112 protein-coding genes (2 of these 112 cut by a window edge) are annotated in these 114,876 nt (G+C 53.6%); 37 read left to right on the top strand and 75 right to left on the bottom strand.

Annotation, left to right across the window (positions count from 1 at the left end; all coding sequences use genetic code 11):
* The 3 genes from ATL17_RS15660 to ATL17_RS15650 all read right to left on the bottom strand — a co-directional run.
* Positions 1–524, bottom strand: the 5' portion of a protein-coding gene (locus tag ATL17_RS15660) for a carbohydrate ABC transporter permease (protein WP_208111226.1). The gene continues 310 nt to the left of window position 1, outside the view; only the first 524 of its 834 coding nucleotides appear in the window; it begins with the start codon at positions 522–524; the stop codon falls past the left edge of the window.
* 1 nt (position 525) lies between these two features.
* Positions 526–1,401 carry a carbohydrate ABC transporter permease gene (locus tag ATL17_RS15655; protein WP_133573749.1) on the bottom strand — a complete coding sequence of 292 codons (876 nt, stop codon included), beginning with the start codon at positions 1,399–1,401 and terminating at the stop codon, positions 526–528.
* Positions 1,402–1,583: 182 nt separating this feature from the next.
* Positions 1,584–2,873, bottom strand: a complete 1,290-nt coding sequence (locus tag ATL17_RS15650; RefSeq protein WP_166639065.1) for an ABC transporter substrate-binding protein — start codon at positions 2,871–2,873, stop codon at positions 1,584–1,586.
* Between the two features lie 313 nt (positions 2,874–3,186).
* Between ATL17_RS15650 and ATL17_RS15645 the strand changes: the two genes are divergently transcribed.
* Positions 3,187–4,200 carry a LacI family DNA-binding transcriptional regulator gene (locus ATL17_RS15645; protein ID WP_133573747.1) on the top strand — a complete coding sequence of 338 codons (1,014 nt, stop codon included), beginning with the start codon at positions 3,187–3,189 and terminating at the stop codon, positions 4,198–4,200.
* Here ATL17_RS15645 and ATL17_RS15640 read toward each other — a convergent pair.
* From ATL17_RS15640 to ATL17_RS15615, 6 genes are all read right to left on the bottom strand, one after another.
* Complete coding sequence (locus ATL17_RS15640; protein WP_133573746.1) at positions 4,187–5,350, bottom strand: alpha-hydroxy acid oxidase; 1,164 nt, start codon at positions 5,348–5,350, stop codon at positions 4,187–4,189. The two genes, ATL17_RS15645 and ATL17_RS15640, sit on opposite strands and share 14 nt — an antisense overlap.
* A gap of 154 nt (positions 5,351–5,504) precedes the next feature.
* On the bottom strand, positions 5,505–6,353 hold the full coding sequence (locus ATL17_RS15635; RefSeq protein ID WP_133573745.1) for a fumarylacetoacetate hydrolase family protein: 849 nt from the start codon (positions 6,351–6,353) through the stop codon (positions 5,505–5,507).
* A gap of 12 nt (positions 6,354–6,365) precedes the next feature.
* Positions 6,366–7,103 (bottom strand): SDR family oxidoreductase, encoded by a 738-nt coding sequence (locus tag ATL17_RS15630; protein ID WP_133573744.1) that lies wholly within the window; start codon positions 7,101–7,103, stop codon positions 6,366–6,368.
* 8 nt (positions 7,104–7,111) lie between these two features.
* Positions 7,112–8,302 (bottom strand): UxaA family hydrolase, encoded by a 1,191-nt coding sequence (locus ATL17_RS15625; RefSeq protein WP_133573743.1) that lies wholly within the window; start codon positions 8,300–8,302, stop codon positions 7,112–7,114.
* Positions 8,299–8,640, bottom strand: a complete 342-nt coding sequence (locus tag ATL17_RS15620) for a UxaA family hydrolase (protein WP_133573742.1) — start codon at positions 8,638–8,640, stop codon at positions 8,299–8,301. Before ATL17_RS15620 ends, ATL17_RS15625 begins: the two co-directional genes overlap by 4 nt.
* A 27-nt stretch (positions 8,641–8,667) precedes the next feature.
* Positions 8,668–8,997, bottom strand: coding sequence for an L-rhamnose mutarotase (locus ATL17_RS15615; protein WP_133573741.1), 330 nt, complete (start codon positions 8,995–8,997; stop codon positions 8,668–8,670).
* A gap of 161 nt (positions 8,998–9,158) precedes the next feature.
* Here ATL17_RS15615 and ATL17_RS15610 point away from each other — a divergent pair, with 161 nt between their 5' ends.
* A complete protein-coding gene (locus ATL17_RS15610) occupies positions 9,159–10,214 on the top strand; it encodes a Gfo/Idh/MocA family protein (protein WP_133573740.1) in 1,056 nt (351 codons plus the stop codon).
* 14 nt (positions 10,215–10,228) lie between these two features.
* Here the strand turns inward: ATL17_RS15610 and ATL17_RS15605 are convergent, their stop codons facing one another.
* From ATL17_RS15605 to ATL17_RS15595, 3 genes are all read right to left on the bottom strand, one after another.
* Positions 10,229–10,999 (bottom strand): IclR family transcriptional regulator, encoded by a 771-nt coding sequence (locus tag ATL17_RS15605; protein WP_133573739.1) that lies wholly within the window; start codon positions 10,997–10,999, stop codon positions 10,229–10,231.
* A gap of 112 nt (positions 11,000–11,111) precedes the next feature.
* On the bottom strand, positions 11,112–11,588 hold the full coding sequence (locus ATL17_RS17135) for a GFA family protein (RefSeq protein WP_133573738.1): 477 nt from the start codon (positions 11,586–11,588) through the stop codon (positions 11,112–11,114).
* Positions 11,589–11,690: 102 nt separating this feature from the next.
* Positions 11,691–13,097 (bottom strand): aldehyde dehydrogenase family protein, encoded by a 1,407-nt coding sequence (locus tag ATL17_RS15595; RefSeq protein ID WP_133573737.1) that lies wholly within the window; start codon positions 13,095–13,097, stop codon positions 11,691–11,693.
* A 197-nt stretch (positions 13,098–13,294) separates the two neighbouring features.
* Here ATL17_RS15595 and ATL17_RS15590 point away from each other — a divergent pair, with 197 nt between their 5' ends.
* The 3 genes from ATL17_RS15590 to ATL17_RS15580 are packed head-to-tail and all read left to right on the top strand — an operon-like array spanning position 13,295 to position 15,285.
* A complete protein-coding gene (locus ATL17_RS15590) occupies positions 13,295–14,083 on the top strand; it encodes an SDR family NAD(P)-dependent oxidoreductase (RefSeq protein WP_133573736.1) in 789 nt (262 codons plus the stop codon).
* Positions 14,084–14,094: 11 nt separating this feature from the next.
* Complete coding sequence (locus ATL17_RS15585) at positions 14,095–14,883, top strand: MoaF C-terminal domain-containing protein (RefSeq protein WP_133573735.1); 789 nt, start codon at positions 14,095–14,097, stop codon at positions 14,881–14,883.
* A gap of 9 nt (positions 14,884–14,892) precedes the next feature.
* Positions 14,893–15,285, top strand: coding sequence for a nuclear transport factor 2 family protein (locus ATL17_RS15580; protein ID WP_133573734.1), 393 nt, complete (start codon positions 14,893–14,895; stop codon positions 15,283–15,285).
* 43 nt (positions 15,286–15,328) lie between these two features.
* Here ATL17_RS15580 and ATL17_RS15575 read toward each other — a convergent pair whose 3' ends face one another.
* From ATL17_RS15575 to ATL17_RS15540, 8 genes are all read right to left on the bottom strand, one after another.
* Entirely contained in the window at positions 15,329–16,279 is a 951-nt protein-coding gene (locus ATL17_RS15575) for a helix-turn-helix domain-containing protein (RefSeq protein WP_133573733.1), read from the bottom strand.
* Positions 16,280–16,489: 210 nt separating this feature from the next.
* Positions 16,490–17,293 (bottom strand): 4-hydroxy-2-oxoheptanedioate aldolase, encoded by an 804-nt coding sequence (hpaI, locus tag ATL17_RS15570; RefSeq protein ID WP_133573732.1) that lies wholly within the window; start codon positions 17,291–17,293, stop codon positions 16,490–16,492.
* An 11-nt stretch (positions 17,294–17,304) separates the two neighbouring features.
* Positions 17,305–18,108 (bottom strand): 2-oxo-hept-4-ene-1,7-dioate hydratase, encoded by an 804-nt coding sequence (gene hpaH, locus ATL17_RS15565; RefSeq protein ID WP_133573731.1) that lies wholly within the window; start codon positions 18,106–18,108, stop codon positions 17,305–17,307.
* A 1-nt stretch (position 18,109) separates the two neighbouring features.
* Positions 18,110–18,982 (bottom strand): fumarylacetoacetate hydrolase family protein, encoded by an 873-nt coding sequence (locus ATL17_RS15560; protein WP_133573730.1) that lies wholly within the window; start codon positions 18,980–18,982, stop codon positions 18,110–18,112.
* Position 18,983: 1 nt separating this feature from the next.
* Positions 18,984–20,447 carry an NAD-dependent succinate-semialdehyde dehydrogenase gene (locus ATL17_RS15555; protein ID WP_133573729.1) on the bottom strand — a complete coding sequence of 488 codons (1,464 nt, stop codon included), beginning with the start codon at positions 20,445–20,447 and terminating at the stop codon, positions 18,984–18,986.
* Positions 20,448–20,582: 135 nt separating this feature from the next.
* Entirely contained in the window at positions 20,583–21,563 is a 981-nt protein-coding gene (gene hpaD, locus ATL17_RS15550) for a 3,4-dihydroxyphenylacetate 2,3-dioxygenase (protein ID WP_133573728.1), read from the bottom strand.
* A 62-nt stretch (positions 21,564–21,625) separates the two neighbouring features.
* Positions 21,626–23,140: a 5-carboxymethyl-2-hydroxymuconate semialdehyde dehydrogenase gene (hpaE, locus tag ATL17_RS15545; RefSeq protein ID WP_133573727.1), complete on the bottom strand. Its 1,515-nt coding sequence runs from the start codon at positions 23,138–23,140 to the stop codon at positions 21,626–21,628.
* Positions 23,137–23,535: a 5-carboxymethyl-2-hydroxymuconate Delta-isomerase gene (locus tag ATL17_RS15540; protein WP_133573726.1), complete on the bottom strand. Its 399-nt coding sequence runs from the start codon at positions 23,533–23,535 to the stop codon at positions 23,137–23,139. The genes hpaE and ATL17_RS15540 overlap by 4 nt, the downstream gene beginning before the upstream one ends.
* Positions 23,536–23,674: 139 nt before the next feature.
* Between ATL17_RS15540 and hpaR the strand changes: the two genes are divergently transcribed.
* Positions 23,675–24,097 carry a homoprotocatechuate degradation operon regulator HpaR gene (gene hpaR / locus ATL17_RS15535; RefSeq protein WP_133573725.1) on the top strand — a complete coding sequence of 141 codons (423 nt, stop codon included), beginning with the start codon at positions 23,675–23,677 and terminating at the stop codon, positions 24,095–24,097.
* A gap of 13 nt (positions 24,098–24,110) precedes the next feature.
* Here hpaR and ATL17_RS15530 read toward each other — a convergent pair whose 3' ends face one another.
* From ATL17_RS15530 to ATL17_RS15490, 9 genes are all read right to left on the bottom strand, one after another.
* Positions 24,111–24,863 (bottom strand): SDR family NAD(P)-dependent oxidoreductase, encoded by a 753-nt coding sequence (locus ATL17_RS15530; protein WP_166639064.1) that lies wholly within the window; start codon positions 24,861–24,863, stop codon positions 24,111–24,113.
* Positions 24,863–25,654 (bottom strand): SDR family oxidoreductase, encoded by a 792-nt coding sequence (locus tag ATL17_RS15525; protein WP_133573723.1) that lies wholly within the window; start codon positions 25,652–25,654, stop codon positions 24,863–24,865. Before ATL17_RS15525 ends, ATL17_RS15530 begins: the two co-directional genes overlap by 1 nt.
* Positions 25,654–27,048 (bottom strand): transaminase, encoded by a 1,395-nt coding sequence (locus ATL17_RS15520; protein ID WP_133573722.1) that lies wholly within the window; start codon positions 27,046–27,048, stop codon positions 25,654–25,656. Before ATL17_RS15520 ends, ATL17_RS15525 begins: the two co-directional genes overlap by 1 nt.
* A gap of 251 nt (positions 27,049–27,299) precedes the next feature.
* Positions 27,300–28,010: an ABC transporter ATP-binding protein gene (locus tag ATL17_RS15515; protein ID WP_133573721.1), complete on the bottom strand. Its 711-nt coding sequence runs from the start codon at positions 28,008–28,010 to the stop codon at positions 27,300–27,302.
* The gene (locus tag ATL17_RS15510) at positions 28,007–29,731 is read right to left on the bottom strand and encodes a branched-chain amino acid ABC transporter ATP-binding protein/permease (RefSeq protein WP_133573720.1); all 1,725 of its coding nucleotides are present in this window, start codon (positions 29,729–29,731) and stop codon (positions 28,007–28,009) included. Before ATL17_RS15510 ends, ATL17_RS15515 begins: the two co-directional genes overlap by 4 nt.
* Positions 29,718–30,587: a branched-chain amino acid ABC transporter permease gene (locus ATL17_RS15505; protein ID WP_133573719.1), complete on the bottom strand. Its 870-nt coding sequence runs from the start codon at positions 30,585–30,587 to the stop codon at positions 29,718–29,720. Before ATL17_RS15505 ends, ATL17_RS15510 begins: the two co-directional genes overlap by 14 nt.
* A gap of 51 nt (positions 30,588–30,638) precedes the next feature.
* Positions 30,639–31,823, bottom strand: coding sequence for an ABC transporter substrate-binding protein (locus tag ATL17_RS15500; protein ID WP_133573718.1), 1,185 nt, complete (start codon positions 31,821–31,823; stop codon positions 30,639–30,641).
* 42 nt (positions 31,824–31,865) lie between these two features.
* Positions 31,866–32,927: a CobW family GTP-binding protein gene (locus ATL17_RS15495; protein WP_133573717.1), complete on the bottom strand. Its 1,062-nt coding sequence runs from the start codon at positions 32,925–32,927 to the stop codon at positions 31,866–31,868.
* Positions 32,920–34,587, bottom strand: coding sequence for an amidohydrolase (locus ATL17_RS15490; RefSeq protein ID WP_281275902.1), 1,668 nt, complete (start codon positions 34,585–34,587; stop codon positions 32,920–32,922). Before ATL17_RS15490 ends, ATL17_RS15495 begins: the two co-directional genes overlap by 8 nt.
* 266 nt (positions 34,588–34,853) lie before the next feature.
* Here ATL17_RS15490 and ATL17_RS15485 point away from each other — a divergent pair, with 266 nt between their 5' ends.
* Complete coding sequence (locus ATL17_RS15485; protein WP_133573716.1) at positions 34,854–35,984, top strand: MFS transporter; 1,131 nt, start codon at positions 34,854–34,856, stop codon at positions 35,982–35,984.
* Between the two features lie 128 nt (positions 35,985–36,112).
* A complete protein-coding gene (locus tag ATL17_RS15480; protein WP_133573715.1) occupies positions 36,113–37,459 on the top strand; it encodes an amidohydrolase in 1,347 nt (448 codons plus the stop codon).
* A 98-nt stretch (positions 37,460–37,557) separates the two neighbouring features.
* On the opposite strand, the gene ATL17_RS15475 is transcribed toward ATL17_RS15480, so the two are convergent.
* From ATL17_RS15475 to ATL17_RS15440, 8 genes are all read right to left on the bottom strand, one after another.
* Positions 37,558–38,553 (bottom strand): methyltransferase family protein, encoded by a 996-nt coding sequence (locus ATL17_RS15475; protein ID WP_133573714.1) that lies wholly within the window; start codon positions 38,551–38,553, stop codon positions 37,558–37,560.
* A gap of 111 nt (positions 38,554–38,664) precedes the next feature.
* Positions 38,665–39,408, bottom strand: a complete 744-nt coding sequence (locus tag ATL17_RS15470) for an alpha/beta fold hydrolase (RefSeq protein WP_133573713.1) — start codon at positions 39,406–39,408, stop codon at positions 38,665–38,667.
* Positions 39,409–39,459: 51 nt separating this feature from the next.
* The gene (locus ATL17_RS15465) at positions 39,460–40,062 is read right to left on the bottom strand and encodes a TetR/AcrR family transcriptional regulator (RefSeq protein WP_133573712.1); all 603 of its coding nucleotides are present in this window, start codon (positions 40,060–40,062) and stop codon (positions 39,460–39,462) included.
* Between the two features lie 92 nt (positions 40,063–40,154).
* On the bottom strand, positions 40,155–41,000 hold the full coding sequence (locus ATL17_RS15460) for an ATP-binding cassette domain-containing protein (RefSeq protein WP_133573711.1): 846 nt from the start codon (positions 40,998–41,000) through the stop codon (positions 40,155–40,157).
* Positions 40,997–42,808, bottom strand: coding sequence for a dipeptide/oligopeptide/nickel ABC transporter permease/ATP-binding protein (locus ATL17_RS15455; protein ID WP_133573710.1), 1,812 nt, complete (start codon positions 42,806–42,808; stop codon positions 40,997–40,999). The genes ATL17_RS15460 and ATL17_RS15455 overlap by 4 nt, the downstream gene beginning before the upstream one ends.
* Positions 42,805–43,746 (bottom strand): ABC transporter permease, encoded by a 942-nt coding sequence (locus ATL17_RS15450; protein ID WP_133573709.1) that lies wholly within the window; start codon positions 43,744–43,746, stop codon positions 42,805–42,807. The genes ATL17_RS15455 and ATL17_RS15450 overlap by 4 nt, the downstream gene beginning before the upstream one ends.
* A 71-nt stretch (positions 43,747–43,817) precedes the next feature.
* Positions 43,818–45,314, bottom strand: a complete 1,497-nt coding sequence (locus ATL17_RS15445) for an ABC transporter substrate-binding protein (protein ID WP_133573708.1) — start codon at positions 45,312–45,314, stop codon at positions 43,818–43,820.
* 134 nt (positions 45,315–45,448) lie between these two features.
* Positions 45,449–46,423 carry an aldo/keto reductase gene (locus ATL17_RS15440; protein WP_133573707.1) on the bottom strand — a complete coding sequence of 325 codons (975 nt, stop codon included), beginning with the start codon at positions 46,421–46,423 and terminating at the stop codon, positions 45,449–45,451.
* A 122-nt stretch (positions 46,424–46,545) separates the two neighbouring features.
* On the opposite strand from ATL17_RS15440, the gene ATL17_RS15435 reads away from it, so the two are divergent.
* The 4 genes from ATL17_RS15435 to ATL17_RS15420 are packed head-to-tail and all read left to right on the top strand — an operon-like array spanning position 46,546 to position 50,410.
* The gene (locus ATL17_RS15435; protein ID WP_133573706.1) at positions 46,546–47,280 is read left to right on the top strand and encodes an SDR family NAD(P)-dependent oxidoreductase; all 735 of its coding nucleotides are present in this window, start codon (positions 46,546–46,548) and stop codon (positions 47,278–47,280) included.
* 9 nt (positions 47,281–47,289) lie between these two features.
* On the top strand, positions 47,290–48,396 hold the full coding sequence (locus ATL17_RS15430; RefSeq protein WP_133573705.1) for a zinc-binding dehydrogenase: 1,107 nt from the start codon (positions 47,290–47,292) through the stop codon (positions 48,394–48,396).
* 21 nt (positions 48,397–48,417) lie between these two features.
* Positions 48,418–49,386 carry an aldo/keto reductase gene (locus ATL17_RS15425; protein ID WP_133573704.1) on the top strand — a complete coding sequence of 323 codons (969 nt, stop codon included), beginning with the start codon at positions 48,418–48,420 and terminating at the stop codon, positions 49,384–49,386.
* A 22-nt stretch (positions 49,387–49,408) separates the two neighbouring features.
* On the top strand, positions 49,409–50,410 hold the full coding sequence (locus ATL17_RS15420) for an alpha/beta hydrolase (protein WP_133573703.1): 1,002 nt from the start codon (positions 49,409–49,411) through the stop codon (positions 50,408–50,410).
* 39 nt (positions 50,411–50,449) lie between these two features.
* On the opposite strand, the gene ATL17_RS15415 is transcribed toward ATL17_RS15420, so the two are convergent.
* From ATL17_RS15415 to ATL17_RS15350, 14 genes are all read right to left on the bottom strand, one after another.
* The gene (locus ATL17_RS15415) at positions 50,450–50,884 is read right to left on the bottom strand and encodes a MaoC family dehydratase (RefSeq protein ID WP_133573702.1); all 435 of its coding nucleotides are present in this window, start codon (positions 50,882–50,884) and stop codon (positions 50,450–50,452) included.
* Positions 50,881–52,017 (bottom strand): thiolase family protein, encoded by a 1,137-nt coding sequence (locus ATL17_RS15410; RefSeq protein WP_133573701.1) that lies wholly within the window; start codon positions 52,015–52,017, stop codon positions 50,881–50,883. Before ATL17_RS15410 ends, ATL17_RS15415 begins: the two co-directional genes overlap by 4 nt.
* Positions 52,014–53,405, bottom strand: a complete 1,392-nt coding sequence (locus tag ATL17_RS15405) for a class I adenylate-forming enzyme family protein (RefSeq protein WP_166639063.1) — start codon at positions 53,403–53,405, stop codon at positions 52,014–52,016. Before ATL17_RS15405 ends, ATL17_RS15410 begins: the two co-directional genes overlap by 4 nt.
* Positions 53,402–53,827, bottom strand: coding sequence for a DUF1284 domain-containing protein (locus ATL17_RS15400; protein ID WP_166639062.1), 426 nt, complete (start codon positions 53,825–53,827; stop codon positions 53,402–53,404). The genes ATL17_RS15405 and ATL17_RS15400 overlap by 4 nt, the downstream gene beginning before the upstream one ends.
* Positions 53,820–54,446: an energy-coupling factor transporter transmembrane component T family protein gene (locus ATL17_RS15395; protein ID WP_133573698.1), complete on the bottom strand. Its 627-nt coding sequence runs from the start codon at positions 54,444–54,446 to the stop codon at positions 53,820–53,822. Before ATL17_RS15395 ends, ATL17_RS15400 begins: the two co-directional genes overlap by 8 nt.
* Positions 54,440–55,102: an energy-coupling factor ABC transporter ATP-binding protein gene (locus tag ATL17_RS15390; RefSeq protein ID WP_133573697.1), complete on the bottom strand. Its 663-nt coding sequence runs from the start codon at positions 55,100–55,102 to the stop codon at positions 54,440–54,442. The genes ATL17_RS15395 and ATL17_RS15390 overlap by 7 nt, the downstream gene beginning before the upstream one ends.
* 13 nt (positions 55,103–55,115) lie before the next feature.
* On the bottom strand, positions 55,116–55,658 hold the full coding sequence (locus ATL17_RS15385) for a biotin transporter BioY (RefSeq protein ID WP_133573696.1): 543 nt from the start codon (positions 55,656–55,658) through the stop codon (positions 55,116–55,118).
* A gap of 144 nt (positions 55,659–55,802) precedes the next feature.
* Positions 55,803–56,924 carry a RuBisCO large subunit C-terminal-like domain-containing protein gene (locus tag ATL17_RS15380; RefSeq protein ID WP_133573695.1) on the bottom strand — a complete coding sequence of 374 codons (1,122 nt, stop codon included), beginning with the start codon at positions 56,922–56,924 and terminating at the stop codon, positions 55,803–55,805.
* 3 nt (positions 56,925–56,927) lie between these two features.
* Complete coding sequence (locus tag ATL17_RS15375; RefSeq protein ID WP_133573694.1) at positions 56,928–57,932, bottom strand: transketolase family protein; 1,005 nt, start codon at positions 57,930–57,932, stop codon at positions 56,928–56,930.
* 14 nt (positions 57,933–57,946) lie between these two features.
* A complete protein-coding gene (locus tag ATL17_RS15370; protein WP_133573693.1) occupies positions 57,947–58,876 on the bottom strand; it encodes a transketolase in 930 nt (309 codons plus the stop codon).
* 98 nt (positions 58,877–58,974) lie between these two features.
* Positions 58,975–59,418, bottom strand: a complete 444-nt coding sequence (locus ATL17_RS15365) for an RbsD/FucU family protein (protein ID WP_133573692.1) — start codon at positions 59,416–59,418, stop codon at positions 58,975–58,977.
* A 95-nt stretch (positions 59,419–59,513) separates the two neighbouring features.
* Positions 59,514–60,560 (bottom strand): substrate-binding domain-containing protein, encoded by a 1,047-nt coding sequence (locus ATL17_RS15360; RefSeq protein ID WP_133573691.1) that lies wholly within the window; start codon positions 60,558–60,560, stop codon positions 59,514–59,516.
* Between the two features lie 54 nt (positions 60,561–60,614).
* Entirely contained in the window at positions 60,615–61,604 is a 990-nt protein-coding gene (locus ATL17_RS15355; RefSeq protein ID WP_133573870.1) for an ABC transporter permease, read from the bottom strand.
* Between the two features lie 26 nt (positions 61,605–61,630).
* Positions 61,631–63,166 carry a sugar ABC transporter ATP-binding protein gene (locus ATL17_RS15350; RefSeq protein ID WP_133573690.1) on the bottom strand — a complete coding sequence of 512 codons (1,536 nt, stop codon included), beginning with the start codon at positions 63,164–63,166 and terminating at the stop codon, positions 61,631–61,633.
* A gap of 172 nt (positions 63,167–63,338) precedes the next feature.
* On the opposite strand from ATL17_RS15350, the gene mtnK reads away from it, so the two are divergent.
* The gene (gene mtnK / locus ATL17_RS15345) at positions 63,339–64,607 is read left to right on the top strand and encodes an S-methyl-5-thioribose kinase (RefSeq protein ID WP_246028735.1); all 1,269 of its coding nucleotides are present in this window, start codon (positions 63,339–63,341) and stop codon (positions 64,605–64,607) included.
* Positions 64,604–65,698 (top strand): S-methyl-5-thioribose-1-phosphate isomerase, encoded by a 1,095-nt coding sequence (gene mtnA / locus ATL17_RS15340; protein ID WP_133573688.1) that lies wholly within the window; start codon positions 64,604–64,606, stop codon positions 65,696–65,698. The genes mtnK and mtnA overlap by 4 nt, the downstream gene beginning before the upstream one ends.
* A 61-nt stretch (positions 65,699–65,759) precedes the next feature.
* Here mtnA and ATL17_RS15335 read toward each other — a convergent pair whose 3' ends face one another.
* The gene (locus ATL17_RS15335) at positions 65,760–66,737 is read right to left on the bottom strand and encodes a sugar-binding transcriptional regulator (protein ID WP_133573687.1); all 978 of its coding nucleotides are present in this window, start codon (positions 66,735–66,737) and stop codon (positions 65,760–65,762) included.
* Between the two features lie 87 nt (positions 66,738–66,824).
* Here ATL17_RS15335 and ATL17_RS15330 point away from each other — a divergent pair, with 87 nt between their 5' ends.
* Positions 66,825–68,864, top strand: coding sequence for a bifunctional aldolase/short-chain dehydrogenase (locus ATL17_RS15330; RefSeq protein WP_246028734.1), 2,040 nt, complete (start codon positions 66,825–66,827; stop codon positions 68,862–68,864).
* Between the two features lie 21 nt (positions 68,865–68,885).
* Here ATL17_RS15330 and ATL17_RS15325 read toward each other — a convergent pair whose 3' ends face one another.
* Entirely contained in the window at positions 68,886–69,071 is a 186-nt protein-coding gene (locus ATL17_RS15325; protein WP_133573685.1) for a DUF3008 family protein, read from the bottom strand.
* Between the two features lie 59 nt (positions 69,072–69,130).
* Entirely contained in the window at positions 69,131–69,499 is a 369-nt protein-coding gene (locus ATL17_RS15320) for a PRC-barrel domain-containing protein (RefSeq protein ID WP_133573684.1), read from the bottom strand.
* A gap of 147 nt (positions 69,500–69,646) precedes the next feature.
* Between ATL17_RS15320 and ATL17_RS15315 the strand changes: the two genes are divergently transcribed.
* A complete protein-coding gene (locus ATL17_RS15315; protein ID WP_133573683.1) occupies positions 69,647–69,859 on the top strand; it encodes a hypothetical protein in 213 nt (70 codons plus the stop codon).
* Positions 69,860–69,959: 100 nt separating this feature from the next.
* On the opposite strand, the gene ATL17_RS15310 is transcribed toward ATL17_RS15315, so the two are convergent.
* Positions 69,960–70,412 (bottom strand): MaoC/PaaZ C-terminal domain-containing protein, encoded by a 453-nt coding sequence (locus ATL17_RS15310; protein WP_133573682.1) that lies wholly within the window; start codon positions 70,410–70,412, stop codon positions 69,960–69,962.
* Entirely contained in the window at positions 70,409–71,299 is an 891-nt protein-coding gene (locus ATL17_RS15305) for a LysR family transcriptional regulator (RefSeq protein ID WP_133573681.1), read from the bottom strand. The genes ATL17_RS15310 and ATL17_RS15305 overlap by 4 nt, the downstream gene beginning before the upstream one ends.
* 203 nt (positions 71,300–71,502) lie before the next feature.
* Between ATL17_RS15305 and ATL17_RS15300 the strand changes: the two genes are divergently transcribed.
* From ATL17_RS15300 to mauJ, 12 genes are all read left to right on the top strand, one after another.
* Positions 71,503–73,002, top strand: coding sequence for a CoA-acylating methylmalonate-semialdehyde dehydrogenase (locus tag ATL17_RS15300; protein WP_027835633.1), 1,500 nt, complete (start codon positions 71,503–71,505; stop codon positions 73,000–73,002).
* A 6-nt stretch (positions 73,003–73,008) separates the two neighbouring features.
* Positions 73,009–74,151, top strand: a complete 1,143-nt coding sequence (locus ATL17_RS15295; RefSeq protein WP_133573680.1) for an acyl-CoA dehydrogenase family protein — start codon at positions 73,009–73,011, stop codon at positions 74,149–74,151.
* The gene (locus tag ATL17_RS15290; RefSeq protein WP_133573679.1) at positions 74,148–75,188 is read left to right on the top strand and encodes an enoyl-CoA hydratase/isomerase family protein; all 1,041 of its coding nucleotides are present in this window, start codon (positions 74,148–74,150) and stop codon (positions 75,186–75,188) included. Before ATL17_RS15295 ends, ATL17_RS15290 begins: the two co-directional genes overlap by 4 nt.
* A 29-nt stretch (positions 75,189–75,217) precedes the next feature.
* Positions 75,218–76,102 (top strand): 3-hydroxyisobutyrate dehydrogenase, encoded by an 885-nt coding sequence (mmsB, locus tag ATL17_RS15285; protein WP_133573678.1) that lies wholly within the window; start codon positions 75,218–75,220, stop codon positions 76,100–76,102.
* A 39-nt stretch (positions 76,103–76,141) separates the two neighbouring features.
* Positions 76,142–76,915: an enoyl-CoA hydratase-related protein gene (locus tag ATL17_RS15280; RefSeq protein ID WP_246028733.1), complete on the top strand. Its 774-nt coding sequence runs from the start codon at positions 76,142–76,144 to the stop codon at positions 76,913–76,915.
* Between the two features lie 2 nt (positions 76,916–76,917).
* Positions 76,918–77,688, top strand: coding sequence for an SDR family NAD(P)-dependent oxidoreductase (locus ATL17_RS15275; RefSeq protein WP_133573676.1), 771 nt, complete (start codon positions 76,918–76,920; stop codon positions 77,686–77,688).
* A 9-nt stretch (positions 77,689–77,697) separates the two neighbouring features.
* Positions 77,698–78,882: an acetyl-CoA C-acyltransferase gene (locus tag ATL17_RS15270; RefSeq protein ID WP_133573675.1), complete on the top strand. Its 1,185-nt coding sequence runs from the start codon at positions 77,698–77,700 to the stop codon at positions 78,880–78,882.
* Between the two features lie 18 nt (positions 78,883–78,900).
* Entirely contained in the window at positions 78,901–79,650 is a 750-nt protein-coding gene (locus ATL17_RS15265) for an electron transfer flavoprotein subunit beta/FixA family protein (RefSeq protein WP_133573674.1), read from the top strand.
* Positions 79,650–80,582 carry an electron transfer flavoprotein subunit alpha/FixB family protein gene (locus ATL17_RS15260; protein WP_133573673.1) on the top strand — a complete coding sequence of 311 codons (933 nt, stop codon included), beginning with the start codon at positions 79,650–79,652 and terminating at the stop codon, positions 80,580–80,582. The genes ATL17_RS15265 and ATL17_RS15260 overlap by 1 nt, the downstream gene beginning before the upstream one ends.
* 4 nt (positions 80,583–80,586) lie before the next feature.
* The gene (locus tag ATL17_RS15255) at positions 80,587–81,381 is read left to right on the top strand and encodes an enoyl-CoA hydratase-related protein (protein ID WP_208111225.1); all 795 of its coding nucleotides are present in this window, start codon (positions 80,587–80,589) and stop codon (positions 81,379–81,381) included.
* A 99-nt stretch (positions 81,382–81,480) separates the two neighbouring features.
* Positions 81,481–82,422 (top strand): alpha/beta hydrolase, encoded by a 942-nt coding sequence (locus ATL17_RS15250; RefSeq protein WP_133573671.1) that lies wholly within the window; start codon positions 81,481–81,483, stop codon positions 82,420–82,422.
* A 129-nt stretch (positions 82,423–82,551) separates the two neighbouring features.
* Complete coding sequence (mauJ, locus tag ATL17_RS15245; RefSeq protein WP_133573670.1) at positions 82,552–83,367, top strand: methylamine utilization protein MauJ; 816 nt, start codon at positions 82,552–82,554, stop codon at positions 83,365–83,367.
* 59 nt (positions 83,368–83,426) lie between these two features.
* Here the strand turns inward: mauJ and ATL17_RS15240 are convergent, their stop codons facing one another.
* The 7 genes from ATL17_RS15240 to ATL17_RS15210 are packed head-to-tail and all read right to left on the bottom strand — an operon-like array spanning position 83,427 to position 90,700.
* A complete protein-coding gene (locus ATL17_RS15240; RefSeq protein ID WP_133573669.1) occupies positions 83,427–84,215 on the bottom strand; it encodes a crotonase/enoyl-CoA hydratase family protein in 789 nt (262 codons plus the stop codon).
* A gap of 4 nt (positions 84,216–84,219) precedes the next feature.
* Positions 84,220–85,068 carry a hydroxymethylglutaryl-CoA lyase gene (locus tag ATL17_RS15235; protein WP_133573668.1) on the bottom strand — a complete coding sequence of 283 codons (849 nt, stop codon included), beginning with the start codon at positions 85,066–85,068 and terminating at the stop codon, positions 84,220–84,222.
* Complete coding sequence (locus tag ATL17_RS15230; RefSeq protein ID WP_133573667.1) at positions 85,061–87,034, bottom strand: acetyl-CoA carboxylase biotin carboxylase subunit; 1,974 nt, start codon at positions 87,032–87,034, stop codon at positions 85,061–85,063. Before ATL17_RS15230 ends, ATL17_RS15235 begins: the two co-directional genes overlap by 8 nt.
* Positions 87,027–87,302 carry a hypothetical protein gene (locus ATL17_RS15225; RefSeq protein ID WP_133573666.1) on the bottom strand — a complete coding sequence of 92 codons (276 nt, stop codon included), beginning with the start codon at positions 87,300–87,302 and terminating at the stop codon, positions 87,027–87,029. The genes ATL17_RS15230 and ATL17_RS15225 overlap by 8 nt, the downstream gene beginning before the upstream one ends.
* Before the next feature lie 11 nt (positions 87,303–87,313).
* Complete coding sequence (locus ATL17_RS15220) at positions 87,314–88,921, bottom strand: carboxyl transferase domain-containing protein (RefSeq protein WP_133573665.1); 1,608 nt, start codon at positions 88,919–88,921, stop codon at positions 87,314–87,316.
* 8 nt (positions 88,922–88,929) lie between these two features.
* Entirely contained in the window at positions 88,930–90,078 is a 1,149-nt protein-coding gene (locus ATL17_RS15215; protein WP_484177341.1) for an isovaleryl-CoA dehydrogenase, read from the bottom strand.
* A 16-nt stretch (positions 90,079–90,094) separates the two neighbouring features.
* A complete protein-coding gene (locus ATL17_RS15210; protein ID WP_133573663.1) occupies positions 90,095–90,700 on the bottom strand; it encodes a TetR/AcrR family transcriptional regulator in 606 nt (201 codons plus the stop codon).
* A gap of 596 nt (positions 90,701–91,296) precedes the next feature.
* Here ATL17_RS15210 and rpiB point away from each other — a divergent pair.
* Entirely contained in the window at positions 91,297–91,728 is a 432-nt protein-coding gene (rpiB, locus tag ATL17_RS15205) for a ribose 5-phosphate isomerase B (RefSeq protein ID WP_133573662.1), read from the top strand.
* Positions 91,729–91,767: 39 nt separating this feature from the next.
* On the opposite strand, the gene ATL17_RS15200 is transcribed toward rpiB, so the two are convergent.
* Both ATL17_RS15200 and ATL17_RS15195 read right to left on the bottom strand, forming a co-directional pair.
* Positions 91,768–93,567 (bottom strand): hypothetical protein, encoded by a 1,800-nt coding sequence (locus tag ATL17_RS15200; RefSeq protein WP_133573661.1) that lies wholly within the window; start codon positions 93,565–93,567, stop codon positions 91,768–91,770.
* A 115-nt stretch (positions 93,568–93,682) separates the two neighbouring features.
* Entirely contained in the window at positions 93,683–94,306 is a 624-nt protein-coding gene (locus ATL17_RS15195; protein WP_133573660.1) for a TetR/AcrR family transcriptional regulator, read from the bottom strand.
* 98 nt (positions 94,307–94,404) lie between these two features.
* Between ATL17_RS15195 and ATL17_RS15190 the strand changes: the two genes are divergently transcribed.
* Together ATL17_RS15190 and ATL17_RS15185 are read left to right on the top strand one after the other, a co-directional pair.
* Positions 94,405–95,145, top strand: a complete 741-nt coding sequence (locus tag ATL17_RS15190; protein WP_133573659.1) for an SDR family NAD(P)-dependent oxidoreductase — start codon at positions 94,405–94,407, stop codon at positions 95,143–95,145.
* A 55-nt stretch (positions 95,146–95,200) separates the two neighbouring features.
* On the top strand, positions 95,201–96,349 hold the full coding sequence (locus tag ATL17_RS15185) for an MFS transporter (RefSeq protein WP_166639061.1): 1,149 nt from the start codon (positions 95,201–95,203) through the stop codon (positions 96,347–96,349).
* Positions 96,350–96,401: 52 nt separating this feature from the next.
* Here ATL17_RS15185 and ATL17_RS15180 read toward each other — a convergent pair whose 3' ends face one another.
* Positions 96,402–98,228, bottom strand: coding sequence for a hypothetical protein (locus ATL17_RS15180; RefSeq protein ID WP_133573657.1), 1,827 nt, complete (start codon positions 98,226–98,228; stop codon positions 96,402–96,404).
* A 145-nt stretch (positions 98,229–98,373) separates the two neighbouring features.
* Positions 98,374–99,465, bottom strand: a complete 1,092-nt coding sequence (locus ATL17_RS15175; protein ID WP_133573656.1) for a DUF2332 domain-containing protein — start codon at positions 99,463–99,465, stop codon at positions 98,374–98,376.
* A 212-nt stretch (positions 99,466–99,677) separates the two neighbouring features.
* On the opposite strand from ATL17_RS15175, the gene ATL17_RS15170 reads away from it, so the two are divergent.
* The gene (locus ATL17_RS15170; protein ID WP_166639060.1) at positions 99,678–100,313 is read left to right on the top strand and encodes a DUF2306 domain-containing protein; all 636 of its coding nucleotides are present in this window, start codon (positions 99,678–99,680) and stop codon (positions 100,311–100,313) included.
* Positions 100,314–100,339: 26 nt separating this feature from the next.
* Here the strand turns inward: ATL17_RS15170 and ATL17_RS15165 are convergent, their stop codons facing one another.
* From ATL17_RS15165 to ATL17_RS15135, 7 genes are all read right to left on the bottom strand, one after another.
* Positions 100,340–101,575: a phenylacetate--CoA ligase family protein gene (locus ATL17_RS15165; protein ID WP_133573654.1), complete on the bottom strand. Its 1,236-nt coding sequence runs from the start codon at positions 101,573–101,575 to the stop codon at positions 100,340–100,342.
* A 13-nt stretch (positions 101,576–101,588) separates the two neighbouring features.
* Positions 101,589–102,416, bottom strand: a complete 828-nt coding sequence (locus ATL17_RS15160; RefSeq protein WP_208111224.1) for an ABC transporter ATP-binding protein — start codon at positions 102,414–102,416, stop codon at positions 101,589–101,591.
* Positions 102,417–102,492: 76 nt separating this feature from the next.
* Positions 102,493–103,770 carry an ABC transporter substrate-binding protein gene (locus ATL17_RS15155; RefSeq protein WP_133573653.1) on the bottom strand — a complete coding sequence of 426 codons (1,278 nt, stop codon included), beginning with the start codon at positions 103,768–103,770 and terminating at the stop codon, positions 102,493–102,495.
* 40 nt (positions 103,771–103,810) lie between these two features.
* Positions 103,811–104,875: a branched-chain amino acid ABC transporter permease gene (locus ATL17_RS15150; RefSeq protein ID WP_133573652.1), complete on the bottom strand. Its 1,065-nt coding sequence runs from the start codon at positions 104,873–104,875 to the stop codon at positions 103,811–103,813.
* Positions 104,876–104,893: 18 nt separating this feature from the next.
* On the bottom strand, positions 104,894–105,790 hold the full coding sequence (locus tag ATL17_RS15145; RefSeq protein ID WP_133573651.1) for a branched-chain amino acid ABC transporter permease: 897 nt from the start codon (positions 105,788–105,790) through the stop codon (positions 104,894–104,896).
* Positions 105,787–107,775 carry an AMP-binding protein gene (locus tag ATL17_RS15140; protein ID WP_133573650.1) on the bottom strand — a complete coding sequence of 663 codons (1,989 nt, stop codon included), beginning with the start codon at positions 107,773–107,775 and terminating at the stop codon, positions 105,787–105,789. The genes ATL17_RS15145 and ATL17_RS15140 overlap by 4 nt, the downstream gene beginning before the upstream one ends.
* 2 nt (positions 107,776–107,777) lie before the next feature.
* Entirely contained in the window at positions 107,778–108,569 is a 792-nt protein-coding gene (locus ATL17_RS15135) for an ABC transporter ATP-binding protein (protein WP_133573868.1), read from the bottom strand.
* A gap of 189 nt (positions 108,570–108,758) precedes the next feature.
* Here ATL17_RS15135 and ATL17_RS15130 point away from each other — a divergent pair, with 189 nt between their 5' ends.
* Both ATL17_RS15130 and ATL17_RS15125 read left to right on the top strand, forming a co-directional pair.
* A complete protein-coding gene (locus ATL17_RS15130; RefSeq protein WP_133573649.1) occupies positions 108,759–110,717 on the top strand; it encodes a PAS-domain containing protein in 1,959 nt (652 codons plus the stop codon).
* Complete coding sequence (locus ATL17_RS15125; protein WP_133573648.1) at positions 110,714–111,433, top strand: winged helix-turn-helix domain-containing protein; 720 nt, start codon at positions 110,714–110,716, stop codon at positions 111,431–111,433. The genes ATL17_RS15130 and ATL17_RS15125 overlap by 4 nt, the downstream gene beginning before the upstream one ends.
* On the opposite strand, the gene ATL17_RS15120 is transcribed toward ATL17_RS15125, so the two are convergent.
* A complete protein-coding gene (locus tag ATL17_RS15120; protein WP_133573647.1) occupies positions 111,430–111,897 on the bottom strand; it encodes an Lrp/AsnC family transcriptional regulator in 468 nt (155 codons plus the stop codon). The genes ATL17_RS15125 and ATL17_RS15120 overlap by 4 nt on opposite strands.
* A gap of 232 nt (positions 111,898–112,129) precedes the next feature.
* Here ATL17_RS15120 and ATL17_RS15115 point away from each other — a divergent pair, with 232 nt between their 5' ends.
* The 3 genes in view from ATL17_RS15115 to ATL17_RS15105 are tightly spaced (at most 3 nt apart) and all read left to right on the top strand, a layout consistent with a single transcriptional unit that may run on beyond the window.
* The gene (locus ATL17_RS15115; protein WP_425462433.1) at positions 112,130–113,392 is read left to right on the top strand and encodes a 3-methyl-2-oxobutanoate dehydrogenase (2-methylpropanoyl-transferring) subunit alpha; all 1,263 of its coding nucleotides are present in this window, start codon (positions 112,130–112,132) and stop codon (positions 113,390–113,392) included.
* 3 nt (positions 113,393–113,395) lie between these two features.
* The gene (locus tag ATL17_RS15110) at positions 113,396–114,412 is read left to right on the top strand and encodes an alpha-ketoacid dehydrogenase subunit beta (RefSeq protein ID WP_133573646.1); all 1,017 of its coding nucleotides are present in this window, start codon (positions 113,396–113,398) and stop codon (positions 114,410–114,412) included.
* Positions 114,412–114,876: the 5' end (the start) of a 2-oxo acid dehydrogenase subunit E2 gene (locus ATL17_RS15105; RefSeq protein WP_133573645.1), read on the top strand. The gene runs 1,131 nt beyond the window's last position; only the first 465 of its 1,596 coding nucleotides appear in the window; the start codon lies at positions 114,412–114,414; the stop codon falls past the right edge of the window. The genes ATL17_RS15110 and ATL17_RS15105 overlap by 1 nt, the downstream gene beginning before the upstream one ends.

The following is a 114,876-nucleotide window of genomic DNA, read 5'->3' as shown; positions in this document are numbered from 1 at the left end:
GCCGCTTCTTCGAGTTCACTGGGGAATTCGTAGAAAAAGGAATACATAAGGATGACCGAGAACGGCAGACCAAAGGCCGCGTAAGGCAAGATCAAACCCAAATGTGTGTTGAGCAAGTTGGTTTCAGACAATAGCACATATACTGGCACCAAAACCGCGTGCATGGGGATGGCGAAACACAAAATGATCAGCAAATAAAGGGTGCGACGGAACGGGAATTCCATCCGCGCCAATGCATAAGCCACCATGGCTGAGATGAACACGATCAACAAAACGGAGAAGAATGAAACAATCACCGAATTGAGGAAATAGTCGCGCACACCTGCATCCCAAGCCTCGGCAAATTTGCTCCAGTTTGGGCTTTCCGGCAGGCCGATTGGGTTGGTGAACATTTCCCGTTGGCTTTTCAAAGCGCCGATAAACATCCAGCTCAGTGGGAACAGGATCATCACCGCATATGCACCCAAGAAGAGATGCATAAAGAACGCCAATTTTCTGGTTTTAGGAAACAGATTGGTCGCCATGTTACCATCTCCTCGTCAAGCGATGCTGCACAAACCCAAAGGCCAAAGCAATACCAAGGAAAACCACGCTCATCGCATTGGCATAGCCAATGTTGGAGAACTCAAACGCATTGCGGAAAATGTATGAGGCCAACACTTCTGTTGCTGTGCCTGGGCCACCATTGGTGAGCACATAGACCAAATCAAACACTTTAAAGGCGCTGATGACGGTGAGCAGGATTGCCGTTACAATCACATTGCGGATCAAAGGCAAGGTGATGTTGAAGAAGGCGCGGATGTTTTTACAACCATCCATGCGGGCCGCTTCATAAAGCTCTTCTGGAATGGATTGCATCCCAGCGAGCAAGATCACCATCATGAAACCGGTATATTGCCAAGCGCCAACAAAAATCACGCCATAAAGTGCGGTATCTGGTTCGCCCAAAATACCATTGCGAGGATGTGGCAAGCCCAGCATGGAAAGCCAGTCTTGAATCGGGCCGATATTGGGGTCGAGGAACAAGCTCCACAGCAAACCGATTGCTGCTGTTGAGACCACAATCGGGGCAAAAATCACAGTGCGGTAAAACACTTTGAGGCGACGCACACCGCGGTCGAGCAAAGCGGCGAGCACAAGGCCCATGCCCACTTGCAACACAACGGACAAAACGCCGAATTGAATATTGTTGATCAGGGCAACCCAGAAGGTGCTGTCTGCCCAAATTTCACTGAAGTTTGACAGGCCGATAAAGCGCTGTGGTCCACCAAAAACTTCTTGCCGGAACAGTGACCAAACGATTGTTTGCACCAGTGGCAGAAAGATAAAGGCGCCCAAGAGCAATAGGCCGGGTAACAAAAGAATAAGGGAAGCGCCCCAATCCTTATGTATTTTGCCCATGAGATCATCCCCCGAGATCGAAAACACAATTGAAAGATTTAGTTTAGGCAGGTTTTGCGATCAGCGCACATATATGGCATCAACGCTTAGGGGCCCATTCCTTTAAGGAGTGTCTCAGGGCCAAACAGAGGGGTGAGGCCCTGAGACGTCAAGATGAAACCTGCGTACTGAACTTAATCAGCTTACATGGCGTTCTTGATTTTCCTCGCTTCTTCCTGAACCGTTGCCATCAACTCTTCAGGTGTTGTGCGACCATCAATCACGTCTTGAATGCCACGTTTGTAAACGTCCACCAATTTACCGTTCAGGTCTACATCAAGGATTGGGGCAAAGCCGTCATAGTTCGGCAAGTCTGCCACCACTTCTTGAATGGTTAGGTGCACTTCGTCAGCATATTGATCAACATTCGCGCCGTTCAAAGGAATACGCGCGGCTTTCACCAAACGCTGCGCCTGCACTTCGTCAGTCAACAACAGTGAAACAAAGTCAGCGGCCAGTTCTTTGTGCTCAGACTTTGCACTGATCTGGAAGCCTTCGGTTAGACCCAAAATGTAGTTTTGGTTTTCTTTTGGCGCATCAGAAATGGCTGGGAATGGCGCAATCGCATATTTGCCTTCAAAGCCCTGACGGTCGAAACCAGAAGCACACCATGTGCCGCAATAATCTGACATGCCGCCACCTGAAGTGAAGATCGCGTCTGACATATCAGCAGTTGTGGCGTTTACGCCTGGCTGGAAGCAGCCTTCTTTTTCCATGCGTGCGATGAACTCAAGTGCTTTCACATAACCTGGGTCAGTGAACAGCTCGTCCGCATCGTTCAACAAACGCATGTCTTTCAGCATGTTCTCAGAACCCACATATTGTGAGGTGATCATCGATACATAGTGAATGCCCCGCCATTGGTCTTTGTTGCCCAAAACGGTGAAGGCAGAGCCGCCAGCCATTTCTGGCACTTTTTTACAGGCTTCAAACATTTCATCGCTGGTCTTTGGGAAGTCCATGTTGTTTTCAGCAAAGAAATCTTTGTTGTAATACATGTACACCGCGATGGAGTGCGTTGGCACGCCATAAGCTTTGCCATCCATGGAGAATGGGCCAAGCATTTCTTCACCGATATAATCCAACCAACGGCCTTCGCCCAATTCGCTTACGTCAGCGGCCAAGCCGTTACGTGCGAGCGAAATTGAATCTTCAGAACCCCAGTTGAAAAACACGTCTGGGCCATTGTTCGATGCCAAAGCAACGGCCAAACCTTTTTTGTAGCTTTCGCCATCAAAGGTTTCGAATTTTACAGTTACACCTGGGTGCTCAGCTTCAAATTGAGCAATCACGTCTTCCCAGTTTTGGTTCACGCCTTCGCTGGTGGAAGACAATTCCCACACTTTAAGCTCCTGCGCCAATGTTGGCACACTAAGAGCAAGGCCAAGTCCGGTGGCCAAAGCTGTGGTTTTAAGTGTTTTGGATAGCTGCATTGAGTTCCCTCCCATGTGCACATGTCCAATGTCGAAAGTGTTTTCCATCCATTCGCCCCATTTAAAGCGGAAAGCAGGTTGGTAATCCAGAGTTACACAATCGAACCGTTTCGATAAATTCACATAATCATGCCCGACAAATTCAAGTCAAGCGCAAAGATTGTTATCATATATAAAATTAGTTTTCAAATACGAATTTCATAAATGTGTCATATATCATATATCTAGGGGCACACACGCTTGCCAAGCAGAACTCAATCCACTATATCTTTAGAAAATAAGCCAAATTCAAATTTATAAAATCGGTTCGATAATGACCACTATTCGCGATATTGCTAAAATTGCCGGTGTGTCAATTTCCACCGTCTCGCTCGCTTTGAACGATTCCAGTCGTGTCAGCGCAAAAACTTTGCAGAAAATCGAACAGGCTATTCATGAAACGGGATACAAAGTAGACCCGGTGGCCAGCAGCTTAAAAAGCGGCTCTTCGAAGCTTATCGGCGTTGTTGCTGGCGATGTGGCCAACCCGTTCTTTGGCCGGTTGCTCAACCAAATTCAAAGCTGTGCCATTGAAAAAGGCCATTTGGTCATTGTTTCCGCCTCTCGCGGCGTCGCCTTGCATGAAGGGCAGATTTTAGACTTTTTGGCCGGGCAACGCGTTGCAGGCATTTTGCTCTCGCCTCACGGCAAAGATCAAGAATTTATTGATCACATCAATCGGCTGCGCATGCCAACAGTATTGTTCGACCATAAGGTTGAAGGCTTAGAGACCGACTTTGTTGGCTCAGACAATATTTTGGCCAGTGCGATGCTCACCGAGCATTTGATCCGCTTGGGCCATAAGCGCATCGCGTTGCTGGCTGGTGAAGAAGGGCTTTATTCTGCTGATCAGCGGACCGAAGGTTTTTATAAAACCATGCAAAGCGCTGGCATTGATGTTGATAAAAGTCTGGTTTTTGACGCGAAATATGATGGCGATTTGGCCTATGCCGAAACCATGCGCTTACTCACCCGTGCGCAGCCGCCAAGCGCGATCGTCGCGGCCAACAACGTGATGGCCTTAGGGGCACTGCAAGCCATTCAGGACTTGGGCTTTAAATGCCCGGACGACATTTCCCTCACTTGTATTGACGATGTGCCTTGGTCCGACGTGATACAGCCAAAGCTCACCATGGCGGTGCAGCCGATTGAAGAGATCGGCAAACTGGCGAGCGATATGTTGTTTGAACGCATTGCAGCGCCCAACAGAAAGATCGAGCCGCGCACGGCCATCACCACCCCAAAGCTGGTTATTGGCAATAGCTGCGCACGCCCTAAAGAAGTCTAGGATTAGGATCTATCAGATTGTGGCGACCAATATTTTCAATATTGTTCTCGCCGCAAAGCGCCATGGTGATGTCTAGCTCTTTATGGAAAATCTGCAGCGCTTTGGTCACGCCTTTTTTGCCCATCGCGCCGAGTCCATAAAGATATGGCCGCCCCACATAAACACCTTGAGCACCCATTGCGCGGGCCCGCAAAATATCAATGCCTGTACGCACACCGCCATCCAAATGAATTTCGCTATCGCCCCGCACCGCATCCAAAACTTTTGGCAATGCGGCAATCGACGATTCCGTGCCATCCAATTGTCGGCCACCATGGTTCGAGACGATCATCGCATCCGCGCCAACTTTGAGCGCCATTTTGGCATCTTCCGGGTCCATAATGCCTTTCAAGATCAGCGGGCCGCCCCACTGTTCTTTGATCCAGGCAATGTCATCCCAATTTAGCTGCTCATCAAATTGCTCGCCAATCCAAGCGCTGAGCGAAGAAAGATCACTCACATTTTCCACATGGCCATGAATATTGCCAAATTGCCGGTTTTTGGTGCCCAGCATTTTCAAACACCAAAGTGGCTTAGTGGCAAATTGGGTCATGGTGTTGAGATTGATCTTTGGCGGCGCGCTCAGACCATTGCGCACATCCTTGTGGCGCTGGGCCATAATTTGCAGATCAAGGGTCAACACCAAGGCACTACATTTGGCTGCTTTCGCGCGCGCAATTAGCCGTTTGCTAAATTCGCGATCTTTCATCACATAAAGCTGAAACCAAATTGGTCGCGATGATGCAGCAGCCACATCTTCAAGCGAGCAAATTGACAATGTTGACAGCGTGTAGGGCACGCCAAATTCAGCGCAAGCCTGCGCCGCTAGAATTTCACCATCTGCATGTTGAAGACCCGCAGACCCTGTGGGCGCAATTGCCAAAGGCATGGCCACGTCCTGCCCGATCATCTTGGTGGCAGTGCTGCGGTTGGCGATGTTGACCGCCACGCGCTGGCGCAGCTTTATCTGCTCAAAATCTCGCTCATTGGCACGATAGGTATCTTCGGTCAGCGCACCTGAATCCGCATAATCAAAAAACATGCGTGGCACGCGCCGCTTGGCCAGTTTTTTCAAATCGTCAATGGTGGTGATTTTATCAGGTGTCGCCATGTGTCATGCCGTTTTTTAAAATATGTTGCGACTGAAGCAGCTTTTGCCCGGCTCTCGCAAGCCCCTATATGCCGGCATGCTCCGTATATATTGGTAGTGCAATCCCGCTGGCCAGCTCTAAACGAGTGTGGGAAGGCCAGCGGGGTTACGAGGGTTAGTCTTTTGCGACAACACAGGTCTGGCGCTGCACGCCCATACCTTCAATGCCCAATTCCATTGTGTCACCTACCTTCAAATAGGTTGGTGGGGTCATGCCCAAGCCAACGCCTGGAGGTGTGCCGGTGGAAATAATATCGCCCGGCTGCAGGCTCATAAATTGCGATACATAGGACACAAGTTCCGCCACGCCATACACCATGGTTTTGGTGTTGCCGGTTTGGCGGCGCTCGCCGTTAACATCGAGATACATATCGAGATTTTGTGGGTCAGCCACTTCATCGCGAGTCACCAAATAAGGCCCAATTGGTCCAAAAGTGTCGGCAGATTTGCCTTTCACCCATTGGCCTTGGCGCTCAATCTGGAACTCGCGTTCAGACAGATCATTGACCACACAATAGCCGGCCACATAGTCCATGGCGTCAGCTTGTTCCACATATTTGGCGCGCTTGCCGATCACGACACCCAATTCTACTTCCCAATCAGATTTTTCTGATTTGCGTGGAATTTCAACCTCGTCATTTGGGCCACAAATGGCAGACGTCGCCTTGAAAAACATCACGGGCTCAGAAGGCACTTCCATGCCAGATTCCGCTGCATGGTCGGCATAGTTCAGACCGATGCAGATGAATTTGCCCACATTGCCCACGCACGCACCAATGCGCTCATTGGCGTCCAATTGCGGCAAATCTACATAATCCAACTGCGAAAGCTCATTCAGTTTTTCATCAGAAAGCGCGTCGCCCGCCACATCATCAATATAGGCAGATACGTCATAATATTCGCCATTCGGCCCCAAAAGAGCAGGTTTTTCCTGGCCCGGTTGGCCAATGCGTAAAAGTTTCATTTTTGTTATTCCTTAGATCGTCCAGCCGCCATCAATGACGTGAATTTGTCCTGTGGTGTACGCGCTATCGTCGCTGGCCAAATAGGCCACAAGCGCCGCAATTTCATCTGGCTCGCCAATGCGTCCCATGGGCTGACGGGCGATAAATTGCGCTTTTGCTGTTTCATAATCGCCCTGCGCTGCCAAGCGTTGCTCAAGCGATGGCGAATGCACTGTGCCCGGGCAAATGGCGTTGCAGCGAATATTGTCTTTCACAAAGTCAGCCGCAACGGATTTGGTCAGGCCGATCACCGCCGCCTTGGATGCGCCATAGGCAAAACGGTTTGGCACGCCCGTGACGCTGGAGGCAACGGAAGACATATTGATGATGGAGCCGCCGCCATTTTTGATCATGTTCGGCAACAGCGCCTTGATCATTTGATACATGGCCGTAACGTTGAGATTGAACGAGAAGTCCCAATCCTTATCGTCACACTCCAAAATATTGCCATTGGCCACAAAGCCAGCGCAGTTAAACAGCACATCGATATGTGGATATTCTTCCGCAATCGCCTTGATTGCATCCTTGTCCATCACATTGAGCACTTTGGTGGCGCAGCCTGTTTCTTCTGCCAAAGAGGCCAAGCCCTCTTCGTCAATATCGGTGGCCAGAACGGTGGCATCTTCGTCCACCAAGCGCTTTACGCTGGCGCGGCCAATGCCTTGGGCCGCTGCGGTGACCAGGCAAAACTTGTCTTTTACGCGTTGCATTTTAACTCCTATGCGGCCGGCAAGCAGGCCGGTCCAATCGGTTCAAAACTCTTATAGGTGAGAATAAATTCTGTGTGGCCCAGCGCTTCAGAGCGGGTCATTTCGCCATCGCCCACCTGCGCTACAAGGTCAACAATCTCTTGGCCCACCTCATCTAGGCTGGCCTCATTGTCCAAAATCTTGCCCGCATTCACGTCCATATCGTCGGCCATGCGTTTATAGGTGAGCGGGTTGGCGCAAACTTTCACCACAGGTGAAATGGCGGAGCCCACAACCGAGCCGCGGCCCGTGGCAAATAAAATCACATGCGAGCCGCACGCGATCAGTTCAACAATCTCAGCATTATCGACAATGTTGGGGAAGCCAAAGCGCACTTCACCATCTGGCACCACGTCCAAAAGATAAAGCCCGCCAGAGGGCGGAATATCGCCTGGCTTGATCAAGCCAGAAATGGTCGATGCACCAGATTTGGCGTAAGCGCCCATGGATTTCTCTTCAATGGTCGAAAGGCCGCCATCGGCATTACCCGGCGCGAAACTTGGATAGCCCAGTACCTCGTAGTAGCGCGCGGCTTTTTCGATGCTTTGCACCAGCTCTTTAGCCAGCTCAGGGGTTGCCGCGCGTTTCGCCATATGCGGCTCGCATCCGATCAACTCGCCGGTTTCTTCAAAGATGCATGCCGCACCTTTGTCCACAAATTGGTCAAACGCGCGGCCAATTGCAGGGTTAGCGGTTAGGCCACTGGTGCCATCAGACCCGCCGCAAATGGTGCCCACCACCAGTTCCGACCAGTCCATCTCGACCGTTGGCGCCTCTTTCAAATCCTGCAATTGTTGCTCGACCCATTCGATGCCTTTTTGCATCGTTTTACCCGTGCCGCCTTCGCCCTGAATGGTCAGCACTTCAACTGGGCGGCCAGTTTCAGCAACCACATCTTTCAGCTTTAGCTTGTTGAAGCCTTCGCATCCGAGAGAGACCAGCAAAACAGCGCCCACATTCGGGTGGGTGCAAAGTCGTTCCATCATGGATTGGGCATATTCGTTTGGGTAACACCCCGGAAAGCCGATCACCTGCACATCTTGTGGCGCAAAGCGCTGCGCCACTTGCCGCGCCACGTGGTGCGCGCATTCAACCAGATAAACCACTGTGACAATGTTGCGGATGCCTTTGCGGCCGTCGCTGCGTAAATAGCCCTTCATGAGATAACCTCTTTTCTGGTGCCTGTTGTCACGGTGTTGGCCATATAGGTGCTTTCAATATTGTGCACATGCACCAATTGGCCCTTGGTGATATGTTGATTGGCCACGCCAATCACGGCGCCATATTTTAAAATATGTTCGCCTTGTTCGATGTTGCGGGCCGCAATTTTAAAGCCCATGCCCGCCTGTTGGTCGAGTTGCACAAGCTCGCCATCAATCATCAGCATCTCGCCCGCGCGAATGGGCCGGGCCACGCCGAATATATTATCGTTCGGGTCCAGCAATATCAGTCGTGGATCATATTCGCCCATTGGGGCTGTGTTATTTTTATTGGTCATGAATAGACTTTCGATCCGCAAGGTGGATTATGGATGGTAGAAGACTTGCTCCATAGATGCCCACCATTCGTCTTCTTGTTTGCTCTCCAATGGCTTTTGACACGGAATGCACAACTCCCACCATTCTTGGGTAATGGGCATGTCGGCCATTTTCTTCATGTCGGCGGCAAAATCGCTGCCCACATATTCCCAATAGCCGAACAGCAAATTTTCTGGTTCGCGCAGAAAAATGGAATAGTTGGTGACGTTGCAATCGCTTAGGCTTTGCAAAATTTCCGGCCATACATCTGCGTGCAATTCTTTATAGCGCGCAATAAATTCAGGCCACACACCGATCACCATTCCCATGCGTTCCATTGGCTGCTCCATTGGATTGATTTTTCCCGCAAACTAAACTTGATTTTTTTATATGTCAAAAGTATTTTTATAAATGAAATTAACTTTTGGGGTGCATTTACCCCTTTGCTCGGCTAATTCTTCAAGATCGCCAAATCAAAAAATGGCGGAAAGGTACTCCCATGACGCTTATGCAAAGCTGGCCAAAACCATCGCGCACCACGCCCACCGTCATCATTGGCGCGGGCAGCATTGTGGTTGATGCACATTTGCCCACCTATAAGAATGAAAATATTCCGGTGGCTGGCCTGTTCGATTTGAATCAGGAACGCGCGCAGGAAGTTGCATCCGAATGGGGTGTGGACAAAGTCTTCACCACGCTTGCTGAGGCCATGCAGCACGGCACCGATGTGATCTATGATTTGGCCTTGCCCCCTGCGGCCATTGCCGAAACCTTGCACCATGTGCCTGAGGGCGCGACGGTGCTGATTCAAAAGCCAATGGGGTCTAATTTCGATCAGGCGAAAGAGATTTTGCAGATTTGTCGTGATCGCAATTTGAAGGCGGGTATCAATTTTCAATTGCGGTTCAGCCCACAAATGCTGGCTGTGCGCGACGCGATCCAGCAAGGTGTTTTGGGTGAGTTGCTCGAAATTGAAATGCACCTCAATTTGAAAACGCCATGGGAATTATGGCCTTTCCTTGAGGGGCTAGAACGTATCGAAATTGCGGTGCACTCTATTCATTATCTAGATTTGATCCGGTCGTTGGTGGGCGCACCTAAAGGCGTGTTTGCCCGCACAATGGGCGACCCACGCTCTGCAAGTATGGCGCAAACCCGCACATCGGCCATTTTGGATTATGGCGACAAGCTGCGCTGCACCCTCACCCTTAATCATAACCATGATTATGGCCGTAAATTCCAAGAGTGCTCGTTCCGCTTTGAGGGTGACAAGGGTGCGATTGTGACCCAGATCGGTGTTAACCTGAACTATCCAAAGGGCGAGCCAGACGAATTGTGGCTAGCGACAAAAGATCAGGAATGGCAGCAAATCCCGCTTGAAGGATCTTGGTTCCTCGACGCGTTTTCCGGCATTTTCCGCAATGTGCAGCGCTTCCATATTGGCGAAGATGAAACGTTGGAAACCTCAGTTGAAAACTGCATCGACACCATGGCTTTGGTGGAAGCGTGTTTTGAGGCCAATGAATTGCCATCCCACCCGCTTCCAAAAGCTTGAGTCGCGCTCCTGATTTAAGTGAGCGCCCGTGCTGGGCCGCCCAATTGCACTGAAATGCTTTCAGCGGCGGCCAGCAATTCCTGCAAACATTGTTCCTTCGGCATGCCGCCTTGCACGCGTTCCATATAAGGTATGGTCAGCGCTGCGGTGGCAAAGCCATCAAAGCCCAAAATCGGGGCGCTGATATTCTCAATGCCCTTCACCACAAGGCTTTCCAATTGCTCATAGCCTTGGCTGGCAATCTGGTTCAATTCAGTACGCAATTGTTTGGCAGGCACCTTATCGGGATGAGGAATGCTGGCGATTGCCTTTTCCCGCTCTTCGGGATCGGAATGGGCTAAAATCACCCGGCCAGATGAGGTGCGCCAAAATTCAATCCGCGCACCCATGCGCACGCTCAGCACATTATTACCGGGATTGTCGACCTGCCCCACAATCACAATACTGTCGCCGGAGCGGACCCCCAAATGACAAGATTGGTTGGTTTGGGTAGCAAGTCGCTGCATCACAGGTGCAGCGGCCACGGTCAGCCGCTTTACGATGGGGATACGGTGGGCCAGTTCAAACAAGCGGGTGGTGAGGAAATAGCGGTCGCTGGTTTCATCCAGCGCAATCAGCCCACGCCGCCGCAGCACCACCAGCATACGAAAGATTTCGCTGACAGAACGATCCAACCGCTTGGCGATTTCACCTTGGGTGAGGCTTTCCCCCGCCTCGGCCAATGTTTCAATAATGTCGAGCCCTTTATCGAGCGCTGGCGCGTTATATTTTTCCGTACCGCTCATTGGCTTCCTCCCCAAATAAATCTCGACAAAGCTAAGGGAGAAGTTAAGGCAAAACAATGCAATAGGCGTTTTTTACACGCAAAAATGGGTTTTACGCATGCAATTGGCACCTTTAAAGTTCAATTTGCCGATCGACAAATGTGATCTTAGGCGATTTGAAGCCCATCTTTGCCCAGGCCCACAATAGCTTGGCCATAAAACCAACTGAAAATGATTTAGCCCGCTTAGATGTCACGGTACCGGCTGGCCACAAAATGCCGTAAACACTGGCCCAATGGCCGGGGCCGAAATCGAGGAACATCGGTGTGTTGCAGCAGGTCGCGATGATGCGACGGGTGGGGCTATCTTCTTTCAAGCGAAACTGCGCCAAATGCTCGGCACCCTTTTCGCAATTGATATAATCTTTGCGATAAAGCTCGAAATGGGTCGCGCCGTGCGAGTTCAAAATTGTAGGTGCGCCATCCAAAGCTTGCATTTTTGCCCCAGCCTTTTGGCAGCTGCTGCATCCACAATCAGCACTGGCCATTTCCTTGCCCTTTAAGCTCAATTGCACCTTGCCACATTGGCAGGACAAAATTTGGTTTTGCATTGCGCTTCACTCCCAAGAACATAATAAATCGGTTGTACCATCTAAAGCGCAACTGAGCCACTAAAGTTGGAAAAGGCGACGCCATAGCGCTGCCCAAAACGCTTAAACAAATACGGTTTGGGTGACCGTGAACTCTTTGAGGCCTTCCATGCCGAATTCGAGGCCGATGCCCGATTGTTTGACGCCACCGAAGGGTGCGTTGGGTTGAATGGCCCCATGATTATTGATCCAAACTGATCCGCATTCGAGTCGATTGGCGATTTGTTTGGCTTTGGATTTGTCGCTCGACCAAACTGAACCGCCTAGCCCCATGGGTGATGCGTTGGCCATCTTCACCGCTTCGTCCACATCGTGATATTTGACGATGGGCAAGGCCGGGCCAAACTGTTCTTCCTCCACCAACCGTGCATCTTGCTCAATATCCGCCACCAGCGTGATGGGATAGAAATTGCCCTCCCCTGCCATTGGCTCGCCACCCGTTAAGATACGCGCACCACGCGCCTTGGCGTCGTCCACCAAAGCTTTGACTTTTTCAAATTGGTTGCGGTTTTGGATGGGGCCGAAAACACTGTCTTCTTCCATGCCAGGTCCGGTTTTTACATTTTGCGCAATGGCCGCCATTTCAGTACACACTGCATCATAAATATCCGCATGGACATAGAGTCGTTTAAGCGCCGCACAGGTCTGCCCATTGTTCAGGAACGCGCCCCAAAACAGGCCTTCGGCCGCTTGTTTCGGGTCGGCATCTGGCAATACGATACCAGCATCATTGCCCCCCAGTTCCAACGTTAAGCGTTTTAAGCTATCCACCGCAGATGCCATGATCTTTTTGCCCGTGGCGGTGGAGCCGGTGAACACCATTTTGTTGAATCCGGGATGGGCAGACATGGCAGCGGCCAATTGATCATCACCGGTCACCGCATTCAATACGCCGTTGGGCAGAAATTCGTTGAACAGCTCTACCATGCGCAAAGTGGAAAGCGGGGTGAGCGGTGACGGTTTAATCACCACCGTGTTGCCCGCCCGCAAGGCCGGGATAATGTGCCAGCACCCGATCATCACAGGATAGTTCCATGGGGTGATGGAGCCCACAACACCAATGGGTTTGCGGTGAAGCTCAACACGGCCATCAGGGGTTTCTTCAATCACCTCGATTGGCAAATCCAGCGCCGCCGTGGCGCGGCTCCAGCCGATGGCCCCATCCAGCTCAAAGCGTGAACCCAATTGCACAAGTGGCTTGCCCTGTTCAGCCGTGATCAGCTTGGCCAATTCCTCATGGTGCGCTTCCAGCTTATCTGCCAATTGATTGCACAATTTCTGCCGTTCTTTGTCATCCAAATCACGCCACGCCGGAAAGGCCACTTGGGCGGCGCGCACTGCGTCATCAAGTTGATCTGTGCTGGCAAGGGGCATCTGCCCCACCACCGATTGGTCTGCCGGGTTTAAGACATCGAGATAGTCTGTCGTGCTGATTTTTTCGCCATTGATCACTAGGCCGTAAGAACTCATTTTTCCTCCTCCTCAGGGTACGCGCATTTGGGCTTGCGCGATGATTATTCTGATTTTTGACCCGTCAAAGCCCCGGCTATCAAGGGGTTGACGCGGTTTCTGGCAGCCTTTGCACTCCTGATCAATCTTGAATGCGCACCGGGGCGCGACACGCGATCTCGCCAAACCTAGGCTCTGTTCGGACCGAGGAGGAACAGATGAGATTTAAAGATAAAGTAGCGCTGATCACGGGCGGCGGCACCGGCATTGGCGCTGAAGTTGCCAAGCGGATCGCCGCTGAAGGCGGCAAGGTGGCCTTGGTGGGTCGCCGCAAAGAACCATTAGAAACTGTCGCTGCCGATATTGAGGCCGATATCTATGCGGCAGATGCAGCGGACGCAGACGCGATGGGCCAAGTGGTCCAGAGCCTTGTGGATCAATATGGCCATTTGGATATTTTGATCGCCAATGCGGGTGGCCATGGTGTTGGCCCCACCATCTCCATGAGCGATGAGACGTGGGCGAACGCCACCCGCGCCAATCTAGACACAGCGTTTGTAACGGCCCGCGCTGCTCTGCCCGCCCTGATTGAAGCCAAAGGCAACATTGTGGCTGTGGCCTCCATTGCTGGGCTGTTTGCCGGGCCGGATGCGGCAGGCTATGTGACCATGAAGCATGGTTTGATTGGTCTAGCGAAATCGCTGGCGCGCGATTATGGCCGCAAGGGCGTCCGCACCAACACGGTATGCCCCGGTTGGGTGCGCACCGCCATGGCCGACGATCAAATGCAAGTGCTGATTGAAAAGCACGGGCTGAACTCAGTGGATGAGGCCTATCAACTGGTCACGAAAGACGTGCCTTTGGGCCGCGCGGCCACACCGGAAGAAATCTCCAATGTGATCTGCTTTTTGGCCAGTGCGGAGGCGTCGATGATGAATGGCGCCATCGTCACCGTCGATGGCGGCGCTGGCACGGTTGATCTGCCCACATTGGCATTTGTTGAATAGAGGAGGAACAAATGAGCGAACAAGCGAGACCCGCAGACTGGAAGAATTATGATGATTTTGCCGCTGGCATTGATCATAACCGCCTGCCCACAACCGACGAGTTGATCGGCAAGGATTTTGCCATCAGCTTTAAAGATGGGCGCAAACTGGCTCTAAAATTCACCGCAAGAGACAAGGTGGATTGGCAGGAAAATGGCCAAAGCGGCAGCGATTGGTGTGAGGTGATCAATTTGGCGCCCAACACCTATTTTATCGATATGGTTTTTGCAGATCGCCCCAAAGATGCGGACACGGTGATCATCAATGTGAGCACAGGTCGTGTGCTTTCCATTTACGCGCATATTCGCAGTGTTGAAGAGGCAGCGGGCGACCCGCAGGTGGAACAGATTTTCCGCCCCGGCACATTGGATGGCGCAGAGATTAGCGGACCAGAGCCCGCAGAAACGCGCGACTTGATCGGCTTGCGGGCGCATTACACCTATAGCCCCAACCATGTTTATGAACACACCTATCTCTCATCCACGCGCTATGCATGGCAGAATTTGGTGGGCGTGCAGCGTGGCCATGGTGATGTGGATTTGGCGACCACTTATAAGTTTGATGAAGGCCAATATATTTTCACCTTCCGGGAATATTTGATCCCGGTGGCCTCCACCTTCTTCCATGACTTTAATGAAATGCGGTCTACCGGCAAATTTTTGGGCATTGAGGGCGATGGCTCCATTGCCAACAACCCGGCTGGCGCATTCATCCGCAAAGCATCCATGACCTACTATCTGCCGGGCCAAGAGCCGGTTTAAGGAGACCTAATGTCTGAAGCCTATGAGATTGTAAAAACCCATTATGCCGCCAGTGATCGCGGTGATTTGGAGGGCATGTTGGCGCCTTTGGCCGAGAATTGCGCCTGGACAGAGGCCGCAGGTTTCCCCTGCGCTGGCACCTATATTGGTCCAGAAGAAGTGAAGAAGAACGTGTTCTTCGCGCTTGGCGATCTGTTCGATAATTTCACCTTCACCCTCAACCAATTGCTAGACGCTGGTCAGCATGTTGTGGGTGTCGGTCTTTATGCAGCCACGGCCAAATCAACTGGCAAAAGCTTTGAAGCGCGTGTCACCCATGTGTGGGAAGTTGAGGAAGGCAAAGTGGTCAAGTTTGAGCAGTTTGCTGACACAAAATTGGTGGCAGATGCTTTAAAGCCTTAGGGCTAATCATAGACCAAGAATTAAGGGGCCAATTGGCCCCTTTTTAATTCAACGTTTTGGCATGCCGCGCTTCGCTTGGTGAAATATCAAAGCGTTTTCTGAAGGCGCGTGAAAAATGCGAGCTTGATGAAAAGCCGCAAGAGAATGCGATCTCCGAAATTGACGCTCCTGCAAATTTGGGCGAAGACAAACGTTCCAAAGACTTATCCAGCCGAAGCCCCCACAAAAATTCTGATGGGGTGGTTTCGTCTTGCTCAAAGGCGCGGAACAAATAGCGGCGAGAACAGCCCATTTTTTGCGCCAGTTCGGCAATGTCCAAATCTGAGCGCGACAGATTGGTTTCGATATAGGCTTTAACCCGCATGCGCAGTGTTTTGAGCAACACGGCAGAGCGCTCCAAATCCTCTGGATCGATGCGCAGCACCAATGTTTTGGCCAAATGAAGCAGCGCATCGCCTACGCCGGATTGTCCTTCGGCATCTAATCCATCCACTTGGTCCAATGCTGAAGACATCATGGTGTACAAAATTTTGTGCAAGCTCCGCTCGGCTATATCGAGCTTGTTTGGGCGCATCAATTGCTGCAATGCGGCGGCTGGAATATTGTGGCGTGGCAATTGCAGGATCAATTGCTTCACCGGCGATAGATTATCCAAGCTATAGGATTTGGTTGGATCATAGGCCAGCCAGCTACCGGGCACCAATTCCAGTTCAACATTTGCTTGTTTCAGGCGCGAATGGCCCTCATTTTGCAAAATCAGCTTAATGGCGTCCGGGTCGAATGAACGACGCACCGCGCGCGCGCCATCAACCGAATGGGCACTTGCCGTGATGTGCGACAATCGGCAAGCGCCAAAGTCTGCCGTGTGCAGCTCAGCACTTTGCGGATCGGCGTCGTTAAACCCCACCACCAATGAGCCAAAAATATCCAGCGCGAGCGGTTGAAACGCATCGTTCACCGCATGTTGTATGCGTGTTTCTGGTTGTATCAGCATGGCACTTCCTCCAACAAAACTCCCTCATCGGCAACTCGCGATCTCATTATGCTTTGTGGTGGCATGCAGTTGTCTGCCCAGTTGAGCGGCCAACGCCATGTCATAGTATTTTTTAAACAGTCGAGCTGCCTGACTATATATTTAACATGTTAAAAGTATAGGTGCAAGTTTGCCCTGCTCATCTGATGGGCAGGGCCTTGCTTTAGAAAATTAGTAGGTCTTGTCACCTGCAGGTGCAGCGTGGCCCGCACCAGTGAATTCTTCAGCCAATTTGCTGGTGGCACCTGAGAACAGAGTTACGTCTGTGCCAACCGCAACAAAGCTCGCGCCTTGGTCTAAACACGCGCGCGCAAAAGCCTTGTCCGCGCTCAAAATGCCTGCGGCTTTGCCTGTGGCGACAATTCTTGCAATGCCATCAAGCACCGCGTCTTTCACCACCTGCTCGCCGGGGCGGCCCAGATTGCCCATATCTGCTGCCAAATCAGCAGGCCCGATAAAAATGCCATCCACGCCCTCGACCTGACCGATCTCTTCGATCGCCTGAACGCCCACTTGGCTTTCCACCTGTACAATCAGGCAGGTTTGATCATTGGCTGTTTGCAGATAATCGCCAATGCGGTTGAACTGCGATGCCCGGGCCAGCGCTGCGCCAACGCCGCGCACGCCAGCGGGGGGATATTTAATCGCGCGCACCAGCTCTTCGGCCTGTTTAGCGCTTTCCACCATCGGCACCAAAATCGTTTGCGCGCCAAGGTCCAGCACTTGCTTGATCAACCAGGTTTCGCCAATTGGCACCCGCACCACAGGGTTCACCGGATAGTTGGACAAAGCTTGCAGTTGACCCAGAATAGATTGCAGATCATTGGGCGCATGTTCGCCATCGATCACCAGCCAGTCAAAGCCAGCCCCGGCACAAATTTCAGCCGTATAGGCATTGGCGAGGCCCATCCACAGCCCGATCTGCTTTTCGCCTTTTAGGATGGCGGCTTTAAATTTGTTGGTGGGTGCTGGCATTGTGATGTTCCTTATTCGAAATAGGTACTGACGGTGCCCAAGGGGCCGAAGTCTGCCATAATGGTGTCGCCGTGGCTGGTTTCCACGGGGCGGATGAAAGAGCCGGAAAGCACAATCTCGCCGGGTGCCAAGCCAATGTCAAATTGCGCCAGCCGCTTCACCAGCCACACAATGCCCATGGCCGGGTGGTTCAGCACACCTGCGCCAAGGCCGGTTTCTTCCACCACGCCATTGCGCTGCACGATGGCGCCAATCCAGCGCAAATCTACCTCATCAACCCGCATAGCACGGCCACCCAGTACCAGCCCGGCATTCGCCGCATTATCTGATACCGTGTCGACAATGGTGCGCATCTGGCCTGTGTCTGCATCTTTCCGCACGACCCGCGTGTCCAAAATCTCCAGTGACGGGATCACATAATCCGTGGCGTTCAGCACATCGAACATGGTGACCTTGTCGCCCTTAAGCGGTGCTTTCAGTACGAATGCAATTTCCGCTTCAATGCGCGGTTGGATAAAGCGATCTTTTGGCACCGTCGCGCCATCTTCAAATGCCATATCGTCAAACAACACGCCGGAATCGGGTGTGGTGATGTTCAATGCCGCCTGCATGGCTTTTGACGTGAGGCCAATTTTCCAGCCAATGCGTTGACGCCCCAACCCATATTTATGGGCCACCCAGGCATCTTGCACCTTATAGGCATCGGCCAGTTCTGCCTCCGGAAACCGCTTAGAGATCAGCGGAATTTGCTGCCGCGTTTCTTCGGCATTGTGCAGTTCTTCCGCCAGCTTTTTGGCATCATCATCACTGATCATTTTAGTCCTCATCCCGCACTGTGTTGCGCAACAGGCCAATGCCTTCAGCTTCCACTTCGATCACATCACCGGGCTTCAGCCATTGGGGTGGATCAAGCCGCGCGCCTGCGCCTGTTGGTGTGCCGGTCACGATCACGTCGCCGGGCACCAAGGTGGTGAAGGTCGAAATATAATTGATCAATTTTCTAAAGCTGAAAATCATGCGTGAGGTGCGATCATCCTGACGGACTTCGCCATTCACCTTTGTGGTGAGGCGCACATCGGCCAATTGCTCTTCGCCTTCAAACGGCACCAACCATGGACCGATGGAGCCTGTATCGTCGAAGTTTTTGCCTTGGGTCACGTTGAATTTGGCATGGCGCACCCAATCGCGAATGGTGCCTTCATTGCACAAGGTCAAGGCCGCCACATGGTCCAACGCCTCTTCTTCAGCAATGTGCCGCCCGCCTTTGCCGATCACCAACACGATCTCGCCTTCATAATCCAATTGTGGCGAGGCGTGGGGGCGGACCAAAGCTTGGTCATGGCCAGTGAAGGAGCGTGGGAACCGGATGAAAAGTGACGGGTTTGGCGGTGCCTCTTGCCCGTCCTTATATTCTTCATTTCGGTTAGGGAAGTTAACGCCCACGCAAATCAATTTCTCGGGGTTTTGGATAGGAATTTCATAGGAAATCTCATCCAAACCAAAATCGCAGGGCTGGCCTTTTGCGGCCTCAACCAATTCGGGCAGCGCGCCCGCTTCGATCACTTCGCGCAACCCAGCATATTTGGAGCCAAAGCGGGCAGAAAGGTCCACCACGCCTGTGTCGGTGATGGCCCCGTAGCCCAGCTTGTTGTTGCGCTTAAATGTGGCGATGCGCGCCCGATTGGTCATATTATTCCTCATTTACCTTGATGCCGCCGAGGCAGACATATTTGAGTTCTAAAAATTCATCCAAGCCATAGTGCGAACCTTCACGACCCAACCCGGAATGTTTGACGCCACCAAACGGCGCTTCCGCAGTGGAGATCAGCCCAGTGTTCACGCCCACCATGCCATATTCCAATTCTTCAGCGACGCGCCAAACCCGGCTCAAATCATTGGCGTAGAAATAGGAGGCAAGGCCAAATTCAGTGTCATTTGCCATGTGCACCACATCGGCTTCGCTCTCGAACTTGAATAGCGGCGCAACGGGACCGAAAGTTTCTTCCGTCGCCACGGCCATATCTTGGGTGACGCCGGTCATAATGGTCGGTTCAAAGAAGGTGCCGCCAAGACTGTGGCGCTGGCCACCCAAGGTTACTTCCGCACCTTTTTGCTTGGCGTCCGCAATATGTTCTTCCACCTTTTCAACCGCGCCCTGATCGATCAGCGGCCCGAAAGTCACATTATCTTCAAAGCCATCCCCGGTTTTCAGTTTCTGCAATGCTTGTTTCAGCTTTTGCGCAAATTCATTATAGATATTGGCTTGCACATAAATCCGATTGGCGCACACACATGTCTGGCCATTATTGCGGAACTTGGCGATGATTGCTCCGTCCACCGCGTCATCCACATTGGCATCGTCGAACACGATAAAGGGCGCATTGCCGCCCAATTCCAAGCCGAGTTTTTTGATGGTTGGAGCACTTTGCTCATAGAGCATGGCGCCCACTTCCGTGGAGCCAGTAAAGGTGATTTTACGCACCACGTCGCTGGCGGTCAGTGTGTCGCCAATGGTTTTGGAAGAGCCGGTGACCACGGAGAACAATTCCATGGGCAACCCGGCGCGTTCCGCCAACACGGCCAATGCAATGGCTGAGAACGGGGTTTGCGACGCGGGTTTCAGCACCATCGCACAGCCTGCAGCGAGCGCTGGTCCGGCTTTGCGGGTGATCATCGCATTGGGGAAGTTCCACGGTGTGATGGCCGCCACAACGCCAACGGGCTGCTTCATCACCATGATGCGGCTATCGGTGCGGTGCGCCGGGATCAAATCGCCATAAACGCGGCGTGCCTCTTCGGCGAACCATTCAATAAAGCTTGCGCCATAGGCTATTTCGCCTTTGGCTTCGGAAAGCGGTTTGCCTTGCTCAAGGGTCAAAATGGCCGCCAAGTCATCCTGATTTTCCATCATCAATTCAAACCAGCGACGCAGAATCTGTGCCCGCTCTTTTGCGGTGCGTTTGGCCCATTGCTTTTGCGCTTTGGCCGCAGCGGCAATCGCTTCTTCCACTTCTTCAGCGCCAATTTTGGGCAGCTTGCCCACAATGTCGCCGGTGGATGGGTTTTTGACCGTCAGCATATCATCGCTGGTTTCGATCCATTTACCAGCAACTGGCAGGGCTTCGCGGAGCAATTTGGGGTCGTTCAGTTTCATGTCGCTTTCCTTTGTTAGCCGTTCAAGTCAAACGCCTCTTGGCGTTGGGATGGGGTTAAAAGGTCAACGGCTCAGTGCTCAAAAAGTTCTCGCCTTGCCGTTATCTTCGCCCCGCCCAACGCCAGTGGGTTCGCTTTATGGCGCCACAATAGGCTGCGCGGCCAATTGGCTGTCGCTGATTTCGGTATTGGCAAAGGTCGTGCCTTCCTCAAACCAGCTGCGCGGTGCGGGTGCGCCCCAAAGGGTTTGCCGCTGCGGATCTTTCAAATCCCATTTGATCGGCTCAAGGTCTGGATCAACGGTCATATAGTCCGAGCAATAGATCTCGATACGGTGACCATCTGGGTCGCGGATATAGAGGAAAAATGCATTTGAAATGCCGTGACGGCCCGGGCCACGTTCGATATTTTCGAGATAGCCAGTGGTGGACATCAAATCGAGCAAGTCGATGATGGCCAGCGGGTTTGGCACCCAAAAGGCCGTATGGTGCAAGCGGGGACCACGGCCATTGGTGAAGGCCATGTCGTGCACACCACCTTTGCGGTGCATCCACGCCGCCCAAAGTTTTTTGCTCTCTTCATCTTCGGTATATTCCGTCACACGGAAGCCGAGATCATTATAAAAGGCCACGCTTTCATCCACATTGGTGGAGAAGCAGTTGAAGTGGTCAATGCGCAAGGGGCGCACGCCTTTATAAAGCTTATATTGCTGATGGATTGGGTCGAGCTGGTTCATGCGCGCATAGAATTCCAGCGGGATGCCATGCAAATCCTGAGTGCGCAATGTGCGGCCCTGATGCGGGCGCTCAATCCATTCAGTGGGCAGACCCTTTTCTTTGAAATAGATTTCAGCCTTGTCCAAATCCTGCTCATCATAGACCTTAAAGCCCAACACATTGGCTTCAGCTTTCTGGCCTTTGCGCAGAATGATACAATGATGATTGCGTTCTTCCAATGCGCGCAAAAACACTGTTTCGCTATCTTCATAAGAGATTTGCAACCCAAGCGTATCAGCATAAAAAGCTTTGCTGGCCGCCAAATCGGTCACCATAAATTCCACATGAGACAAGCGAACAATGTTGAAGTCGGGATATAAATTACTCTTGGGTACAGGCATTTTAACGGATCTCCTCAACGCGGCCTAAAACCGCAAACTCAATTCTTATTTGTGGGGCAGGCTTAGCCACCCAATTTTGGAATGGCATGCGCGGTAGTTGCAAAAGCGATGTTCTTTGTTTCCATATAGAAATCAAAAGACCAATCGCCGCCATCGCGGCCGATGCCAGAACTTTTCACGCCGCCAAATGGCGATGGCAAATGGCGTACATTTTCTGAATTTACCCAGATCATGCCCGCTTCGAGCTGATCGGTGAAGCGCAAGGCGCGGGTCACATCTGAGGTCCACACATAGCCTGTGAGGCCATATTCTGTATCGTTGGCGATGCTCAGCGCTTCTTCTTCGCTGTCAAATTTCATGGCGCTCAATACGGGGCCAAAAATTTCTTCCCGGGCGATACGCATATCGTTGGTGACATTGGTGAACAATGTTGGCTCCACATAGCAGCTGGTGAACCCGTCCGCCTTCTTGCCGCCAGCAGCAACAGTCGCGCCTTCCTTGGGGCCGATCTCAAGATATTCCAGCACCTTCTTTTCGTGCACAGGGTGGATCAACGGGCCGACCACCGTTTGTGGGTCAAGCGGGTGCCCAACTTTAATGTTCTTGGCTTTCTCCGCCACCTTGACAGTGAACTCATCATAGATGGATGATTGCACCAACAAGCGCGATGAAGAGGTGCAGCGCTCGCCGTTCAGTGAGTAGATCATGAACACGGCTGCATCTGCGGCGCGGTCCAAATCTGCATCATCAAAAACCACCACTGGGTTTTTGCCGCCCAATTCAAAGTGGAAGCGCTTCAATGTGTCTGCGCCTTGCTTCATGATCATGGAGCCCGTGCGGCTTTCGCCCACAAAGCCCACAGCCTTGATGTCAGGATGTTCAGTCAGCGCCTTGCCTGCATCTTCGCCAAAGCCATTCACTAGGTTCCACACCCCTTTAGGCAGGCCTGCCTCTTCGGCAATTTCCACCAACAGGCGCGCGGTGAGTGGCGAAAATTCCGCAGGCTTGTGCACAATTGTGCAGCCTGCCGCTAGCGCTGGGGCGATTTTCCAGGTCGACAGCATAAACGGCGTGTTCCATGGGGTGATGATCCCCACTGGGCCAATCGGCGAACGTGCTGTGATGTTCAATTGATTGTTGGCCCGCAAGGATTCACCGTCGCGGGCCATTGGCGCACGATCCGCGAAAAAGCGGAAATTCTCCGCCCCGCGCAAAGCGGCTTTCGACATGAAGCGGATGGCTTGGCCCGTATCGATGCTTTCAACAAACGCGATTTCTTCGGCCCGCGCTTCAATCGCATCGGCAATGCGGTGCAATAGCTTTTTGCGTTCTTTGCCCGGCATCGCGGCCCACTCCGCAAAGCTTGCTTTTGCCGCTTTTGCCGCCTTGTCGATATCTGACGCACCGCCACGCGCAACCTTTGCAATCGGCTCCAGATCAACCGGCGAGATAATTTCAAACTGCTCACCGCTATCTGCTGCAACTGATTGCCCTGCAATATGGTTCAACACACCCTCTTTGCGAAAGCGTTCTAAATAGGATTGTGCCTTTTCAATATTGGTCTTCAGGTCGGTCATGCGTTAGATCCTGTTGCTCGAATGCGTTTATGGATGGTGTTGCGCTTCCAACTTAATTCGGCGTCAATTTCGCGAATTTCGAGTGAAAGAGCAAAATGTTCGGTTTCAAAAAGCGATGCCAATTCGGCTTGGGCGCGTGCGATCAGTGCCTCGCCCACTTGCTTTTTGTCTTCTTGGCTGCGGCCTTGACCAATGCGCAAATTGATATCGACAAATGCATTTTCCGCATGCAAATCCGCAATGGCATAATGATCTGCGCGGAAAGCGCGCACGCGCACGCCGCCTTTTTCAAATGGCCCTGCATTGATCATCACGTCATGCAGCGCATGGCAAAGTGCGTTCATATCAATCTTATCAGCCAGGTTGGCTGAGTATTCTATGCTCAAATGCGGCATAGTCGCCTCCGTCCCAATATTGTTTAACGTGTTAAATATATTTTTCTCTCTTGTCAAGCGTCAAAGGAAAAGGCTTGCCCCAATTCAACAATCCCGCAATAAAGGGTGCCAAGTTTTTTGAAGCCGGATGGAAAGAAATATGTTTCCACAAAGTACCCGCCGCTCACTGCCAATGGCCCTGTTGCGTGCTCGCGAATCTGTCATGTCTCATTTTCGGCCAATGCTGGCTGCGCATAATGTGACCGAGCAACAATGGCGGGTGCTCCGTGTTGTTGATGAAGAAGGCCCGTTGGATGCCACCGAAGTGGCTAACCGTGCTTCCGTGTTGGCGCCGAGCCTGACGCGCATCATCAAAACGCTTGAAGATCGCGGCTTTATTCTGCGCCGCCGGGCCGATGATGATGGCCGTCGCGCCGTGCTTTCTGTCACCGAAAGCGGCAAAGCTTTTATTGAAGCCATCTCTCCAGAACAACGCCGCATCTATCAATCTCTAGAAGAAAAATATGGCGTTGAGCGCATTGAAAAGCTTCTCGATCTGCTCGAAGAATTTGTTGAAGAATAGGGTTTAGCTCACCCTATTTCTTGCGCCCACCGCCATCGGCCACCAATTGGGTGCCGCTGATAAAGCTGGCCTCATCAGAGGCTAAAAACAGGCAGCAGGCCGCAATCTCATCCGCCCCGGCAATCCGGCGCAAACAGATGGTTTGACGTATTTTTTCAAATTCTTCTTCTGGGTTTGTGCCGCGTGTCTTTGCCAATTGTGCCATTTCCATTTCACTCATGGGCGTGCGCACCCAACCGGGCAGCACCACATTGGCGCGAATACCATCAGGCCCATGGGCATTGGCAATCGACTTTGTATAGGTGATCAGCGCCGACTTGCTGGCTGCATAGCTGGCCATGCCGGGCCCGCTATTTTGCGCCGCGACGGAGGCGATATTGACGATGGCGCCGCCCTGTTTTTTCAACAAGGGGATCGCCGCACGGCATATGCGCATGGCGCCAGTGGTGTTGACGGCAAAGGTTTTGTCCCAAACCTCGTCATCAATTGTTTCCGGGTCGTCATCGAATATCACGCCGGCCGCGCCGATTAAGATGTCCAGCCGCCCCTCGCAGGCTTTTATCGCCGCTTGAATATCAACCTTTTGCGTCACATCACCATGCACGGCCACTCCATCTGTTTTTGCAGCAACTTCATCCAGCGCTTCGCCACCCAACCCGAAAAGAATCAGTTCCGCCCCTTCTTTTGCAAATCGTTCTGCGGTGGCCCGGCCCATGCCAGTGGCGGCCCCGGTGATCAAGGTGCGTTTGCCTTTAAGTGCACTCATTATAGCCCCCATCGGTCTTCCACGGCGTAACCCGTTTCCGGCAAGCTCGCGCCGCCATCCACAATTATGGTTTGTCCGGTGATATATTTCGCTTCTTCTGACGCTAAAAACAGCATGGCGTGGGCAATATCGTCGGCTTCGCCCAGTGCGCCCATGGGGATATGCCTGCTCAATTCCGCCATTGCATCGGGCTGCCCCATGCGGCCACGACCGGGCTTGGCAATAAAGCCCGGCTCCACGCCGTTCACGGTGATGTTCTCCCGCGCTAGCTCAAAGCCTGCGCCTCGGATAAAAGCATTCACGCCCGCTTTCGCCGCTGAATAATGCGTGCCGCCACCAAAGGCGCGACGTGATGAGATGGATGAAGTCACCAAAAACCGTCCAGCATTTGATTTACGCAGAAAAGGCAATGCGGCCTGCGTAAGCCAAAAGCAGGACTTGAGGTTCAGATCGAGCACCAATTCCAACTGATCTTCGTCTAGCTCTTCCACATCGCCCCACGGGCAACCGCCTGCATTGTGCACCACAATATCCAATTGCCCATTTGCAGCCGCTGCTGCTTTGCCCACAAGATGATGCAATCCATCACGCGATAGATCATCCAGTGGCAGCGCCAGCGCTTTATGCCCCGCCGCTGTGAGGGTAACCGCCAGTTCCTCGGCATAATCCAAGGTGCGGTTGGCTAGAATCACTTGCGCACCTGCTTCAGCAAAGCGGGTGGTAATCGCAGCGCCAATGCCACGCCCCGCCCCAGTGATCAGGGCCACTTTATCCTTTAAGGAAAAGGGCATCAGACCACTCCATTTTCTTGCAGCAGGCTGATGAATTTCGCAAACACTTCGGTGTGCTTATCCACCTGCTCTGCCGTGGTGGCCGGACACATCAAAAACATGGTGTGGAATGGGGTCACCAAAATCCCTTCATTCATATAGAAGGCGTGCAACAGCACTTCCAAATCGCCTTGCCGGGTTGCGATCACGTCTGCGCCATTGCGCGGTGGTTGCGGCGAAAACATAATTTCCGCACGCGCACCCACTTGGGTCACGTGCCAGGGCAAATTGTTCTTTTCGATCAGTTTGCGCGCGCTCTTTGCCAGCCGTTCCGCATTGGCGATCATTTTGTCGAAATTCTCATCGGTCAGGATATTGGACAGCACCGCTTTCATGGTCGCCACGGTTAGGGCATTGCCCGCCAAGGTGCCGCCGATACCCAAATGGGCGGACTGGCGTTTCTTCGGGTTCACATGTGGCACTTCTTGCCAAATGCGCTGTGCCAGTTCTTCGCTGATGCCGAAAATGCCTGCCGGAATGCCCCCCGCGATGGCTTTGCCCGCCACAAAGATGTCGGGCTCCAACCCGTGGGTTTTGGTGAAACCGCCTGTGCCGCTGGACATGGTGTGGGTTTCATCAATGATCAAAATCGTCCCGGTTTCTCGCGTTTTTTCGCGCACAAATTCATTGAAGCCGGGTGCCACCGGGATCATGCCGAAATTGGTCATCATCGGTTCCATCAGCACACAAGCAATTTCGCCGCTTTCCAGCGCTTCCGCCAGCGCCTCCCGGTCGTTAAATTCCACCACATGTGACACTTTTGAATGATCAACGCCATTGGGGTGGATCATATTGCGCAGGCCAACTTTGCCGTCGCGAATTTCCACATGCGCCTCCTCCACACCGCCATGATAGCAGCCGGAAAAAACCAACACTTTTTGGCGGCCCGTCACCATGCGGCAATAGCGGATGGCACCACGATTGGCGTCGGTGGCTGATGTGGTCAGGGTCCAATAAGGCATGCCGAACCGGTGGGCCAATTCCTGCCCGACCCAAATACTGTCTTCCGTGGGCAGCATGGTGGTGGTGCCGCGCTTGAGTTGGGCCAAAGCGGCTTCGGTTACGGCCTCTGGCGCGTGGCCACACATGCCGCCCGTATCGCCCAAGCAAAAATCTGTGTAGGTGCGGCCATCCACATCCTGCACTTCGGCGCCTTTGGCGCTGTCGACATAAATGGGAAAACCGCCAGCCCAGCGCCGCATCCAGTGTGACGGGCCGCCATAAAGATAGTTCTTGCGCCCTTCACCCCACAGGGATTGCGATTTTGGATGGGTATCCGCAAAACGCTGCTGCTCTGCTTCCAGCAATTGGTCGATAATTTGGGCCCGTTCTGATTGTGTTGCTTGTTCTGCCATTTCTCATCCATTTCAAAAGCTGTGCTTGACCCTTGGTGCATCGAGATTTGCTTTGTTCGGCATCGACACGTCAAAAGCCTGCAAACCCAGCAAATTGGCCTACATGCGTTGACCAACAGGGTTGCAAATCCCAGCACCAACTGTCAATATATTTCACACGTTAATTATTTTTCCAGCTTGTCTTCCCCCAACACCATTGCTGGAAACTTCAGCCCGGAGAGACTTGGTCTTTCCGGGCTTTTTTATGGGGGTTAGGCGCTGTCTTTTTCCATATCGCCCAGATAGAGATGGTGCAGCATGGCTGGGTCATTGCGCAAAATTTCGCATGAGCCATCATAAACCACTTCACCCCGCCGCAGCACATAGGCGCGGTCGCCAATATCTAAAGCAAGATTGGCGAATTGTTCCACCAGCAACACGGCAAGGCCTTGATCTGCCAACAGGCGCACAGCCTGCATCAACCGTGCCACCACCACCGGGGCTAACCCGGCAGACATTTCGTCGATCAACACCACTTTGGGTTTGCCCAGCAGCGCCCTGGCGATGACCAGCATTTGCTGCTCGCCACCCGAAAGCATTGCTGACTTTACATTGGCGCGTGTTTTCAGCTCTGGGAACAAATCATAAGCTTGTTCCAGCCCGCTTTCCGGGTGCAGGCCCACGCGCAAATTGTCCTCAGTGCTCATTTCAGCAAAGATGGTGCGGCCCTGCTCCACATGGGCGATGCCGGACCGGGCACGGTGCCCCGCGCTGGCTTTGCACATTTGCGCCCCCTCCAGCACAATATCGCCACTGGCAATAGGAATAACGCCGGAAGTGCCTTCCAGTATTGTGGTTTTGCCCGCACCATTGGCACCTAGCAGCACGCTGATTTCGCCGGGCTTCGCCACAATATCTACCCCATGCACAATGGGTATATCCCCGCGCTTGATGTGCACTTTGTTCAGTTCGAGAGCATTCATGCGCTTGCCTCCAATTCATGGTCGACGCCCAGATAGGCTTTTTGCACAATCGGTGTTTCCAACACATTGGCGGGTGCACCGTGGGCAATCACCGTACCGAAATCTAAAACCGTCACTTCTTCGCAAGCGGACCGCACCAAATCCATATCGTGCTCAATCAGCAGAACTGAGGAGCCGAATGTTTCTGGGATTTGGCGAATTCGCTCGCCCAAGCGCACCGCTTCGGCGTAGGACTGGCCTGCGGCTGGTTCATCCAACAAGATCACAGGTGGACGGGCGGCAACAATGCCCGCCACATCAAGCAGGCGCCGTGTGCCGGCATCAATGCTGGCAATTGGTGTGTTTGCTGGCGGACAGTTAAACCAATCCAACACCGCTTCCACTTCATCGTCAGATAGGTCGCTGCCTGCGGCAAGGCGCATATATTCGCCCACTTGCAGCTCTGGCGCGATGCGGGTGGTTTGCCATGTGCGGCGCACGCCCAAACGCGCCCGCTCGGTAACGGAAACGCCATTGAGGCTTTTATCGCCCAAGCGAATATCACCTTCGTAGTCTGGCAAAAAGCCCGTTATGGCATCCACAAGTGTGGATTTGCCCGCACCGTTCGGGCCGATCAAGCCGACCACTTTGCCGTGGGGCACCGTTAAGTTGACTTTGTTCGACGCCACCACATTGCCGTACCGCACGGTCACATCCTGCACCTGCAAGGCGGGTACATCTTTGGCGAATGTTTTGGCAGCGGGTAGTTTGTGGGTCTTTGCTTTGGCGCGTTTAAACAAGCCCTTCGGCACTATTTTGCCACCCAAACGCATAAAGGTTTCGCTGATGCTTTCACCCGTTGAAAGTGCCTGCACCGCACCCGCGGCGAAGATCACGCTTCCGAAATCCTGCGGCACATTCAGCCGCCGCAACAACTCAGGAAATAAGCTGACCAGCACCCCGCCAATAATGGCACCTAGGGTAAATTGACTGCCCGCCATGGTGGCCACCGCAAACAAGGTGAGCGATTGCATCATGGAGAAGTTCTCTGCCACCAGCGTGCCCAAATAGCCTGCAAACAAGCCGCCTGCGACCCCAGCAATAAAGGCTGAAATCGCAAAAGCGCTCAGCTTGGTTGTGGGAATAGACACCCCATGCGCCGCCGCCGCCCGTTCAGAATGGCGCACCGCCAACCAGGATGCACCAAGGCGAGACCTGTTAAGGAATTCCAGCACCACGGCAATCAGCGCATAGATCATGATCACAAACATGAAATAGCCCACATCGCCTTCCATGCCTGCCGGGCGGGCGACCATTTTAAAATTGGTCTGCCCCGGATAGGTGATGGTGGCGAGCACAACGTCAAAGGCGGATGCAAAGCCCAGCGTGACAATTGCCAAATTGATGCCGCGCAGCCGCAAAGCGGGCAGGCCGATAATGATGCCGAATGGCAGGGCCGCAAGGCCACCGAGCAAAAGCCAAAGCGGCAAACCGCCCGGGAAGTCGATAAAATTGAGATAACCGACTGTCCACGCGCCAACGCCTGCGAATGACATTTGGCACAGCGAGATCATGCCGGTCCGTCCGGTCACAATGCCCAAGCTTTGCAAAGCGATGCCGAGGATAAACACGGCGGTGATCAGATAAACCCAATAATTTGGCAATAGCCCAACCACCAAGCCACCGGCCACGAGAATAGATAAAGCCGCGAAAAAAGCGGCGCGAAGACTAGCGCGATTCATCCCAACGAGCCTCCCTTTGCGACCATAAAAGAACAAGTAAGATGACGATGAACGGAATTGCCGCGCGATATTGGTTTAGACCCACCAATCCGCTGGCCAGCCCTTCAATAATTCCGATGGCCAGCCCGCCAAACAGTGCAGCGCGGAAGCTTTTGAATGCCCCAATCAGCGCCGCCGCGAGGGCAGGCACGATCAAGAGACTCAAAGACGCGAAATCAGGTGAGCGCAACGGCGCGATCAACATCAATGCGAAAGCGGTCACCGCCCCTGCAATGGCCCAGACAATCAGCGCCAGCAGCCGCACGCGAATGCCCAGCAATTCCGCAGCCATAGGCCGTTCAGATAAGGCCCGCAGCTCTAACCCAGTGCGGGTGCGGTTTAAAAATTGCTCTGCGGCGATGGTCAATACTATCGCCAGTCCAATGGCGGCGATCGATGCATTGGTGATTTGCACATCTGCCAAGCGCAACCACGCGCCCTGCAAAATGTCTGGAAAGCGCTTCGGGTGTTGTCCCCCAGTCAGACGCAGGCCAAGGGCGATAAAGCCCACCAACAGCGCAGCGGTCACCGCGGCTTTAACCGAGCCATTTGCGCCGGAAAACCAGATGGTGGTGATGAAGCCGACAAAAAGAGCGGCCAGCGCCCCTGCGGCGATGCCCAGCACCACGGCGGGAAAAAGCGGCATGCCCATTTCCACCAGTGCAACCATAATAAAGGCGCCGCATGCCCCCACGGCGGCTCCGGTGAAATTGACAACGGCCACCAATCGATAGGTGAAAATGGCGCATACGCCCAAAATGGCGTAAGCCCCACCAGCGGAAAGCCCCGCCATAGCCGGTGTTAGAAGTGAATTCATATGTCTGGACCTTTGAATAAGGCCGGATGAAATCACCCGGCCTTTTTTGACTTAGTCAAGCTCAGGCAATGTCAGCCATTCATCGAGCAGCACTTTCCACTCGCCATCTTTAAGCGCCATAATTTTGGTGGCGCGCATGGGGCTGTGCCGTTCAGCTTTACCGAAAATGTAAGGCGTACCTGCGATAGGATATGAAAGGGGTTCCATATTTTCCAGCGCCTGTTTCACGCTTTCGCGGGTCACTGGGCCATCAATGCTTTTGATCACATCGGTCATCACCTGCGCTGCCAAATAACCGCCTTGTGAGAAGGCTGTGCGCGGCAGATCGGCCTTGGTCATTACGTCGATCCAACCTTGGTTGGCTTCGCTCTCAACGGTGTAAGGTTCCCATTCGGTCCCCACATAGACTGGCTGGTTTGTATCCGCCAATGCATTGGCCACTGCATCGGCATAACCCGGTGCCAGGAACAACCAGTCAATGCCTTCAACGCCTTGCGCTTCTGCTGTGTTGACCCATTGTACGATGCCCGGCTCCACTTGGTTGGTCAGCAGGGCTTCGCATCCTGCTTCACGTGCGCGGATTACGTATGGGGTCAAATCGCCCTGCACTGGCAAGGTCAAATCCATCAGATGCAGCTTTTTGCCTGTCAACTTTTCCCAATCGGTGACGCCCTTTGTATAGGCTTCTTGTGTGCCGCCGATAATGTAGAAGAAGGTACAGATTTTCTCGCGACCCACCACTTCACTGGCGTAATAGAGCATCGCGGTGGTGAGGGTAAATGGCCCCACATTCACCGGCGCAACCGATGGCGAGTTAAAGCACGCTGCATCCACGCCAAGGCCAGACACATTCAACACGCCTGTGCGGTTATAAGTGCCCGCATTCACAGCGCAATCCAGAAGACTTGCGCCGCCAGCCAAGGCCACAACTTGCTTATTGTCGATCAAGTCACGCGCTGCCTGTGCCGCAACCTGCGGGTCGCCCCGGTCGTCGGCCAAGGTATATTCAACCTGACAGCCATTGATGCCGCCTGCTTCGTTCAATTGTGCGAAATAGGCTTCTGCAGCATTTGGGGCGTCAGAAAAGTCCACTACGCCCGTAACGGTGGAGACCGAGCCCAACTGAATGGGGCCATCTTCACATGTGGGGCCTGCTGCCAGCGCGGAGCCAGAGAAAGCCATGGATGCAAGGCTGGCCATGCCGCCAAGCGCCAATATTTTCATAAATTTATTCATTCGATTAGGTTCCTCCCGTGTTCAATCGAATTTGGTCTTATCTCAGTGCGAAGCACCTCCCAGTGTTCGCGCTGAAAGTCGCGCTGGCTCCAATTGCGCAAACTTGATCAGCGTGCGTTCTATGGTGTCCAACGTGATGTTTTTGACGATGAAGATCAGGCGGGTACGCCGATCATCCGAAGGCCAATTATTGAGTTGTTTGGGGCGATGAAAAACATGCTGCACCCCATGCACCACCATGGGGCGGTCTGCATCTTCAGTGATGTTGACGATGCCCTTCATGCGCAAAAGGTCCGCACCCTTTAAGGCCGCCAGATTGTCGAGCCATTCGCGGAACAACATCCAATCCACTGGTTGGTCAGATGTGAACGCATAGGTGGCAATGCCATCATGGCGGTGATGTTCATGGTCGCAATGGGCATCGCATTGATGCTCATGATCTGCCTCCATCCATCCGGCATAATCTTTTGCATCGCGGCTTTTGGTGCCATAGGCGCGGTTGAACAGTTGCGCGCTGGCCACATCGCCATTGCGCACAATATGCAATTGTGCGGTTGGATTCAGATCTTCGATCAAGCCTTTGGTGCTGGCCGTTTGATCTGGCCGGGCAATATCTGTTTTGGTGAGGATCACTTGGTCCGCACACGCCAACTGCTTTTTGGCTTCGTCGTGGGTGCGCAAAGTTTGCGCGCCGGATGTGGCATCGACTAGGCTGATCACGGTTTCGATTTCGAACTGCTCTTCTAACTCAGGGTGCGCCATAAGGGCATGTAGAATGGGGGCTGGATCGGCCAAGCCCGTGGTTTCCAAAATTACTCGGTTAAAGTTCAGTTCGCCTGCGATCCGCTTCTGGTTCGCCTCCAGCAAGGTTTGCACCAAGTCTTCGCGCACGGTGCAGCACACGCAGCCATTGTCGAGCAGGGCCATGCGCTCGTCGGTTACTTCCAACAGCAAATGGTCGAGGCCGATTTCGCCAAATTCATTGATGATGGCCAAGGTACCGTCCAAATCGGGCTGGCCCAGCAAATGATTGAGCAAAGTCGTTTTGCCCGCCCCCAAAAAGCCGGTCACCATTGTGACGGGAATGGGCTGTTCGCTAGCCATGTTGCACCGCTCTTTCAAAAACGAGCTTGCCCTGGAAATAGGTGGCGTCGACTTTAGTGTCGGAAATATTCTTTGGCGACACGTCAAAAATATTCTGGTTCAGCACGATCAAATCCGCAGACTTGCCCACTTCGAACGAGCCGATCTCCTTGTCCAAACCGAGCGCTTTGGCCGAATTGAGCGTGAAGATTTCCACCGCGCTGGCCAAATCCAATGCCTGTTCGCGCCACAAGGCTTTGCCCTCGAACGCGCCAGACGGATTTTCGCGGGTCACTAGCCCCTCAATGCCATCCCAAGGGTTAGGGTTTGGAATGACAGGCCAGTCAGAACCACCAGCCATGAGGGCATTTGCCTCTTGCATATTCTTGTTTGGCCAGAATTTTTCTGCCCGCTCTTCGCCCATGGCCTGCTTATGGGCTTCCAAAAAAGTGGTGGGATACCAGATCATCGGCGACAGGTCTGCCGCCACATTCAGCTCAGCAAACCGCGCAATATCTTCATCACGGATATAGCTGGCATGGGCGATATGATGCACCAGATGGGTGGGGCCGTTAAAGCTGCGCACCACATCGATGGCGTCCAATGCCTGCGACACAGCCGCATCGCCCGCGCAGTGAATTTTTACCGCCAAATTCTGCTCTTCGCATTTACCCAACCAGCGGATCAAATCCGGATAGGTCATCATCGTCGCGCCGCGGAAACAGCAACCATGGATCGGGTCTTCGAGATAAGCGTCGTGGAAAGCGGCGGTTTTAGCGCCCGGCACACCATCTAGGAAGAATTTCACAAAATCGGGCTTTACATGGGGGCGGCGGAACTGCTCGCGCTTGGCGAATAAATCATCGCCTGAAATGCCAAACAGAAAGGTTGGCTCCACCGCGGGCATGGCACACGCAGCCCATGCGGTTAGCCCGCCCTCATCATAAAGCCCGGCAATGGCCTGCATGATGTTTTCCATGGAGGCCGCATCCAAAAAGGCCGTGACGCCAAAACCATTGAGCACATTCAAGGCTTTTTTCACCGCCGCGACGCCCATTTCCGGGGTCACGCCGCCTTGCTCGATCAATGCGCGCTCCACCACGCCAGAGGCGGCTTCAATCATAAAGCCGGTGAGTTTGCCTGTGGCAGGATCGCGACCGAACTCGCCTTGGTCTGGGTTGGGCATATCTTCAGTGATGCCCGCCAGCTCCATGGCTTTGGAGTTGACCCATCGATTGTGAAAGGTTTCATCGCGCAGCAGCACCGGATGCCCATTGCTCGCCGCATCTAACATGGCCAGCGATTCCGAACTGTTGAGCACATTGTTCATGTCGGCGCCCAATTGCGCCCCGATGATCCATTCGCCCGGCGCAGCTTTTTCCGCCGCCTCTTTTACCAGAGCGCAAATGCCTTCCCGGCTTAAGCTGCCGGGAAACCGCAATTCATAAAGCTCTGCCATGCCGCCCAGCAAAATATGGTTGTGCACATCCACAATGCCGGGCATGGCCATCTTGCCGCCCAGATCAACAATCTGCGTAGCTGCACCTTTATAGGCTTCCACATCTGCGTTGGTGCCGCGGGCAACAATTTGACCATTGGCCACGGCAAGCGCCTCCACCCATGGGGTGGATGGGTCCACAGTGTAGATTTTGCCGTTGGTATAAATGGTCTCAGCTATCAAAGCGCCGCCCTCCTGATGCGAACAAATCTGCTTTTCACGCCGCCCAAAACATTGGACGTTCCCACGTGCGCAAAATGTAACTGTCAGGCTATCCCGGGGCTTTCCCCCGGTCTTGCCCAGCGGTGCATGAATGCTTTCCCTTAAGCGCATGGTGGTTGAGGTGATCGTTGGGTGCAGGCCTGCTGCACGCTCAGTCAAAGCGGGGGCTAGCGAGAGGCAAACGGTTCAGTAAAGTGGCGCAAAATTGTCAACTTAGGACCCTTCGCGTGCGCCCTCATCATCAGCTTTATTTGTGCTTTTTTCTTCTGTCGCTCACTGTGGGCAGCATGTTTTCGCGCCTGCCTGATATTCAAGTGGCGTTGGGGGTCAACAAGGCCAGTCTGGGGTTGGTGCTGATTGGTCTTTCCTGCGGTGCCTTTATCGGGCTCACCATTGCTGCGCCCATCATTGCGCGCTTTGGCGTTCGTTTGTCGATTATGGTGCCGCTTGCTGTAGTGTCGATCTGCGCCAGCCTGATCAGCATTGCCTCGCATCCGGCAATTGCGTTCGGCACTCTGTTTATTTTGGGCGTGTTCATCAGCGTGTTGGAAGTTTGCCTCAATCTTGAGACAGATCGGCATTCGGCCATGCTCGAACGGGGCATTATGAGCCGCGCTCACAGCATGTGGAGCGGCGGCTTTTTTGTGGCGGCGATTATCGGGTCGGGCTTTCGCGACATGCAAATTGCCACTAGCGGCCATTTGCTGCTGATTGCACTTGTGGTGATTTTGGTTGTGGTGTTGGTGGTCAGCAAAATTGTGCCGGCAACGGCACGCGCCGAAGAAGCCCAAAGCGCCACGCCCATATTCGCCTTGCCCACTGTGGAGATGGTGGGGTTGTGCATTGTTGTTGCCGCCCCCATGTTGGCCGAAGGGGCCGGGGTGGATTGGTCGCTGATTTACATGCGCGACGCTTTTGGTACCGACCCATGGACGTCTGGCATGGCGCTCAGCGGGTTCACGTTGGCCATGGCCATCGCCCGTTGGTTTGCTGACCCTATCGTCGACCATTTCGGACGTAAAAGAACCGCGGGTGTTCTACTTGGCCTAACTGGCATTGGCGCGGCGATGATCATTTTTGCCCCTGCTCCAATGGTGGCTATTGCTGGTTTTGTGATTATGGGCATTGGCTGTTCGGCTGTTTATCCGATCACCATTTCTGCGGCAGCCCAGCGCACAGATCGCCCAGCCGCAGTAAATGTGGCCGCACTGGGTCAATCTGCCTTTGTGATCTTATTTTTGGGGCCGCCCTTGCTGGGCTTTATCGCCGAGCATTTCGGGGTGCGCAGTGCCTATCTGGCCTGCTTGCCACTCGTGGTCGCCAGCCTATTGTTCTTGAATTCGCTGGATAAGAAATAGTTTTTTGCCCACCGGATGCAGCCACATTTACATCTCCCACTGAATTTTCAACATATGTAGAAAAAACTTGTGTCGCATTTGTTTTTGCCTACAATGGTGGAAATTAAAACAAGATGTAATTCAGATAGATGATTGATAATCCGCAAAAAACCGCCGACCTTATTTTCGTCGGTGCCAAGGTGCACGCCATGGATGCGCGCAACGCGCAATATGACGCGATTGCCATTAAAGATGATATGATTTTGGCCGTTGGCAGTGAGGCTGATGTGCTGAAATGTAAAGGTCCGGAAACCCAGCTTCACCAGCTGGCCGGCGGCACCCTTTTGCCGGGCATAAATGACGCGCATTTGCATGGGGTTTGGTATGGGGCCACCTATCCCAAATTGATGTTCAAAGATCATGATTTTGATTGGCATGGCAAGTTGCTCGATAGCGAAGAAGGGCGTGAAACCGCCATTCTCACCGCTTGGGAAAAACTGGCCGCATTGGGCATCACCTCTTATACCGAACCGGGTATTGGACCGGGGGAAGATCACGGCGCAACGGGGTGTTTCGGCACCAAAGTGTTTGACACTTACGCCCGGCTTACCGGCACCAAAGCACAAACTGCACGGGTGACCATGTTGCGCCTTTTTGGGCTGCTGGACGGCGCAAGTCAGCTCGACGATTATATGTCAGGATTGGATCAAGCTTTGCCGCAGACCGATCCCAAATGGCTGTCTGTCAATGGCGTGAAAATCTTTGCTGACGGCATTCCCCCCATGCGCAGCGCATGGACGCTTGCTCCCTATCAGGGCGGTGGCCATGGCGAATTGCTCACAGGCGCAGGAACGGAAGATGAGCGGTTAGACGTCTTTCGTCAGATGATTTTTGAGGCACATAAGCGCGGGCTGCAAATTGGTGTTCATGCCACGGGTGACCGCGCGTCAGATGCGTTTATTCAAGCCTTGGAAGACGTAGGTGCAGATGATGCTTTGCGGCATTACATTATTCATGGCGACCTGCTGACGCCGGAACAGCTTGAACGTATGGAGCGGTTAGGGATTGGCATTGATCTGCAACCGCTTATTGCGGATCAAACCCATGATTGGCTGGCGCAAGCCGTCAATGCAGAGGTGGCCCAGCGGGCATGGCCGCTGCATTTAATGGTGAAGCATAATTGGCTCACCCTCACATCAGATGCCCCGGTGGCCAGCCCAGATTGGCGACATATTGTGGTTTCAGCCGCCAAGCGCTTGCAGCAGCAACAGGTGCCACTCACCGATGAACTGAAGGTCGAATTGTTGCGCATGTATACCAGCGTGCCCGCTTATCAGGATTTTGCCGAAAGCTGGAAGGGCACAATTGCCCCGGGCAAGGTGGCTGATTTGTGCTGGGTTGGCGGCGATGTGTTTGGCGAAGATTTTCTGCATCTGCCGGATATGCCGATCAAGCTCACCATGGTTGGCGGCCGGATTGTCTATCAACAAAATTAAATGCCTAAACCCCTAGGGTCCTAGACAGTTGGACCTCACTAAAAAGGGGCCTTGCGGCCCCTTCTTTTTTTGTTGTTTTTTGTCTTTTTTTGCTGCGGTTAGACAGCTTCTGCAACCAAAACGCGAGGGCTACCCGGCAGGGCCACCATTTCAACTGGCTTCCATCCGGTGTCGTTCAACCAGGCGCAGACTTCAGATTCTGGGAACACAACTGTACCATCAATCACATGATATTCGCTGGCATGTTGGGCATCAATCGCGCGTTGTTTTTCATTATCATCCAGATAGAAATCCAACACGGTTAGCTTGGCGCCTTTGCTGGCCACCGCGCGGGCATTCGCAAAAATCTGTTTGTTTTCATCCACGCTGAAGCGGTGGATCACATGGTTGACAAACACCAGATCAAACTCGCCTTCCGGCTTGGCTTCTGGTGTTGGCACACCAATCACAGTTGACCGATCTGCCACGCCCTCGTCAGCAATGGCGGTTTTGATACCCTCAACAAAATCCGGCGCGTAAGCGAAAGTTGTATTTAGGTCCTTATTGGCCTGCATGGCACGGATGGCGAAGTTTGGGGCCAAGCCGCCCAAATCCAGTGCATTTTTGTGGCCAGCAAAGTCAAGCGCATTGCTGAACATATCGGCGTGCAATTTATTGTAGGTCATCACGCCAGCCATAAAGGTGCCCCAGCGCTCATCATTCATGCCGAGATCGCCCGGCTCATCTGTATCCACTGTTTTGCTGAATTGCAGCCAGTGCGGATAGCTGATTTCACGCAAGAAGGTCAGGAAAGGCGCCAAATCCAAGTCGGCCTCATCGCCAACCAAAAATGCGGCGGCGGCTTCGGTTAGGCCATATTTCCCGTCTTTACGGGTTAACAAATCAAGCGACGCCATTGCATCGCCCAAAGTGCGTGCCATGCGTTCGGAAACACCTGTTTCTGCCGCAATATCTTGTGGGCGGTTGGCGCCATTGGCCACGGCCTTAAACAAGCCGATGCGGCTGGCCGCGAATAATTGTTGCGAGGCCATATAGCCCGTTGCGATTTCTAAAATGCGCGATGGATCAGCTTGTACAGGTTGATTGGATGACATGTTCATTCTCTCCTCAGTTTATTGGGCACAGCTCAAACGGCATGGCGCCCCGCCTATGGCGCGCCCTGTTGGCCTATTGCGCTGCGATGTACGTGAACGGCTCCGCCGCCCCTAGTGTGCGATGCCTAAAAAGGCGAAGGTTTCTTGTTTAAACGCGTCGCTTTTGAGGGCGCTAAAATGGTCCCCCGGCACACGCACGGTTTTGTTGTTGTCTAAAAAGGGTTCAATAGCGTCCACACTGCCCGCCATCGGATCTTCAAGGCCAGCGGCCAGCAAAGTGGGGGCAGCAGGTTTTTCCACACTTGGGTCGAAAGGCTCACGCCCCAGCCCTTGCATCAAATTGAGCAGGGAATGGCTGTCTTTCCCCTCACCCATGGCCATTGAGGCAATCATGGCGGTCATTTCATCTTCGGGCGTCACGCCCTCATCGGCAAATTTACGCGCTGCGTCATAGTCGAGCATGGCAAACGGGTCGCCTGCGCTCAGCCCACCCAGCACAAGCTTGTTTACCCGTTCTGGCCGTTGGCTGGCCAAGGCCCACGCCAATCGCGCACCGAGGGAATAGCCCACCACATCGGCTTTGCCGCCATGATTGTCGATGATCTCTGATAAGGTCGCCACAATTTTGCTCACTGTGGCATCCTCGGGCACGTCCACACGTGCGCTTTCTCCATGGGCGGGCAAATCCACCACAATGATTTTGCGGCCAGCCGCTTTCAGCGGTGCCAACCATTGCTGCCCGTCCCAATCTTGCGCCCCATTGGAGTTGAACCCGTGGATCAACAGGATTGGCGTGCTACCGGTTTGGGCATCCGCATAAATATGTTCGGCGATGAAGGGCTTTTGACTAGCCATAAACTGTCCTCCACTTTGCGCAAGCGGTGGCCAGTTTCCGACAGAGATAAATTAGCCCTGCGTGCGCTTGATTATATTGTCGATGATTTGGTGATAGGTCGCGACCTGTTCGCCTTTGGGGTGCATCAGATTGACGACATTGGCCCCAATGGTGATGGAGATGATTTCCAGCGCCAAGGCATCCAACTCTTCGTCTGTGCTTTGGGCTCGCCCCTTTTGCGCATATTTCAACAAGCTCACGGTTGAGCTTTGCCAGCGTTGCAAAAAGTCGCGATAGATTTTGGCCAATTCCGGATTGGAGGCCGCGTGGTCCCACAGCACCAGCAACACCCGGCCCGCGCTGATCGCATAGTCGGTAAGCGGCATGGTTTGGCGCAATCGATCGCGCAACACTTGCGCTGGGTCGGCGCCCTCCGGCACGTCCAAATTGTCCAGTGCACCTTCCGGGTCCATCTCTGCCAACACGCTCTCGAAGGTTGCGGCGATGATGCTGTCTTTGCCCGGAAAGTAATGTTTCAGCGCCCCATTGGCGAAGCCCGCTTCCGCTGCAATTGAGCGCATTGTTGCGGCTTCGAAGCCCCCCTCGAGCATTAATCGTTTTGCCACGTCGACAATTTCGCGACGGCGTTTGTCGTGGTCTATGATCTTTGGCATCGGCAACTCTCTTTATGGGCCGGCTGTGCAAATGGTTGAGCGCGCTGTTTTGTCCCCGAAAACAGGCAAGTGCAAACCGGCGAGATTTCGTATCACATCGCTCCGGCATTGTCTAAACCTCTCATCTCAAGCCAATCGGCGCGGCGCTTCTTTTGCTCTGCCGGGTTGGCGATTGGGGATGCCAGCAATAGCTTTCGGCTATAGGGATGATCGGGCGTGCGGGTCACTTTATCGGCGTCGCCATGTTCCACCAATTGCCCCCGCTTCATCACCCCGACATTGTGGCAAATGCGGCGCACCACGCCCAAATCGTGGGAGATGAACATATAGGCCACGCCCGTTTCCCGCTGCAGCTCGATGAACAAATCGATCACCGCCGCTTGCGTCCGCAAATCCAAGGCGCTGGTGGGTTCATCGCAAATGATCAGCCGTGGCTTGCGCACCAGCGCACGCGCAATGGCAATCCGTTGACGTTGCCCACCGGAGAATTCATTGGGAAAGCGGTTGATTGAATTGGCAGGCAAATGCACCTTGTCAATCAAATCCGCCACTTGCTGCCGGGCAGATTGGCGCGTTTCGCCAGCCACCGTCAGCGGCTCTGCCAAAATATCGCCAATGGTCATGCCCGGGTTCAGTGAGCCATAAGGGTCTTGAAACACCACCTGAATGCTTTTTGCTAAATCACGTCTTGGCTTGCCTTTCAAATTGGTGATGTCCTGCCCATCAAAAAGAATTTTGCCTTCGGCGATGGGCGCAAGGCCAAGAATGGCACGGCCGAGTGTCGATTTGCCCGATCCGCTTTCGCCCACAATGCCCATGCATTCATGCTCAGCAATTTCAACGCTCACCTTGTCGAGCGCTTTAAAGCCATTATTTTTCGGGCCATATTCAACGGTGAGATTTTCGACGCTCAAAAGCGGTTTGGCGACATTGCTCATTTTTGCCCTCCGCCTGCGGTTTTCAAAATATGCACATTGCTGGTTTCTGAAGCGTCCAAATCTTTGCGGCTCAACGTGCCGTCCAAAGACGCGTCGATGAGGTCTTGGGTATATTGCGCTTTGGGCTGGGCGAATATTTGCTCCACTTCGCCCATTTCCACAACCGCCCCCTCGCGCATCACCACCACCCGGTCGCAAATGTCCGCCACCACGCCAAAATTATGGGTGACCAGAATAAGCGCCATGCCAAATTCCTGTTGCAGCTCACGCAGCAGTTCCAACACTTCGGCTTGCACCGTCACATCGAGCGCTGTTGTGGGTTCATCTGCCAACAGCACAGAGGGTTGCCCCGCAATCGCCCCGGCAATCAGAACCCGCTGGGCCATGCCGCCTGAAATTTGGTGCGGATAGCTTTTCATCACCCGGTCTACATCATTGATGCCGACGCGTGCCAGTAATGCTTTTGCCTTTGCCGTTGCTTCGGCTTTTGATTGGCCAAAAACCAACCGCAACGGCTCAGTGAGCTGATGACCGATGGTGAAGGTCGGGTCCAAATTGCTCATGGGCTCTTGAGGGATATAGCCCAATTGGCTGCCCAAAATCTTCGCTCGATCCTTCCCGGTCATTTCATTGACATTCTTGCCCGCAATCTCAATTTGGTCGGCAACATATTTGCCGCCTTTGGGCAGCAGGTTGAGCAAGGAGAAAATGGTTTGAGATTTCCCCGAGCCACTCTCACCCACAATGCCCAACACTTCGCCCGGCTTCACATCAAATGAGATGCCATTGACCACGGTTTTTTGTTCGTCACCATTTTGGTAAAACACACGCAAATTTTTGAGGCGTACAATCGCTTCATTTTTGTCATGGGCAAAGGCACCTGTGCCTTGGGCGGGGTCCCAATCTTTATCGTCCTCGCCTTCGGTTTCGGACACAACAGGGGTGCGCACCCGCACCACTTCCGCCAAGGTGGAGCCAATGGTGGCCAGCGCCGCGATGGTGATGCCAAGTGCTGCAGACGGCCAAAGCAACAGGGTGGGGTTGGTCAGCATAAAGCGGAACCCCTCATTCATCATGGCGCCCCAACTTGGTGTGTTGGCAGAGCCGACACCCAAAAATTGCAGGCCCGCTTGAATGCCCATAGAAATACCCGCAGCCAGCGCGGTCTGAATAATGATGGGCGCATAAATGCCGGGTAACACATGGCGCGCAATAATGCGTGGCGCGGTGAGGCCAGCTACTTTCGCGGCGTCAATATAAGGCTCATTGACGATGGCCAAGGTGGCGGAACGGGTGATCCGGAAATAGCCCGGCGCCATAAACACGCCAACTGTAGCCATCAAAATGGGGAAGTTGGATCGTGTGCCAGCAGCCACCACCAGCAAGATGATCATGCCGGGAATGGCTTGGGTAGCATCCGACAACCAAGAGAATACCCGGTCAACAAGTCCACCAAAAAAGCCAGCCATAACGCCAGTGGTCACACCCACAGCAAGGGCTGTGATGATGGTTATGGCAGCGCCAAACAAGGTGGTGCGTGCGCCCCAAATGATGCGGCTGAGAATGTCGCGCCCGGCGCTATCGCCGCCCAACCAATGTTCCGCGCTTGGCGGTGCCTTTGTGTTGGCCAACTGCACAAAGTTCGGGTCGTGCGGCGAAATCCATGGGGCCAATAACGCCATCAGCACCACCAATATAAAGATGGTGAAGGCGGTTACCCCGGCTTTGCGTTGGAAGAAGCGCTGGGTGATTGATGTGCGCACAGGTGCGTTTGGTTTCTGGTCCAAAATTTTGTCTGCAATACTCATTTCAAACGCACCTTTGGATTGATCCAGCCCAACGCAATATCGAGCACCACATAGATGATCACCACAAACACCACCGACACCATGGTGATGCCGAGCAACACAGGAATGTCGCCAATTTGCGCTGCAGATTGGGTGAGTTGCCCAAGGCCGGGCAGGCTGAAAATAGCCTCCACCACGATTGCCCCGCTCAGCAGAGAGGCGAAGAGCACGGCAATCACGGTGAGGGCCGCCGGAGACGCATTGCGCAAAATGTGCAAATTGACCCGGAAATTGGATAGGCCGCGGCTGCGCAATGTGCGCACAAAATCTTGTTGTGACACGGCGATCACTTGATTGCGCAATTGCTCCGCAATCATCACGATCGCGCCTAAAGCCAGCGCCACGGCAGGCAAGGTGATGGAGCGAATCCAGCCACCAAAAGAAACCGCGGGCGACACATAGCCGAATGATGGGAACCAGCGCAGGCGCACCGCGAACCAGATGACCAGCATCAAGCTGATCCAAAAGCCCGGCAAAGCGAACAGCAGAACGGTGGCGATTTTCACACCCTTATCAAAGGTGCTGCCTGGATTTAGGCCAGCGATCAAGCCGCAAACCACGCCCACAAATGCACTTATCAGAATAGCAAAACTGACCACTGAAAGGGTGACGGGCACCCGCAGCACAATTTGGTCCCAAACTGGCTGTTGGTTGCGCCAAGATGTGCCCAAATCGCCAGTGATTGCGCTGCTCAACCAAGCTTGAAATTGCACCAGCAAGGGCCGGTCTAATCCCAATTCTTTGGCCAAAACGGCCTGTTGTTCTGGTGTGGCAGAAGAACCGAGCAAGGCAACAGTTGGGTCGCTGATGGCCAGATGGGCCAAAAAGAATGTGCCCATGCACACAGCAGCCAACAAAATCAGCCCGGCCAATAAACGCTTGGCGATAAATTTAGTCATGGGCACTCCATGGTCTTAGAAGGTAGCGCGGGTCGGCATTGATATGCTTTGCCAACCCGCGCCGGTGGGTATTATTTCGGCTGGATGAACCGCAAGGTCGGGAACATCATGCCGGTGATGCCTGTCACCGAAATCTCAGACACGCTGTGATACGTATTGGCAGCTTGGTACCAAACGACCCACCAGGCCAGATCTGCTGTCAGGCGCTTGTTCAAAATCTTGATCAGGCGGATCTGTTCTTCCGGATCGGCATCGCGAATGGCATCTACCATGTCGGTCAATTCCGCGTAGAGCACATAATCTGGTGATGGATTGTACCATTGTGGGGTTGAGAATTGGCGCGCAAAGTTTGCCACAGGATCACTGTCGATCGCGATGAAGGCGATGAACATTGGATATTTAGGCGCGTTGATTTGATAATCAGGCATCTGCATATCGTCCCAAGTCACCGTGATGCCAAGCTCGTTGAATGTTTGCTGCACCACGGGCTGCCAAGTGGCAAAAATGGGTGACATAGGCATGGACAATTCAAAGCCATCGGCATAACCGGCTTCCGCCATCAGCTCTTTGGCTTTTTCGATTGAGAACTCATATTGGCCCTCAAGCTCAGGATCGTGCACGCCAGACGCTGCGGTGAACACTTGGTTGGTTTTCACGCCTGCACCCTGGCCAATGGCCTGCAAAATTGCGGCACCGTCAAATGCATGGTTCAAGGCTTTGCGCACGCGGATATCGCCAAGTGGGGCCAATCGCTCGCCATCATGGTCGAGGATTTGCAAGCCAACCCAGCCCGCAAGGGATTCAGTGACGTTCCAGCCACCCATTTCCGCTTGCGGATTGTTGATTGGGTCGGCAAAGGCCACATTAAGCTGGCCGGACAACATCGCATTGTGGCGCGCTGTTTGGTCAAGAATTGGATAGATGGACACTTTCTCATAAGGATATGTGCTTGCATCCCAATGGTCAGTTTTTTTCACAAAGTGATATTCTGAACCGGGCACTGACGAGTCCAATGTGTAAGGGCCAGAGCCGACCGGGGTTTGTGCAAGAGTTCCCGCTTCAATCGCTGCGGCAGATGCCATATAGGAACGGCCCAAGCCCATAAGATAGAGCATGGTATCGTCGCGCTCTTTCAAGGTGATGGTGATTGTATCTTCATCCACCACGCTAATGTCGCTCACTTTGGTGTAGGCTTCGCCAGAGCGCGCGCTTGCTTGCAAATGCTCCAAATTGGCCGCGGCCACTTCGGCATTAAACCCGGAGCCATCGGTAAATGTCACGTCCGTGCGCACATCCATGGTCAGGGTCAAAAAGTCTTCTGAATATTCCCAGCTTGTGGCCAAAACGGGCTGCACATCGCCATTTGCATCAACAGTTAGCAGCGGATCGTAAATGGCAGACAGGTAAGGCCCATCAAAGCCAATATCGGCCATGGCCGGATCCCATGACGTAATGTCGAGAAAGTTCCCGATTTTCAATTCGGTGATTTGCGCCAATGCTGGCGCGCTTAGGCCAACAGACAGCGCTACAGCCGACAATGTCGCGATAATTTTATGTTTGAACTGCATATTTCTCTCCTCCTGTTGGCGACTATGCGACCCCGTCCCACTCCTTAGGATCACATCCCAACATTTTTTATTCTACACACGTTGAAAAAGAACGCAATAGTGAGTTTTGCGCGAAAGTGCCTAGATTTTGGTCCCTAGAACCCGCCTTGTTCTGGAACATGCTGGTCGAGCCACAAATGATCGAGCCGCTCGCGAATAAGCGGACCAGCCTTTTGCGCCAATTCAATTGCGCCCAGATTATCCTCGAATTGAGATAGCTTTGATGCGCCAAACAGCACATTGGCCGTGGCCGGGTGCGCCAAACAAAATGCCAGCGCCACCTGCACCAGGCTTGCGTCAAATTCTTTGGCGATCTTTTCCAGCTCAGGCACCGCGTCATAAATCTTTTGCCTTATGTCGCCGACATCTGCCCCGATTTTTCGGTTTGGCGTTTTGCCCGCCAAAATGCCGCCTTCCAAACAATCTGATGCCTGCAGGGCCAATTCGCCCTGCTCAAACAGCGGCCCATAATGCTTGCCCTCAGTCATAGTGCGGCGCACAACGCTATATTTTAATTGCGCAAAAGTTGGTGGCACCAGATCATTCGCCTTGGCAAAATCAAGCGCTGTGCGCGTGTCTTTATAGATCCAGTTATTGATGCCCCAATGGTCAATCAGGCCCGCATCAATCAATTTATTCACCTCGGCGGTGAGATTTTCCATATGCGGATTTTCGGCGAAATAATCGCCCACAACCACCATTTCAAACTTGTCGAGCTGCGCCCGTTCAAGGCTGATTTCGATCTGTTCTTTAAAGTTCAGCTTCGGATATTCCCACAGCCATAATTTACCGCACACCAAAAAGTCGCTGCGCTTCAATCCTGACGCTTTAATGGCCTCGCCAAACAGAATGTCGGTGCGCGATTGTTCGGCGTGCGGGCCCATATTGTAATAGGCCACATCGAAAAACGCGCAGTCCACTTTTTGTGCACGATCAATCAAAGCGATCGCCTCATCTCGGGTCATTCTGTCCCAAATGTTCCACGAACCAAGGGCATAGACAGGGACCTCAGGACCATTGGGGCCAAGCTGACGTTTGGGAACTTTAAACTCGGAACTGATGGCAGTCATTGCGGTCTCTCCTCACCTTGCGTGATTTTATTCTCCAGTTGTAGACTTTATTTTCTACACATGTATACTAAACGTCAAGATGGTCTTTTCAATTAGGTGAAGACGCCCATTTAGGAGGAGTTATGACTGAACAACGGATCGTTCTGGTCACTGGCGCAGCGCAAGGGTTGGGCCAAGGCATTGCCGAAAAATTCGCATCACATGGGGATAAGGTGATCATTGCCGATATTAATGGCGATCAACTTGCCGAAACCGCCACGCAAATCGGCGTCGATTCCCACCAGCTCGACATCAGCAACCGCGACAATATTGGCGCGGTGGTCGATAAAATTGCCAAACAATATGGCCGCATTGATGTGCTGGTGAACAATGCTGGCATTGTGGGCGGCCATGGACAAGTGACAGAATTGGACAGCGCCGTGTTTGAAAAGGCACTAATGGTCAATGTGCTGGGCACATGGATGATGAGCGAGGCCGTGGGTAAGCTGATGGTGGCCGCAAAGAAAGGCGCCATCGTCAATATTTCTTCTATTGGCGGACGCCAGCCGACCCCGGGCATGGGCCATTATGAGGCCACCAAGGCCGCAGTGGATGCGATCACCCGCACCACGGCCATCGAATTGGCCCCGTTCGGCATTCGCGCCAATGCGGTTGCGCCCGGCCCTGTAATCACACCGCTGACCGCCGGGTTTGCTGAAAATCCCGAAGCCAAGGCTATGTGGGAAGCGCGCATTCCCTTGCGCCAGATCGCGGAAGTCACCCAAGTGGCCCCGGCCGCCTATTTCCTCGCCAGCGACGAGGCGAGCCACATTACCGGGGTCAGCCTTGCCGTCGATGGCGGCCAATTGCTGACATAGGAGGACAAGATGGTACCCAATAAAACCCGCGCGGCCGTGTTAGCCGCCCATGCCAAAGCACTTGATGTTAAAGATATTCCCTTGCCCGAGAGCGTTGAGCCGGGCGCTGCGCTTGTCAAAATTGTCTGCGCCACCCTTTGCGGTACGGACGTGGAAATCTGGCAAGGCAAAATGAGCTTTCCGGGCATGTTGCCCATGGTTTTAGGCCATGAAATGGTCGGTGAAATCGTCGCGTTGGGCGAAGGCACCACAGACGCGTTGGGCGGTGAACTTCAGGTAGGTGACCGGATCGGCTGGTCAGAATCCACGTGTGGCAAATGTTATGGCTGCGTTGTGTTGCGCGAGCCTGTTGCCTGCGAAAATCGCGGCTATGGCTTTCTGCAGCGTTCCGACAAACCGCCTTACGCCACAGCCGGGCTGGCCGACTATGCCTATGTCACCCCCGGTGCTGCCAAATTGCGCATTCCGGATGAAGTGAAAAACACCTGGGCCTCTATGGCCGGATGTGCTGCCAAAACCGTGCTGCGCGCCTTTGACCGAGTGGGTGCCATCCGCACCGGGTCCAGCGTCGTGGTGCAGGGCTCCGGTGCCTTGGGCATCTTCGCCGCGGCAGTGGCCAAGCTATCTGGTGCCGCGCAAGTGATTATGGTTGGCGCGCCGCAAGATCGGTTGGATATGGCCAAGCATTTTGGCGCGGACCACACCATTCATATTGACGCGGGCAGCGAGGCAATGATCGCGCAGGTACACGAGCTCACCGCAGGGCGCGGTACCGATTATGTGTTCGATTTTGCCGGAGCCAACAGCGTGGGCAAAGAGGCCGTCAATATGGCTGGACAGCGCGGTCGCGTGGCGATTGTTGGCTCCACCGCTCCGGTGGATAGTCCGGTGCCGCTAGGCACGGTGATGGGCAAGGAACTGACCATTGTCGGCTCGCTCAATGGCGACATTTCCGACTATGCCCGCGCCATCAGCTTTTTCAAAAACTTCGCCGATGCCATGCCGTGGGACAAGCTTTTTGCCGAACCTGTCGGCTTGGACAAAGCGTCTGAATGTCTCGACAGCATGTGCCAACACCACACCATCAAAGCGGTCATTGATCCGCGCCTTTCATAGTTCGAATTCAGGGAGCAAAATATGAGCAACAAAGAAGTGCCCCATAATCAATTGGCGGATACGGGCCTTAATATTCCCCTATTCTCCTTGGGGTCATGGCATATTTACGATCGCATGGATTATGGCCTTGCGGTCCGCATGATCCGCCGCGCAATAGATGCAGGCATCAATATGTTTGATGTGGGGGTTTATGGCACGCCGGAAACCACGCCACCGCCCCTCACCGATATTCTGTTTTCCGCCATTGTGCGCGGCGCTGAATTGAAGCGTGAAGATTATGTGCTGTCCGAAAAATTGTGGCTTGAGGCTTGGGATCAAGACAAAGGCTTCCTGCCGCAAATTGAGAATGCCTTGTTCCGCGTCGGCACTGATTATTCCGATCTAGTGGTGCTTGGCGATGTGCGCGACAGCACCATTGAAATGCGCGATCTGGTCATGTCTTTGGCGGAGCTGAAGCAAAAGGGTTTGATCCGCGCATGGGGCGTCAACAATTGGTCCGCCACCAATATTCAGTCTTGCATCGACATTGCCAAGGCTGAAAATGTGGATGGCCCGGTAATGGCGCAGCTAAAATATTCCATTTCCCGCCGTTCGATTCCAGATGGTGAACCGTTCGCCAAATTGTTTGCGCAGGGCTTTAAGATGCAATCGTCTGATGTGATGGAGGGTGGCGTGCTGGTCAAGCCGACACCGCCGGAGCGCGAAGTGGGACGTGATCCGGGCAATGTGCGTCAGAAGATCGTCGACTCAGCCCCTAAATTGGCGGAGATCGCCAAGCGCTTTGACGCGACACCCGCGCAAATGTGCATCGCCTTCACGCTCACCCATCCGCATAATATCAACACCTTGTTTGGCGCCACCAAGATGGAACAACTCGAGCAGGCGCTGGGTGCCATCGCTCTGTTGGCTCGCATTGGTCGCGAAGAATTGCGTGCGGCAGTGGATGAGCTTTGGGCCGACCGCGATGTGGTCGATCCTGAAGGTCCGTAAAGTTTGTTTGGAGGAGAAATAAATGAGTGATCCTAAACCAACCCCGGTGCCCTACGATCCAGAAATGCTGGGTCCACTGGCACAAATGGCCCCGCCGGACTCACCGGAAATGACCGTTGAAAGTTTGGCAAGCGCACGTGCGGGCATGGACGATATGTTCCCGTCCTTCGAGGATGCCATTGGCGACAAGCCCATCGACTTCGCCGAATATGAAGTGCCCGGACCAAAAGGCGCGCCGGACATTATTGTCTCGGTGCTGTCGCCCAAAGGGTTGAAAGACAAGATTGCTAAGGGCGAGGCAAAGCCTGCCCCCTCCATGTATAATATTCATGGCGGCGGCATGATGGTCGGCAATCGCCGCATGGATGTGCCGCGCCTTGTGGATTTGATCATGGAGTTCGGCATTGTGGGGGCCACGGTGGAATATCGTCTTGCGCCCGAACATCCGGACCCCGCCCCGGTGGAAGATTGCTATGCTGGTCTTGTCTGGATGGCGGAAAATGCGGAAATGCTCGGCATCGATCCGGAGAACATCATTGTGATGGGCGGCAGCGCAGGCGGCGGACTTTCTGCTGGGGTCGCTCTGTTGTGCCGTGATCGCGGCAGCGTCAAATTAGCAGGCCAAATGCTGATGTGCCCGATGATTGACGACACCAACTCAACCCTGTCGAGCTATCAATATCTTGCAGGCAACACATGGGTACGCTCCTCCAATCTTTTGGGATGGCAATGCCTTTTGGGCGATCGGCTCGGCACCGACGAAGTCTCGATATACGCCGCCCCTTATCGCGCCAAAGATCTGACCAATCTGCCTCCGACTTTTATTGAGGCAGGCAGTGCGGAAATGTTCCGGGATGAAAATGTAGAGTTCGCCAACCGCATCTGGGCTGTTGGCGGTGTGTGCGAGTTGCACATCTGGTCCGGCGGTTTTCACGGCTTTGACTTTTTCGCCCCAGAATCAGAATTGGCCCGAGCCGCCCTTGCCGCACGTTCCTCCTGGCTGAAGCGGACCTGGGGAATTTAAACCCTTTAACTTCACGCCAAAAACTGCCGTTTGATCTGCTCAGACGGCAGTTTTCTTTTGCGCATAATGGTCGCGCATCTCAAGCGACATCACCATCTGCCCCGCGCGTTCGCACATCACCTGATAGGCCACATAGGCAGCATCTTTATGCAGCCGCACTTGCGTGATTTCCGCCTTGAAGAACAGTTGCTCATCAAGTTTGACTGGCGCTTTAAATCGCACTTTATCGTAGCCGACAGTCATGCCGATGATGGTGTCGTCCAGATTCAAATGCTGCTGCACAAAGTGCGGCACGAGGCTCACCAGCAAGTTACCGGGAATGATCGCTTCATCGCCTTGATGAATCGCATTTGCATCGCCCGAGACCTGCACGTAGGCCTCCAGTTGAGCTGGCGTCACCGTACACGGTGAGACTTCCTCAAATGTCGCGCCCAGATATTCCGTCCAATCGGCAATCTGATTTATATCGATCATTTCTGCATCACCATGGCTGATCCCAATCCGCCCGCGCCAGCAATGGCCGCTAGGCCATAAGCCCCGGCTTCACACCGTTGCATTTCATAAAACAGACGCACCAAATTGATCGCGCCGGATGCGCCGATGGGATGCCCCCGTGCCAAGGCCCCGCCGCCTAAATTGGTGCGGTCGAGTGGCAAATCTGTTTCCTCAAGACAAGCCATGGCCTGCACCGCAAAGGCCTCCATCATTTCGACCGCCGAAATATCCGCTGCGCTAAGTCCAAGCTGCTGCAAAATATGCTGAATAGAAGGAATAGGCGCCAAAGCTGGCATCGCCGGATCGCTGCCCCGGCTGATGCCGCCACATAGTTTTACCGCACGGTCTTGCCATTGCGGGTGGGCGCGCAACACGGATTCCGAAACCAACAGGCACAGCCCCGCCCCATCCGCTTCCACAGCGGTGGTAGCCGCTGTGAGGCCGGTTTCTTTATCGCCTGTCAGCATGGGCAGCTTGGCGCAAAGTCTGGCGCTGAGCTGGCGGGTGAATTGGTCGCGGTCCACGTCGGCGATGGGCACAATTTCATCTTGCTGGCTTGCCGCAGCGTCCAGCGCTTTTTGATGGCTCAAAATGGCAAAGTCTTCTTGCACTCTACGACTGATCTTGCGCGTGGTCGCCAATTGCGCCGCCGCCTCCAGCATATCTGGATCTTGTGTCGCGTCGGGGGCAAAGGGCGGGCGCTGATATTCCTGATCGGGCGCGCCATTCAAACCGCGGGCGATGCGCCGGGGCGAAGTACTATAGCTTTCCACGCCGCCCGCCAGCACCATCTGCGCCGCCCCGGCGCCAATCATATGCATGGCCATTTGCACCGCATCCATGCCGCCGCAGCATTGGCTGTCCACGGTGAGCGCTGGCACGCTCTCTGACAGGCCTGCCGCCAGCCCGACCATGCGGGCCACATTGCCGCCGCCGGAGAGTCCATTGCCGAGTACAATATGGTCGATCTGCGCCGCTTCAATCGCAACGTCTTGCAGAAGCGCTTTCACAATCGGTGCCGCGAGTTCATGGGGTTGCAAATTGGCGAATGCGCCGCCGCGCGGCACCACCGCGCTGCGCTTCGCCGCCACCATATAGACCCCATTGCTCATGTCAGCTCCTGCAATTGGTTTGCCTGCCATTGGATGTTCAGCTTTTGCAGATCAGTTTTGCCCGAACTGGTGTGCGGCCAATCCGCGACTGCAAACAGATATTGCGGCATTAAATAGGGGGTGAGATGCGGGCGCAAGTCACTCAAGATTTGGGCGCGCGATGGCGCGGATTTCAGGTGCAGCACGGCGACGATCTGATGTCCGCGTTTTGCATCTTCTTTGCCCCACACGGCAGCATGGGCAACGTACGGTAATTTATGCAATGCCGCTTCAATTTCTTCTGGCGCGACATTGCGACCACTGACGGTAAACATGCGATCCGCCCGCCCCACCAAATGCAAATTCCCTTTTGCATCGACAAAGCCCGTATCACCAACGCTGATCCGGTCCGGCATATCGCGCTGCCCCGCTTCGGTGAGATAGGTTTTAAAGGCCAGTGGGCTTTGCACAAAAACCTGCCCGGTTTCGCCGGGCAGCACAGGCAACCCCTCTTCATTCAAAACTTCGATTTGCACCGGGTCGAGCGGCTTGCCCACAAGGCCTGCCGCATCGTCTTGCTGCACGGGCCGCGCGGCGACATAGCTCAGCTCGGACGTGCCGTAAAACTCGATCAAGTCAGCCTTGGGAAAGTGCTCTTTCACCTTAGCCGCGAGGTGTGGGGCCAATTTCGAACCTGTGCACAGCACTTTTCTCAAATGAGGATAAGCGCCCTTGGCGGCACTCACCAGCGCGTCCAATTGCGTCGGCACCGCAAACAGCACAGCCTGATGATGTCGCTCAATCTGCCGCAATAAGGCGCCCGGATGGAAATTTGGCAACAGCACAATGCTCGCCCCCGCCACTAGGCCACGGATGGCGGCATAAGTGAACAGCGAGTGGGCAAAACTGCCGGCCACCAGAATGGTCGATTGCGCCGTAATGTCAGAGAAAGGTTGATCAGCTTCAAAGCTGGCCAGCCAGGAGCTTTCGTGCCGCAAACAACCCTTGGGCAATCCGGTGGAGCCGGAGGTAAAGCAGGTATAATGGGCATCGCCTTCCGGCGCTTCGCCGCCCGGCAAACTGGTCCATCCTACCTGATCAATCAGCAGGTCGGGCTGCACAAAATTCAAGATGCGCTGCTTTGTTTCAGCGGGCCAATTAGGGTCAAAATAGATCGTGTTCCGCGCCACCTTCAGCGCCGCGATAAACAGCACCAGCGCCTCCACCGAGGTGGGCAAGGCCAGTGCAATTTGTGCAAGCGCCCCTTCATCGCGCAGCCGCGCTTCCGCCGCTTCGATCTGTGCCAACAATGCACTCGCAGTCAGCACCTCTTGTCCGGCAAACATGGTCGGCCTTGCTGGATCGCTACTCAGATGATGTTTGATCCGCGAGACAATTTCCGAGCTCATTTTTCTGCCAGCAAAAGTGTGTTTTGAAATCCATCGGCTGCGATCTGGTCGCAAAAGTCCCGCCATTGGCAATCAAAGCAGCCACGGCGAATTTGATTGTCGCGGAAGGCGGTGCGCATTTTTTCGGTAAACAGCTCCGCAGGGGCGATTTCATCGCCAACCTTCAGCTCGTGTCCGAGAAGCGCTGAGATGTCCGCCAGTGCCAGTTGATCGCGTTGATCGATCCGCGGTTCATAGCAATGGCTGCCGTCGCAGTCTTGCACGCTTTGGCATATCTCGTCAGGCCGATCCACAATCTGCATCATTTCATTGGCGCGCATGCGCTTTGTAATCGCTTTGAAGTCGCGCTCAAATTGGCGGCTATAGCCGCGCCCGGCAAAGGTCAGCGCACACAGCAGATGATGGCCGCGGATTTTAATCATGGCGCGGCGCCTTCTCGCCCAAAGGGGCGCCGGCGGAGCGGGCATCAATGGCTTGGGCAATATCATCTGCCGATTTCAGCGTGCGGATCATGGTGGGCGTGATCAGCGCCCGCCAATTGCGCCCCAATCCGCGCGCCTTTTGCGCCTCGCGCACCTCTTGATAGGTTTCGCGCACCATCGGGATAAACCGCAAAGACAGTGAAAAGGCGAGCCCCACCTTTTCCGCAATATCCGCGCCAAATAATTTGCCGACACTACGCTCGATGCCTTCAATCATCTCGCTGGTTTTGCTGGTCAGGGTCAGCAGGGTTGCGGCCACGATCATGATCGCAAAACGCAGCACCACATAAAGGCCGAACTGCCAATCATTAAGCCAAAGCTGCACCAAAAAGATCAGCACCAGCACCCAAAGCGCCGGGCGCACCGCCTGCCATGTCAGAGATAGCGGCAATTTCGCTAGCAGATAGCTGGTCAGCACCAGCGCAATCGCCACACCCAGAAACCACCAGTTCTGCACCAGAAACAGCGCCGTACAGAACACAAACAGCAGCACAATTTTCCACCCCGCCGGGGTGCGGTGTACAAGGCTGTTGCCGGGCTTATAAAAGCTGATCAGCATGAGAGGTCGCGATAGGTTTGGATGATCTCAGTTGGCGCGCCATCCGCATGCAATCTGCCCTCATGGATCAGCAGCAACCGGTCCATTTGGGCCATCAAATCCAGATCGTGGCTGACGATAATCAATTGCTGCTCCAGCTTGTCCAACATGGAAATCAGCATGGCCCGATTGCGCAGATCTAGCAAGGTGGTGGGTTCATCGAGAATAATATGTTCGGGCTGCATTATCAGCACGCCGATCAAGGCGATCAGCTGTTTCTCGCCGCCGCTCAGCTCGTGGGTGAGGCGCTCGCGCAAATGGCTGAGGTTGAATTTTTCAAGCAAAGCATCGCTGCGCGCTTTGATCTCTGCTTTGCTGAGGCCCGACTTTTTCAGGCCAAAGGCAATGTCCTCCTCCACCAGCGGCATCACCAATTGATTGTCCGGGTTTTGAAACACAAAGCCGACGCGGGCGCGGTGTTCACTCACATCAGCACCACCGACTTTCACTTGGCCCGTTGTGCACGGCTCCAGCCCATTGAGCATTTTGACAAAGCTCGACTTGCCCGAGCCATTATGCCCGATAATGCCAATGCGGCGTTCGGTCAGTTTGGCCGATAGGTCGGACAAGATAGTCCGTCCGTTTTTCATCAAGCTGGCCGAGACAATTTCAATCATGGGCGCAACGCCGCTATTTCTTGATGATCGGGTAGGATTTTGAAACGGTCACGATCACCAATGCGGCGATCACGGCCTTGACCAAATCGCCAGGGATAAAGCCCATGGAGCCGGTAAAGGCTTGGCCAAGCGAAATGCCTGCGACCACAGAAATCCACGGGATGCCAATGGCATAAAGCAACACAATGCCGCCCACCACGCTAGCGATGAAGGCATTGATATAGTTGAGATTATCCCAGAAGCGCTCCACCAGCAGGCCAACCACAAAGACAGCTACGATCCAACCGATCAAGAAACCACCGCTAGCACCGAAGAACACGCCCACGCCGCCCCGGCCACCGGAAAGAAGCGGCAAACCAACGGCGACCAGCGCCAAGAAAAGGATCATTGAAAGCGCCCCACGCTTCGCGCCAAGCACGCCACCAGCGAGCATTACGCCCAAGGATTGCGCGGTGATGGGCACGGCGATTACTGGCAATGTGATTGGGGGAAACACCCCGAGAACAGCCATAATGGCGGCGAAAAGTGCGATCAGAACGATGTCACGGGTGGTCATGCTTTCTTCCCCTCAAGCAAGTTATTCGGCAAGGGTGTTAACGCATTTAACTTGATGTGACAATTTCAAAAGCCAATTCTTATTTGACCAGTTGGAAAGCGAAATGCGCGCCCGTTCGGCGCGCATCTGTTTATTTTCAAAGGTTTATTTGCGTGCGGCTTCGAGTGCGGCGCGCATATCTTTTATGCCTTCGCCGATTTTATCGCCATAACGCAGCAAGCTACCGCCCAAAAGATAGACCACATCGTCGCCATACATGTTGAGCATATCACCCGCACGGTCTTTGGACATGCCGCCACCCGGGCTTGGGAAAATTGGTTGGCCGATGCCATCTGTTGCTCGGCACGCATTCGCAATGGAGGTACATTCCTCGACCGAGAAGCCAAAGCGACCGCCTACATTTGGGAACACCGAAATGTCAGACCCGGCCAAGCGCTGCAACAGGCCGAACATAATGGCATGGGTAAAGCCCGTGTCTTTTGACAAAACATATGGTCCCAAGAAGCTGGGATGGGTCATGATCGGCAAATCAAACCCCGCATCCCGGGCGAAATGATTGACGATGTCAAAGCCCAAAAGTCCCGGCATCAGCAAAATGCCGCCTGCCCCCGCCTGCTTAGCGAACTGCGCATCTTCGATCAGATGGGCAAAATGCCCGCCAATATTTGGCAGATAAAGACAGCTCTGACCTGTTTCTTTGTTGGCACGTTCCACCGCTTTGGAGATCTTTTCCACCCGTTCTTTGAACGGTGCGGCAGGCTGGTTCACAAGGCCATGATCTTCTTTCACGATATTGGCCCCGGCCACGGCGCAGAGATAGGCGATTTCTGCCAGTTCGTCTGCGCTTGACCCCTGCGGTTTCAATACGGGCGAGATCAGGCCGCCCTTTGGCGTGGCAGAACGTTCACGCACGCCTTTGATGCCGAACCGTGCGCCGGGAAACTGCTTAGAGAGGCTGCCGCCCAAATCAATGTTGGTGACTTGCAATCCCTTTTGAATAGAGGAGTTACCAAACACCACATTGAACAATTGGGTCAGCTCAGTGCCAACGCTTTCGGGGCTATAAGACAACACGGCTTCAAACTGCCCATCGCTGGCTTGCCCGCAGCTTTCCACCTTGCCCAAAATCTCATCTTCGATGAAACCTTGCGGCACCACATCGCGCGGGATCTCAACGGTTTGTTCCAACGCGATGTTGTGTGCCCGCTCCAAGGCTTCATCATTGCTTTGGGCATCAATCTGGTAGGTAACGCGCATCCGATCCATGGGTTAAAGCGCCTCCGCTTTCGCGCTTGAGTGCACGGCATCAACACGCACCGCATCCAAATCGTCCGCATCAATATTGGTTTCGATGTTCATCAGACCTTCAATGCCACGCACCAAGGCCAATGCATCCAAGCCATAATAGCGCATCAAATAAGGGCGCGAACCGCCATGGGCATAGGTGTCTTGCAGGCCAAGGCGCACCAGCTTTTTCTCAATACCTGCTTCAGCAATTGTTTCAGCCACTAGCGAGCCGATACCACCATTGATCACATGGTTTTCCAAGGTGATCACACCATGTTTGACCGATTGCAAATGGTCAAGCAACCGCTTGGAGTCGAACGGCTTCAGTGTGTGAAGGTGCAAATGACGAATGGAAACGCCTGCCCCAGCCAACGCGGCTTTGGCGCGCAGGGCTTCTTCTGTGGTGATGCCTGCGGTCACCACAAGCACATCATCCCCGGCGGAAAGTTCGCGCATTTCGCCAACCTTGATTGGCGTGTCGAACAAGCGCGGCACCGAGCCACGCAATACGCGGCAATAAACAGGACCATCGATTGAGTCTGCCGCTTCGCAGAGGCTTTCAACCTCCGTCGCGTCGCCTGTTTCCAAAATCGACATGTTGGGCATGGCGCGCATAATGGCAATATCTTCAATCGCTTGGTGGGTCATGCCACCGGGTGTGGTGACACCCGGCAAGAAGCCCATGATCCGCACTTTGCGGCGTGGATAAGCGATCGAGGCCATCAATTGGTCATAGGGTCGACGATAGGTGAACACCCCAAAGGTATGAATAAAGGGGCGATATCCCGCAAGGCCCAAGCCGCCAGCAAAGCTCATCATGTTCTGCTCTGCCATGCCCATGGACATAAATTGCTCAGGGTGCCGATCGCGGAAGCCATCAATTTCGCAAGATGATGTCAAATCCGCAGACATGCAGATCACATCTTTATTGGCCAGTGCGTATTTTTCAAAAGCGCTCGCATAAGGGCGCGTTACCATTTCAACCATCTCAGTTTACTCCCTTAATGCGTGTCAAATTGAACAGGATCAATGCCCAGTTCTTTGGCGATAGATTGGTTCATCTCATCGCGCTCTTCTTCAGACTTAAAGCGCACATAGTGCAAACGCGGGAAGCGCCGCTGCAAAAATTCCATGCCTTTGGTGGGCGAGGAATGGGCAAGAATGATCAATGGCTGGCCTTCATGGGGTTCAGCTTTGGCTTCGCGCATGGCATTCAAATCATGGGCGTCAATTTCCACCACGGTGGCGCCAAAGGCGCGCATTTTGGTGGCGATGTCGCGCACTTCCATCACGGAAGACATGGCACCATCACATTGCTGATCGTTCACATCCATAATGGCCCACACATTATCAATGCCGTGGTGCGCACAGGCTTGGATGGCTTCCCATGTTTGGCCTTCTTGCACTTCACCGTCTGACATGAACACGCAAACTTCGCCGCTGTCGCCACGCAAGCGACGGCCATAGGCAAGGCCCGCGCCGGTGGAAAGGCCAATGCCCAATGTGCCATTGTGCACTTCCATGCCCGGGGAATGTTCGGCGCCGATCATTTCAACTGACGAGCCGTCCTTGTTGAACATTTCCAGCCCTTCTTCGGCCATGCGCCCCACTTCGATCAAGGTGGCATAGGCCACCAAGGCATAGTGCGCTGGCGCGATGAACAGACGATCATATTGCGGTTCAAACGGGCCGTTATAGCCCGCGCCGGTCACATAATCATCATTGCCGGGGGCTGGCACGCCGCCAAATGGTGGCGGGATCATGGGCATGGTGGGTTCGCCCAAATTCAGGGCTTCATTATAAAGCCACGCCAATTGCTCAGCCGCGGAACAAGCTTGGCTCAAATAGCCACCATTGTTGCGCATGGAATGTTCAAAAACGCGACGGCGAATGCCCAACGCGACTTCTTCAGTGGTTTTTTTATTCTTCACCAGATTCCCCAATCAAAGTTGGCGTGAATACATCAATTATTACTAATGTCAGTATCATATAACATTTGATAAATAAAGATCGAAGCGCTGCAATTTGGCTAAAAAATCACGCCCTTGCGCAAGATAAAGCACCCGAATGGACGCATCTCACCCACGCGCACAACGGCAAAGCAATTTTTGGCCTGTTGATAGAAGGTTTGGCGTTCGAGCGAACCCAATTTGGCACCCTCTGGCTTGGCATTTTCCAACAGCGCAAACACTTGGCTGTGCACTTCGCCCATCTCGGTTGGTGCACCGTCAATTTCCATGCGCCATGCGGCAAAGTCGTAAAATTCATCCAACGGGAAATGCGAAATCATCGCTTCAATAAGGGTTGGTGCGTCCATCGCAGGCAGGTCGACCAGTTCGCCAGAAACGGTTTCAAGCGCGGTTGATTGTGCCGGGAAGTTAGCGTCAACGATGGCGATCTCATCGCCATGGCCCATTTGCATCATCAGATAAACAAGGTCGGCGGACAGTTTTGCATCTATGCCTTTGAGCATATTGGCCTCCAAAGAAAAATGGGGCGACCGACGGGTGCTGCCCGACAGATCGCCCCAGTCAAAGGGTTGCGTCTTTTTAAGGTTAGACCCTTAAATTATGGCAGTGGCATCCACTCAGGTACAGCCACTGGCGCATGGGCGAACTGTGGCAATTTCTCGCTCAGCTCTTCCATATTTTTGATGTCTTTTTCCAACAGATCTTTTTGTGTGATCAAGGTTGGTGGCACCACAACGCTTGCGCCAGGGTTTTCACCAGCCAACATCATGGCCAATGCACGAACAGAAACTTCACCCACAACAGCCGGGTTGGTTGCTGCAGTTGCTTTCCACGCGCTGTTTGGCTCGCGCATTGCTGCGATGTCAGATGTTGAAACGTCAGCAGAATAGATGCTCACTTGCTCTGACATGCCTGCTTCGTCAACAGCGATTTTCACGCCTTTGGCGAATTCGTCATATGGCGCAAACATTACAGTGATGTCTGGGTTTGCAGACAAAACTGAACGGGCTTGGTTGGCGTTTGAGTTGGCAATTGGGTTGTCCAATGTGCCGAACTGGGCTTTTTCGTCGATGCCCGGATAGCGCTCTTTAAACTCTACCCATGTTTCGTTGCGGCGATCGAGCGGGGCAATGCCTGGCACATAAACATAACCGGCTTTCCAACTTTCGCCATTGTCAGCAATCGCTTGTTCCAAAGCCAAGCGGGCCAAGTCACGGTCAGATTGCTCGATTTGTGGCACGGCTGGGTTTTCAACGTTCACGTCAAAAGCCACCACTTTGATGCCTGCATCTACTGCGCGTTGCACTGCGGCTTGCATAGATTCAGTCAAACCATGCTGCACGATGATGCCGTCAACGCCCAATGCAATCGCTTGGTCCACCATGTCAGCCTGCAAGGCTGCATCTTGGCGGCTGTCGAGCACGCGCAAATCTACGCCCAATGCTTCTGACTGGCGCTCAACGCCTGACAAATAAGCCTGGAAAAAGTCACCGGTAGACAAATAACGCACCAAAGCGATTTTCACTTCGCCTGGATTGTCAAACGGGGCAGGCATATCAGCCGCTTGGGCCAAGCCTACAAAGCCAGATGCAGCTAGGGAAACCCCGGCGAGCAATTTGGCAAACATGCGTCTTGATAGGTTCATTTGGTTCCTCCGATTTAATCGACCGCTTTATTGAAGGCTCTAGGGTGGTCGGGCCTAGCGTCTATTTGAAAGTGCGAATGTGAACATGAGCGCGACAACCAGCACGCCGCCTTTCACAAAATCCTGGGTGTAATAAGGGGCATTCATCATGGTGAGGCCTTGCAGCAAAATGCCGACAAAAAGCGCGCCCACCGCGGTGCCGAATGCATTTGGTTTCGCTGCGCCCAAAACGGCAAAGCCGATCAGCGCCGCTGCCACAGAATCGAGCAGCAAATTGTTGCCTGAAGCAATGTCGCCACGGCCCAAGCGTGCCGCCAGCAAGATGCCGCCGACGGAAGCCAAAACACCAGAAATCATATAGGCGATGATTTTGTACTTCTTCACTGGCACGCCAGCGAGGCTCGCCGCACGTTCGTTCGAACCGATCGCATACATCACGCGACCATAGCGGGTATATTCAAGAAACAGCCAAATGCCGATGGCGATCACCACCAAAAAGACCACGGAAACCGGGATCAGATTGTCGATGAAAAAGTCAAAGCGGTGACGGCCAAGGGCCAGAAATTCGGGCGAGAAGCTGCCGCCTGCGGTTGATCCATCTGGCAAGCTCATGCCTGTCGCGATGGAACGGCCTTCGGTTGGAATGCGCTGCAAACCGATCAGCAAGAACATCATGCCCAAAGTAGCCAACAGGTCAGGCACCCGCATTTGCACAATCAAAAACCCATTGATCAGGCCCACTAAGGCGCCCATCAGCAAGCAGGCAACCACAGCCACTAGTGCGCTTTGTTCCATCACCACCATCACATAGGCGGAAAGCATGAGAGCCGAGGTGGCCACCGCGCCGATGGACAGGTCAAACCCGTCCACAACCAATGTTGCAGTAACGCCGAGGGCCAAAATGCCCGTGATCGCTACAGATTGGAAAATGAACACGGCGCTATAAGGGCTGGCAAAACCTTCTGCCGCCACGCTGAAATAGACCACAAGGCCAACCAGCAGGGCCACAAAGCCATAGCGGATGGCATAATCTGTCAGTGACATGGATTTTTTGTTCACACGGGTTTCGCTCATCGAGCAGCCCCTTCTTTTTGTTCTTGTAGATCTTGAGGTGCCGCCGCGCCTGAAACTTGCTCCAAGATCAGGTCCACATCGACATTTTCATTTTTGTGCTCGCCGACAATGGTGAATTCAGCCATCACCAAAATGCGGTCTGCAATCTCTAAGGCTTCATCTAGCTCAGCTACCAAAACGATGGTCGCCCGGTCCTTCGCGGTTTCGCGCAGTTTAGCGCCAATGTCGCGCCGGGCTGCAATATCTACGCCTTGGAACGGCTCGTCCAAAATCAACACATCGCTGGGGTGCGAGAGCCAGCGCCCCACCATCACTTTTTGCTGATTGCCGCCAGAAAGTGTGCCGATATCGTCATTGGCGCTTTGGCATACAATGCCCAGTTTGCTGATGGCCTCATTGGTGATGCGATATTCAGAACGGCGGCGCACAAAGCCGAGCGTCGACAGACTTGAAAGGAATGGCAGGGTGATGTTGCGGTTGATGTCAAAATCTTGCACCACACCATTGGTGCCGCGGTCTTTCGCGCACAAGAACACGCCTTGATTGATCGCGTCGCGCGCCGATTGTGGGGTGTAGCTTTTGCCTTTCAACGTCACCGTGCCACCGGCTGGGGCCAACTGGCCAAACAGCACTTCAGTGAGTTGGGTTTTGCCCACGCCCACCAAACCGGTGATAGCGATCACCTCGTTGCGGTGCGCGGTTAAATTGATCGGCTTGCTCTCAGGCTTGAGCTGCAGATTTTCCAGCTCCAGCACTTTTTCACCCGGCGCCTGCACCGCGATGTTTACATCGGTCATGGTGTGGCCAAGCATATCGTTCACGGCGCCCTCATAATCGAGAGGCTCAGTTTCATATTGGCCCACAATGGTGCCATCACGCATGGACACGATACGGTCCGCCACGCGGCGAATGTCTGACATGCGGTGAGAAATATAAAGAATGGCCACGCCGCCTTCGCGCAATTTATCGACAAGCGCAAAAAGCCGTTCGGCTTCTGATGCGGAGAGTGAACTTGTCGGCTCATCCAAAATCATCAATTTCGGCGCATGCGCCATGGCGCGGGCAATGGCCACCAATTGGCGGTCCGCCAAGGTGAGGTCGCTCACCATCATGTTCATATCGAAATTGAGGCCCAGCTTTGCGGCAATTTCTTCCGCGGAGCGGCGAATTTTGCGGGGGTTGAGCACGGGCGCGCTTTTCGGGTTGGCCAGCCAATCCAGCATCAGGTTGGACGCCACGTCCAAATCCGGCACCACGCCATCATTGATATTTTGGTGGACGGTCACAATGCCCGCTTGCAGCGCTTCAGAAGGTGTGGTTGGTGCGAAGGGCTTTCCGTTCAATTCAACTTGGCCCGCATCGGCGGCATAAAGCCCGCAGATGATTTTGACCAAGGTGGATTTACCCGCCCCATTGGCGCCCATCAGCACGGTGACTTTGCCCGCAGGGATATCTAAATCCACGCCGCGCAGCACACGATTGGCCGCAAAACGCTTTTCAAGCCCGCGAATTTTGATGGGTATTCCAGCCATAAACTCCTCCGATAGCGGCACGATAAATGCATTTCGCATCAAATGTCAAACGTTATTGACATTTGACATTTAAATTGCAAATCATGGGGCAATATGTGTTTGGCGTTTTGCGCTTGCCATGTCACCCTAACCCCTGAATTTGTTAGTGTGACCAGCGCATTGGGAGGATATTGTGAGCAATCCATATGAACCACTAAATGTAGACACAATTGGCGAAAAACTTGGCCATTTGGAGATCTTGAAAGAAAAAGTTGGGCCTGATGCGGCAAGCTGGTCGGCGCAAGAAGTTGGCGATGGCAACCTCAATCTTGTCTTTATTGTCACTGGCCCAAATGGCCAGGCGATTGTGAAGCAGGCCTTGCCCTATGTGCGGCTGGTGGGCGATAGCTGGCCGTTGCCCCTAAAGCGGGCTTTCTTTGAATATCACGCGCTTATTCGCCAAGCTAAATATGCGCCGGAAGATGTACCTGAGGTTTATCATTTCGACGAATCGCAAGCGCTGATCGTGATGCAGTTCATGACCCCGCATGTGATTTTGCGCAACAGCTTGCGCGACGGGATCAAGCACGACAATCTGGCCGAGGTGATGGGCAAATTTTGTGCCCGTACCCTGTTCCGCGGGTCCGATCTGTCTATGGACACCAAAGAGCGCAAAAAAGATTTGGCACTTTTCGCCGACAATATTGAATTGTGTGACATCACCGAAAATCTTGTCTTCACCGATCCGTATTTCGATGCGGAGATGAACCGCCACACCAGCCCACAATTGGATGGGATTGTGGCGAGCTTGCGCGCTGACATCGATATGAAGGTTGCGGCCCAGCATTTCAAAGCCAAATTCTGCAACAATGCTGAAACGCTGTTGCATGGTGATTTGCACACAGGCTCCATTATGGTCACCGAAAGTGACACCGTGGTGATTGACCCTGAATTTGCCACCTATGGCCCCATCGGCTTCGACATCGGCATGTTGCTGGGCAATTTCTATATGGCGTTCTTCGCGCAGGATGGTCATGAAGCGTCTAAAGGCGCGCGTGATGATTATGCGCAATGGATTTTGGATGTTACCTGCGACATCTGGCACCATTTTGAAGAAGAGTTCAGCCATTTGTGGCGCACGGAGCGCACTGGCATTCTTTATGACAAACGGCTTTATGAAGATCAGGGCCACAATCTTGCATCTGAACAAGCGCTCACAGATCGCTTGAATCAAATCTGGTCAGATGCGCTGGGCTTTGGCGGCATTGAGATGCACCGCCGCATTTTGGGCCTTGCCCACATTATGGAGCTCGACAGCATTGAGGACGCCGATTTGCGCGCCGCTTGCGAGGCACGGGCTTTGCAGTTTGGCCGTCAGATCGTGATCTCACGTGACGCTTATAAATCCCCACATCAAATCGCCGAGCTTGCGCGCGCGGTCAGAAAGGACAATTTCCTATGAAAATAGATGGCACTCATTATCGCTCCATTTGGTTAGGGGATGATCAAAAGACCGTCAAAATCATCGAGCAGCGCCTGTTGCCGCACGAGCTGAAAGTGGTGGAGCTGAAATCACGCGAAGATGCGGCTGTGGCCATTAAAGATATGTGGGTGCGTGGTGCACCCTTGATCGGTGCCACCGCCGCCTATGGCATGGCGTTGGCCATGGCCAATGATCCATCAGATCAAAATCTTGATGCTTCATGGGAAATTTTGAACGAAACCCGCCCCACCGCTATCAATTTGCGCTGGGCGTTGGACCGCGCCAAAGCCCACCTCAGCGCTATTGCGCCAGCGGAACGGGCGGCTGCGGCCTATAAATTGGCGGCTGAAATTTGCGATGAAGATGTAGAGATCAATCGCGCCATCGGCCAAAACGGCCTCAAGCTCATTGAAGAGATTGCGGCGAAGAAAGCCCCTGGTGAGACGATCAATATTTTAACTCATTGCAATGCGGGGTGGCTCGCCACTGTGGACTGGGGCACCGCCACCTCGCCCATTTATCACGCGGTTGAAAAGGGCCTTAAAGTGCATGTGTGGGTTGATGAAACCCGCCCCCGCAACCAAGGCGCACAATTGACCAGCTGGGAAATGGCAAGCCATGGCGTGCCGCACACTTTGATCGTCGACAATGCGGGCGGCCATTTGATGCAGCACGGGCAAGTGGACCTGGTGATTGTGGGGACAGACCGCACCACCGCGCAAGGCGATGTGTGCAACAAGATCGGCACCTATTTGAAGGCACTGGCTGCCAAAGACAATAATGTGCCATTTTATGTGGCCCTGCCCTCACCCACCATCGATTGGACGGTGAATGATGGCGTGAAAGAAATTCCAATCGAAGAACGCGATGGCCGCGAAGTGACCCATGTTTATGGCAAGCTGGAAAATGGCGAGCGCGATTGGGTGCAAATTTCACCGGATGCAACACCGGGCGGCAACCCTGCCTTTGATGTGACACCAGCGCGGTTGATCACTGGTTTGATCACAGAGCGCGGTGTGTGTGCCGCGTCTAGTGAAGGACTAAAAAGCCTATTCCCTGAGCAGGAATAAATGCGAAAGGGGCGCAACTCAGGTTGCGCCCTTTTTCTCAATTTGCCTTGGATTGTTCTGCTTAGTCTAGTGCAAGGATAAGCTGCGCTGTTTCAGCATCTGTCACCAAATGGGTGGCATAGCCCCCATTCATCACCGCCGCCATGGCTTGCGCCTTATCTTCACCAACGGAAACCAGCAAGCCAGTTTCGAGGTGAGTGAGTTTTTCCAACTCAATGCCGATCATTCGGTCGTCCAACGGCCCGTGCACAGGCTTGCCCGCTTGATCTACAAAGCGACCGCACAGCACGCCGCATGCGCCCTTATCGACATAGGTTTTCAAATCATCTTCGGTAGCAATGCCACTCATCACCACATGGGAATTGGCGTTGACGGAGCCGGCGGCAAACACTGCCTTGTTGCATTGCTCTAAGGCCGCCAATTGATTTTTGATGATCGGCTCAGCCCGCAATTGCCGCGCCAATTCCACATTGGTCACAATGGCTGGGGCGTGCAAATTGATGCAGGCTGCGCCAAGCCCTTGCGCCAGATGGGCGGAGCAAATTTCAGCAGTAAAGCCATATGGCGTTGCCATGGAGCCGACCAATTGCGCCACTTCCACATCGGGGATGGTGACGTTAGCAGAGGAAACCAGCAGTTCGGCCATTTCATAAATGGTTTGGCCCCATGCCACGCCCAACTTGTCGCCGGGTGCCACCAAATCTGGCAACCACTCTGCCGCGCCCCGCGCCGCGCGGGTTAATCGCGCTTGAATATCGCCCTGCCCGTTGGGCACAATGAAGGCGGCTTTCAGGTTAAATTTTTCGCGCAATTGGTGGGAAAGCTTATGGCCCATAAACACATCAGGTGCCATGGTGACGCGGATGTAATTTTTCTCCCGCGCTTCCTGCAAATAATTGACCACAGTGGCGCGTGACACATCCAGCCGGTCGGCAATTTCATTTTGGTTCAGCCCATCATGATAATAAAGCCATGCGGCTTCCACCACAATTTCATCACCACTCACCTGGCCAGAAGCCCGCCTTTTGCCGTATGCCATAATTCCCCTCTTTTTTCTATTTGACAGATGTTGCTAACATTTGTCAAATTACAAAAAATCATCCCTAAAAATTGGACGGACGGCCTCGTGGTAAAAAATCTCTGGAACGAACAAGACGCGCAATCTTTTCTCGATAATGCTGGCCCAGAGGAAGCAGATCGTCAACTGGCATTGAGGGTTTATACATCCCGATTGATTGGTCAAGACCCTGACATGGTTATGCATGGGGGCGGCAACACGTCTGTTAAGGTCAAACGGCCCAATATTTTCGGCGATGAGATTGATGTGCTGCATGTTAAAGGCAGCGGTTGGGACCTTGAAACCATTGAAGCGGCGGGCCTGCCCGGCGTGCAAATTGAGCCGCTTAATAAGCTGCGCGAATTGCTGGCCCTGTCTGATGAAGATATGGTGAATTTGCAGCGCTCCAACTTGCTGGACAGCACTTCACCAAATCCGTCGGTAGAAACATTGCTGCACGCCTATATCCCGCATAAATTTGTTGATCACACCCACGCCACAGCCATGTTGGCATTGGCCAATATGCCGAATGTGGAAGAGGTGGTGAAAGAGATTTTTGGCGATAAGGTCGCGCTGGTGCCATACATCATGCCCGGCTTCGAGCTGGCAAAGGTCGCGGCCGATATTTTTGATCAAAACCCAAATGTTGAAGGGCTGCATTTGATCAATCATGGCCACTTCACCTTCGGACCAGACGCTAAAAGCTCATATGAACTGATGGTTGAACATGTGAGTGCGGTTGAAGCTTGGTTTAATGCGCGTGCCGCACAGCCCGCAGCAGCACCCAGCTCAACAATCAGCGCGAACAGCATTTTGCCCAAAATTCGCGCCAGCCTCGCCCGCGCCATGAAGGCTCATACGGGCAATCAGGATCAAGCAGCTCCCTTTTTAGATTTGCGCGCCAATGATCAAATTCTGAGTTTTTTGACCCGCGATGATTTGGGCGATCTGGCCAAGCGCGGCGTTGCCACACCAGACCATGTGATCCGCACCAAAGGCTTCCCCACCATCATCGCCAGTGACGACCAAGCCAGCGTGGATGCTGCCATTGATGCGTTTGTGGAAAGTTACAAAGCCTATTTCGCCCGACAGGATGCGCGGGTGAGCGACAAGAAAACCATGCTGGTGCCAACGCCAAACCTTTTCTGGGTGCCCGGCCTTGGCTTGATCGGTGCAGGCGCCAACGCATCCGCCGCGCGCATTGCGGCTGATTTGGGCACGCAGACCATTCAAGTGATGGAGTGGGCCGAAGCCAATAGCGGTTTCTATCCAATCAAAGAAGATGATCTGTTCGATATGGAATATTGGTCACTGGAGCAGGCCAAATTGGGCAAAGCTAAGCCAAAGCCATTGCAGGGCAAAGCTGTGCTGGTTACGGGCGGCGCAGGCGCAATCGGCTTGGCCACGGCTAAAGCTTTCAAGGACCAAGGCGCGAACATCTTTTTGGTGGACCGCGATCAAGACAGCCTTTTGACCGAGCTCGGTAGTTTGGGCATGGACCATGATGGCGCGGTGATTGATTTGTGCAGTGCTGAGGGCCCGCAACAGGCCGTGGACGCCATGGTGCGCCGATTTGGCGGCATTGATATTCTGGTCAGCAATGCAGGCGCTGCGTGGTCAAAATCCATGCTCGACATGGATCAGGACACATTGCGCAATAGCTTTGAATTGAACTTTTTCTCGCACCAGAAAATCGCGCAAGCCGCTGCAAAAGTGATGCAGGTGCAAGGCGCTGGTGGGCAGATTTTGTTCAATGTGTCGAAGCAGGCGGTTAATCCGGGCAAAGATTTTGGCGCCTATGGTTTGCCGAAAGCGGCGACCTTCTTTTTGGTGAAGCAATTTGCGCTTGAGCTCGGCGAATTAGGCATTCGCGTCAATGGCGTCAATGCGGACCGTATCCGCTCTGGCTTGCTCACCGATGAGTTCATCGAAAGCCGTTCAAAGTCCCGTAATATCAGTGCGGAAAGCTATATGGCGGGTAATTTGCTGAAGCGTGAAGTTGAGGCGAGCCATGTGGCGGATGCCTTTGTCGCGCTGGCATTGGCCGCTCGTACCACCGCGCATATCATGACGGTTGACGGCGGCAACATTGAAGCCAGCCTGCGCTAAGAAATAAAGCGGGCACGTGGGCTAATTGTCCACGTGCTCTGGTTTATTGTCATGCTTGGTTTCAGCAAAATCACGCAGTTCTTCTTCGCTCATGCTGTCATACATGTCCTTGGCGGCACCTTGCAGGTCGCTGACTTTCATTTCACCGCGTTTAGCGGCCAAAGCCATGCCGGCCGCCTTTTGCTGCGCTTTGGATTTTGCGGGCATTTTTCGCTCCCATCAAATGGCACCACCGCGCCAAAAATTGGCGCAGTGGCTTGTGTCTGTTAGATAAAATAGGGCGGTGTGCCATAGTGATGATAGATGCGATGTTCAAACTCGCGATCATTCAGCGCGGTCACTTCTTCAGCTGAAAAGGTTGGCGCTGACTTCAACTGTTCTTCCGGCACATCGAGCTTATAGCCACCAAGGTCGGTGTCATAATCAAGCTTTTCCCATGGCACGGTGTGATAATCTTCACCCATGCCCAAAAAGCCGCCAATGGACAGGATCGCGTGTGCCACTTTACCAGTGCGCTTGTTGATCATCACGGATTTCACCGTGCCCATTTTCTCGCCTGCAACATCGTAAACCTTTGTACCGTCTACTTTTTCTGCGGCGATTAAGTCATGTGTTTCGTCGAGTACAATTTGCATTTCATCCTCCTTTCGCCGCCATAATGGCGACAGATGAGATGTAAGGAAAACGCGTACCCTGTGCCGTTGGTTCCACCGTGATCATGAAAATTCGAAGGAACCTTCCAGACAGAAAAACGTTTCCCTGCCAACTAAAGGAGCAGAGAAATGGCTAGTAAATTCATCATATTAGGTATCGCCGCGCTGCTTTGTGCTGGCGCATCGATGCTGGTGGAAATGTTTGTTTTTGGCGGCGGGGTAAGCCCCAACCGCATTGTGCAGGAAAGCTTCTTCCTGCCGCTAAGTTTTATCCTGTTGCTGATCTCAGGTGCGTTCCTGATTATCGGCGCCATGATCAAGGTGGCAAAGGCGAGCCACTAGCTCGCCCAAAAAGACTGAAATCGCCCCCTATAACTTTAGAAAACTCTAAAAAAGTTTTAGTGAAATTATAGGGGGTAGCGCTAAAATTTTAGCGTCGATTTCAATTCTCCCGACACGGGACCAGACAGGTCCATTTTTGGGTAGCGACGAGCTTGCCGGTGTCCAAATTGACCGTGTTCAGCAAAATGCCGACATAGCCGCGGGGGGTGGTGCGGGATTTGGTGAGCTCGACGATTTCGCCCTTCACCGTGACGCTTTCGCCCGGATAGACCGGGGCGGCGAATTTCAAATCGTCGATGCGCATACCGATCAGTGGGTTTTGGCCGAAGGGCTTGATCAGCGCCATGAGGCGCATGGTGGCGGAGAGGGTTTGCCAGCCGGAGGCGATGATGGTGCCGAAAGGGCCGTCTTTCGCCTCGTCCTCATTCACATGGATGAATTGCGGGTCATATTCTGAAGCGAACTCGTGCACTTTTTCGGCGGTCAGCGTGTAGGTTTCGGTTTCGAATTTTTCGCCTATGGTCAAATCTTCAAAATAACGGGTCTTTGTCATGCTCTTGCTTTCAGGCGCTGTTGCACATCTTTGGTGATGAAATCGGCCACCGTGCGCACACGGGTCAAGTGGGCCAAATCTTCGTGAATGGTGAGCCACAGATCGCGCTTGATCTCCACTTCATCGGACAGGATGGGGATCAGGTTGGCGTGATCTTTGGCGATATAATCGGGCAGAATGCAGACCCCGGCCCCATCGACCGCCAATTGCACTTGCACATGCAGGCTGGTGGCGGTGAGGTGGGCTTTGAGCGAGGGGTCGACGCTGGGGATATAATCCAGCTCCTTATCGAAAATCATATCGGGGATATAGCCGATGCCGCGCACGCGCTTCAGGTCGCGGCGGGTGACGATTTCAGCGTGATTGTCGAGATAGGTTTGCGCACCATAAATATGCAGGGCGTAGGACGCGATTTTGCGGATTTTGACGCGGCCTGTTTGTGGCCGTGAGCCGGTGATGACAAAATCAGCCTCGCGCTTGGAGAGTGAAAAATTGCGCGGCACGGTGATCAATTGCACTTCCAATTGCGGGTGCAGGCGGCAGAGTTCTGCCGCGCCCTCGGCTAGTAGAAAGCTGGCGACGCCCTCATGGGCGCCGATGCGCACGGGGCCGGACAAGTCGGAGCGCTTGTCGCTCAGCTCATCAATAGCGCGCATGGCGTCGCTTTCCACCTGCTCGGCGATGGGCAGCATTTTCAGCCCGGCATCGCTAAGGGCATAGCCCTGGGGCGAGCGGTGGAACAGCTTGGTTTTAATATTATCTTCCAGCGCGGCAATGCGGCGCGACACGGTGGCGTGATCGACGCCCAACTGGGCGGCGGCCAAAGTGAGCGTGCCGTGGCGGGCCACAGCGAGGAAGAACCGAAAATCGTCCCAATTGGTGCGCATAATGGTGTGAGATTAGCCGATGTGTTACACTATAGCTACTGTATTTTTGCACAATGGTTTTGCTTGATTTGTTGTTGAACGCCCATTCACGCACAATATGATGCGGGCGATATATTTTTTAAGGCGCAGTTTGCGCAGCGCACAGCCAAAGCTTGTCATTTGAGCTGATATTGCGCGCAAGGGATCTGGAGGAGGCCCGAGCAATGAACGAGATCACCCACTTTATCAATGGCGAACATGTTAAAGGTACCTCTGGCCGTTTTGCCGATGTGCTGAACCCGGCGACTGGCGAAGTACAGGCGAAAGTGCCACTGGCCAGCAAGGACGAATTGGCCAAGGCCATCGAGATTGCCAAGGAAGCGCAAATCGCTTGGGGCAATACCAATGCCCAGCGTCGTGGCCGCGTGATGATGAAATTTGTTGAGCTTTTGCATCGCGACATGGACAAGCTGGCCGAAGCTCTGTCGCGCGAGCACGGCAAAACTTTGCCGGACGCGAAAGGCGATGTGGTGCGCGGCTTGGAAGTGGCCGAATTTTCCATCGGAGCGCCGCACTTTATGAAGGGCGAATATAGCGCCGCTGCCTCAACAGGCATCGATATTTATTCCATGCGCCAGCCTTTGGGCGTTGTGGCGGGCATTACGCCGTTCAACTTCCCGGCCATGATCCCCATGTGGAAATTCTGCCCAGCGATTGCCGCGGGCAATGCGTTTATCTTGAAGCCGTCTGAGCGCGATCCATCTGTGCCGAACATGCTTGCGGAGCTGATGATCGAAGCGGGCTTGCCCAAGGGCGTGTTGAATGTGGTGCATGGGGACAAGGAAGCCGTGGACGGCATTTTGGACCATGAAGATATTCAAGCGATCGGCTTTGTGGGCTCGACCCCGATTGCGGAATATATCTATTCGCGCGGCTCCGCGAACGGTAAGCGCGTGCAATGTTTTGGCGGCGCGAAAAACCATATGATCATCATGCCGGATGCGGACATTGAACAAGCCGTGGATGCGCTTGTGGGTGCTGGGTATGGCGCGGCGGGCGAACGCTGCATGGCCATTTCCGTTGCCGTGCCTGTGGGCAAGGAAACTGCCGACAAATTGGTGGCAGCGTTGAAACCCCGCGTGGAAGCGCTGCGGGTTGGCCCTTACACAGAAGGCGACAATGTAGATTTTGGCCCGCTGGTGACTGGTGATGCGCTGAAGCGCGTGACTGGGCTGGTGGATAAGGGCGTTGAAGAAGGCGCTGACCTTGTTGTGGATGGACGTGGCTTTAAGCACAGCACCAACCCCAACGGATATTTTATCGGCCCTTGCCTGTTCGACAATGTGACCGAAGGCATGGACATCTATAAAGAAGAGATTTTCGGCCCTGTGCTTTCTGTGATGCGGGCGGAAACTTATGAAGATGCAGTGGGCTATGCCATGCGCCATGAATATGGCAATGGCGTTGCGATTTTCACCCGCGATGGCGACACGGCGCGTGATTTCACCCACCGGATCAATGTAGGCATGGTCGGCGTGAACGTGCCGATCCCCGTGCCGCTCGCTTATTACACCTTTGGTGGCTGGAAACGCTCTGGCTTTGGCGATTTGAACCAGCACGGCCCAGATGCGTTCCGCTTCTATACGCGCACCAAAACGGTGACCTCGCGTTGGCCTTCTGGCGTGAAAGAAGGCGCGAGCTTTACCATTCCTGTTATGGAGTAATCCGAGATGGATTTTGCATTAAGCGAAGAACAAAGCGCCATTTTTGATATGGCGCGGGAATTTGCCGCCGAGAACATTGCGCCGAACGCGGTGGAATGGGATCAGGCCAAGCATTTTCCGCTGGATGTGATCAAGCAAACGGCCGAATTGGGCATGGCGGGCATTTATGTGCGCGACGATATTGGCGGCTCTGACCTGACCCGGCTGGACGCAGCGCTGATTTTTGAAGCCCTTTCCCATGGGTGCCCAGCCACGGCCTCGTTCCTTTCCATCCACAATATGTGCGCTTGGATGATCGACACTTTTGGCAGCGAAGAGATGCGCCAGGAATGGGGGCCACAGCTTTGCACCATGGACAAGGTGGCCAGCTATTGCCTCACTGAGCCGGGCTCCGGCTCAGACGCGGCGGCGTTGAAAACCACGGCCAAGCGTGACGGCGATCACTTTGTGCTGAACGGCACCAAGAGCTTTATTTCTGGTGGCGGCGTATCAGACCTTTATATTGTGATGGCCCGCACTGGCGAAGAGGGTCCGAAGGGTATTTCGGCCATCTTGGTGGAAAAGGGCACAGAGGGTCTCAGCTATGGTGCCAATGAAAAGAAGATGGGCTGGAACGTGCAGCCCACCTCCGAAGTGGTGATGAACAATGTGCGCGTGCCGGTCAGCAATTTGCTGGGTACGGAAGGCGACGGGTTCAAATATGCCATGAAGGGGCTTGATGGCGGACGGTTGAACATTGCCGCCAGCGCCTTGGGCGCAGCGCAAGCCGCGCTCGACAAGACGCTGAGCTATATGGAAGAACGCAAAGCCTTTGGCAAAAGCATCAACCAGTTTCAGGCGCTGCAATTCCGCCTTGCCGACATGGAAATTGAGCTGCAAGCGGCCCGCACCTTCCTTTACAAGGCGGCTTGGACCTATGACCAGCAATTGCCAGAGGCGACCAAATATTGCGCGATGGCGAAACGGTTTGTGACCGACACGGCCTTTGATGTGGCCAATCAGGCGCTGCAATTGCATGGCGGCTATGGCTATCTGGCTGATTATGGCATTGAGAAAATCGTGCGGGATTTGCGGGTGCACCAGATTTTGGAAGGCACCAATGAGATCATGCGCATGATTGTGGCGCGGCAACTCTTGAGTGCAAAATGAGCGACAAAGACGTTCTGATTTCGAGCCAAAATGGGGTTGGGCACATTGTGCTCAACCGCCCAAAAGCCTTGAATGCGCTCAGCCATAAAATGGTTTTGGATATGCTTGAGGCCATGAAGGCATGGCAGGGCGATCCAGACATTCATGCGGTGCTAATTGAAGGCGCGGGCGACCGCGCTTTTTGCGCGGGCGGCGATATTCAAGCGGTTTATGAAAATGGCCGCACCGACCATGATGGGGTGATGCAATTTTGGCGCGACGAATATGAATTGAACGCGCTGATTGAGAATTACAACAAGCCCTATGTGGCCATGATGCATGGATTTATTATGGGTGGTGGCGTGGGCGTCTCGGCCCATGGCAGCCACCGGATCGTGACCGACAATTCCATTATCTCCATGCCGGAAACGGGTATCGGGTTTTTGCCCGATGTAGGCGGCACCTATTTGCTATCTCGCGCACCGGGCGGCTTAGGGTATTTCTACGGGTTGACCGGCGGACGCATGACTGCCGATGATGCCATCTATTGTGGATTTGCGGATTATTACGTACCGGAGGACAAGTTTAACGCGCTGAAAGAAGCCATTTTGGCAGGTGGCGATGTGGATGAGTTGATCAAAGCCCATGCGGCAACACCGCCAGAGGGCGATGCACGCTGGCACCACACGCAGATTGCTGACTGGTTTGCCGACAAGAGTTTTGACGATGCCATGGCAGCGATTGAAGCGGATGAAAGCGAGTTTGCGCAAAAGGCGCTGAAGGTTTTGAAACGCCAGTGCCCGCTTTCCGTAAAGTCCACGTTCCGCGCCATCAATGACGCCAAGAACATGGACAGTATCGAACCTTGTTTGGGGCAGGAATTCCGCTATGCGGATGCCTCGCTTTATGAGTTCAATTTTTATGAAGGCATTCGCGCCGCGATTATTGAAAAGGATCGCAACCCGCAATGGGTGCCTGCAACGCTTGACCAAGTGACGGAGCAAATGGTGGACGCCATGTTTAAGCCGCTTGGGGACAAAGAGTTGAAACTGAAATAGACATTTTCTCGCGTCTTTGGGAGGACAAAATGAAAATTGCATTTATCGGATTGGGCAATATGGGTGGCCCCATGGCGGCCAACCTCACCACCGCCGGGCACGAGGTGCTAGGCTTTGACCTGAACCAAGAGATTGCCCAAAAGGCAGCGGCGCATGGCGTAAAGCTGGCACACAGTGCCGAAGGCGCGGTGGAAGGCGCTGACGCGGTGATCACCATGTTGCCGAACGGCAATATTGTGCTGAGCGTTTACAAGCAGCTTTTGGGGCTGGCCAATAAGGGCACCGTTTTTCTCGACTGTTCGACCATTGATGTGAAAAGCGCCGAAGAGGCGCACACTATGGCCAAAGAAGCAGGCATGTTGAGCCTTGATGCGCCCGTATCTGGCGGCGTGGGCGGCGCGGAAGCGGGCACCCTAACCTTTATGGTGGGCGGCAGCGACGATGCCTATGGCAAGGCCAAGCCGCTGTTCGACATTATGGGGCAAAAGGCAGTGCATTGCGGTGAAGGCGGCGCAGGACAAGCCGCCAAGATCTGCAACAATATGCTGTTGGGCATTTCCATGATCGGGGCGGCGGAAGCCTTTAACCTTGCGGACAAGCTTAACCTCGATAAATCCGCATTATTTGATGTCATTTCCACATCATCTGGCTCTTGCTGGAGCGTGAACACTTATTGTCCGGTGCCAGGCGTTGGGCCGGAAAGCCCCGCTGACCGGGACTATAAGCCAGGCTTTGATGCCAGCCTGATGCTGAAAGATTTGAAACTAAGCCAAGATGCGGCTGCCCAAAGCGACGGGGTGACCCCTCTTGGCGCACACGCCACATCATTGTATGAAAAGTTTGTCGAAAAACACGGCGTGGGGCACGATTTTTCCGGCATCATCAACGATTTGGATGCGCTTGGTAAAGACTAGGCGCATTCATTTCTAAATTTGATCGAGGTAAAGGACAGCGTGATGACCGATGTTATTTTGGTGGAACAGGTCGAGCGGGTGGTCAAGATCACCCTCAATCGCCCAGACGCCCTTAATGCGCTCAATTTAGAGGTGATGGAGGCTGTTGCCTCCGCGCTTGAGCAATATGATCGCGACCCGAATGTGGGCTGCTTTGTGATCACCGGATCAGAAAAAGCATTTGCCGCCGGGGCAGACATTAAAGAAATGCAAGACAAGACCGCAACCGACATGCTGAACGCAGATTGGTTTGCCGGGTGGGATCGCCTGTCGCGCATCCGCACGCCAATTTTGGCGGCGGTGAACGGCTATGCCCTTGGCGGCGGCTGTGAGTTGGCGATGATGTGCGATGTGATTTATGCGGGCGACCGCGCGAAATTTGGCCAGCCAGAAATCAAGCTTGGGGTGATCCCCGGCATGGGCGGCTCACAACGGCTGACCAAAGCCGTGGGCAAATATAAAGCCATGGACATGATTTTGACCGGCCGGATGATGGACGCCACGGAAGCGGAGCGCTGCAATTTGGCGGCGCGGGTTTTTGATGCTGCTAGCCTGGTGGATGAAGTGATGAACATCGCCAAGGAGATTGCTGGATTTGGCAAACTCTCTGTGATGGCGGGCAAAGAAGCGGTGAACCGCGCGCTTGAGGGCGGCTTGACCGAGGGCGTTTTGTTTGAACGCCGCAGCTTCCACGGCTTGTTCTCCAGCCACGACCAAAAAGAAGGCATGTCCGCGTTTAGCGAAAAACGCGACGCCAAATTTAAAGGTGAATAAATATGCATATTAATCGCGAATTGACCGTGGTCGTTTCCGGCGGCGCGTCAGGCCTGGGCGAAGGCGTGGCGCGGCATTTGGCCGTTTTGGGCGCAAAGGTTGGCATTTTCGATTTGAACGAAGACGCTGGGCAAAAAGTGGCCGACGAAATTGGCGGCGCTTTTGCCAAAGTTGATGTATCCGACAGCGCCAGCGTGGCGCAAGGCTTTGAGCATGTGCGGGGCCAGTTGGGCCAAGAGCGGGTGATGGTGAACTGTGCGGGCATTGCCCCAGGTGCCAAAACTGTAGACCGCGACGGCAATCCGCATGATGCGGGCCTGTTTGCCAAAACATTGGGCGTGAATTTGATCGGCAGCTTTAACTGCGCCTCACAATCTGCTGCGGGCATGGTGAAAACCGATGCGCTTGAGGGTGATGGCGAACGTGGTGTGATCATCAACACGGCGTCGGTTGCTGCCTATGAGGGGCAGATTGGCCAAATTGCTTATTCCGCATCCAAGGGCGGTATTGTAGGCATGACCCTACCGATGGCGCGGGACTTGTCGCGCGATGGCGTGCGGGTGCTGTCGATTGCGCCGGGCATCTTTTTAACCCCGATGATGAAAGGCTTTTCGCAAGAAGTACAGGATTCACTGGCCGAGAATACCCCGTTTCCAAAACGGTTGGGCCATCCCGAAGACTTTGCCAAGCTTGTTGAACATATCATCATCAACACCATGTTGAATGGCGAGACCATTCGCTTGGATGGCGCGGTGCGCTTGCAGCCGCGATAGGAGCATTTCATGACGGATCATATTGTAATTGTTGATGCGGCCCGGACCCCAATGGGTGGGTTGCAAGGCGATTTGGGCACAGTGACCGCCCCAGAATTGGGCGCCGCCGCCATTAAGGCCGCTGTGGACCGCGCTGGCCTGAAACCAGAAGATATTTCTGAAGTGCTGATGGGCAATGTGCTCAATGCTGGCGTTGGCCAAGCCCCGGCGCGGCAAGCCGCCTTGGGCGCGGGGCTGACCCTTGGCACCCCTTCCACCACCATTTCAAAAGTGTGCGGCTCTGGCATGAAGGCTGTGATGCTGGCCCATGACCAACTCAAGGCGGGCAATGGCGACATTGCTGTGGCAGGTGGCATGGAAAGCATGACCAATGCGCCTTATTTGTTGCCCAAAATGCGTGGCGGTGCCCGCATGGGCCACACCGACGTGATTGACCATATGTTTTTTGACGGGTTGCAAAATGCCTATGGTGAGCGCGAATTGATGGGCCAATTTGCTGAGAATTGTGCTGGGAAATATAGCTTTAGCCGTGAGCAACAAGATGAGTTTGCCCTCAACTCGTTGAATAAGGCTTTGAAAGCACAAGAAAGTGGCGCGTTTGCCAAAGAAATCACCCCGGTGACCGTTAAGGGCCGCAAGGGCGACACTGTGGTGGAGCAGGATGAGCAGCCACGCAATGCCCGCCCGGACAAAATTCCGAGCTTGCGCCCGGCCTTTGCCAAAGATGGCACCGTGACTGCGGCCAATGCGTCTTCCATTTCTGATGGGGCAGCGGCGTTGGTGCTGATGCGGGAGAGCGATGCCAAAGCTAAAGGCTTGAACATTCGCGCCCGGATTATCGGCCATCAAAGCCATGCGCATGAGCCAGGTTGGTTCACCACCGCGCCAGTACCTGCCATGCAAAAGCTGATCGACAAGATCGGCTGGGCAGTAGATGATGTGGATCTTTGGGAAATCAATGAGGCCTTTGCTGTGGTGACCCTAGCAGCGATCCATGACCTCAAGATTGACGCTGATCGCGTGAATATTCACGGCGGCGCTTGTGCGCTTGGCCACCCAATTGGCGCTTCTGGCGCGCGCATTCTCGTAACGCTCTTGCATGCACTTGAACACACCTCTAAAAAGCGCGGTGTTGCATCGCTATGTATCGGTGGGGGTGAAGCAACGGCCATGGCAATTGAGATTGCCGAATAACTTACGGAGACCAATAAGATGAAAATTCTTGTACCCGTGAAACGGGTCGTTGATTACAACGTCAAAATCCGCGTGAAAGCGGATGGAACTGGCGTTGATCTCGCCAATGTGAAAATGAGCATGAACCCCTTTGACGAAATTGCCGTTGAAGAGGCGTTGAAGCTGAAAGAAGCTGGCAAAGCGGAAGAAGTGATCGTGGTGTCGATCGGCCCAGACAAGGCGCAGGAAACCTTGCGCACAGGTTTGGCCATGGGCGCGGATCGCGGCATTCTGATCAAGACAGATGAAACAGTGGAGCCGCTTGATGTGGCCAAATTGCTGAAAGCTGTTGTGGATGAAGAACAGCCACAATTGGTGATTTTGGGCAAGCAGGCCATCGATGATGATGCCAACCAAACCGGTCAAATGCTCGGCGCGTTGCTCGGCTGGGGCCAAGGCACATTCGCTTACACCGTTGAACTCAACGACAATGGTGTGGACGTGACCCGCGAAGTGGATGGCGGGTTGCAAACCGTGTCGCTCTCCCTGCCCGCGATCATCACCACAGATTTGCGCCTCAATGAGCCGCGCTATGCCTCTTTGCCGAACATTATGAAGGCGAAGAAAAAGCCTTTGGACGTTAAAGAGCCTGGTGACTTTGGCGTTGAGATCAAAAACCGTTTGACCGTTCTTGAGACCACCGAGCCGCCAAAACGCAAGGCAGGCATTAAAGTGGGTTCCGTTGCAGAGCTGGTTGATAAATTGAAGAACGAAGCGGGGGCAATCTAATGACGACACTTTTGATTGCTGAACATGACAATAAAAGCTTGAACGAAGCTACCTTGCGCGCGGCCAGTGCGGCAGCGCAATTGGGCGGCGGTTTTGATGTGTTGGTGGCTGGTGAAGGCGCAGGCGATGTGGCGGCGGAAGCGGCAAAAATCGCAGGTGCAGGCAAAGTGCTGCACGCCGACAATGCGGCTTTTGCTCACCAGTTGGCGGAGCCTGTGGCCGATCTTATCGTCTCTTTGGCCGATGGCTATGATGCGATTGTGGCCCCGGCGACATCCAACTGGAAAAACACCCTGCCCCGCGTGGCGGCTTTGCTCGATGTGATGCAGATTTCTGACATCACCGAAGTGGTGAGCGGCGACACATTTGTGCGCCCGATCTATGCGGGCAATGCGTTCCAAAAAGTGCAAACCAGCGACGCCAAAAAGGTGATCACTGTGCGCACCACCGCTTTTGAAGCGGCCGCATTGGATGGCAGCGGCAGCGTGGAAAGCGTGGAAAGCGCACCAGCCAATTCCATTTCCAGCTTTAAAAGCGAAGAACTGGCCGGCGGTGATCGGGTTGAATTGGCGAGCGCTAAAGTTGTGGTTTCAGGTGGTCGTGCTTTCGGCTCGAAAGAAAAGTTCAACGAGCTGCTTGAGCCATTGGCCGACAAGCTGGGCGCGGCGCTTGGCGCCTCTCGCGCTGCGGTGGATGCGGGCTATGCCCCGAACGATTGGCAAGTGGGCCAAACCGGCAAGGTTGTGGCACCAAAGCTTTATATCGCCATCGGCATTTCTGGCGCGATCCAGCACTTGGCAGGCATGAAGGACAGCACCACAATCGTGGCGATCAACACTGACGAAGATGCCCCTATCTTCTCTGTGGCTGATTATGGCCTTGTGGGCGATTTGTTCACGCTGGTGCCTGAGCTGACAGCGGCTTTGGACTAATCTGATGAGCTTGCCCACGCTCACCGATGCCAAATTGAGTTTGGATGCGGGCGTGGCCACGCTGACATTTTGCCGTGAGGACGTGTTGAACGCCCTCACCGGCACCAACCTGATCGATGATATTATCGATACCCTTGACTGGGCCGAGGCCAGCTCCGACGTTGGTTGCGTGATCCTTACTGGCACTGGCAAAGGCTTTTCATCTGGCGGCAATGTGAAAGACATGCACGAACGCACAGGCATGTTTTCTGGCGGGGTAGATGATATCGCGGCGGCCTATAAGGCCACCATCCAGCGCATCCCGATGAAATTTGCCGAACTGAGCGTGCCCGTAATCGCCGCGATCAATGGTGTGGCTGTGGGCGCGGGCTTTGACCTGACCGCCATGTGCGATATCCGCATCGCCGCTGACCATGCGCGCTTTGGCGAAAATTTCGTCAATATGGGGCTGATCCCCGGCGATGGCGGTGCTTATTTCTTGCAGCGCGTTGTGGGCTATCAGCGGGCTGCAGAACTGACCTTTACCGGGCGCTTATTTGATGCCAAGGAAGCCAAAGAGATCGGCTTTTTGCTGGATGCCGTGCCTGCCGACCAATTGATGGATCGGGCCACCACACTGGCAAATGAAATCGCCTCTAAACCACGCTATCAAGTGCGACAATCAAAATTGCTGATGCGCAAAGCCCAGCAGATGAACCTCTCTGACTTTTTGGATCATACCGCCCTTGTGCAAGGCACCTGCCACCATTCAGGCGCGCACAAAGACGCGGTGGCGGCGTTTGTGAACAAACAACGGTAACGCCACGGGCCAACGCGCCATCAATCAAGTTCTTGTGCATTCTGAACTAAGGACAGGCGGGCTAACTCGATTTATTTTCTCCGTTCGGAGGAATTTATTATGCCCTTAAGTCCAGAAATTAGAGCCATTATTGATGAAGCGTCGCAGAAGCCGCTGTTTAACACTATGCCCATTGAGGAGGCGCGGGCCTTTATCGCCAAGATGAGCGAAGGCGCCGGATGGAGCGAGAGCTTGCCAGAACTCGGCAAAATCTATGACCGCACGGTGCGTGGGCCAGCGGGAGACATTCCCGTGCGCGTTTACCGTCCGAAAGGAGACGGGCCCTTCCCGCTGGTGGTTTATTTTCATGGCGGCGGCTTTGCACTGGGCGATCTCAACATCGATGATGCCATGTGCCAACGCTATTGCCATGAGGCTGAGGCGGTGGTGGTGTCCGTAGATTATCGGCTGGCGCCAGAGCATAAATTTCCGGCAGCGCCGGAGGATTGCTATGCCGTAACCGTTTGGGCCATGGGCGACGGCGCCGCAGAGTTGGAAATCGACCCTGAACGCGCCGTAACGGCAGGCATGAGCGCTGGGGGCAATTTGGCCACAGTGGTGCCGATGATGTTGCGCGATCGCGGCGAAAAGCAAGTGAAAGGGCAATTGCTGCAAGTGCCTGTTGCCGATTGTCCCGGTGACCCGGAAACCCAATCCTACCAGCAATTTGCCAGCGGCTATATGCTGCCTGCTGAAGAAATGTATTGGTTTTGGGATATGTATACCGACAAGGACACAAGGCAGCACCCTTATGCCGCCCCGCTTCGGTCAGATGATCTTGCCAACTTGCCACCCGCCTTTGTGTTGACGGGCGAATGCGATGTTTTGCGGGATGAGGGCGAAGCCTATGCCGCAAAACTCAAGCAAGCGGGTGTGGAGGTGCAGGCTATCCGTTATGACGGCGTGGACCATTTTGTGTGCGCCTTCACGGCCGTCAGCCCAATTTCGCGCCGGGCCGTTGCCGACAAGATTGCGTGGCTAAAGGATATTTTTGCGCGATAAGTTTGGCTTTTGCAATTGTTTGCCCCCTCAATCCCTCCCCCACAAGGGGGAGGTAAGCGGATCTCAAGGCGTATTGTTTCGAATGAAAATCTTGCTAGATTAGGCTATCGCGCAACCTAGAAAGCGAAAATGCTCAGAGAACTTCAGAAAATCGATAGTGAAGTGTTTTTTGAGAAGGGCAATTGGGGCTACGCTGCTTTAGTGGGGATTGCGATTCCCTCTCTTCCCGTTTCCATAGAATTCGCTGACCAAAAGATACTTTTCCGCTCCGGTCGTGTTGCTACAAATGACTTGCCTCCAATTCACCACATGATTGCGCTCAAACAACCAAACGGAACTGCGTTGTCACAAGCCCACCAGCATATTTGCGATTTCGCGAATGCTCTTTCTTGGATTAAGGAAACGCCTATCGAAATAAAGGAATTCTCCGGCGGCGACTTGCCCAGGCAACAAGGTTACATTGGAGAAACAAGCATTGAGTTTAACAACGATTTCTTTATCGAGTATCTCTCCGAACCATCGAATCACAGCGCAAAACTTGCATTGGCAATCTACAGAGAAGGCCAATTGCTAAACATTCCTGCCTACCAATGTCTCTCATATTTCAGAATCTTAAATTTGGCGCATGGGCGTGGCGGTCATCTTAAGCAGTGGATTCGAGAACACTTTGACGATGTGCGTGAATATCGGCCAAACCGTCTTCACGATTGGGAACCAATGCCTACAAAAAAGACCGACAGCACAATCGAACAATATTTTAATGTTTCAAATAGATGTGCTGTTGCGCACGCTAGCGCAAAAGAACCTACAATAGACCCCAATGACTTGGACGACCTGCAACGAATGCAAAATGACTTGCCATTTGTGAAAGCGATGGCTGCATATACAATTGAGCACACCTTTGGCATTCCTTCAGCCCAAACAGCATTCAGAATGCGCCGTTAGCCGCAATTGGATTACCGGGGCAAGCCCGGTAATGGCAGCGGTGGATTTGTTTCCGCAGGCTATCTCACCCAATTGGCTTTACGCTTATCGAAAAAGGCACCGATGCCCTCTTGCGCGTCCGAGGTTTCCCAGGTGTCGGCCAGTTGGCGGATCGTGTCGTCGATTAACGCTTCATCCAGCCGGGGGCCGAGTTGGCGGGCGAGTTTTTTCGCGGCGGTGACGGCCTGCGGCGAGGTGGCGAAATAGGGTTTGATTTCGGCTTCCACCGCTTCATCCAGCAATTCAAACGGCACTGATTTGGCCACAAGGCCTAATTGTTGCGCTCGATCTGGTCCGAATAGGGCGGCTGAGAAAAACACCTGACGGGCATTGCCCTCGCCCATGCGGGCCACCACATAGGGGCTGATGGTGGCTGGGATCAGCCCGAGTTTGGTTTCAGTCAGGCCAAATTTGGCGTGATCTGCCGCCACGACCATATCGCACACGGCCATCATGCCCACGCCGCCGCCAAAGGCATTGCCATTGACCTTGCCGATCAGCGGTTTTTCCAGCGTGTTCAGCGCGAAGAGCATCATGGCCAGCTTTTTCGCTTCCGCCATGCGCGTTGCCCTGTCCGCATCAAACTGCTCGCGCATCCAATTGAGATCACCTCCGGCGCAAAAACTCTTGCCCGCGCCCGTCAGCACCACCACGCGGATCGCCTGATCCTGATTGATCTCAGCCGCTGCGGCGGTGAGTTCAGCAATCATATCTGCGCTCATGGCATTGTGCTTTTCGGCGCGATTTAGCGTGAGTGTCGCGACGCCTCGAGTGTCGGTTTCTAAAGAGATGGTGGTGTAATCGGGCATGATTTTATCCCTTTAAGTTTAGGGCAAATTGGCTGGCTTTGGCGAGTTTTTCAAGGTCGAGGCCGGTGGCGAAGCCTTTGCTGTGTAGCAGGTTGGCGACTTTTTCGGTGGCGACATTGCCTTTAGCGCCGGGGGCGTATGGGCAGCCGCCGAGGCCGCCGACGGCGGCGTCGAAGGTGCGCAGGCCATAGCCGAGGCACACTTCGATATTGTCTAGCGCGCGGGCGTGGGTGTCGTGGAAATGGCCAGCCAGTTTGGCGATGGGCACGACCTGTTGCACTGCTTGCAGCATCAAAGAGGTGGTTTCGGGGGTGGCCGCGCCGATGGTGTCGCCGAGGCTGATTTCATAGCATCCCATGTCGTAAAGCGCTTTGGCGACGCGGGCAGTGTTTTCCGGTGGCGTTGGGCCATCATAGGGACAATCGGTGACGCAGGAGACATAGCCGCGCACGGGGATATTGTCGGCCTTAGCGGCAGCCAGCACCGGGGCAAACCGCTCTAAGCTCTCGTCGATGGAGCAATTGATGTTTTTCTGGCTGAAGCCTTCGGACGCGGAGGCGAAGATGGCGACTTCATCGGCGCGGGCGGCTTTTGCGCCTTCATAGCCGCGCAGATTGGGCGTGAGGGCGGCATAGGCAATGGTCGGATTGCGATGGATGCCCGCCAGCACGTCTGTCGCGTCGGCCATTTGCAGCACCCATTTGGGCGAGACAAAACTGGTAACTTCGATTTTGCTGAAGCCGCACTCGGACAACAGATCGACCAGCTCGATTTTATCGGCGGTGTCGATCAGTTTTTTCTCATTTTGCAGCCCGTCGCGCGGGCCCGTCTCAAATAATGTGACCTTATCCATCTTCGGGCTCCAGCGTAATCAGCATGGCACCATCTTGCACCTGATCGCCCATATTGACCAGCACTTCAGCCACTACCCCATCGCGCGGGGCGGCGAGAGCATGTTCCATTTTCATCGCTTCAATGGTGATCAGTTTTTCGCCCTTTTTCACCGCCTGCCCGGGTTTGGCCTTCAGGTCAACAATGGCGCCCGGCATGGGCGAGATCACATTGTCGCCGCTGGTGGCTTCTTCGGCCAATTCCACTTCGACGATGTCAAACTGGTGGCTTTGGCCATCGGCAAACAGGGTGAGCTGATTATGGGCCTGATTCGCCCGCATTTTTTGCTGGTGGTCGCCGAAGTTCAGCACCAATTTGTCGCCGTTCAGTTTGGCCGATTTCACCTCAACGGTTTGATCGTCAAACGCGACTTCATAGGCGCCCTCCAGAAGCTGGATGCGGCCAATGATTTCGCGGTCGGCATGATGCAGATGCAGGGGCAGGCTTTCGCCGGGCCAGGCGCGGTAAGCGGGCAAGCTCTGCCAGATATCGGTGGTTGGCTGTTGTGCCAGATTGCTGGCCACGATGAACGCGGCGGCGATGGTGTCGGCAGGGAGCTTGACCGGCTCGATCAGTGCGTTGAGATCGCGATCAATCAGGCCTGTATCCACCTTGCCTCGGGCAAAATCTTTGTGCTCGGTGAGGGCTTTCAAAAAGTCCTTATTGGTGACGAGGCCGACAATTTGGCTGTTGCCGAGGGCCTTGTTGAGCTTTTGCAGGGCTTCGGCACGGTCATTGGCGTGCACGGTTATTTTGGCGATCATCGGATCGTAAAAAGGCGAGATTTCATCGCCTGTAGCGACGCCAGAATCGATGCGGGCGGTTTGATCGTCGAGCGCCAGATGCTGCAAGGTGCCTGTGGCGGGCAGAAAGCCCTTGGGCACATCTTCCGCATAAAGCCGGGCTTCGAAGGCCCACCCATCGATCGACAAATCATCCTGTGTCATAGGCAATTTTTCGCCGCTGGCGACGCGCAATTGCCACGCCACCAGATCTTGCCCGGTGATCAATTCGGTGACCGGATGCTCCACCTGCAGGCGGGTATTCATTTCCATGAAGTAGAAGCCGTTCGGGTTGAGGCCGTTGGCGGCATCGACAATAAATTCCACCGTGCCTGCGCCGGAATAGTTGATCGCTTTCGCAGCCTTGACCGCCGCTTCGCCCATGGCGTTGCGCATCTCGCCGATCATGCCCGGCGCGGGGGCTTCTTCGATGACCTTTTGGTGACGGCGTTGCAGGGAGCAATCACGCTCAAACAGATGCACGGCATTGCCATGATCATCGCCAAAGACCTGGATTTCGATGTGGCGCGGGGTGGTGATATATTTTTCGATCAGCACCCGCGGGTCACCAAAGCTGGATTGACCTTCGCGCATGGCGCCTTCCAATGCCGACTTGAACTCTTTCGGATCATCGACACGGCGCATGCCTTTGCCGCCGCCGCCCGCGCGGGCTTTGACCAGCACCGGATAGCCGATCTTTTCGGCTTCTGCGGCGAGGAAATCAGCATCCTGATTGTCGCCATGATAGCCGGGCACCACGGGCACGCCCGCTTCTTCCATCAGCGCCTTGGCCGCGTCTTTAAGCCCCATTTTGCGGATCGCATCGGCAGAGGGGCCGATAAAACGGATATTGTTGGCTTCCAGCGCTTCTACAAAGTCTGGATTTTCCGAGAGGAAGCCATAGCCCGGATGCACCGCTTCCGCGCCCGTGCGCTTGACGATCTCAATGATCTTGTTGGCCTTCAAATAGCTTTCTGCCACAGGGCTAGGGCCAATATGATAGGCCTCGTCGGCCATTTGCACATGTTGCGCGTTCGCGTCCGCATCGGAATAAATGGCGACACATTGGATGCCCATTTGCTGCGCCGTGCGCATCACGCGACAGGCAATTTCACCCCGGTTGGCAATCAGAATTTTCTTAAACATCTTTGTCATCCAAAACTTCACCTAGTGGGGTATCCGCGCTTTTCTTCCACCGCACATGTTTGCGCTTGTTAAATTCATCCATCGCCTTGTCAGGTTCTTCAACCCAATCCATCTTGTCTACCCGGCGAAGTTTTCTATTGCCTAGCGCCTTACTACGCGGAATGTTCTTTCGCGAGCTTTTGTCGTTCTCTCCATAAGTGTTCCGACGATCTTTTTTGTAAGACAGATCTTTCTTTTCTTGCGGACTTCTGAATTTCTTTTCAGGCATTTATCGCGCTCCTACATTCTGAACAGGCCAAATTGCGTGTCCGCAATAGGGGCATTGAGGGACGCGCTGAGGGAGAGAGCGAGTTGATCGCGGGTGCGGCCGGGATGGATGATGCCATCGTCCCAGAGGCGCGCCGACGCGTAAAGCGGGTGGGACTGCTCTTCAAACTGATCGATGATCGGTTGCTTGAATTGTGCTTCCTCTTCCGCTGACCATTCGACGCCTTTGCGCTCCAGCCCGTCGCGGCGGACGGTGGCGAGAACGCCTGCGGCCTGTTCGCCGCCCATCACCGAGATGCGGGAGTTGGGCCATGTCCACAAAAAGCGTGGCTGATAGGCGCGGCCGCACATGCCATAATTGCCTGCGCCGAAGGAGCCGCCGACCAGCACGGTGATTTTGGGCACCGAGGTGGTGGCGACAGCAGTGACGAGTTTGGCCCCGTTTTTGGCGATGCCTTCATTTTCATATTTGCGGCCGACCATAAAGCCGGTGATGTTTTGCAAAAACACCAGCGGAATTTTGCGTTGCGAGCACAGCTCCACAAAATGCGCGCCTTTGACCGCGCTTTCAGAAAACAGCACGCCATTATTGGCGATGATGCCCACGGGCATGCCGTGGATATGGGCGAAACCGCAAACCAGCGTGGTGCCATAGCGGGCTTTGAATTCTTCAAAGCGCGAGCCATCGACCACGCGGGCGATCACCTCGCGAATATCGTAGGGCGTTTTCAAATCGCCGGGGACCACGCCGATGATCTCATTGGGATCATAAAGTGGGTCTTCGGGCGCTTGGGTGAGCAAGCTTGATGGTTTTTGCCGATTGAGATTAGCAACGGCTTCGCGGGCCAATTGCAAGGCATGTTCGTCATTTTCGGCCAAATGATCGGCCACGCCGGAGAGGCGCGTATGCACATCGCCGCCGCCCAGATCTTCTGCGGTAACCACTTCGCCCGTGGCGGCTTTCACCAAGGGCGGGCCCGCCAAAAAGATGGTGCCCTGATTTTTAACGATGATTGTTTCGTCTGACATGGCGGGCACATAGGCGCCGCCTGCGGTGCACGACCCCATCACCACCGCGATCTGTGCAATGCCCTTGGCGGACATATTGGCCTGATTGTAAAAAATCCGGCCAAAATGGTCGCGGTCGGCAAACACTTCATCCTGGTTGGGCAGGTTCGCGCCGCCACTATCCACCAGATAAACGCAGGGCAGATGGTTTTCGAGGGCGATTTCTTGCGCCCGCAAATGTTTTTTGACGGTCATGGGGTAATAGGTGCCGCCCTTAACGGTGGCATCGTTGCAGACCACCATCACCTCCTGCCCGGCCACGCGGCCAATGCCGGTGATCAGGCCCGCGCCGGGGGCATCGCCATTATAAAGGCCATGAGCCGCCGTGGCGCCGACTTCCAGAAAGGGCGAGCCGGGATCAAGCAATTTGGCCACCCGATCACGCGGCAGCAATTTGCCGCGCGACACATGGCGTTCGCGCGATTTTTCGCCGCCGCCCTGTCGGGCGATTTCAACCGCTTCTTCAATCTGCGCCATCTGGTTCAGCAGCGCTTTTTGATTGGTTTTAAAGCTCTCTGACGCGGTGGAGATTTGGGATTTAATGACCGCCATTTTGCCCTCTATTTCGTTTCCACGAACATTTCGCGACCGATCAACATGCGGCGAATTTCGCTGGTGCCGGCGCCGATTTCATAAAGTTTTGCATCGCGCAGCAAGCGGCCTGTTGGATATTCGTTGATATAGCCATTGCCGCCCAAAAGCTGGATGCCATCCAAGGCGCATTGCGTTGCTTTTTCAGCGGAATAAAGAATGCAGCCTGCGGCATCTTTGCGGGTGGTTTCGCCGCGATCACAGGCTTGGGCCACCGCATAAACATAGGCGCGGCTGGCGTTCATGGTGGAATAAATATCGGCCAATTTGCCCTGCACCAATTGGAACTCGCCAATGGGCTGGTTGAATTGCTTGCGCTCATGCACATAAGGCACGGCGACATCCAACACCGCATGCATGATGCCCACAGGGCCTGCGGCGAGCACCACGCGTTCATAATCCAAACCGGACATCAAAACGCGCACGCCTTTGTTCAATTCGCCCAAGATGTTCTCTTCCGGAACAAAGCAATCTTTAAACACCAGCTCACAGGTGTTGGAGCCGCGCATGCCCAGCTTGTCGAGCTTTTGCGCGGTGGAGAATCCGTCCATGCCTTTTTCGATGATAAAGGCGGTGATGCCTTTGGAATGGGCTTCGGGATCGGTTTTGGCATAAACCACCAGCGTATCTGCATCGGGGCCATTGGTGATCCACATTTTATTGCCAGTGAGGCTATAGCCACCCTCAACCTTTTTGGCGCGGAGCTGCATCGACACCACGTCTGAGCCAGCGCCGGGTTCGGACATGGCCAAGGCGCCCACATGGTCGCCAGAGATCAGCTTGGGCAGATATTTCTCTTTTTGCGCCTGGGTGCCGTTGCGGTAAATCTGATTGACGCAGAGATTGGAGTGCGCGCCATAAGACAAGCCTACAGAGGCCGAGGCGCGGCTGATTTCTTCCACAATCACACAGTGGGCCAAATAGCCCATTTCCACGCCGCCAAATTCTTCTGATACGGTGACGCCCAACAAACCCAGCTCACCGAACTCTTTCCAAAGCTCGTTGGGGAACTCATTGGTTTCATCGATCTTGGCCGCCATGGGCGCAATGCGATCTTGCGCGAAGCGGTGCACCATTTCGCGCAAGGCTTCAATATCTTCCCCAAGGGCGAAATTCATTCCGGTTGTGAACATTTCAGTGTCCTCCACTTAAGGTGATGCCCACAGATTGGCACACCAATTGAACATAAATATCTTCGATTTTTTGTTGGCTCAGCCGCCCTTGCTCTCGATACCAGGTGGTGACCCCGGTGAGCTGGGCCAGAATGGCCATAGCCGCGACATGGGTGTCGGCCAGATTGAACTGGCCCGCCATTTGCCCAGCGGCGAGAATATTTTTCGGGATCGCCTCATATTGGCGGCGCAGGGCTTCAATTTTCTTGAAATTGTCCAGTTCGAGATTGCGCAATTCCATATAGGAAATGAACACCTGATCCGGACGTTTCAGGTGATATTGAATATGGAAGCGGACAAAAGCTTCGAGCTGTTGCGCCGGATCTTTCGGCAGTTCCATGTCGCCCCACGCGTCGAGCAGCGCCTGCATATGATCGGCCAGCAAATTGGTGAGCAGCGCCTGCTTGTTGGGGCAATGATTGTAAAGCGCCCCCGCCTGCACCCCGACTTCCAAGGCAATCTCGCGCATGGACACGGCGGCATAACCCTTTTTTGCAAAGAGTTTCAGCGCCACTTCATCAATGCGCTTTGCAGTTTCTTGCCCGTTGGACCCTTGAGTGCGTGCCAAATTCGCCTCTCTTAATTAAATGAACGTTTGTTTATTTAACATGGTGCGGGACGGGTGGCAAGGGGGATGGGGTGTGGGGGCTATGGTAGAAAAGTTGTATGTGGCGCGTGGAGATGATCGGAGATGCTGTGGTTTTCCTGCTGCTGTCTCACTACGCGCTTGCTACCCCGGCAACCCCGGCTCTTTCCCGCCGCCGTCGTTCGCTACGCTCACTACCCCGGCCCCCCCGGCTCTTCTCCGCCGCCGTCGTTCGCTACGCTCACTACCCCGGCACCCCCGGCTTTTTCCCGCCGCCGTCGCTCACTACGTTCGCTACCCCGGCACCCCCGCCAATTGGTGCTTCACGTCAACTTTGTGCAACGCTCTTTCCATATTCCACGTCACCCCAAGGCTTGACCTTGGGGACCAATTCACTTATCGGCTTGCTGAAGATGAGGCGACTTTTTCAGGCGCATCTGCCATTTTGACAGCTCAATTGGATTGCAAGATCAAGTCTTGCAATGACGGCGTGCAGTGATTGACATTTTGCAAAATCAATTGCGTGGCACGAAGACATGCATATTAATGTTTGACACCACGGCAAATGGAATCACCTTATGAAAATCGCAATTGGCACTGATCACGCGGGTTATCGCTATAAAGAGAAGATCAAAGGCTTTTTGACCGAAGCCGGGCATGAGGTGCAGGATTTTGGCACCTTTAGCGATGAGTCTTGTGATTATCCGGACTTTATTTTCCCAGTCGCCAAGGCAGTGGCTGCAGGTGAATTTGAGCGCGGGATTGTGTTGGGCGGTTCGGGCAATGGTGAAGCCATTGCAGCTAACAAGGTTAAAGGCATTCGTTGTGCGGTGTGTTGGAACACACTTTCAGCCGAAATGGCGCGACGGCATAATGATGCCAATGTGCTCTCGCTGGGTGAACGCATGATCTATGAAGATCAGCTTGAAGCCATTGTGACCACGTGGCTGGAGACGCCGTTTGATGGTGGCCGGCACGAGCGACGTATCCAGAAGATTGAGCGCCTCTAAATCAACGGCGCGCGATAAAGTTTGGCTTCGGCGCTGGGCCTACAATGAAATGAAGTTCAGTTTTTCCACCTCAAAATATTGAGCAAAGAGCGTGGGATCTTTAATGATAAACTGGATCAAGCCGACAGGGACCGACGCTTTTTTGGCGCGGGCGATGAGCTGAAGCTCTGACTTTCCCTCAACAAAGGATTTCATCTGAGCAGTCATTTGCTCGGCGGTGAAATGTTCGGCGAGCACATCGCTGTAAAGCGCAATCGCTTGTGCGGCAGACAATTCCAACTCTTGTTGAGTGAGGCTTCTATTTTCTGTGCCCTCTGAATACATGAAGGCGTTTTCATCAATAGAGCTCTTCACCTCAAACCGATCAAGTTTCAGTGTGATTGCAGACATGGCAGCAGCGGCGGCATTGCCGGAAAACAAGATCGAATCCGCCCCGGACAGTTGGGCATTCAACTGCACATTAATGCCCGGCGAAACATCGACCGAAATTTCATTTACTTGAACAAGTTGCTGATCTTCCTGCCACACCATATCCAGATTGATATTTGCCACACGGAAATTGAAGAATTTTTCCAGCAGTCCATGAAATGCATTGTTGGAAAAGGTGTCGGGATGCACACCCAACATCATGTCAGAAAGCGAAAGCTGGATTTTGGTGGGCACCTCATTTCTGTGGGCACCAAGGGTAAGATCTGCACTGCCGTTCAGATACCCCCACCGCGGAGATGACAGATGTAATTTTTTGGCGGCGATCCCGTCCATTTGAGGGGTTAAAAAGGAGGAATCATTTGCCAAATCTTCGAAAGTGAAGTCTTCGATATTTTGGAGATTCTCAATCACATGCTTGAAATCCATTGGCTTTAAAGTGAGCTCCCCAAGGCTGAACACGCCGCCCCCATATTCCTCACCATCCAAAAAAATATCTCTTAAGGTGAAGTTTCCAAGCCTTCCATCTGCCGCCTTGTCGGCGACAATCTGATCAATTTGGATGCTAAGCAACCCACCAAAGCCTGAGGTGCAATTGGCACTCTGTGCGCTATAGGCGTCAAATTGAGTGCCTGCAACTTCCTGAAAAAGCGCCTCATAAATCAACTTCGTTGTGGAGGCATCGGGGTTAAGTTCTGGATTTTCTTCCGACGCGTCATGCGCCAAAAGCGCCGCGGCGACATCGCCTGGAATTTTATTATTTTTGGCGACGATATTTGTTGCCACGACATTTTGTGCGGTGCAGCCAAATTCCATACCACTAACTTCAACCCGCTCAACATGCAGCGCCGCATATAATAAGGGAAGAATATTGCTATGCTGTTGGGTGATCAATTGCTTTTCCAGCAGGGCGGCCAAAATATCAAACTGGGCGAAAGAGACATCGTGATAGGCCACACGGATGGGGTCAATTGGATCATCTCTACCCAGAAAATGACTTTGCGACTCACGATATTCTTTTATTGTCGCGGTTTGCGCGATGCCGTTTTTCACCTGTCTGAAAGACAAGTTTTCGAACCGCACCTTATTGTTTAAGCGAGATTCGTCCGCAGTGATGCCAACTTCAATTTCAATAAGCGGCACAAGAATCGACGCCGCATTCAATATCTTGCGAAGCTGTGCTTCATCACCCGCATCTATGGCAGCGAAAATCTCGTTTTGTGAGGCGTTGCCACCTTCAATGTTTAGATCTGAAAATTTGATTGTGTAGCTGATGTCGTCTACGGACAGATCGAGCTGGATTTGCTTTTCAAACGCAAATTCAGGCTGCGTTTGCGCTTTGGAAATGGCAGGAAACAATAAAAATATATGGACCACAATAAATAAAAATAAAGCGGCGAAGAAGCGAGACATAAATAGCCCTTCGAATTATCAATTAAAAATTATGTTAAGTCTTATGGCCAAATTTATGTGACATTTCAAATAAAAAGGGCCTCAAATTTGGGGGTTTTGATTTTAATGTTAAAGCTCAAGCATTCACAGTTTGACGACAGGCGGTGATCGCATTGTCCCATCCAGCCATTGTTGTGGTGGCCACAGACAACAGTTTTTCTCTTGAAGCGCCATCTTGTGCCTGGATCGACATGCCGTGCTGCACGGTTGAAACATAGTCGGCCAGCTGTTCGCTGATCAAATCTGTGGGAAGCTCGCCTTGCTGTTTGGCCTGTTCAAAGCGCTGCACCAGAAGATGGACACTGCTGAGGCGACGTTCGCGCAGTTCTGCGCAAACTGACGGATGTGCTTCACATTGGGGGGCGGCCAGCACAATCATGCAACCACGCGGTTGTTCTCGTCTCGTATAGGCGCAAGCGGTGGCACGCAACACAGCCTCAACGGCTTCACGTGCACTGTCTGCCTTATCCAGATTATCCCAAATGCCCGCGCCATCGGTGCGGACATATTGATCAAGCGCCGCGCGGAACAGACCTTCTTTGCTGCCAAAAGCGGCATAGATGCTGGGCGGGTTAAGCTTCATCGCGGCCGAAAGCTCCGCCATCGACGCTTCTGCAAAGCCTTTGGACCAAAAGACTTCCACCGCATTTTGCAGCACTTTTTCTCGATCAAATTTGGGTGGACGACCACGTGTTGCCATGCGCGGCTCCTCTTTTTTGTAACATATAATACATAAATCGGTTGACAGGCGAGATCAAGTTTATATTTATGTATTAATCATTACAAAAAGGATTCGATATGACAAATTTGAATGGAAAATCAGCTTTGATCACTGGTGGCAGCCGTGGCGTGGGCGCAGCGACCGCCAAAGCTTTGGCTGCACAAGGCGCCTTTGTGACTCTGACTTACGCCCAATCTGCTGAGGGCGCGCAAAAGGTGGTGCAAGAGATTGAAGCGGCAGGCGGCAAAGCCCAAGCGGTGCAGGCTGATAACCGTGATGAAGTGGCAATGGCAGCGGCTGTTGAAGCGGCCACCAAATATCATGACGGTCTCGACGTGTTGGTGAATAATGCCGGCATTTTTAATGTCGGGCCATTTGAAGAACTGGACGCAGCCGCGTTTGACCAAACCATTTCAGTGAATGTGCGCGGCGTTTATCTGATCACACAGGCCGCCGTGAAAAAAATGAATAAGGGTGGCCGGATTATCACCATCGGCAGCAATTTGGCGGTGCGGGTGCCCGGCCCTGGCATGAGCCTTTATGCCATGAGCAAAGCGGCACTTATCGGGCTGACCAAAGCGCTGGCACGTGAGTATGGCGTGCGCGAAATTGCCGCTAATATTGTCCATCCCGGCTCAACTGACACGGACATGAACCCCGCCGATGGGCCGTTTTCCGATGCGCAGCGCAGCTTGATGGCCATTCCGCGTTACAACCAGCCAACTGATGTGGCGAACATGGTGACATGGTTGGCAGGTTCCGCATCGCCCACCATTACCGGTGCCGAATTCACCATCGATAGCGGCACGAATATCTAGTTTAATGGCTATTCTCCACAAGCCATTTCCGAACCCCAACCGGGGGATGAGACTTGTGGACTTTTTTGTCCCTTGTCTCGTCCTCTCGATTTTGGGCATTGTCACCATCGAATTTATGCTGGTTGGATTGCTGCCCGAAATGGCCAAGGCGTTTGATGTTTCGTTGGAAACAATTGGGCGTCTCGTTTCGCTGTTTGCGCTTGGTGCGGCGATCGGTGGGCCAATCCTCACTTTCGCTGTGGCGCGGCTTCCCAATCATTTGGTGCTGACCGTTGGGTTGCTGATCTTTGCACTGCTCACCGCAACAATTGCCATCACCCCTTCATTTGAAGGGGTGGCCCTGATGCGGTTTTTGCAAGGCATTTTGCTGCCTCCCCTGGTGAGCGTGGGCAGCGCCGCGGCAGCCGCGGTGGCACTGCCGGGCAAAGGCGGCAAAGCCATCGCGCAAGTGAATTTTGGCACCGTGCTGGGCAGTGTTTTTGCCGTGCCTGCTGCGGCCGGGGCTGCTCACTTTCTCGGGTGGAATGGGGTGCATATTTTTGCCGCGCTATTTGTGTTGCTGAGCGCACCATTGATTTGGTTTACCACGCCGCGCGAGAACGCCGTGAACGTGCCCACATTTTCCAACCAGCTCCACTTGCTGACCCAACCAACTTTTTTTGTGCACCTGCTCGCGACTGGCTTGGTGTTTGCGGGCACCTTTACCGCCTATAGCTATATCTTGCCGTTTCTTGGTGAGGTTTTGGGGTTTGCGCCGCCAACCATCGGCGCCTTGCTGTTTGGTTTCGGCGTGGCGGGATTGTTGGGCAATTGGCTTGCCGGATTGATGGTGGATCGCGGCCCGACCCGCTTAACGCTGATTGTGGCTAGTATTCTCGGCTTATCCATCCTCACCCTCTCGCTCCAGATCTCCAATATGGTGGCGAGCTTTGTGATCATTTCGATTTGGGGTGGGGCGCATATTGCGGCCTTTGTAACTTGCCAAGTACGGGTGATGAAAATGGGCGCAAGCGCCGCCGCATTTGCCGGGGCCATGAATATTGCAACTGCAAATTTAGGGATTGCTGGCGGTGCTGCGCTGGGCGGTGCCGTTACTGACCTCTATGGGCTCAGCGCAATTGGCATTGCGGGCGCCATTCTCTGCCTTTTGGCGGTATTGGTGACGCTGGTGCTGCTGATTGTGGAACGGCACGACGCGCCATAAACAAAAGGCCGCCCATTGGGCGGCCTTTCTTTTTAGCTCAATGGATTGATTTCTATTCAAGGGTTGAATTGAGGTCCACAAAGTCTAGCAATTTGGTTGGATCAGACTGCAGCATCATCAATTGTGGCATACCGAGACCAGAATTTGATTTTGCTTTCAGGTTCACATTGATCTTTTTGTCGCCGCCTAGGAAGCCAGCAACATCTTCACCAAGTTTCACTGCAGAATCAGTGCCACCCAACATGCCCACAATCATGCCTTGAGACATGGCGGTAACTTGGTTGGCGAAAGCCTCAACTGGTGCGCCTTGCTCTTCGGCAGCTTGTGCCAAAGCAAGTTTCACCAAGCCTTCATCATCGATCATGACATTAAGATCAGTCACAGCAAGTGACATGGCAGACATCATCGCCATTTGCGGATCATTGGCGAACAAGGCTTCAGTTGCGCCATTGATGGTACCGCGAATTTCGGCAGTGCCGAATTCTTTCAACGCCACAGTGAGTGCATTGATGTTGATCTGCTCATTTTCAGCATTCCAATCAAGATCAGCAACAAAACCGAGATTAACCTCTGTCAGGCCTGCCTCGATAAGCTTTTGAATGCTCTCATCATCTGATTCTGTTGGCAGATTCGCTTTAAGCGCTAGGGCTTCGATGCGAATATCTGCTGGGATGCCGTTTTGATATTGCGCGAGGCTGATATCAAATTTGTCCATTGTGCCGAGGATGCGTTCACCGTCTTCTTCCTCATTTGGCACATCAAATTCTACGCCGGCGATGGTGAGGCCGCGAATGGTTGGGATCAAGCTGCGTGCATTTTGCTCAAACCATTCTTCGGTATATTCAGACGCTTCGCCCAATTTTGCGAAGGTTGGGCCAAAGTCGATTTCTTTGAAGGTGAAATTGTCGAGCTTGAAGTAACCTTCTTGCTCGCCTTCAACTTTCACTTCGATGTTCGACACAGAGAATTCAGGGTAAATGCCGTTGCCGAATGAGCCGATTGAAATTTCGCCAGTGCTGAAGTTGAACTTGTTGTCATCTTCTTCACCTGAACAGGCAATACCATCCATGGTGGTTGGGGCAGATTCAAAGCCGAACAACAATTGCGCATAGAAATCAACGATTGTGCCCAATTGTTCTTGGCTTGGATTGTCGCCAGCCGCTTCGATTTCTTCAACCATGGTGGCGAGCTTAGTGAAATCCATTGAAGATGGTTTTGCACTAAAGGTGCCAGATTGGGCTTTGCCAAACTCACAGCTAAAAGCTTCAGAAGTGATGTCGCCGCCAGCCAATTTATAGCTGCTATAAACCACTTCCATATCGTCTGATTTCGGCCGTTCGATCAAACCATAGGCACCCAACAAAGCAGGCAGGTTCATGTCTGTGATTTCAGACAGACCGTATTTGAAGCCCACCTCTTCATAAGGGGTTTCAACTTCGCCCTTTGTGCCGAAATCGCCAAGGGTTTCTTCAACGGAAACGCGCTGCGCAACACCGTTGCGTACATTTTCAAAGCGAATTTCTCTCAACACCATTTCATTGGTGCTGACTGTATCTTCCACTTTAATTTCGTATGAAAAACGCAATTCAGGAATGCGAATCGTATCTGCATTCAAACCTGCCAGTTGGTCAGCATTTTCTGCCAATTTACCGGTGAGAATTTCGCGCAATGTCACCTCATCCATATTGGAATTGGTCATATCGATCGCACCAACCTCAACTTTGTGGCTGATGGAGGATGACATAGACTGGCTGGCTTCAGTTGCAGCATCAGTGTCTTGCGCCAAAACAGGGCTGGCAACACCGATTGAAATGGCCGCGACTGAGGCGCAAAGCATGGATTTAAGCGGTTTACGACCGCGGGCAAAAAGGTGCGGCATGTTGAGGTCTCCCTTAAGGCGCATCAAAAATTGGTTTTATGTTATGCACTTAGCAAACAATTATGACACCACTTTAGCAAGCGATAGGGCGAAATTTTGTTCGCATCGACACGCATATGGTTTCTTATTCATAAACATCAAGCATTTATAACTTAATCGGTTTTTCTTTCTCATGCCAAGTCACCCACCGACCATGGGCATCAGCGCGGCCCAATTCCACCATATTTCCAGTGGGCCAAAGCTGTTGGGTGATGGCAAATCCGGGCTTTTGCCCATCCACTTCCAATTGCAGCCACACAAGCGGCGTGGCGGCATCTGCCTCTGCACCTTTTGCGGCCAATAGATCGCGAATCTCTTGCTGCGCAGCGGCAGGGAAATATTGAAAGGCCACCGTGTTATAAACCACATGAAGCTGACCCGGCTTTAGCTCTGCTAATTTTTGTTTTAGCCAGGAGGCGGCATCTGCAGCTTCGATTTTAATATTGAGCTGAGTTGCCAAATTGATGGCTTTTTCGGTGCGGGTCACCCGTTCAATTTGGTCCGGCCAAATATAAGACATGAGGCGGGTGGCATTTTCGGCATGGATTGTGTTTAACGGGTTCAAATCGCACCCCGAGCGTGACGCAATGTTCAGCTCTGCATGAGGTGGGGTTGGACCTTGCCAATCTGGCTGCAAGGTAAATGGCGCGCCTTCCGGCCCGAAATGTTGGTCGGCGAATTGATAGGCAAAATGGTCGAGCGCCAAATTGAGCCCTGCACTTGCGCCCATTTCATACAAATTGATGGGCAATTGGAATTGAACCGAAAGCTTTAACAAGGCAGGCATTAGGGCGCTGGCGCGACGCACTTCATTGGTTTGCGGGGCAAACTCGATTTGCGCCAAAATCTGATCTTCAAATTCGAGCACGGCTTGATCCAGCACGTGCCAAAAATGTTCATCGAGCTGTCTGGCGTGGTGCGGCGGATAGAGCGTGGTTAAGGATGGGGATTGGCCAGAGCGGGCCAAGGCGTTGAACGCACCACACAGGCGCAGCGGCACAGAATGAACGCGATAGGTGATATCACCCGGCCAAGTGGCCAATCTCTCTTCCAACGCCACTGAAGAAAATGTACGCGCTGCCATCATTTGGCAGAGCTGCGCTGTGAATGGCGATCCCAACGCGGCGCATGCCTCAGACTGCATGTGGCAGGCTTCGATGAAATTTGCGCGGTTGGCGAGGATATTTTCGGTCGACATTGGCACTCTCCTTAGCTTGTTGGCTTAGGCATGGGCGCAAAATGGGAAGCCGTCAAATTAGAAGTTAAGTATAAATACCCTCGAATCTCCACAAACTTTGAAAGTTCTAACTTTGAAATAGTATTTATACTCATCTAAATTCTTTATCTCCTCCCTCTTGCCTTAGTGCATTGGTGTATTATTTAACTAATACACTTATGGAGGGTTTGGTGGTGACTAAACACGATTTTATCATTGTTTCTTTGCTTATGCTTTTGGCCGCGGTGCCGCTTGTGGCAGGTGGCGTGCGGATATTTTCAATGATCACCGGCGCAGAAATTTTAGATGAAGGCGCACGATTTGCGGCCAGTCCGGTGCCTATGATGACCCATATTGTTGGTGCGACTTTGTTTGCGCTGTTGGGCGCACTGCAATTTTCAGCTGGGCTGCGCACCAAGCATCCGCAATGGCACCGCATGGCCGGCCGTGTGGCGGCACTGGCAGGCGTTGCTGTTGCCTTGAGCGGCTTGTGGATGACGCTTTTTTATCCCCTGGACACCCATGAATTGCTGCATTGGGTACGCTTGGCAGTCAGCTTGGCCATGGCGCTTTTTATCGGACTGAGCACATATGCGATTTTGAACAAGCATGTGGTGGCCCACCGCAATTGGATGATCCGCGCTTATGCGCTGGGCATGGGGGCGGGCACGCAGGTTCTATTGTTTATTCCCCTCTATATGATCGCTAGGGAGACAAGTGCGTTTGTTGACGCGCTGGCGATGAGCTTTGCGTGGCTGATCAATTTTGTGGTGGCAGAATGGGTGATCACCAAGCAATCGTCACCACGTAGGCGTGTGCAGATGGCATAAGGTTAGCGCCTGATCAAAATCAGACGCTAAACGCCAAGCACTCTTTTGTCTTCGATCACCTTGCCATCATTGGGCAATGCATTGGGCGACACCACTTGAATATCAGCCCGGAGGCGCGTTTCGGCCCGCATGGTTTGGGCAATATCGTCGAGCAGGCCCGGGGCGACATTTTCGATTTCGCACAGCAAGGTCATTTGGTCTTTGCCCTCCTGCTCGGTCACTTCCAACCGGGCACGGCCCACTTGCGGATAGGCTTTGACCACGCGTGCAATTTGTTGCGGATGCACGAACATGCCGCGCACTTTGGTGGTTTGGTCCGCACGGCCCAGCCAGCCCTTAAGGCGACCATTGGTACGGCCACAATCGGATTGACCCGGCAAAGTGGCGGACAAATCGCCCGTGGCAAAGCGGATTAATGGATAGGTGGGGTTAAAGATGGAAACCACCACTTCGCCCACCTCACCCTCATTGACCGGATCGCCAGTGCCGGGGCGGACGATCTCCACGAGGCAATCTTCGGCGATCACCAAGCCTTCGCCTTCGGTTTCATAGGCGATAAGGCCCAATTCGGCGGTGCCGTAGCATTGGCGCACATCGATATTCTCGGCTTGATAGAATTCGCGCATGGCAGGGAATAGCGGACCACCGGACACGAGGGCGTGCTTGACGCTTTTTATGTCTTTGCCCAAGCCTTTGGCTTTTTCCAAAATGATTTGCAAAAAGTCTGGCGTGCCCACATAGCCCGAAATCTGGAAATGGTTGAACGCATCGACCAGCGTTTCGGTGTTGCCTACCCCGGCTGGAAACACGGTGGCGCCGAGCTTGGCGGCCGCTTCATCAAACATAAAACCCGCAGGGGTGAGATGATAAGAAAAGCAATTGGCGATCAGATCGCCTTGGCGCATGCCAGCGGCATAAAGCGCGGCAGCCATGCGCCACGGATCTTCGATATCGGCTTGTGGCTCAACAATAGGACCGGGGGAGAAAAACACCCGCTTGATGGCCGATTTATCGGTGGCGATGCCGCCAAATAAATCGCGCTCTGCCTGCAAGGTCACCAAATCGCTTTTGCGCAAAATGGGCAATTTGGCCAGATCGTCGCGCGACTGGATGGTTTCGGGATCAATGCCTTCAAGCGCTTCCTGCCAATAGGCGGAATTGGCTTCGGCATGGGCCAATTGTTTGCGCAATTTGGCCATGAGGCCGGATTGGCGGAACAGAGGATCTTGCGCTTCGGCTTTGTCGAAATAGGTTTGGGTCATGGCGTTCACCCACCTAAAGCCAACGCTTGCGGCGTTTATAGCTTTTAATGTCTTTGAACGAACGGCGTTCCCCGCCGCCGCCAAGATAGAATTCTTTCACGTCCTCATTGTCCATCAGCTCTTCGGCGGTGCCGTCGAGAACGATTTTGCCATTTTCCATGATGTAGCCTTCGTCTGCCACATGCAGCGCCATATTGGCGTTTTGCTCGACCAACAAGATCGAAATGCCCAGCTCACGATTGAGCCGCTTGATGATGCCAAACACTTCTTTCACCAGAAGGGGCGACAAGCCCATGGAGGGTTCGTCCATCAAGATCAATTTCGGTTTCGCCATCAAGGCACGGCCAATGGCCAGCATTTGCTGCTCGCCGCCGGACAGATAGCCAGCAAGGCCCGTGCGCTCTTTCAGGCGGGGGAAGAAGCGGAAGACTTCTTCAATCTCTTCTTTGATATTGGCATTGGGCCGCGAATAGGCGCCGAGGCGCAAATTCTCAATCACGGTCATATCTTGCAAAATACCGCGCCCTTCCATCACCAAAAACACGCCCTTGCGCACCAGCGCCTCCGGGCCAATATCGGTAATGTCCTGCCCTTCATAATCAATGGAGCCGCGGGTTACTTCCCCATCCTCAGTGGCCAGCAAATTGGTGATGGCCTTCAACGTGGTGGATTTGCCTGCGCCATTGGTGCCCAGCAAGGCGGTGATTTTACCGCGTTGGACATTGAGATTGAGGCCACGCAGCACGAGGATCACCTCGTTAAACACCACCTCAATATTGTTGACGGAAAGGATGGTTTCTGTCGCCATCGCTTCACCTGTTGCGGCTATTTGTGGTTTCATTTTATGCCTCCTTCCCGTCAGCTTGTTCTTGGCAGCGGGGACCAATGCCCCCCCCGCTTAACGTTTGTGGTTGCGATTAGAGGCCCAACCAGTCGTCACGACGTGGCAAGGTTGTTTCATTGATGCGCTCAATTTTCACTTCGCCATCATATGAACCTTGGTTGATCGCCACGGTCATCAAGCCGCGGTGGTCTGTGTCGGTCCAAGTTGAAGGCAAGCAAACGCCTTCAAGACCTTCAGGCACCCAATCTTGCTTGGCGTACATGCCTTTTTTGATGTTTTCGCCAGTGATGCCGCCATTTTCTTTGGCCCAGGCCATGGCTTCCATCATGTAGTAAGCTGAGCAAATGCCACGGATATAGTGGTGGGTTGGTTTGCCCCCATCGGCGAATTCGCCAGATTCAGCAATTTTGGTGACCAAATCCATACCCGGTACATCCTGCCCATAGAAGGGGGTTGAGGATGGGAAGATCATGTTTTTGGCTTGTGAAGCTTCGATGGTGACATAGTCGCCAGCCCACACATTGCCCATATAGTTGGCTTCTACGCCCACTGTGCCGCAAGATTTAAGCAAGGCCACAACGGAGCCGCCCAAATTGGCAAGATAGACATATTGCGCGCCACTTTCCTTGATGGTGAGGCATTGGGCTTTAAAGTCACCCGGCGCCATGGGCACAACCACAGGGTCTGCGACAGTCATGCCCAATTCTTCGGCATAGGCCTTACACGCTTCTTTTGGCGCATTCGGATAAGGGTGATTATCGCCTGCGTGCAAGAAGGTTGGGTTTTCGATGCCTTTTTCCTTCGCATCTTCAGCCGCCCATTGGGCCAATGCCCGGCAGGTATCTGAATAAGAAGGGCCATAGAAGAAGTTATATGGCGCAGGCTTTTGCGTGGCTGGGTTTGTGCCTTGCGGGTCAGTCAAGTGTGCAGAATAAGATGCGGAGAAAACCGGGATCTTATCTTTTGCCACAAATGAGATCAGCGCTTCAGTATCGGCAGTGCCCCACCCTTGCATCGCCACCATATCGCGGCTTGACCATGCTTTATAAGCGGCCAAGGCTTCTGGCACCTTATAGGCATAATCAAGCTGGGTGAGTTCAATTTGCGTGCCGTCAATGCCGCCATGGGCGTTGACGTAATTAATGGCGTCATAAACACCGGGGCCATAGGCTTTGCCCACAAAGGCAGTTGGGCCGGTATAGTCAACCAAATGGCCAACAAAAACGCTATCTTGCGCCTGGGCCGATGCGCCCAGCAGCAATGATGCTGAAAGGGCCAATAAAGTCAGTTTTGTGTGTTTCACTTTTGTCTCCTCTTTACCCTCGGCATATTGTTTTTTTTGGCGTTTCATAGCCGGGGAAGAACGCCTTTTCTTCAGGTCCCCAATCCCGCTAGCGCGAGAAGGGGAAGAGTTTCCAACTGGCGCGAATTTGCTGCCAGCGGTGGATGAGCCCCTCCGGCTCAAAAATCAAAAACAGGATGATCGCCGCGCCTATGGACATTTGCTTCACATAGGATTTGCCGCTTTCCATGGCCGGAAAAACTGTGGCTGCGATAGTGGTGATGCTTTCCATGACTTGAGGCAGCAACAGGATGAATGCCGCGCCCAGAATGGCGCCATAGACCGAGCCCAACCCGCCAATAATGATCATGGCCAAGAACTGGATCGACAGCAGAATGGTGAAGCCTTCCACCGACACATATTCGAGATAATGCCCGAACAGCGCCCCGGCTAAGCCTGCGAAAAAGGATGAAATGCCGAAAGACAGAATGCGATATTTGGTGAGGTTCACGCCCATCACTTCGGCGCTCAAATAATGGTCACGCACGGCCACAAAGGCCCGACCATCGCGAGAACGCAGCAGGTTGGTCACCGCAATGGCGGACACAACCAACCAGAACAGCACCAGATAGAAATAGCGCAGATCATCATCAAAGGCGAAGCCGAAGAAGCTGGGCCGTTCGGCCAATGCGCCATACACACCGCCCGAAAACCAATCGGCACGCGAGAAAAAGTCGGTCAGGATGAATTGTGAAGCCAAGGTCGCGATGGCCAGATAAAGGCCCTTAATCCGCGCGGCAGGCACCCCAAAAATCATGCCAACGGCGGTGGTTAGGACTGCCGCCGCTGGCATGGCCAGTAAGGGAGGTACGCCATATGAATTCACAAGCCAGGCGCTGGCGAACGCGCCGAAACCGAAAAAGGCACCATGACCTAAAGAGATTTGCCCGGTTGTGCCCACCAGAATATTGAGGCCGATGGCCGCGATGGCATAAATGCCGATCAAGATAAGCTGGGTGAGCCAATAATTGCCGATAAAGGGCGCTGCCACGATCACCAACGCCAACAGCACAAGCGCTGAGCGGGTTTCAAAGTGGGTTTTGAACAGCCGATTATCGTCCTTATAGGTGGTGCGGAAATCACCAGCGGGGCGCGGATTAGGTACATATGACATTTTTTGTTACCCCTTTACCTATATTCTTTCGATGTCTTTGGTGCCGAACAGGCCATAAGGTTTGATCATCAAAATGATGATCAGCACATAGAATGGCGCGATGGTGTAGAGATTGCCGAGCTTGAGATATTGCCCGTCGAAATATTCGGCGAGGTTTTCCAACACGCCAACAATGATGCCGCCAACAACGGCACCAACGATGGAATCCAACCCACCCAAAATCACCGCCGGGAACACTTTGATGCCCACAAAGGCGAGAGAGTTGGACACTGAATTCACAATGCCGATCACAATGCCCGCCACGCCGGACACCATGGCCGAAATGGCCCAGGCCATGGCGAATGTTTGCTTGACCGAAATGCCCAAGCTTTGGGCAATTTGCTGATCGAAAGCGGTGGCGCGCATGGCAAGACCATGCCGGGTGAAGCGGAAGAACCAGAAGAAAACGCCCATAATCACGATGGATAGGACAAGGGAGAGCAAATAGGCCACTTCCACATTCAACCCAGCAATATTGACCACATCTGTGGTGCCAAACACATCTGGGAACCGTTTTGCATCATTGCCGAAAATCCAGTTCATCAGTGCCTGCATAAAGATAGACAGGCCAATGGTGACCATGATCACCGAGATGATGGGTTCGCCAATAAGAGGCCTTAAGATCACCGTTTGCACAATGATGCCGAAGGCCACCATGAAAACCAGCGTGAAGATAAAGGCGAGAAAGAAAGGCAATTGCATTTGGGTGACCAAGGCAAGGCAGACCCATGCGCCCAAGACCAGAAATTCACCTTGCGCAAAGTTCACCACCTGCGTGGATTTGTAAATCAACACAAAGCACATGGCGACAACACCATAAAGCATGCCCACAATCAGGCCATTGACTAAGAGCTGGAAGAAGAGATCCCATTTCATGAGGCAAGGCTCCTTTGTTCTGATGCTTCAGGGGCTTGGCTTAGATTTTCAACTTTGAGCGACGTTTTGATGCGCTGGGTGGTGCCATCTTGGAAAGAAATCACCGTATCAATCGCTACCCGCTCGTCATCGGAATAAAGCTTTTCGATAATGTCAGCATATTTCTCAGCGATAACGCCGCGCCGTACTTTTTTGGTGCGGGTCAATTCACCATCATCCGCATCGAGTTCTTTATAGAGCAGCACAAATTTTTGGATGCGCTGGGCTTCGGGCAATGTCTCATTCACCCGCTCCACTTCTTCGCGCATCAGCTCGTAAACTTCTGGCCGCGCGGACAAGTCAGTATAAGTGGTGAAGGCAATGCGCCGTTGCTCTGCCCATTTGGACACGATCGGATAGCGAATGCAGATCATGGCGGTGAGATAAGGCTGGTTTTTGCCCAAAATCACGGCTTCCGCCACAAAGGTGGAAAACTTCAATTTGTTCTCGATAAATTGCGGGGAGAAGCGGGTTTGGGTGCTGGTTTCTGACAGATCTTTGATCCGGTCGATCACCACCAGATGGCCCTTTTCGTCCAGATAGCCTGCATCGCCCGTCAGGAACCGTCCCTGATCGTCAAAGGCTTCTTGGCTGTCTTTTTCATTCTTGTAATAGCCGCTCATCAAATTGGGGTGGCTGACCACAATCTCGCCCAAGCCTTCATGGTCGGGATTGATGATGGAGATGGTGCAATCATGCATCGGATAGCCCACTGAATTGTGGTCCACCTCATCCCATTTATGGATGGTGTAGGCGCCTAGGCCTTCGGTTTGGCCATAAAGCTGTTTGAGCGGCACGCCCATGGCTTGGAAGAATTTGAACGTATCTGGCCCCATGGCCGCCCCACCAGTGGCGGCGGACTTCAGACGGGAGAAGCCGAGCCGATCACGCAGGGCGCGGAACAGCACAAGCTCGGCCATTTGATCACGTTCGCCCTTGTCCAGCGCGGACAGGCCTTTTTCAACGCCCCATTCAAATATCTTTTGTTTCCAAGGCGAGCTTTCCATCATCCGCGCACGAATATCGGCGGCCACCACTTCCCAGACGCGCGGGCTGAGCAACACAAAGTGTGGCCCAATCTCGCGCAGATCGGCCATGGCCGTATCCTGACTTTCAGGGAAATTGACGATCATCCGCGCGACCAAATTCCACGCCACGGAGTACATTTGCTCCATCACCCAAGAGAGCGGCAACACGGCGAGATATTCATCGCCCGCGCCCATCGGGTCTGCCTTCAGATAATTCACCGCATGACCCAAAAAGGCAGAATGTTTCCACATGGAGAGCTTGGGATTTGACGTAGTGCCGGATGTGGTGCAGAGCACGGCCACATCGTCAGTTTTGGTTTGCGCCACCATCTCATCATAGGCGTTGGGATTTTTGGCCAGAATGTCCGCGCCGATTTGCTCAACATCTGGCAAAAAGATCAGCCGCGGATCATCATATTTCTGCATGCCGCGCTTGTCGTGATAGATGATCTTCTGGACGCAGGGGATGCGATCCTCCAGCATGAGGAACTTATCTACCTGCTCTTCATCTTCTGCCACCACGATCTTTGGCTGGGCGTAGTTGATTAGATATTCGATCTCATTTTCCAGTGCGTCGCGATAGATGCCCATGCTCATGGCCTGATTGGCGTGGGCCGCCACCTCGCCCCAAACCCATTCCGGACGGTTGTCGCCAATCAGCGCCACCACATCACCTGGCTGCAGGCCAAATTCTTTAAAGGCCAAAGACATTTTGGCCACATGGTCGTTAAACTGGCCCCATGTGATCTCATTCCAAATGCCGAAATCTTTTTCGCGCTGGGCCACATCATTGGGATGCGCCTTGGCGTTGGCGGCGAGCAATTTGGGCAGCGTGTCTGCATTTTTCACCGCATTGAGGTGATGGCTGCCATCTGCCCATTGAATGTCATTGCCGGATTTTTCAGTGAGGGTCGACATAATTACATCGCCTCCTTTTCATCATCCAAGGAGAAATCATCAATGCCGAGATAGGCGGTTTTCACCTGTTCATCTTCCACCACGGCTTCGGGCAAACCTTCGGCAATTTTCTGACCGAAATCGAGCACGGCAACACGGTGGGAAATATCCACCACCACGCCCATATCATGTTCGATCATCACCACCGTGATGCCATATTGCTCGTTGAGCTCGATGATGTAGCGGGCCATGTCCTCTTTTTCTTCAAGATTCATGCCGGCCATCGGCTCGTCGAGAAGAATAAGCTTGGGTTGAATGGCGATGGCGCGGGCCAGCTCGACCCGCTTGCGCAGGCCATATGACAAGGAACCCGCAGGCTCATTGCGCACATGTTGAATTTCTAGAAAATCGATAATGTCTTCAATTTCCGCGCGGGCTTCCGCCTCTTCTTTTTGCGCACCACCGACCCAATAAAGCATGCCTGTGAGGAAATTGTTTTTCATCATATGGTGGCGACCCACCAGAATATTGTCGATGACCGACATGTGAGAAAACAGCGCCAGATTTTGAAAGGTCCGGCCGATGCCGATTTTGGCGCGGTCATTGATGGACCGGGACAGCAAATCCTTTCCATCAAACTGGATAGAGCCCTCTTGCGGCTTATAGCGGCCGGAGATGCAATTGAGCATGGATGTTTTGCCCGCACCATTGGGGCCGATCAGCGAGAAAATCTCACCCTCATCAACGTGAAACGAAATATCGGTGAGTGCTTTCACACCCCCAAAACGCAAAGAAATGTTGGCTACATCCAACATCTTTGTTGGTTCTGTCACAATTTTCCTCCCCAAAGGCGCTTGACCTCAACTGAATTTGAGTTTGGTCTATAAGCCGAAGTCAGTGCAATGCCTTTACCCAAGTTTTAACCAAGAGGGATTGCCAGATTATGCCCGAATTGTACGCAATTGTGACAAGCGCCATTTTCGGGTGGGGAGGACATTAACGCCATGGGCGACCACGAGATCAGCGACAGCCAAGCCGTTGAATTATTGATGCAAATTGAGGCGGGCCTTGATAATATTGATCAAGGCATCACCGTGTTTGACCAGAATTTGGAGCTGGTTTTTGCCAATAAAAGATTGGGCGAATTGCTGGATGTGCCTGCCCGGCTTTTAACCCGTGGTACCAAGTTTGAAGCGCTGATCCGCTATAATTCAGAACATGGCGAATATGGCCCAGGCGATGTGGAACAGCAGGTGGCGGAGCGGGTGCGCGTGGCGCGGGAGTTTCGCGCCCACACGGTTGAGCGGGTGCGGCCCAATGGGCGGGTGATCCGGGTTTCGGGCGCGCCTTTGGCTATGGGCGGCTTTGCCACCATTTATACCGATATTACCCAGCAACGCCGTTATGAAATTGAGCTGGAAAAGCGAATCAATGCTCAGACGCGCGATTTGCGCCGCTCGGAAGAACGATTGCGGCTGATCGCCAATGAAGTGCCTGCGGGCATCGCTTATCTCGATCAAGATGAAGTGTTTCAGTTCGTCAATCGCCGCTTTGCCCAAAGCTATGGCCAATCGGTGGATGATATTGTGGGGCATAAAAGCCAAGAGGTTTTGTCGCCCCATATGCATGAGGATTCCGCGCCCTATTTTGCCCGCGCCAAAGCAGGCGAAGCAGTGGAGTTTGATCTTGAGTTTGACCATGAAGATGGGCGCAAGCTGGAGATCCGCGTGTTCTTGCGGCCCGATATTCGCGCCGATCAAACGGTGCGCGGCTTTTATGTTCTGTCGATCAATTTCACCCGCCATCGACAAGCCGCAGCCGCTCTATCGCAAGCACAAAAGATGGAAGCGATTGGGCGGCTTTCAGCTGGGATTTCCCATGATTTCAATAATTTGCTGACCATTATTTTGGGCAATTTGCGGCCCCTCGCGGAGCAGATGGAAGACCCACATTTGCGCGAAGAAATGGTGGCCCCGTCTCTCCGCGCGGCAAAACGCGGGGCGGAACTGACCCGACAATTGCTGGCGGTCGCACGGCGGCAACCGTTGGACCCGAAGGTGGTGAATTTGAATGAGGCGGTGGAGGAAGTCGCCAATTTGCTTAAGCCCTCCCTGCCTGCGACAACACAATTACGGCTGGACCTGCCATCACAAAAATTGTGGGCAAAGGTCGACCCCGGCGCTTTAGAAAATGCGCTGTTGAATTTGGCGCTGAACGCGCAAGCGGCGATTGAAGAAAGCACCCGCAAAGAGCATGGGCTGATTGAGTTGCGGTTGGTGGCAGGTGCGGATCAGCACATCAAAATCCAATGTCGCGACAATGGCACGGGCATGAGCCAAGAGGTGCAGAAACAGATTTTTGACCCGTTCTTTTCCACTAAGGTGCATTCAGGCGGCACTGGGCTTGGCCTTTCTATGGCGCAAAGCTTTGCGCAAATGTCGGACGGGGATATTGCGGTGAACAGCGCCATGGATTTGGGCACTGAATTTGAAATCAGCATCCCGGCCGTGGCGGCGCCAACGCAGACTGAAGCTGTGCCGGAGGTGCCGCAAATTCCGCACAAACAAGGCGCGTTGGCACTTCTGGTGGACGATCAAGACGAGGTGCGCGCGGTGTTGCGACGCGAATTGGTGGGGCTGGGTTATGCGGTGCTGGAGGCCGAAAATGCTGCCGAAGCGATGGAATTGCTGGATGAAGTGAGCGGCATAGAGCTGGTGCTTTCCGACATTGCGATGCCTGGCGGCATGAGCGGCATGGAGCTGGGGCACCATGTGCGCGCCAATTTCGGGCATGTCGGCCTGATCCTAATGACAGGGCACGCCAACTTGGTGAAAAGCGATTTTGACCAAGGTCTAAACTGCCCCATATTGCGCAAACCGTTTGAGCACAATAGTCTCGCCCGCGCGATCCTTGCTGCAGAAGTGCAAGTGTCGCTGGCACGGGGGGAGCAAAGCGCCATATGAATCAGAAGCTGATTTATATTTTAGAAGATGACGCGGATGTGCGCGCGCTGTATGGCCGCGAGCTGAAGGCGCAAAAGTTTGAGGTTCAGGCGTTTGACACGATCAAAAGCTTTGACGCCGCGCTGCTGGCGCAAACGCCGGACCTTTGCATTTTGGACCTGTCGCTGCCTGATGGCGACGCACTGATGTTGCTGCGCGACACGGTGGGGCAATTGAACATTCCCACCATAGTGGTGAGTGGCCGTGGGGCGCTGGGCGACCGGGTGCTCGGCCTTGATTTTGGCGCCGATGATTATTTGGTGAAACCCGTGAACACCATTGAACTTGCCGCCCGCGCCCGCAGCCTGTTGCGGCGGGTGGAAAAGGCGCAACCACGTGCAACTGCCAGCCTTGGCGACAAGCTGAAATTTGGCGATTGGCAGGTGGATTTTTCCACCTTTGAGCTGAGCTATAAGGACGGCACGTCAGAGATTTTAAGCGCCGCCGATGCCCGATTGCTGAAGGCTTTTTTGGGCATGCCGGGCAAAGTTTTATCGCGCGAGCAATTGATGGACCTTTATGATCAGGACGGCGATGGCAGCTTTGACCGCTCCATTGACGCGCAGGTTTCGCGGCTCAGAAAAAAGCTGAAAGATACAGCGAAAAATCCAAAGCTGATCCGCACCGTTTATGGCGCGGGCTATATGTTTACCCCGCAGGTGGAAGCCGTTTCTTAATGGCTTAGATTGGGCAGGCGGTCGCGCTTGATGATGCGGCGGAGGGCGAAGCGGGAGCGAATGGAGCGGATGCCGGGGACGCGGGTGAGCTTTTCTTGCAAGAAACGTTCATAGGAACCGAGATCGGCCGCGACCACGCGCATCAAAAAATCCTGACTTCCAGTCATGATGAAACATTCCATAATCTCTTCAAAACTCTGCACTTCTTTTTCGAAAAGCTGCAGTGCTTCGGCGCCCTGATTGTCTAGCTCAACCGACACAAAGATGGAGATGGGCAGGCCCAGCATTTCCTGATTGACCGAGGCCGTGTAGCCTGTGATCACGCCGCGATCTTCCAACGCCACCACCCGGCGGGCGCATGGGGTTGGCGACAGGCCAACCTTTTCCGCCAGCTCATTGGTGCGCATGCGGCCTTCTTCTTGCAAAATCGCAACAATCTTTCGATCAATGGCGTCGAGCTTCATTTTTTCTCCAAAATCAACATCCATATTGAGATTTACGGCTAAAAAGCGTATGGTTCAAGGGCTATTTTAGTGAGAAACTGCGCAAAGCTTGTGCCAATATATGCATAATTGGGGGGAGCTAGGGTTTAAAATAAAGTCAGCATAACTGACCAATCTCCCCAAGCCAGATTAAGACGACTAAGTCGAATTTCGCGCGACATCAGGTGCATCATAAGCACCGGAGGAGATATTCATGTCTGACCAAAAAATGCCGGAAGCCTCCGGCCCGCTATCTATTTCTGTTCCTGAACCCCCAGGCCGCCCGGGCGACGCGCCAGACTTTAGCTATATTGAAGTGCCCAAGGCAGGTGCCGTTGAATGCCCAGCCATTGACACCAAAGCTGAAGATATGCGCCACCTCGCCTATTCCATTGTGCGGGTATTGAGCCGCAAAGGCGATGCTGTTGGGCCGTGGGCGGAATTTTTGGGCGATGATCTGAATGATGAAAGCCTGTTGCGCGGCCTGAAAGACATGATGAAAACCCGCATTTTTGATGCGCGGATGCTGACAGCACAGCGGCAAGGCAAAACCAGCTTTTACACCCAATGTTTGGGCGAAGAAGCGATTGCCACTGGTTTTCAGCGCATGATGCGCAAAGGCGATATGAACTTCCCTACCTATCGGCAGCAAGGCCTGTTGATTGCGGGCGAGTGCTCCATGTTTGATATGATCTGTCAGATCTATTCGAACGAAAAAGACAATTTGGACGGGCACCAATTGCCATGTTTATACTCCTTTAAAGAGCATGGTTTTTTCTCCATTTCCGGCAATTTGGGCACCCAATATGTGCAGGCGGTTGGCTGGGCTATGGCGTCTGCCATTTCCGGCGATGACAAGATTGCCTCGGCTTGGATTGGCGATGGCTCGACTGCGGAAACGGACTTCCATTCGGGCATGTTGTTCGCTTCTGTCTATCAGCCACCTGTGGTGCTGAACATTGTGAACAACCAATGGGCCATCTCCTCCTTTAACGGGTTGGCCGGTGGACGCAATGCGCCATTTGCAGCGCGTGCCCATGGTTATGGCTTCCCTTCCCTTCGCGTGGACGGCAATGATTATCTTGCTGTGCTGGCCGCCTCAAAATGGGCGACTGAACGAGCGCGGCGCAATCTTGGCCCAACGCTGATTGAATGGGTGACTTATCGCGTGGCCGCCCACTCCACCTCAGATGATCCTTCAGCCTATCGCCCGAAAGAAGAGAGCGATGCCTGGCCCTTGGGCGATCCGCTGGAGCGCTTGAAACTGCACCTGATTAAAAAAGGTGCCTGGTCTGAAGAGCGGCACACCCAAGCCATGGCAGAAATTGAAAGCGAAGTGATCGCCATTCAAAAAGAAGCCGAGAAATATGGCACGCTCAATCGCGGCAAAGGCCCCGATCCTGAGAAGATGTTTGAAGGCGTTTACAAAGAAATGCCTGATCACCTGGTCCGTCAACGTTTGGAATTTGAGGCGTAAACCATGGCACGCATGACGATGATTGAAGCCATCCGCGATGCGATGGATGTGAAAATGGGCATGGACGAAGATGTAGTCGTGTTCGGTGAAGATGTGGGCTATTTCGGCGGCGTGTTCCGCTGCACCCAAGGCCTGCAGCAAAAATATGGCAAGCACCGCTGCTTTGATGCGCCGATCAATGAAAGCGCCATTGTGGGTGCAGGCATTGGCATGGCCACTTATGGCAAGCGGCCTTGCATTGAAATTCAGTTCGCAGACTATGTGTTGCCAGCCTATGACCAAATTGTTTCGGAAGCGGCGCGGATGCGGCACCGCTCAAACGGGCAGTTTACCGCACCGATGGTGATCCGCATGCCCACGGGCGGCGGTATTTTTGGCGGGCAAACGCACTCGCAAAGCCCGGAAGCCATTTTCACCCATGTGAGCGGGTTGAAAACTTTGATCCCGTCCAACCCATATGACGCCAAGGGCATGTTGATCGCGGCGATTGAAGATGATGATCCGGTGATCTTTTTGGAGCCGAAGCGTCTCTATAATGGTCCGTTTGACGGGCACCACGAAAATGCAGTGACCTCTTGGGCCAAGCATGAAAAGGGCGAAGTGCCTGAAGGGCATTACACCGTGCCGATTGGCAAAGCCAATGTGGTGGAAGAAGGCATGGATGTGACCATCCTCGCTTATGGCACCATGGTTTATGTGGCCCAAGCCGCGGCCAAGGAACAAGGCATTGATGCGGAGATTATCGATTTGCGCTCGCTACTGCCCTTGGATTTGGACACGATTGTGCGATCAGTTGAAAAAACAGGTCGCTGCGTTGTGTTGCATGAGGCGACATTGACCTCTGGCTTTGGTGCTGAATTGGCGGCGCTGGTGCAGCAGCATTGTTTCAAACATTTGGAAGCGCCAGTGCTGCGTGTTGCGGGGTGGGATACACCTTATCCGCACGCGCAGGAATGGCACTATTTCCCCGGCCCGAAACGAGTTGGCAAGGCGCTTAAACGCGCAGTGGAGGCACAATAATGGGTACGCATATTATCAAACTGCCTGATGTTGGCGAAGGCGTGGCCGAAGCTGAATTGGTGGAATGGAACGTCAAAGTGGGTGACGTGGTTGCCGAGGACGAGGTGATCGGCGCGGTGATGACCGACAAGGCCACCGTGGAAATCCCCTCGCCCGTGCAAGGTGAAATCACCTGGTTGGGCGCAGAGGTGGGCGACATTGTTTCGGTTGGATCGGAAATCGTGAAACTTGCCACCGTTGGCGATGAGGAAGAGGCTGAAGAAACTGCACCAGCCCCTGTTGCACAGCCAGAAGAAGCACCTGCCGATGATGCGCCGAAAAGCACTGCCAAAGGCAGCTATGTAATCAAGCTGCCAGATGTGGGCGAAGGCGTTGCCGAAGCCGAACTGGTGGAATGGAACGTCAAAGTTGGCGACATGGTTGCCGAAGATGAAGTGCTTGGTGCGGTGATGACCGACAAGGCC

The organism is Maritalea mobilis (assembly GCF_004363175.1).
GTDB classification, from domain to species: Bacteria; Pseudomonadota; Alphaproteobacteria; order Rhizobiales; family Devosiaceae; genus Maritalea; species Maritalea mobilis.
Note: the sequence above shows the minus strand (reverse complement) of the source record. Positions and strands in the feature narration are given on the sequence as shown.

Coding starts and splice junctions, on each gene's coding strand:
- ATL17_RS15625 (WP_133573743.1), bottom strand. CDS start 8,302: ATGAAGGGCTATTTACGCAGCGACGGCCGCAAAGGCATCCGCAACATT.
- ATL17_RS15385 (WP_133573696.1), bottom strand. CDS start 55,658: ATGACCACCCGTGACATCGTTCTGATCGCACTTTTCGCCGCCATTATG.
- ATL17_RS15350 (WP_133573690.1), bottom strand. CDS start 63,166: ATGGCTGGAATACCCATCAAAATTCGCGGGCTTGAAAAGCGTTTTGCG.
- ATL17_RS15575 (WP_133573733.1), bottom strand. CDS start 16,279: ATGCTGATACAACCAGAAACACGCATACAACATGCGGTGAACGATGCG.
- ATL17_RS15420 (WP_133573703.1), top strand. CDS start 49,409: ATGAGTGATCCTAAACCAACCCCGGTGCCCTACGATCCAGAAATGCTG.
- ATL17_RS15580 (WP_133573734.1), top strand. CDS start 14,893: ATGTCTGAAGCCTATGAGATTGTAAAAACCCATTATGCCGCCAGTGAT.
- ATL17_RS15235 (WP_133573668.1), bottom strand. CDS start 85,068: ATGGATAAGGTCACATTATTTGAGACGGGCCCGCGCGACGGGCTGCAA.
- mauJ (WP_133573670.1), top strand. CDS start 82,552: ATGCTCAGAGAACTTCAGAAAATCGATAGTGAAGTGTTTTTTGAGAAG.
- ATL17_RS15315 (WP_133573683.1), top strand. CDS start 69,647: ATGGCTAGTAAATTCATCATATTAGGTATCGCCGCGCTGCTTTGTGCT.
- ATL17_RS15265 (WP_133573674.1), top strand. CDS start 78,901: ATGAAAATTCTTGTACCCGTGAAACGGGTCGTTGATTACAACGTCAAA.
- ATL17_RS15505 (WP_133573719.1), bottom strand. CDS start 30,587: ATGAATTCACTTCTAACACCGGCTATGGCGGGGCTTTCCGCTGGTGGG.
- ATL17_RS15360 (WP_133573691.1), bottom strand. CDS start 60,560: ATGAACCTATCAAGACGCATGTTTGCCAAATTGCTCGCCGGGGTTTCC.
- ATL17_RS15295 (WP_133573680.1), top strand. CDS start 73,009: ATGGATTTTGCATTAAGCGAAGAACAAAGCGCCATTTTTGATATGGCG.
- ATL17_RS15500 (WP_133573718.1), bottom strand. CDS start 31,823: ATGAATAAATTTATGAAAATATTGGCGCTTGGCGGCATGGCCAGCCTT.
- ATL17_RS15200 (WP_133573661.1), bottom strand. CDS start 93,567: ATGTCTCGCTTCTTCGCCGCTTTATTTTTATTTATTGTGGTCCATATA.
- ATL17_RS15275 (WP_133573676.1), top strand. CDS start 76,918: ATGCATATTAATCGCGAATTGACCGTGGTCGTTTCCGGCGGCGCGTCA.
- ATL17_RS15445 (WP_133573708.1), bottom strand. CDS start 45,314: ATGCAGTTCAAACATAAAATTATCGCGACATTGTCGGCTGTAGCGCTG.
- ATL17_RS15260 (WP_133573673.1), top strand. CDS start 79,650: ATGACGACACTTTTGATTGCTGAACATGACAATAAAAGCTTGAACGAA.
- mmsB (WP_133573678.1), top strand. CDS start 75,218: ATGAAAATTGCATTTATCGGATTGGGCAATATGGGTGGCCCCATGGCG.
- ATL17_RS15650 (WP_166639065.1), bottom strand. CDS start 2,873: ATGCAGCTATCCAAAACACTTAAAACCACAGCTTTGGCCACCGGACTT.
- ATL17_RS15525 (WP_133573723.1), bottom strand. CDS start 25,654: ATGCCCTTTTCCTTAAAGGATAAAGTGGCCCTGATCACTGGGGCGGGG.
- ATL17_RS15190 (WP_133573659.1), top strand. CDS start 94,405: ATGACAAATTTGAATGGAAAATCAGCTTTGATCACTGGTGGCAGCCGT.
- ATL17_RS15140 (WP_133573650.1), bottom strand. CDS start 107,775: ATGTCGACCCTCACTGAAAAATCCGGCAATGACATTCAATGGGCAGAT.
- ATL17_RS15415 (WP_133573702.1), bottom strand. CDS start 50,884: ATGATCGATATAAATCAGATTGCCGATTGGACGGAATATCTGGGCGCG.
- ATL17_RS15635 (WP_133573745.1), bottom strand. CDS start 6,353: ATGAAACTTTTACGCATTGGCCAACCGGGCCAGGAAAAACCTGCTCTT.
- ATL17_RS15410 (WP_133573701.1), bottom strand. CDS start 52,017: ATGAGCAATGGGGTCTATATGGTGGCGGCGAAGCGCAGCGCGGTGGTG.
- ATL17_RS15510 (WP_133573720.1), bottom strand. CDS start 29,731: ATGAATCGCGCTAGTCTTCGCGCCGCTTTTTTCGCGGCTTTATCTATT.
- ATL17_RS15515 (WP_133573721.1), bottom strand. CDS start 28,010: ATGAATGCTCTCGAACTGAACAAAGTGCACATCAAGCGCGGGGATATA.
- ATL17_RS15120 (WP_133573647.1), bottom strand. CDS start 111,897: ATGAAGCTCGACGCCATTGATCGAAAGATTGTTGCGATTTTGCAAGAA.
- ATL17_RS15540 (WP_133573726.1), bottom strand. CDS start 23,535: ATGCCGCATTTGAGCATAGAATACTCAGCCAACCTGGCTGATAAGATT.
- ATL17_RS15465 (WP_133573712.1), bottom strand. CDS start 40,062: ATGCCAAAGATCATAGACCACGACAAACGCCGTCGCGAAATTGTCGAC.
- ATL17_RS15125 (WP_133573648.1), top strand. CDS start 110,714: ATGAATCAGAAGCTGATTTATATTTTAGAAGATGACGCGGATGTGCGC.
- ATL17_RS15460 (WP_133573711.1), bottom strand. CDS start 41,000: ATGAGCAATGTCGCCAAACCGCTTTTGAGCGTCGAAAATCTCACCGTT.
- ATL17_RS15435 (WP_133573706.1), top strand. CDS start 46,546: ATGACTGAACAACGGATCGTTCTGGTCACTGGCGCAGCGCAAGGGTTG.
- ATL17_RS15230 (WP_133573667.1), bottom strand. CDS start 87,034: ATGTTTAAGAAAATTCTGATTGCCAACCGGGGTGAAATTGCCTGTCGC.
- ATL17_RS15270 (WP_133573675.1), top strand. CDS start 77,698: ATGACGGATCATATTGTAATTGTTGATGCGGCCCGGACCCCAATGGGT.
- ATL17_RS15165 (WP_133573654.1), bottom strand. CDS start 101,575: ATGACCCAAACCTATTTCGACAAAGCCGAAGCGCAAGATCCTCTGTTC.
- ATL17_RS15355 (WP_133573870.1), bottom strand. CDS start 61,604: ATGTCACTGACAGATTATGCCATCCGCTATGGCTTTGTGGCCCTGCTG.
- ATL17_RS15195 (WP_133573660.1), bottom strand. CDS start 94,306: ATGGCAACACGTGGTCGTCCACCCAAATTTGATCGAGAAAAAGTGCTG.
- ATL17_RS15470 (WP_133573713.1), bottom strand. CDS start 39,408: ATGGCTAGTCAAAAGCCCTTCATCGCCGAACATATTTATGCGGATGCC.
- ATL17_RS15375 (WP_133573694.1), bottom strand. CDS start 57,932: ATGGTTGAAATGGTAACGCGCCCTTATGCGAGCGCTTTTGAAAAATAC.
- hpaH (WP_133573731.1), bottom strand. CDS start 18,108: ATGATCAGTGATGATGATGCCAAAAAGCTGGCGGAAGAACTGCACAAT.
- ATL17_RS15395 (WP_133573698.1), bottom strand. CDS start 54,446: ATGCTGATCAGCTTTTATAAGCCCGGCAACAGCCTTGTACACCGCACC.
- ATL17_RS15150 (WP_133573652.1), bottom strand. CDS start 104,875: ATGTCATATGTACCTAATCCGCGCCCCGCTGGTGATTTCCGCACCACC.
- ATL17_RS15585 (WP_133573735.1), top strand. CDS start 14,095: ATGAGCGAACAAGCGAGACCCGCAGACTGGAAGAATTATGATGATTTT.
- mtnA (WP_133573688.1), top strand. CDS start 64,604: ATGAAAATAGATGGCACTCATTATCGCTCCATTTGGTTAGGGGATGAT.
- ATL17_RS15645 (WP_133573747.1), top strand. CDS start 3,187: ATGACCACTATTCGCGATATTGCTAAAATTGCCGGTGTGTCAATTTCC.
- ATL17_RS15300 (WP_027835633.1), top strand. CDS start 71,503: ATGAACGAGATCACCCACTTTATCAATGGCGAACATGTTAAAGGTACC.
- ATL17_RS15610 (WP_133573740.1), top strand. CDS start 9,159: ATGACGCTTATGCAAAGCTGGCCAAAACCATCGCGCACCACGCCCACC.
- ATL17_RS15290 (WP_133573679.1), top strand. CDS start 74,148: ATGAGCGACAAAGACGTTCTGATTTCGAGCCAAAATGGGGTTGGGCAC.
- ATL17_RS15255 (WP_208111225.1), top strand. CDS start 80,587: ATGAGCTTGCCCACGCTCACCGATGCCAAATTGAGTTTGGATGCGGGC.
- ATL17_RS15310 (WP_133573682.1), bottom strand. CDS start 70,412: ATGACAAAGACCCGTTATTTTGAAGATTTGACCATAGGCGAAAAATTC.
- ATL17_RS15450 (WP_133573709.1), bottom strand. CDS start 43,746: ATGACTAAATTTATCGCCAAGCGTTTATTGGCCGGGCTGATTTTGTTG.
- ATL17_RS15405 (WP_166639063.1), bottom strand. CDS start 53,405: ATGAGCTCGGAAATTGTCTCGCGGATCAAACATCATCTGAGTAGCGAT.
- ATL17_RS15520 (WP_133573722.1), bottom strand. CDS start 27,048: ATGGCAGAACAAGCAACACAATCAGAACGGGCCCAAATTATCGACCAA.
- ATL17_RS15155 (WP_133573653.1), bottom strand. CDS start 103,770: ATGAAACGCCAAAAAAAACAATATGCCGAGGGTAAAGAGGAGACAAAA.
- ATL17_RS15425 (WP_133573704.1), top strand. CDS start 48,418: ATGAGCAACAAAGAAGTGCCCCATAATCAATTGGCGGATACGGGCCTT.
- ATL17_RS15620 (WP_133573742.1), bottom strand. CDS start 8,640: ATGACCAATAAAAATAACACAGCCCCAATGGGCGAATATGATCCACGA.
- ATL17_RS15225 (WP_133573666.1), bottom strand. CDS start 87,302: ATGCCTGAAAAGAAATTCAGAAGTCCGCAAGAAAAGAAAGATCTGTCT.
- ATL17_RS15380 (WP_133573695.1), bottom strand. CDS start 56,924: ATGGATCGGATGCGCGTTACCTACCAGATTGATGCCCAAAGCAATGAT.
- ATL17_RS15400 (WP_166639062.1), bottom strand. CDS start 53,827: ATGATTAAAATCCGCGGCCATCATCTGCTGTGTGCGCTGACCTTTGCC.
- ATL17_RS15560 (WP_133573730.1), bottom strand. CDS start 18,982: ATGACCAATCGGGCGCGCATCGCCACATTTAAGCGCAACAACAAGCTG.
- ATL17_RS15110 (WP_133573646.1), top strand. CDS start 113,396: ATGGCACGCATGACGATGATTGAAGCCATCCGCGATGCGATGGATGTG.
- ATL17_RS15305 (WP_133573681.1), bottom strand. CDS start 71,299: ATGCGCACCAATTGGGACGATTTTCGGTTCTTCCTCGCTGTGGCCCGC.
- ATL17_RS15135 (WP_133573868.1), bottom strand. CDS start 108,569: ATGTTGGATGTAGCCAACATTTCTTTGCGTTTTGGGGGTGTGAAAGCA.
- ATL17_RS15250 (WP_133573671.1), top strand. CDS start 81,481: ATGCCCTTAAGTCCAGAAATTAGAGCCATTATTGATGAAGCGTCGCAG.
- ATL17_RS15160 (WP_208111224.1), bottom strand. CDS start 102,416: ATGAAACCACAAATAGCCGCAACAGGTGAAGCGATGGCGACAGAAACC.
- ATL17_RS15475 (WP_133573714.1), bottom strand. CDS start 38,553: ATGTCATCCAATCAACCTGTACAAGCTGATCCATCGCGCATTTTAGAA.
- ATL17_RS15590 (WP_133573736.1), top strand. CDS start 13,295: ATGAGATTTAAAGATAAAGTAGCGCTGATCACGGGCGGCGGCACCGGC.
- ATL17_RS15320 (WP_133573684.1), bottom strand. CDS start 69,499: ATGCAAATTGTACTCGACGAAACACATGACTTAATCGCCGCAGAAAAA.
- ATL17_RS15595 (WP_133573737.1), bottom strand. CDS start 13,097: ATGAGTTCTTACGGCCTAGTGATCAATGGCGAAAAAATCAGCACGACA.
- ATL17_RS15530 (WP_166639064.1), bottom strand. CDS start 24,863: ATGAGTGCACTTAAAGGCAAACGCACCTTGATCACCGGGGCCGCCACT.
- ATL17_RS17135 (WP_133573738.1), bottom strand. CDS start 11,588: ATGCAAAACCAAATTTTGTCCTGCCAATGTGGCAAGGTGCAATTGAGC.
- ATL17_RS15430 (WP_133573705.1), top strand. CDS start 47,290: ATGGTACCCAATAAAACCCGCGCGGCCGTGTTAGCCGCCCATGCCAAA.
- ATL17_RS15555 (WP_133573729.1), bottom strand. CDS start 20,447: ATGAAACTGAACGACCCCAAATTGCTCCGCGAAGCCCTGCCAGTTGCT.
- rpiB (WP_133573662.1), top strand. CDS start 91,297: ATGAAAATCGCAATTGGCACTGATCACGCGGGTTATCGCTATAAAGAG.
- ATL17_RS15365 (WP_133573692.1), bottom strand. CDS start 59,418: ATGCTCAAAGGCATAGATGCAAAACTGTCCGCCGACCTTGTTTATCTG.
- ATL17_RS15130 (WP_133573649.1), top strand. CDS start 108,759: ATGGGCGACCACGAGATCAGCGACAGCCAAGCCGTTGAATTATTGATG.
- hpaD (WP_133573728.1), bottom strand. CDS start 21,563: ATGCCTGTACCCAAGAGTAATTTATATCCCGACTTCAACATTGTTCGC.
- ATL17_RS15480 (WP_133573715.1), top strand. CDS start 36,113: ATGATTGATAATCCGCAAAAAACCGCCGACCTTATTTTCGTCGGTGCC.
- hpaI (WP_133573732.1), bottom strand. CDS start 17,293: ATGCCAGCACCCACCAACAAATTTAAAGCCGCCATCCTAAAAGGCGAA.
- ATL17_RS15615 (WP_133573741.1), bottom strand. CDS start 8,997: ATGGAACGCATGGGAATGGTGATCGGTGTGTGGCCTGAATTTATTGCG.
- ATL17_RS15215 (WP_484177341.1), bottom strand. CDS start 90,078: ATGAATTTCGCCCTTGGGGAAGATATTGAAGCCTTGCGCGAAATGGTG.
- ATL17_RS15440 (WP_133573707.1), bottom strand. CDS start 46,423: ATGACTGCCATCAGTTCCGAGTTTAAAGTTCCCAAACGTCAGCTTGGC.
- ATL17_RS15145 (WP_133573651.1), bottom strand. CDS start 105,790: ATGAAATGGGATCTCTTCTTCCAGCTCTTAGTCAATGGCCTGATTGTG.
- ATL17_RS15240 (WP_133573669.1), bottom strand. CDS start 84,215: ATGCCCGATTACACCACCATCTCTTTAGAAACCGACACTCGAGGCGTC.
- ATL17_RS15655 (WP_133573749.1), bottom strand. CDS start 1,401: ATGGGCAAAATACATAAGGATTGGGGCGCTTCCCTTATTCTTTTGTTA.
- ATL17_RS15115 (WP_425462433.1), top strand. CDS start 112,130: ATGTCTGACCAAAAAATGCCGGAAGCCTCCGGCCCGCTATCTATTTCT.
- ATL17_RS15335 (WP_133573687.1), bottom strand. CDS start 66,737: ATGGCATACGGCAAAAGGCGGGCTTCTGGCCAGGTGAGTGGTGATGAA.
- ATL17_RS15325 (WP_133573685.1), bottom strand. CDS start 69,071: ATGCCCGCAAAATCCAAAGCGCAGCAAAAGGCGGCCGGCATGGCTTTG.
- ATL17_RS15180 (WP_133573657.1), bottom strand. CDS start 98,228: ATGCCGCACCTTTTTGCCCGCGGTCGTAAACCGCTTAAATCCATGCTT.
- ATL17_RS15455 (WP_133573710.1), bottom strand. CDS start 42,808: ATGAGTATTGCAGACAAAATTTTGGACCAGAAACCAAACGCACCTGTG.
- ATL17_RS15640 (WP_133573746.1), bottom strand. CDS start 5,350: ATGGCGACACCTGATAAAATCACCACCATTGACGATTTGAAAAAACTG.
- ATL17_RS15630 (WP_133573744.1), bottom strand. CDS start 7,103: ATGCAACGCGTAAAAGACAAGTTTTGCCTGGTCACCGCAGCGGCCCAA.
- ATL17_RS15390 (WP_133573697.1), bottom strand. CDS start 55,102: ATGATTGAAATTGTCTCGGCCAGCTTGATGAAAAACGGACGGACTATC.
- ATL17_RS15175 (WP_133573656.1), bottom strand. CDS start 99,465: ATGTCGACCGAAAATATCCTCGCCAACCGCGCAAATTTCATCGAAGCC.
- hpaR (WP_133573725.1), top strand. CDS start 23,675: ATGTTTCCACAAAGTACCCGCCGCTCACTGCCAATGGCCCTGTTGCGT.
- ATL17_RS15605 (WP_133573739.1), bottom strand. CDS start 10,999: ATGAGCGGTACGGAAAAATATAACGCGCCAGCGCTCGATAAAGGGCTC.
- ATL17_RS15495 (WP_133573717.1), bottom strand. CDS start 32,927: ATGGCTAGCGAACAGCCCATTCCCGTCACAATGGTGACCGGCTTTTTG.
- hpaE (WP_133573727.1), bottom strand. CDS start 23,140: ATGACCGACCTGAAGACCAATATTGAAAAGGCACAATCCTATTTAGAA.
- ATL17_RS15220 (WP_133573665.1), bottom strand. CDS start 88,921: ATGGCGGTCATTAAATCCCAAATCTCCACCGCGTCAGAGAGCTTTAAA.